The sequence below is a fragment of the Desulfobulbaceae bacterium DB1 genome, from assembly GCA_001914235.1.
Classification (GTDB): Bacteria; Desulfobacterota; Desulfobulbia; order Desulfobulbales; family SURF-16; genus DB1.
This window is the reverse complement of sequence record MQUF01000006.1, coordinates 1-115343: the sequence shown is the minus strand read 5'-3', so window position 1 is coordinate 115343 and position 115343 is coordinate 1. Positions and strand designations below refer to the sequence as shown.

The following is a 115343-nucleotide window of genomic DNA, read 5'->3' as shown; positions in this document are numbered from 1 at the left end:
TCGTTGTGGTTGTGCTTCACGCACACCGGTTATGACGGCATAAGAATTTCAGCCTTACCAAGTCATTTGTATTTTATTACAATACTGCTTAAAAAAACGGCCGACACAAACTTGTTACTCCCGGACAAATCCGGGATTTCCACAGGAAATCCGACACATGAGAAAACGCCTGAAAGAAGATATTTTAATCGCGTTTTTCAAGGAAAAAGAAAAATACGAGAAATTTGCGGAGTACATTGTGCATCTCATCAGGGATGATCCTTCGGCGCCAAAGGAAAATCTTCACACCATTACCTATCGCATCAAGGATAATGTAAGGCTCATAGAGAAAATCGACAAAGAAAACAGGGAACTCGATGGTGACACGGAGCCTATAATCCCAAAAAATTTCCAGACAAGAATCGGCGACCTCCTCGGAATCAGGCTTATCTGTCTCCGCCTTTCAGATATCAAGCGAGTTGAGGCATATCTCAAACTTTTGGCCGAGGAAAAAATCTTACGATTCATTCGAAAACCGACGCACAAAAGATCATTCGTGCTGCCGATAAATCCCGGGGAGGCGATTCCGGAGGGCCTCGATCTTCGATACAGTGGATACTCATCCATTCATTACCAGGTGGAGCTCGGTGAAAATTCGGGCGCCCCAGCCGACTTGCAAGGGCTTCAGGTTGAGTTTCAACTGCGGACTATTCTGGAAGAGGCGTGGGGCGAAATTGACCACAAATACCGGTATGTATTCAGTCGACGCGGAGATAAGCTTCCTGATTATATTCACGCAGGCTTCTACAATTTGAGCGCCTACCTTCAAGCCGCGGCGCTGCAGGCAGAACATTTATGCCGCCAGGTGGAGGCCCACAGGCTCTTGAAAACCCGAAAAGCAAAAGGGAAGCCGGTGACGCCGATTGCCGTTACAACAAGTTCCCAGGAGATCCGCGCGGATGAACCCGCCCCGTCGGCATTCCCCTCCGCCCTGCAAGTCTCCCTGGAAGAGGCTTTTGGTTTTAAGCTGACCATCAGAACCCTCACCTATATCCTCAAGCGTCTCGATGAATTCGGGTACGCAGTCGAACCAGAAATACAATTTCAGCAAATTTTCACGGAAAACCGGTTGCAGGAATTTAAAGCTATTTTCCATGAAGTTCTTCATCGCCACGCTTTTGCCGATCCGGGCAAGAGAAATGTTGATGCAATAAATGCGGTAAATTTTGCACTGTTTGACGAAATCCAAGGCAGAAGGGTCGCCCAGGAAGGATTGAGGGCCGCTCTCCGATGGAGAAAAGAGCGTTAAGCCAGGTGGGGCGACGGAGCGCAAGAATTTTTCACTGTTCCCCTGTACCGCTGAAATAACAGAAAAAGGAGTATTTTTTGGATCTCATAATCGGTAATTTGCAAATTCCCGTCGAAAGAGACGGTCTTGATGCGTATGTCTGTGCAGCGGCCCAAAAAATGGGAATTGACGAAGAAAGGATACATATCAAAAACATTCTCAGCAAATCCCTTGATGCGAGCGACAAAGAGCAATTTTTTTATAAAATCACTCTTGTTGTCGCTGCTGATGACGACTTTGACAACAAGCAGAATTTCCCGGCATATACCGGACAGATAAAAGAAACGAGAAAGGCGAAACAGCTGCCGGACCGGCCTCTCATCGTCGGTTTCGGTCCTGCCGGCATGTTTGCCGCTCTTGAATTTATTGCGTATGGGATTAAACCCGTCATCTTTGAAAGAGGAAAAAAAATCGAGGACCGTTCCGTTGATATCCAAAGATTTATACAAGAACGGGAGATAGACTCTGAGTCAAATATCCAATTCGGCGAAGGTGGTGCCGGTTCATACTCGGACGGCAAGCTTTTTTCCCGAAGAAATAATAATACGAGCTATGTCAATCGGGTGCTGCGGACCTTTATCAAATTCGGGGCGCCCGCGGAAATAGGTTACATCAGCAAGCCTCATCTGGGCACTGATGTGTTGTGCAGAATTGTTCGCAACATACGGCGTCATATCCTTGAAAGAGGCGGCGAGATACATTATGGCGCAAAAATGACGGATATCCTGATATCGGAGGGGAAGGCGTCGGGTATTATAATCAATGGCGAGAAGGAATATCTCTCTTCAAGTATTTTCATCGCGTTAGGACATTCCGCCCGCGACACATTTGCGATGCTGCACGGCAAAGGTGTTGCCATGGAGCAGAGACCGATTTCCGTTGGGATCAGAATCGAGCATCCCGTCGAAACCATCAATCTTATGCGGTATGGCGATAAATATAAAAATTTCGCTGGGTTAGGGGCTGCCACCTATTCTCTGAATTATACCAATCGAAAAATTCGGCGGGGTGTTTACACATTCTGCATGTGCCCGGGGGGCGAGATAATCAATGCCTCATCCGATCACGGCATGACGGTTGTCAACGGGATGAGTTATTCACACAGGGCATCGGCATTTTCAAATGCGGCGCTGGTGGTAACGTGCCATGCCGATGATTACAAATCCATCTGTCCGTTGGCCGGGATAGAGTTTCAAAAGAATATCGAGCGAAAAGCTTTTAAGGCGGCAGGAGAAAAAGGAAAGGTTCCAGCGCAGAATTTAATGAATTTCCTGGGGGAAAAAAGTTCAGCCGGTTTGAATAAAACCTCGTACAAGATGGGGGTTTCCCCGGCCGATATGAAAGACATCTTTCCGGAATTTGTGGTTTCGGAGCTGTTGGCCGCATTTACCAAATGGAAAGAAGAAGTGCCGTTATTTATTTCAGATCAGGCAATATTGATAGGCGCTGAAACACGCACCTCATCTCCGGTGCGGATTAAACGCAATGAGAAATTCGAATCGGTCACTATAAAAAACCTGTATCCGCTGGGCGAAGGGTCAGGCTACACAGGGGGAATAACCAGTTCCGCCGCTGATGCCGTAAGGGCTGTTGAAATGCACATCTTGCAGTGACAGCCGGCAAAGGAATTTGAAAAAAAGCGTCGGTCATGAAAAAAGCCTGAAAGCCGGCCGGCTTTCAGGCTTTTTTCATCTCGCATCCGCGCTGTTACGCGCATTCGGAATAGCCGCATGAATGGCAGACACAACATCCGCCTTCGTGTTCGATAACCCCGCCGCATTCCGGGCAGGCGCCGAACATGCCTTTTTCGGACAGGTTTTCATCGGTGCAGCCGTTATTTTTTTCCAGATGCTGCCGAATGGCCTGAGCGATGGCATCGGCGCAGGAAACCACCTTGTTCTTGCCGAACCCTGCCGGTTTATGGCAGCTGATGCCGATGAGCTGCTTGACAATCGGTTCCGGCGGCATTCCGCTCCGCCAGGCAAGGGAAACAAGACGACCGATGGCCTCGCACTGACTGGCCGCGCATCCGCCGGCCTTGCCCACCGTGTTAAACAGTTCGAAAAACTGCTGCTGCCCATCCTCGTTGATGGTGACATACATCGGGCCGCAACCGGTGGTCATCTGGTAGGTGGAACCGTTCAATCTGCGCGGCCGGTCCCTTTTCACCGGACGGCTCGCTTCTGCCTGGGCAGCCTTCTTCTGGTCTGTCTTGCCGATATTGAGCACCTGATTTTCCCGGCAGCCGTCACGATATATGGTCACCCCCTTGCAGCGCAGCTTGTAGGCAAGCATAAATGCCTCCTTGACATCCTCAATGGTGGCCGAATGGCTGAAATTGATGGTCTTGCTAACCGCATTGTTGGTATGGCGCTGGAAGGCGGCCTGGACATCAAGATGATTTTTCGGACTGATATCATGGGCGGTTTCAAAAATACGACGGTATTTAAGAGGAATCTCCTCTATCCCCTGAACGGTTCCGCTGTGGGAAATTTTCTTGATCACCTCGGGCGAATAAAAGCCGTTGACCCGGGCGACCTCCTCAAAAACCTGATTTACCTCGAAAAACTCGTCATTATCCATGACCCGGCGCACATAGGAAACGGCAAAAAGGGGTTCCACTCCGCTTGAACAGCCGCCGATGATACTGATGGTGCCGGTCGGTGCAATAGTGGTCCGGGTGGCATTGCGCACCGGCACATCCGGATTCTTTTTCCCGTAGATGCTCTTGGGGAAATTGGGAAATGAACCGCGCTGTTCGGCCAGGCCGATCGAGGCCTGCAATGCCGTGTTATCAACGAATTTCATGACCTTGTCGGCAATTTCAAGCGCTTCCGGCGAGGAATAGGGAATGGAGAGCTTGAGCAGCATATCGGCAAAACCCATGACGCCGAGACCGATCTTGCGGTTCTGTTTGGTTTTTTCCTCGATCTGAGGCAGGGGATAGCGGTTGACATCAACAACATTATCAAGGAAATGCACCGATTTGCCGACCGTATAACCGAGCTTTTTGTAATCGATGACGCCATCCACCACCATATTGGCCAGATTGATCGAACCGAGGTTGCATGACTCATGCGGAAGCAGGGGTTGTTCGCCGCAGGGGTTGGTGCTTTCGAACATCCCCACTTCCGGGGTCGGGTTGTCCTCGTTCATCCGGTCGATAAAAACAATGCCCGGCTCACCGGAATACCAGGCCTGCTTGACGATCTGCCGGAAGACCTTGACCGCGTTCTGTCTCTTGATCGGCTCGTTGTTGCGGGGATTGATCAGGTCATACTCCTCGTCATTTTCCACCGCTTCCATGAAGGCATCGGTGACGGCAACGGAGATATTGAAGTTGTTGAGCACCTTGAGGTCGGACTTGACCTTGATGAAATCCATGATGTCCGGATGGTCGACCCGCAGCATGGCCATATTGGCGCCCCTTCTGGTGCCGCCCTGCTTGATGGTTTCCGTGGCGCAGTCAAAAACGGACATAAAGGAAAGAGGTCCGCTGGAGACGCCCCGGGTGGAATGAACAAGATCATTGTGGGGCCGGACACGGGAAAAGGAAAAACCGGTGCCGCCGCCGCTCTTGTGGATCAGGGCCGTCTGCTTCACCGCCTCGAATATGCTCTCCATGGTATCTTCCACCGGCAGGACGAAGCAGGCGGAAAGCTGGCCCAGATCGCGCCCGGCGTTCATCAGGGTCGGTGAGTTGGGCATGAAGTCACGGTTTGCCATCATTTCATAAAAGGATAGGGCAAGTCCCTCTATGTCCGCATCCTGATCATAAATCCTGTCGGCAACGGCAATGGAACGAGCAACACGCCAGAGCATCTGTGCCGGGGTCTCAATGACATTGCCGTCTTCGTCCTTCATCAGATACCGGCGTTCAAGGACGGACAACGCGTTATCAGCAAATTGAGGTGCAGTTGCTCCGGCCGGAATCTTCATTTTGCCAGTCTCCATTTTTCTCCCCATATTTTTACTCCCTATCTTTTCTTCATGTTAACGGTGCTGCAAAAAATCCAACCGCCGGGCCGCATGCTCTGCAGCCGCAGAAGGATGCCGAGATCGCCTCGCAATCGACGGACCGAACAGCTGGATTTTTTTACTGACCATGCCGGTATTAAATTTTCGTGAACTCATCATCAAACGACGGCGTCGAAACAAACGAACACACCAAATATTGTATGTCAGTAGAGATGAAAGCACAAGATAGATTGAATGTCAAAGATTTTCCTTTTAAAAAATCAGACTTTTTCAAGAGTTTTTTTTAAATCAATGGGATAGGGAGAATCGGTCGAATTCGCTCCACCGGCCATGCTTGTCGACCGGTCCGGCGTGCCATGCCCGGCAGGCCGGCCGCGCCATTTGACCTGTCAATCCAGGGGGGCTATGTGACGAATACGACCAATCAGGAATTCGGCAGGACGTATCCTTTCCTGATGGCGTATTTGATAAGATCGGCGGTATTGTTGATGTTTAATTTTCGCAGCAGGTTGGCCCGATGGTGCTCCACCGTTCGCGTGCTGATGGACAGAAGTTCGGCGATATCGCGGCTCGTTTTGCCTTCCGCCACCATCTTCAGCACCTGCCTTTCCCTGGGTGTTAATGATTCGGAGGGAATATTTTTCTTTTTGCGGCAGGCGTCGACATCGGAAGAAGACAGCTCTTTTGACAGCACGGGCGAAACAAAAATCTTCCCCTTCAACACCTCATCGATTGCGGTCAGCAGCTCGCTGTCGGAGTCCTCCTTCAGCACATAGCCGTCGGCACCGGCGGAAATGGCGTGACAAAGATACTGCTTGCTCTTATGCATGGTGAGAATAACGATTTTCACTTTCGGGCAGATCTTTTTTGCCTCGCCGATGGCCTCAATGCCGCGCAGGTTCGGCATGGATATATCGAGCAGCACGATATCAGGAGTGACGACCTTCATCATGGTCAGCAACTCAAGTCCGTCTCCCACCTGACCGATAACCTCAAGCGATGGTTCGGACTCTATAATCTTTTTAATGCCATGCCGAATCAGGACATGATCATCGGCAAGCAGCACCTGGTACTTTTTCATCCTCTTCCTCGCAACCTTCCAAACCCTGATTCACGCAATTATACAGGCAGACTGACGGTAATGGTCGTTCCCTTTCCCGTTTCACTGTCAATATCCATGACACCGTGGAGAATACGGACCCTCTCCTCCATGGCGGTAAGTCCCATTCCCCTCTCCGTTTTTTTTCGAGCCAAATCTTCCTCCGCATTAAAACCAGTTCCGTTATCTTTCACAATGAGAAAGATGCGATTTTTCATTTTTTCGATCTTGATGCTGACATGGGTGGCATGGGCATGCTTGCCGATATTGTTAAGCGATTCCTGAATCACCCGGTAGATGAGGCGCTGCTCTCCCTGGCCGAAAAAATGATTTATTTCAATGAGATCCATAAAAATTTCAACTTCATGGAGTTTAGCAAAATTGGTTATCAGATATTCGAGAGCCGCGTCGATTCCGAGATCATCAAGAGCCACCGGGCTGAGATCTCGGGACAGACGGCGAACATTTTCGATGATGAGATTGATGCTTTCACGCAACTCCCGGCAGCCGGCCAGTAAAAACTCCTGTTTTTTTGCCTCAGGCTGTTTTTCGAGACACCCGACCTGCATTTTCAAAGCCGCCAGGGACTGGCCCAGTTCATCATGCAGCTCAAAGGAAATACGCCGCCGTTCATTCTCCTGAATGGTGAGAAGATTAATCGACAGCTGGTGCAGGGTTTCCTCGGAATCCCGCAGCGCCTCTTCGATTTTTTTACGCACATGGATCTCCCCTTTCAACTTTTCATTGGCCGTGGTCAGTTCATGGGTGCGTTTTTCCACCAGCTCCTCAAGCATCTGTTCCGCTTTTTTGCTCCTGTAAGTGACAACGGAAAGAATGATTACCGTTGCCTCAAGCGCAAGAGCGAACCCCAGGACGGTAAAGCCGATTTTTTTGTATTTCCAGAGAATGGACTGCGGTTCATCGGTAACGACGCTTCCTTCCGGCAGTGATCCGTAAGAAATTTCATAACGTTTCATCAGGTTATAGTCAAATATCAACTGATTATCCGGCACGCTGAGCGCAACGAGACTTTCCACCGGTTCCCCCATGAAGACATCAACGACCTTTTTGGCAACATCCCTGCCCTGGGCAACACCGTCAACCATCATTCCGCCCATGACGCCGGTTCCCAGATAAAAATTCCACATGGAAAAAATGGGAACCTTGCTCTTGGCCGAAATAAGTCCCATGCCGCGTTCGTAGGAAAAGGTTTTCCCCTCACTGTCACTGGTAAAATTTACCATGACAAGCAGGCTGCCGGCGGTCAGTTCCCGCACCTTCTGCTGCAGCTCCTCCATGGTCAAGTCGTCCCAGATGTGCAGCGTGACCCTGCCGGAAAAAAAATCCCGGCTGCGCCGGATGATTGCATCATATATCAGCCCGTCGACACTTCGGTCGTTAATGACATAGATATCCTTGGTCCCGGGATAAAGATGGAGCCCCGCCTCAATGGTGGCGACGAGGTCGATATTTTCGCACACCCCGACGAAATTCGTATACCGCGGCTCGTTTTCAGGACAGGAAACGCCGCAATAAAGCACGGGCGTCATTGGAAAAAGCCGGGCATGATACTCCTGGAGAAAATTGACGGCTGCGGTGTCGACGCCGATCACCGCCGCAAACGGCATATCCGCGTACTTCTCCTGCAAGTAACGGTGGATGGCGGGGAAATTTTCTTTCCCGCCCCGGCGAAGTGCGTCCATGTACTCGATATGCAGTTCAATATCCTGCCTGTCCTTGGCCAGCAGCACCTCCTCGATGCCCTGATTAACCCTCTCCGTCCAGGCAAGGCCGCTATGAAATGAGTGGAGAACCAGGACATCGCGCAGCGGAAGCGAGGAGGCAAGGCAAGAATCGGGAAAGGCCGACTGCAGAAACAAAAGCGGGCAGGCAAGGGACAGGCAATATAAAAAAATTCTGCGAAAGAAGAGGTGTGCGGCGACAAGGCCATCAATGACTTTCATTTTTTTCTTGTTTTTTATTTGTCGGCCCACTTGCCGTGAGGTATGGTCAGGAGATGTTGAAATCAGACAACTATAAACACCGCCCGGTTGATCCGGCAAGATTTATCCGCAAAATTTTCCTGGAGGAAAGCTGCCGCGACTTGCCCTATGCACGGGAAATCCTGCAGCGGGCAAGCGGCATACCGGTGGAAATAATCGCTGACCGCACTATGCCGATCCTTGACGCAGCCGCCTATCCCCGCAATCTGACCACCGGGAAACAGAACCTGCTGCTCTGCGCCAACAAAGGAAGTTTCTTCAAGCCCTGTCCCGGGACAAAGCAATACTGCTGCTGCGACTACCAGGTGCTGAATATCGGCATGAATTGCCCCATGGATTGCGTCTATTGCATCCTGCAGGCCTATCTCAACAATCCATGGATATCCTTTTTTGTCAATGTGGAAGACCTGGTGGCCGAACTTGAACTGGCCTTCAGCGCCACCAATCAGTTCTGGCGCATCGGTACCGGCGAGTTTACCGACAGCCTGGCCCTTGATTCCCTCACCGGATTAAGCAGAATCCTGGTGCCGTTCATGAGCGACAAGACAAAAGGGGTGCTTGAGCTGAAAACCAAAAGCGCCTCCATCGGCCACCTGGAAGATCTTGATCACGGCGGCCGCACCATCGTCTCCTGGTCGCTCAACAGCCAGGCCGTCATGGAAGGCGAAGAGTTCAAGACCGCAACCCTTGACCAACGACTGGATGCCGCGGCACAATGCGCCAGGTGGGGGTACAAACTGGCATTCCATTTTGACCCGATCATCTATCATCCCGGCTGGCAGGAGGGATACGCCGCAACCATCAGCAAACTTTTCAACACGGTACCGGCCGAAAAAATTGTCTGGATCAGCCTTGGCGCACTGCGTTTTTTACCGGCCCTGCGCCCCATCGCCCTGACCCGATTTCCGAATTCAAAGTTCTTCCATGAAGAATTCGTCCTGGGCCTTGACGGCAAATACCGCTATTTCCGCTCACAGCGAGTGGAACTTTACCAACATCTCCTCAAGCACATCAGTGAACGGGTCCATCCCGCCACCTGTCTTTATTTCTGCATGGAAAGCGAAGAAATCTGGCAGGAATGCGGTTTTGACCCGGTCCAGGGAAAACGACTGCCGGAGGCCCTTGACCAGGCGGTTGCCTCCTGCCCCTAAAAAAAACTTCCACGAATCTCTTGCGTCTTTGCCGCATTGCATTAAATTCTCTCTAAGCTGCCGGGAGGGCGGCGCAGATGCCAAGAAATTTTTTTCAAACGACATCCGGCAAGTCCGGCAGAAAGGAGTTTGCAACATGATCAACAAGGCCATTATTATCGGCAATCTGGGCACCGACCCGGAAATTCGTTATACCCAGAGCGGCACGGCGATGGCAAATTTCTCCGTTGCCACAACGGAAAAATGGAAGGGCCAGGACGGCCAGATGCAGGAACAGACTGAATGGCACCGCATCGTTGCCTTTTCCCGTCTGGCGGAAATCTGCGGTGAATATCTGTCAAAAGGATCAAAGGTTTATATCGAGGGTCGCATTCAAACCAGGTCCTGGGAAGACAAAGACGGCAACAAACGATACACCACGGAAATCGTTGCCCGGGATATGAAAATGCTTTCACCCAAAGGTGGCGGCACGTCGACCGGCGGACAATATGCGGACGAACCTCCGCCGGCGGAACCCAGACCGGGCGACGAGGTGCCGTTTTAACAAAAGAGCAGCCTAACAAGAGCAAGAGAGCGCAGACAACGACCACCTATGGCATCCAACGACTATTACAGGATACTCGGGGTTGCAAAAACAGCCACCCCGGATGAAATCAAGAAGGCTTATCGAAAACTGGCCATGAAATATCACCCTGACAAAAATCAGGGCGATAAAAAGGCCGAGGACAAATTCAAGGAAGCGAATGAAGCCTATGCCGTCCTTTCGGACCCGGAAAAGCGGAAACAGTATGACACCTTCGGCTCCACCGGTTTTCATCAGCGCTATTCCCAGGAAGACATTTTCCGCAATTCCGATATCGGCTCGATTCTCCGGGAATTCGGCATCAATCTGGGCGGCATGGGCGGTGGTTTTTCCAGCGGCGGCTTCCGCACATTTTCCGCCGGCGGCGGCAAAAGCCCCTTGAATGATTTCTTTTCGCAGGGAGGGGGATGCCAATCCCAGGGATGCCGGAGTCAACAGGCAGTCAAGGGCCAGGACATCACCCTGGAAATGGCCATATCCCTTCATGAGGTGTTGACCGGCGCGGACAAGACCATTGCATTGGGACGAGGCGGAGAAAGGGTATCCGTGAAGATTCCGGCCGGCATAGAAGACGGCAAAAAACTTCGCATTGCCGGCAAAGGCTCTTCTTCGCCCATGGGCGGGCAGCCCGGTGACCTTTATCTGCACATCAAGGTTATGCCCCATGAAATTTTCAGCCGCGAGGGTTGCAACCTTGTTTTTGAAAAACAGATCCCCTTCACCGCCGCGGTACTGGGAACGGAAATCGACGTTCCCACCTTGAACGGCAAGCAGTTCAAGGTAAAGGTCCCGGCCGGCATTCAACCCCAGGCCAAGCTGCGACTGAAAGGCCACGGCTTGCCCGCGGGTCCGCACGGCCCGAACGGTGATATTTTCGTAAAAATCGGCGTTGAGATCCCGAAACACGTCAGCAAAGAACAAACAAAACTGCTGAACGAACTGGCGGAAACAGGTCTGTAATCCTTTTGACCAAAGGATCTTTCTTGCGGCAAACGCCAAAAGCTCCGCCCGTGACTCGCTGCAACAAAAAAGCCGGACATTTTTCAATGTCCGGCTTTTTTGTTCCGTGGTTTTTTTACAATCAAATTAAAAAGAAACCCTGGTCTGCTTGCGGCTTGCCGTCCCTGTCGGGGTTTCAGGCCGGACGACGGTCTGCGTGCGTTTCTTGGCCTTTACCATGGTCTTGGTCGCCGTCTGAGTCTTCAACTGTTTTTTGGCCTGCGTTCCATCGGCGGCAAGGGCCTGTGCCCCTATCATGCTCATCCCGACAACACACAGTATTGCGACCATCTTTTTCATTGCCTTCATAGTTTTTCCTCCAAAGTTGTTGATAATAAATAATGAGTTAAATTTTCAGGTTATTCCTGTACCGAGTCAGGGGTTGTCTCCCCCTTCTTTTTTGCCTTGGCCTTTGCCGTATCCTTATCCGCATCATCCGCATTCTTGTAGCGCTCCTGATCCATGTCACGGTCGCCGCTTTGGGTCATGACCTTTTCCTGAGTCCGACTGGAAACACCTCCACCCATCTGACTTCCACCACTTCCACCCATTGACCCGCCTCCACCGCCGCCTCCCTTGGCAAATGAATCAACCGAAAACAGGCTCAGACAGCAGGCAACGACGGCAACGGCAACTATTTTGCTTTTCATGCGTATTCTCCTTTATTTTTTTAAATGATTATTTCACGGTGATCATGTATGTCTAAACGCAAAAAAAAACGAGATGGTTCCCTCTTGATTTTTTTTTCCGGCCGGACATAAAAAACGGTCCGCATCACAAACAAAACAGGGAACCTTTTTGTCGCCCGGCGCGTTCATACTATGATGAATTTATGGGAAACGTAATAAACATCCTCTCACGATTTTTTAAACCCGATGATTTCGAAACGATCCTCAACCCGCATCTCTCGAAACTCTATCGCGTTGCCTTTCGCCTGACCAGGACAACAGAGGATGCGGAAGACCTTGTCCAGGACGTGCTGGTCAAGCTCTATCCCAAGAAAGATATCTTGCGGGATTTGGAAAAGCCCGGTCCCTGGCTCGTCAAGGTGTTATACCGCACCTTTATCGACCAGCGGCGCCGCGAAGCCCGTTCGCCCCTTTTTCTGGTCCGGATGGAAAGCAACGATGAAAGCCCGTCCGTACTGGAATCAATTGTCACCGATGAAAACAATCCGGAAAAATTATCGGAAAACAGCCAGATACGTGATAAATTGTTACAGGCCATCCAATCGCTGAACCAGGATCAGCAACACCTCTGTATCCTGCATGACATGGAAGGCTATACCCTGAATGAACTGGAAGAAATTCTTGAAACACCGATCGGCACCCTCAAATCCCGTCTTCATCGAGCGCGGGCAAATTTAAGAATTTTTTTGCAGCAGGAAACCTTTTAGTGGAGATATACGTTGTTAAAGAGTAGAGGTGATGATATGGACTGCAAAAAAATAATGGCGCTCCGGGACGACTATCTTGACGGATATCTCTCCGAAAAAGAAGCCATGGCAATCAGGGAACATATCGGCCACTGTCTCCAGTGCCGTCACGCACTCGACAACGATGCTGAAATCCTGCGGGCTTTACGGGACATCCCCGCTTCTTCTCCTCATCCTGATTTTGCGGCACGTGCTTTCAACGCAGCCCGAACAACGCATCAAAAACGTCAAACGAAAAGGCTCTCCGTTTACTGGGGTACGGCTCTTGCCGCCTGTCTTGCCGCGTGGATCATGGTTGCTCAGCCCGACAAGATGGTTTTGCAGACGCCGTCGGCACCTGTCTTTTCCGTCACCTTAAAGCTTCATGAACAAAAAACCATCAATCTGGTGGTCAATGCCCCACAGGATCTGATGAATGCCGATGTCACCATCCAACTGCCCCGGCAACTTGTCATGGTGGGCTTTCCGGAGAAAAGCGAAATAAAATGGACAACCAACCTGCGCAAGGGAAGAAATCTCCTCAGCCTCCCGATTATGGCGAAAGGTTCCGGCAATGTGGAACTGGTGACCCGCATCAATCATCAGAACAAAAGTAAAATCCTGAAAGTGGAAATGCTGATAGATGACAATAACGCCGCCGGCGGCACGGATGTTTTTCGCTTTCTTGCGTGAAAATCGACAGGATAAAATGACATGGCCGCCGCACGCATCGACAACCGTCGCGATGAAAAATGAAAATATTGCCCTTTTGTAACGTCATCACTATTATTTACATACCTGCAAACGGCTCGAACCATCTTCCGCAGGGGCTTGATGAGGTTGAAAAATGAAACTGACACAACTGACCTTGATTTTCCTGACCGGCCTGGCTCTGAACAGCACCGCTGTTTTTGCCGCTGAATCAGCCATTGTATCCCCGGACAATTCGGCGGCGGCGGCGCCCCCACCTTTGCTGATGGCGGCGGCCGCCGACCTTGAGCTTGACGTCACCATGGAGGTGATAGAAGAGGATGTCACATCATCTGAAGAGGTCATGCATGTCATAGAACTGCCTGTTGCGGAAATGCGCAGGGAACAAACCAGGCAACCGACTGGGGAAATGCCGGCGCAAAACAGAATCGGCGAGCAAACGGGAAGCGGCGGAACTGACCAGCATCAGGGAACATCCCCGGCCCCGGCAGTGGAGCGCAATCAACCCGCACCGGAAATCGAGCGGCCTGCCACGACCGCACCGTCATCTGAAACCATGATGGAACGACCTGAAACCGGCACACCTTCACCGGAACCCGCGATGGATCGTCCTGAAACCGTCGCCCCCTCACCGGAACCCATAAGGGAAAGGCCTGCGCCGCAACCGGTCGTCGAACGTCCCGACACTATTTCCCCATCATCCGAAATCGTTGACAGGCAAAAGGATGTTAAAGAAAGTGCCAGGGAAACGAAAAACAGTTCGCCCACCCAAAAAGGCAAGTAACAACAGATTCTTTCTCCGGCCCTTCTTCGAAGTATTTGCCCCGTTTCTTGACGGGGCTTTTTTTTTGCATTTCCGCCCTTACCCACGACCAATTGCCCTGTTCCTTATTTTTCCAATTGCAAAGCGCGGTCGAAATTGGCACAATCTCAATACAAATAACATATTGACGGTTTCACAAAAGTCGCCCGGCCCGTTCACTTCAGGTCACTGCTTGATTTGGCTGCCGGCACGCTCTTTTATTTTTGCGACTTTTCATGAATCCATTATTTTTTTTCGCTTCCTTACCGGCAAGTCGACGAATGCCCCCAGGGGCGCCTTTCTTCTTGTGGCGTGCGTTGTTCGCAGCCGTGATATTTTACCGGTCATCGAATTGCCAAAGGATATGTCATGGTGCTTTTCAAAGTTTCACGATTTGCTTTTTTTGTTTCCCTCTTCATAGGTTTCCATTTGGGAAGCACCCATGTGCTTTCAGCCCAGCCTGTCGGCAGCTCCGATCTTTTCAGCCAAGGCGCCGACGCCGCCAAACAAGGGAATCATGAACAGGCCCTGGCCTTATTTCGACAGGCTGAGTCCGCGGGACTGGATAAACCATCACTTTATTACAATATCGGTGTCTCGGCATACAAACTCGGACGCTATTCCGAGGCCGAAAAAGCCTTTCTGCAGACCGCCGCTTTTCCCCGCATGGCTTCGTTGGCCTACTACAACCTCGGGATTATCGCCGAAAAACAAGCCGATCATGAAAAAGCAATTTACTGGCTGAGGAAATCCTCCGCCGGCGCGGCACAGGGTGATGAAAAAACCCGTCTGCTGGCTGAATATGCGCTCGGGCGGATCAAAGGAAAAGAACCTGTTGCCGTATGGAGCAAATACGTGTCGCTTGGCCTTGGTTATGACGACAATGTTGAACTGATCGCAACCGATCTTCTGCAGGCGAGCAATCAGGATGATGAATTTCTCGATCTTTTTGTTTATCTCAGGCGGCCTTTTTTGCACCCCGCCGCCGACACGGGCTCATATCTGCTGTCCTCTTTTTCCTTCCTGAAATATGCCGACCTGACTGAATATGACACCGGATCCGCCAACATCGAATATTATTACTGGAAAAAAATATCTTCCCTGCTGATTGAGGGGGGCGGCGGTTATCAATTCACCCTGCTTGACGGCAGCAGTTATGAACAAAGTCCGCTGCTCAGCATCCAGGCAAAGTATTTCTTGAATCCTGAAACATGGTTGCGGCTTCGTTACCGGGCCGATTATCATGATGTACTGGAGGAGGATTACGAGTATCTGACCGGCTGGCGCCATCGCATGCAGGCGGAACTTTCCCGCCGGTGGGGAAAAGTCGGCACATCACTGTCCTATACGGTCGAACTCAATGATCGTGACGATAAAGACTATTCTCCGACCCGTCACACCGCGGCGGCAGGGATCAATCTGAAACCGCTGGAAAAACTCGACGTCAATTTCAACATCTCCTACCGTGACAGTGATTTTGATCTGACAGCGCTTCAAGATCGTGATGAAGATCAGTTCAACTCATCCGTCGAGCTCCTTTACTTCCTGGTCGACGGCTGGGAATTGTCCTGCCGCTATCAATATACCGACAATCAATCAAATGATGATTACTACGACTACACCAGAAACATGGTCGTCGCGTCTGTTGCCCGTTTTTTCTAAAATGGCCGGGCAAACAAAAAAGTCCCTGGCGGAACCGGCCAGGGACTTTGAAAAAATCATCCGTTGATTTTCACTTTGTTACCAGTTTTCACCCAGCAACTCAAAATGAGCCTGCTTGTGGGCGCAGGCCGGGCACTCTTCCGGCGATTGTTTTCCCTGATGGAGATAGCCGCAGTTCCTGCAGCGCCATGTGGTCGCTTCTTCCCGCTTGAAGACGCGGTCGTTCTGGATATTTGCCGCCAATGCCCGATATCTCTTTTCATGCTGTTTTTCCGCCACGGCAATGGCCTTGAAGATATCGGCGATATCATTGAAACCTTCCTCACGAGCCACCTTGGCAAAACCGGGATACATCTGGGTGTGTTCATAATTTTCCCCACCCGCCGCCTCTTCCAGATTCTCCAGGGTGGTGCCGATGACGCCCGCGGGAAATGATGCGCTCATCTGCACCTCGCCGCCCTCCAGCAGCTTGAAAAGCCGTTTGGCGTGCTCTTTTTCCTGGTCGGCCGTTTCCTCGAAAATGGCCGATATCTGCACGTATCCCTCTTTTTTCGCCTTGGCGGCAAAATAGGTATAGCGGTTCCGGGCCTGGGATTCCCCGCAAAAGGCGGTGAGAATGTTTTTTTCGGTCTGTGTTCCTTTCAATGATTTCATTTCGTAAAAACTCCTCCTTTATCGGCTTGGCGCATAGTGCTCAAAGCCGGTTTATGTTTCGTAACTCGCGGCCCTCGTTGCGACATTGAAGGCTTTCCGACGAGTCCGGTTTCTTCCGTGTTTGCTCAGTATAAATGATTGTTCCCTGCCGAAGCAACGCGAGAAACAGGCACGTCGACTGTTTCTCCTGCCGGGGGTCACGCCCAGAACGTGGCCAGAGAACGCAGCGTGCCGGTGAATTTTGCCAGATGCCGGGCGGATATGCCGAACAGGGTCTGCGATGTCGGATCGGCTCCCCGGCTCAGCAGATATTCGACAATGTCCCTGTGACCGAACATGGCGGCAAACATAAGCGGCGTCTTGCCGCTGCCGTTGTCAGCGTCAACCCCGGCCCCCGCCTCAACCAGCAACCGGACGATGTTCAGATACCCCTTGAAGGCAACACCACCCAAAGGTGTCTGGCCGTGATCGTTGCGCCGGTCGATATCAGCCCCCTGCCGAAGAAGCATACGCACTGTTTCTTCCTGACCGTTGTAAGCGGCAAGCATGAGCAGGGAATTCCCCTTGTTGTCGCTGAGATTGACCGGCATGCCTGCCCGCACCATGTCTTCAAGCTGCGGGGTTTCGCCGTTGCGGGCACAGTCAAGTGCCATGAATTGCAACTCGGCATACCGCTCCTCTTCTTCTCTGGACAGATAAATCGATTCCATAACAGCTGAAAGCCTCACCCAAAAATCAATCGCCGGCCGGGGACGCGATGCCCGCATCCCCGGCCGATGGTTTTACCCTTACTTTGCCTTCCACTTCAGGCCGAGCGCCTTGGCCACCCCTGCCGCATAGGCGGGATCAGCCTGATGAAAGTGATTCAATTGACGTTTGACAATCTCGGCCGGCACGCCATCCATCGCTTCGGCAAGATTATTGAAAAGCTGATTTTTCTGGTCATCGCTCATCAGGCGGAAGAGATCCCCCGGCTGGCTGTAATCATCGTTGCCCACCCGGTGATCATAGCGGTCGGCATCTCCTGAAATCAGCAAGGGCGGCTCGGCGAATGCCGTATCCTGAGCAGGTCCGCCGAAGCTGTTCGGCTCGTAAAAGGCATCTGTTGCAGCCGGTGCATCAAAACGCATGGAACCGTCCATGTGATAGGTATTGACCGCGCAGAGCGGCTTATTGATCGGCAGCATCTCATAATGGGTGCCGACCCGGTAACGATGGGCATCGGCATAGGAAAAAATCCGGCCCTGCAGCATCTTGTCCGGTGACCAGCTGATGCCGGGCACGATGTTGGAGGGGCTGAAAGATGCCTGCTCCACCTCGGCAAAATAATTTTCCGGATTTCGGTTGAGTTCAAGCACGCCCACGTCCATAACGGGGTAATCCTTGTGCGGCCAGACCTTGGTGACGTCAAAGGGGTTCAAGTGGTACGTCTCCGCCTCTTTTTCCGGCATGATCTGCACCTGAACATTCCATTTGGGAAAATCCCCTTTTTCAATGGATTCAAAGAGATCGCGCTGATGGCTTTCGCGGCACTTGCCGACGATTGCCTCCGCTTCCTTGTTGGCCAGACACTGAATGCCCTGCTGGGTCTTGAAATGAAACTTGACCCAGAAGCGCTCGTTCGCGGCATTGATCAAGCTATAGGTATGGGAACCGTAGCCGTTGATGTGGCGATAGCTTTTCGGCAGGCCGCGATCGGAAAAAAGAATCGTCACCTGATGGAGGCTTTCCGGAGAAAGCGACCAGAAATCCCACATGGCGGTGGCACTGCGCAGATTTGATTTCGGATGCCGTTTCTGGGTGTGGATGAAATCAGGGAATTTGAGCGGGTCACGGACAAAAAAGACCGGCGTGTTATTGCCGACCAGATCCCAATTGCCGTCTTCGGTATAAAACTTCATGGCAAACCCGCGGACATCCCGCTCCGCGTCGGCAGCTCCGCGCTCCCCGGCAACCGTGGAAAACCGGAGAAAAACCGGGGTCTTCTTGCCGACCTTTGAAAAAAGTTTCGCCTTGGTATACTTGCTGATGTCGTGGGTGACACGGAATGTGCCATGGGCGCCCGACCCCTTGGCGTGAACCACCCGTTCCGGAATACGCTCCCGGTTCTGATGGGCGAGTTTTTCAATCAGCTGATAATCCTGCATCAACAGCGGCCCACGGGATCCGGCTGAAAGGGAGTTCTGGTTGTCCGCGATCGGATTTCCGCCGGTTGTCGTCATTTGTTTAGCTTTTTTTGCCATGATTCCTCTCCTTGTAATTCGGTTGTTGTCATTTGTTTCATCGTCTGACGTGAAACAGTTCGAGAATCTTCTCTCCGGAACGGATTTGCCGGTCGACTGACCGGCAAATCATGCGCCCCTGCTTAATTTAGTAAGTAACCACCGGCAAAGCCGGTGGCTTTAAACACCGTGGACCGCTCAAAGCGGTATGTTTAAAAGATTATCTGACCACCATTCGGTGGTCATAACCAGCGTCAACCTTGCTTAAATAACGATAATTGCTCGATACGCTGGTCTTCCTTTTCTTGCTTTTTGATATAGTTCCGGACGACCTCTTCATCGGCGCCTACTGTTGACACAAAATATCCTCGTGCCCAGAAATGCATTCCGTTGAAATTCTTCCGCTGTCCAAGGTAAATCCGAGCGATGTGAATTGCACTTTTCCCCTTTATGTATCCAACTACTTGTGCTACCGAATATTTCGGTGGTATCGATATCAGCATGTGGACATGATCTGGGAGCAAATGCCCTTCCACCACCTTGCTCTCCTTCTGACGAGCAAGTTCATGAAAAACCTCCCCCAGATTCTTCCGTAGTTGCCCATAAAGTACTTTCCGCCGGCATTTCGGTATCCATACCACATGGTACTTGCAATCCCACCTCGTGTGACTTAAAGATTGTATGTCGTTCATCGAAACCTCCATTCTCGTGACTTTGAGCGGTCCACGAGTTTGGAGGCTTCGATATTATTCCGGAACTGTCAAACTTTTGTTGTCCCCCGGCAAAGCCGGGGGTTTACCTAAAGGAAATTAAATTTCCTATTTCAGAATTATTCCTATCAAAATGCCGTAAAAAAAGGTTTTTTCACCGGACCGAATCACTCCGCTTTACGGCAACATGTGTCACAGACCCCATACAGGGTCGCATTGCGACTTTCAACCTTGCCCCATTGATCAATTTCGGCCGGGGGTGCCGCTTCATCGAAAGAATTCCACACAAAATCCGTTATGTGGCCGCATTTTTTGCAGATGAGATGATGATGCTTTTTTTCTTCCACATTCAGTTCAAAACGGGCCTGGCTTTCCGAGGTTTGCACCCGCTTCACCAGGGAATACTTTTCAAATGTCGCCAGGGTCCGGTAAACCGTATCCAGGGAAAGGGTCGGTAATCGTTCAAGCAGCCTTTTGTGAAGAATTTCCGCGCACGGGTGATCAACCGCCGCGGCAAGCTCTCTGAAAATTTCCAAGCGCTGCTGGGTGAGTTTGAGCCCCGCTTTTTTAAAGGCCTCTTCAAACTGAGTCAGCTTTGCGTACATTTCTTTTTTTTGCATTCTCATGTTACCGCGATAGTGGAAATAATTCCTACTTAAGAATAATTATTTATACCTTCAAATGTCAAGCGGATAAATCAGGTAAATTATTTTTTTCGCAAAAAAAGAATTTCGGATTGACAACTCCCATGCAAATGATAGTAATATTTACTATCTAATTCTCATGAATTGTTACCCGTGTTTTGTTTTTTTTCGCGCACAGCGCCGAGTAACAATCTGATAAAATTAAAAAACCCACAGGAGACGACATGTTCTGGCGGCAATTTTTCACCCCGGTACAATCCATGGACACCAGGGCAACGGCTGAATTTATCAATGAACAGCCGATCGGCTCATACACCCTGCTTGACGTCAGACAGCCAAAGGAATATGAGGCAAGGCATATTTCCGGCGCCAAACTCATTCCGCTGGGTGAACTGGACCGCCGCATCAATGAAATCGATCCGGACAAACCGGTCATTGTTTACTGAGCAATCGGCGGACGCAGCCGTGTTGCTGCGCAGATGCTGGCGGGAAAGGGGTTCAAGGAAGTTTACAACGTGTCCGGCGGCATCAGGGCCTGGCAGAACGAAATAGCCGTCGGCCCCGAAGATCTCGGTCTCGCCCTTTTTACCGGCAGCGAATCCATTGAGGAAACCATTACGGTGGCCTATGGCCTTGAACAGGGATTGCGCGATTTCTATCTTTCCATGACCAATCAGGTCAAGGGGCAAGAAACGCAAAAGCTTTTCACCAAACTGGCGGACATCGAAATCATTCACCAGAATCAGCTGATTGAACTCTATCGCCGGATCACCGGAACAGCCAAGAGCCGGGAGGATTTTGACCGGGAAATGACGATCCTGTCCCTGGAAGGCGGACTGACCACCGAGGATTACCTCGCCCTTTACCAGCCCGATCTTGAATCCGCCGTTGAAATCGTCTCCCTTGCCATGTCGATCGAGGCCCAGGCCCTTGACCTTTATCTGCGGGCAGCGGACCGGGCTGGTGATGAAATCACGAAAAAGGCCCTGACCCAGATCGCTGCCGAGGAAAGGGCGCATCTTGCCCAGCTTGCCGGCCTGATTGACTCAATGCCGTCCGGAGGGAAATAAAGGTGGCAACCAGGCGACTTGTGCTTATCGGCGGAGGCCATGCCCACATGGTCACCCTTGCCAATCTCAATTCCTTTGTCCGCAAAGGCATTGAGGTGACCGTCATTCAACCCTCGGAATATCACTATTACTCCGGCATGGGGCCGGGCATGCTGGGCACAGCCTACAGCGCCGATGAAATCCGCTTTGCCACCCGCAAAGTGGTGGAAAAGCAGGGAGGCGCCTTTGTGCCGGCCAAGGCGTCGGCTATTGATCCGGAAAAACAGCTTGTCCGGCTGGAGGATTCGGATCGCACCCTGCCCTACGACGTCCTTTCCTGTAACGCCGGCTCCTTTGTTCCCACGGCCATCGTCTCGGAAACAAACCATCCGGACATCTTCACGGTAAAGCCCATTGAAAGCCTGCTCCGCGCCCAGCAGCGCATCCTGGAACTGAGCCGAGCCAAATCCATTGATATCGCCGTGGTCGGCGGCGGCCCTTCATCCGTTGAAATCGGCGGCAATGTCTGGCGGCTCTGCCGCGAATCCGGGCTCAATCCTCCCCGCATCCGGATCTATGCCGGCAAAAAGCTGCTTTCCCGTGTTCATGAAAAAATCGGCCGAATGGCCCGCGAATCGCTGCGCAAACGCGGCATCGATGTTCTGGAAAACAGCTATGTCGAGCGCATCGAGCCGGATCGAATCATCCTGAAAAACGGTGAAACGCATCCGGCAAATATCATTTTCACGGCGGTCGGGGTCAAACCATCTCCCATATTTGCCGCATCAGGGCTGCCCACCGGGCCTGACGGCGGTCTCCGGGTCAACCAATATCTTCAGTGCGTCAGCCATGCCAACATTTTCGGCGGCGGCGACTGCATCTATTTTGAAAAAGAACCGCTGGACAAAGTCGGCGTTTATGCCGTGCGGGAAAATCCCATCCTCTATCAGAACCTGATGGCGAGCCTGGAGGGAAGAAGTCTGCAACCCTTTGATCCCGGCGGCAGCTACCTGCTCATTTATAATCTCGGCGACGGCACCGGTATTTTCTGCAAATGGTCGATTATTTTCGGTGGTCCCCTCGCTTTCCGCATCAAGGACTCCATCGACCGCAGGTTCATGGCCAAATTTCAGGCCATGGAACGATAATCACAATCAAACACACCAGGAATCAACGGATAAACCCATAATCCATTCATTTCACCAAGGAGGTATGTATGGCGGAAGAAGCAAGTGTCGGCTGTGCCCGTCCCACAGGCGGCCCGGTTGGAGAAGCAGTGGACGAAACTGAAGAGCAAAAGGAAACTTCACCCAAAAAGGAGCAAAGCATGATACGCGTTGGTCAAAAGGCACCTGATTTCATCGCACCGGGTTACCACAAGGGTGCATTCATCAACATGAAACTCTCCGATTATCTCGGAAAATGGGTGCTGCTCTGTTTTTATCCGGGCGACTTCACCTTTGTCTGAGCTACCGAGATTTCAGCAGTTGCTGAAAAATATCCCGAATTCCAGAAGCTGGGTGCGGAAGTTATCTCCATGAGCATTGACAGCATGTTCGTCCACAAGATGTGGAATGACGACGAGCTGAGCAAAATGGTAAAGTCCGGCGGCGTACCTTTCCCCATGCTGTCCGATGCCGGCGGCAAGGTCGGCAAGGTGTACGGCGTGTTTGATGAAAATGCCGGGGTGGAAACCAGAGGACGCTTCATCATCGATCCGGACGGCGTGATTCAGGGCTTCGAGGTTCTGACTCCGCCGGTGGGCCGCAATGTCAACGAAACCATCCGTCAGCTGCAGGCCTTCCAGCTGGTCCGCGAAACCAAGGGAGGTGAGGCGACACCTTCAGGCTGGCGACCGGGCAAGAAAACCCTGAAGCCGGGCATCAACCTGGTGGGCAAGGTCTGGGAAGAGTGGAAAACGGAAATGGCCTTTGACTAAGAGCGCCTTTTCCGTCGTATTGCCGCTGAACCCTCGGCCGAGGGTTCAGCGGCTCAAAGGCTGCAATCAGGCAAGGCCCCGTTCAAAATTAAACGCCGTTGACGCATCGAGTTTCGTGTCTGCGGCGATCCCCGCCAGCACCTCTTTGCCCCTGGCTGACCCGGCGCCGCAACGGCTCAAATCAACAAGAATCAGCAGGCACCCCATGTCACGCAACTCCGCGAGATGACCCAGCAGGGAAAAATCCTTTTCCGCCACGACCTCCGTTATGCCGTCAGCCATAAAAACACGATAGCCGTCATCCCGGTCGGAACGGAGCATGCCTCCCGGGCGCACGTTTCGCACCGGAATACGGGAAAGGAAAACCGGCAGCTGACCGTAAACCGTCGCGGCAAGGGGAATAAAGGAAATACGGCTGAACAATTCCTTGAAATTTGCCCGGTCATCCTCCATGTTGAGGGTCAACTCAGCCAAACCAAGCTCCTGCCAGGCCAGCGCCGCCTGACTGTTTGTCACATAGCAGCGGAAGCCGCCCAGCAGGGTGACGTTCTCCAGCTTATCGAACAAAGGAATATGGCCGAGGTTCTGCAAACGAAACGTCAAGTACCCTTGCCCGGCCAGCATCTGCACGGCCCGCCGGAATTCGTTCCATTCCGGACCGAAAAGCATGGGTGGGATCTCCCAGACAACATCCGCTTTTCTGCTTTCGAGCTGTCGCGCCCCTTTTTGCAGCAGCGCCAGATTTTTTGCGGTCAGGGGCAGTTCAATCCGGTCGGCACCGTTCCGTTCAACCAGGCGGATATCCTCCAATTCCCGCACCTTCAGCGTCAATTGTGACGCGCCGGGTTTTGCCGGCTCCCGGCGGGGCGGCAGGGAGGAAACAACCTCGCTGATCCGGTTCCGGCAGGTACTTCTTTTCCCCCGGCCGCTTTCATCCTTCCACACCTCATCAAGCATCTTGCGGCAGGTTTCCGGGCTTTTGGTAAACAATATTTTGCCGCCCACCTTGAAAATCGCATCTCCGGATTTGATATTGCCTTTGCCGGGATGTTTAACAAAAACGAAATCTCCGGCTGAGGCCGCTTTCACCTTTCTTTTTTCGGCAATAAGCTCACGAACGGCAAAACCGACACCGGCCTGATCATTTTTCGGTTGAATGCGAATCCGGTCGCCGATATGCAGCCTGTCATCGGTCTTGAAGCCGATCATGCCGTCACGCAATGAAGCCACCTCTCCCAGATGACGACCAAGGGTGCCATGCTGGGAGGAAACCGCGATACCGGCGGGCACGAAGCCGGTTAAAAAACCCCTGGTCGGCTGCCTGCCGAAGGACAGCTCGAGATGGTCGGCCGCCGCCCTCAGCGCCTCCTTGCGGCCCGCGGCCGGTGCATCCAGCACCAGCCGGTAGGCGGCAACCACCCGGGCGACATAGTCAGGGCTTTTCATGCGCCCCTCGATCTTGAAACTCATGACCCCTGCGCGGATGAGTTCCGGCAGCAGCTCAATGGCGCAGAGATCGCTGGTTGAAAAGAAATACCCCTGTTTCCGGCCGTCACTGTAACGCCTGCGGCACGGCTGGGCGCAACGGCCCCGATTGCCGCTCATGCCGGTGAGAAACGAGGAAAAATAACATTGGCCGGAAATGGAAAAACAAAGCGCCCCGTGGACAAAGTGCTCAAGCTCGATTGTCGTCTGCTGCCTGATCTCGGCAATTTCCGCCAGGGAAAGCTCCCGGGCGAGAACCGCGCGGGAAAATCCCATTTTTTCGAGCATCTTGACTCCGGCCGCATTATGAACCGTCATCTGGGTTGAGGCGTGAAGCGGCAACTCCGGAAAATGTTCCCGGGCCAGACGCCAAAGGCCGAGATCCTGAAGAATAATGCCGTCCACCCGGATATCGGCCAGAGCCGCCAGAACTTCAACGAGTTTGTTCAGTTCCTTTTCCTTGATCAGGGTGTTCAAAGCCACATAAAGCCGCTTGCCCCGACGCCGGGCGCAGGTTGCGAGTTTCTCCGCCTCCTCCAGGGTAAAATTCTTTGCCTTGGCCCGAGCGGAAAATTCGGTGAGCCCGCAGTAAACGGCATCAGCCCCGTTTTCCAAAGCGGCAAAAAACGACTCGAGACTGCCGGCAGGTGCGAGAAGTTCTGTTTTCAATTTTTTTTGACCCAGACATTCATGGGCTTTTCCGTTTCACTTTCCTGCCCCAGGTCTTTCCAGCGGAAATACGCCATGCGATTTTTATCCTTTTCGAAACCCAATTTTTGCCATAAGCAATCCGGCGGCCGGTATCCTTGCGGGCGCAGCGGGTGCGTTTCCCCCCGGTCCACTGTATAAAGGCATACTTTCCCGAACCCGGCCGCATCGATTCTTTGCAGGTTGGCTGTTAACAATGCCGCGCCATACCCTTTACCCCTCGCATCCGTCCGCACCATCAATTCACCAATATAGAAAATTTCATCGATATTCTCACCGTCGAACGGCTTCTTTATTTCGTCATCCTCAAAGCTCAATGGAATGCCGGTGCAGGCGCCCTTCATGCCCTTTTCGTCATGAATAACGGCAAGAATGCTTTGCGGAGTGCGCAGATACCCGGCTAAATATCTTCTTTCATACTCCATTTCTCCCTCATAAAGATAGGGATATTCCCGGAATATCTCGATGCGGAACCCTCCGAGCTCTTCGATATGCCTTTCAATTTCCAGACCGCGGAAAATCCGGATCAACTCTTTCATATCGGCAGATAAAATTTAAAGACGGTCCCCGCTTCCGCGGAGGAGATAAAATCCACCTTGCCGCCGAGGATCTGTTCACCGAACAATTTCATGGAATAGGTGCCGACTCCCCTTCCCGCTTCTTCCTTGGTGCTGAAATTACGCTGAAAAATCCTGCGACCGATATCTTCGGCAATGGTTTCACGGTTCCACACGCAAAAAGCAAGAAAATTTTCTCTTTTTTCCAGCCACACCCTGACGTTGCCGTCCTGCTCGGTTGCCTCCAGGGCGTTGATGATCATATTGGATAAAATGCGCGCCAAGAGGGACATATCTGTTTTCACCGGCAGGACCGGGGAAAATTCCTCGAAATGTAAATTCTTGTTTGTCGCGGCCGGATGATTGGCAAAAAATGATCGCAGTTCTTCAATGATCCTGTCTGAATCCGTTTCGTGCCAATAGGGCAGATAGGTGCAGTCACCATCCTGCATCAGGCACCTTTGCATGTCGACCTCTTTTTTCAACCGCAAGGAGGACCGGTGAACAACTCGCACCAGATCCGATTGGCTGTTGTCCAGAAAAAGCATTTCACTCGCCTCGACAAGTCCTGTCAACAGATTGCTGACATCATGAAAAAACGTCCTTTCCAGCGCCGCCCTTTGCTGTTGGAGGGTAATGTCCTGTAAAAACAACAGCAGAAATTTCTTCCCATGGATTTTTATCGGCTGTGCCCTGACCAGGAGGGCGATATCCGCTGTCCAGCCTTTTTTATTTGCCTGCAACGCGCAGATTCTTTCCGCCGGTTTCTCCCCGGCCAGAGAGGAAACGATCGCTATGGCCGCCCCACAGGTGGAGCAAAATCTGCTGGTGCCGCATCCGCCGGGTTCTTCACTGGCATGAACACACTGCAGCGCTTCCCCGGGCCGCAACCCCAGGGTCTGGGCGGCATCGTCAATGCCGAGCATTTTCAGGAATGAATCGTTCACCGCGACTATCTGCCGATGCTCGTTCACCACGGCAAGCAATCCGCTGATTGAATGCAGCAGTCCCGATAGAACGGGGTTCGCGCTGACAATTTCAATTTCGGCGCTGATCTCCTTTTCATCCGCGCGTTTTGCCGCGGCAAAATATGTATCCATTTTCTAAAACCTCAAAAAGAGCCTGTAATTCCTTCTAAAAGCCGGAATTTTATTCTTCCAGATCATTGACGACGGATTTATACTTTTCATGGATCATCTTTCGATCGAAATCCCAAAATTCGGCGAGCATTGCCTGATCCTCGGCTGCGGAGAAGTAGGCACGGGAGGCGGGAAAGAAAACCTTGTCCTCTTTTTCGATATGCCTGGGGTAAAAATCCACCAGGGTGTGCAGACATTTCGCAATATCGGCAAGGGCGGCGGAGTCGCCGTTTCGATATCGGCCATTTGCCGCAACAAGGGTCTTCATGGTGTTCCGGCCGGAAATGTGTTCTTCAATCAGTTCGTTCATGACCCGCCGATCGTCCTCTGACAGCTCTTTTGTCGAAAACGAGAGACAACAAACAACCCACCCCGGGCAAGTAATTGCCCGGGGTGGGTTGTTGTGGTTACTCCGGTTAAAAGAGTATGTCTGTGCTACTTAGGGCAAACCCAGACGGCTTCTACCGGTTCATAGGTGCAAGTTCTGGTATCAAGGCCACCCTTGAACGGTTTGATTTCAGAATTGCCGGCGGAGGCTGTCAAAGCCGCGCCGCCGATCAACATGACAAGTGACAATGCCACTGTCAACATCTTCAGTGCTTTTGTAATTGTTTTCATGATGTACCTCCTCGTGCAGGTTCAACTCATATCCGAAGGATTCATTTGAATCCGTTTTTTTTCGCCGTTTATTAATTAGACGCGGTCACAATCAATTTCTTACAAAAAAATCAAAAAAATTTGCAAAAGGATTCGTCTGCCACGGCACCCTTCAACTTTTCAGCCACGCATTGAATTTCTTATCCTTTCCCTGGCCTCGTCGGACAAGCCGAGAAAGGAGAAGGTCGTGTCCGGATCGTCCCGTGTTTTCCGCAAGACGGCAACAAGGCAAAGCATCTGGCTGTGGTGACGGGCGCAGGGAACACACAGCAAGAGATGCAGGGACATTCCCAGGCGCTGCAGGGGCGTCAGTCCGTGGTCAAGGGAGAGGGAAAGCAGTTCCGCGACATCCCGGCAAGTGTACATGAAACGCATAAAATTTCCTCAGGGTGCATTCAGCCGGTAAACCAGTTTTTGATAAGACATTTTTTCATCGACATTCTGGCGCGGTGCAAGATCACCCAACAGTTTGACTGACTGACGCCCAGCAGGTTGCTGACAGCTTCAGCCGGCAGGCCATTGAGTTCTCTCAGGGAAAAGGCGTGGGCCAGTCTGGGCGGGGCGTGGGCCAGGCATTGCTGGACTACGCCCCAGAATTCCTTCGATTCCAAATCGTTTTCCGGCTGGGGTTGCCAGTTTTCCGGTTCGGTTTTCCATTTGCCGTTTTTGTCGAAAAGGTCCACCGCCGGATCAGGGGCATCGGACAGATTGGACGCAGGCCCTTCCCGGCCCGCTTTCCGGTAATAATCGATGATCTTGTTTTTGAGAATGGAGACGAGCCAGGTTTTCAGCGAGGAGTCCCCGCGAAAGGTCTCCCGTGATACGAGCGCGGCAAGAAAAGTTTCCTGAACCAGATCCTCGGCAAGCTGCCTGTTCAGGGTCCGGCTGTAGGCGTAACGGAACACGGCATCTCCATACAGGTCAACCCAGTTTTCCGGGGAGTTGCTATCGGTTTCTCTGTCGTGTTCCTGTTCGGTAATGAGAATTCCTCCAGTTGTCGCAGGCAGGCACCCGTTTTTTCAACTATCGTTTGTCATGTCCGGCGGTGCGGCTTCCATCCATATGACAGGGGCAGCCTTCACCGTCCCCTGATCCATTTCAATAAATCAGAACGGCTTATCTCGAATGCCGACAATGCCCGGTTCTCCGCCTTGACTTCCAGCATCATTTTTTGCAGGTCTCCATGCTTTATCGAACCACACAGATAAAGAACGGCACTATTCCTGTCCGGTCGAACTTTCACTTCGGCGGGAATGGTATCACTCACGAAGTTTTCATTCGTAAGCTCCAGAATTTCAGTGGATCGAGGATTTGTCGGGAGTGGTGTTTTAAGATCCTGCTGAGTGGCGGGAAAGGGTTTGTTGACTCGATCTTGATTGTCCAGGGTCAGGGAATATATTCTTGTGATATGTACTTGAAATTCATCCAGTTGTGAGCCGTTCTTAAAAGAAAAATACGCCACTTGCGTAGCGGGATCAACCTTCTGCAGGGTGCCGCTCCAGATGAGGGTTCTCTGATTATTCCAATCGTTGGTTTCCATCTTGACTATGTCCGCGGCAGCAACCGTTGAAATCATCGAGAATAACAGGAAAAACGTCATGGTCTTCATTTGATTATCACCTCGTAGTGATCCACTTTCGATTTAAGAATAGCGTGAACCTCAATAATGGATACCTGAACGCCTTGCGGTTCAAAAATAAAAAACCACTTGTCGTCCTCGGCCAAGAGGCGATAGTTCGCCGATGCGTAGTCGTTCCGCCCAAAATCCCCGTAGAGCTTTATTTCCGGTTTTGAAGTGGTTTCCTTGAGCTTGTCGTGTTCGGCGTCCGAGCTTCCCATGGTTTTGCCCACCAAGCCGCATCCGAGAAAAGTAAGATAAAGCAAGAGGCTTAACAAAAAGTATCCAAACCATGGCGTCCAGATATAGCGGCTGGCGTAAAAAATAAATATGAAACAAAGTATGTATATAGATGATGGAACCCAATACCAGCTCTTTAACAGAACATTCGTGACAAAATCTATGGCGACACTTGGATCGCCGATACTGGGTTTTACCTGCAACTGGAAGGCATTGTTGGACGAAGCCGCTACGCGGCAGACGAGTCACGAGCGAGCTTGTTTATCCATCATTAACATGTTGTAATCTCACGGCATACGGTAATAAGTAGAGAGTGGCGGAGCAAAGGCGAGGCCGCCGCATCAACTATTACCAAGGAGGTTACAATGAACACCACCATGCCACAAGATTCCCTCTTCAACAAGCAGTATCAGAAACACCTGAAATGCCTCAAACTGGGCGGTCTGCAGCCCAAGACCATCGACGCCTACGCCAGGGCGATCCGGCGTATCGGCAACTATTTCGATTGCAGGATTGACAACCTCAACTCCGGCCAGTTGCTCGACTATTTCACGGAACTCCTGGACACGCATTCCTGGAGCGCGGTCAAGCTCGACCTCTACGGCCTGAAGTTCTTCTATTCCGGGGTACTGAACAAACCCTGGGAAGATATCCCCCTGATCAAGCCTCCCAAGACATCCAGAATCCCTGACATCCTGTCCGTCGAGCAGACGGAGCAACTATTTGCCGCAACCAAAACCTTGAGCTACAAGGTCTTCTTTTTTACCTGCTACAGCATGGGCCTGCGCCTTGGCGAAGGCATTCGACTCACAGTCGGCGACATCGACGCAGGCAACATGCGGGTCCATATTCGTGATGCCAAGGGTAACAAGGACCGGCTGGTGCCGCTGCCAGACAAGACCTTGCGGGTGCTGCGGGAGTTCTGGGCCATGCACAAGCATCCCCGGTTCCTCTTCCCCAGCAGGAAAAGAGGTCTGAAAAATGCCCACCTGGTTGATTTGCCCCTGGACAGGGGCGGCATTCAAACCACCATGCAGACCGTTGTCCGGCAACTCGGCATAAAAAAAAATCTCATGCCACTCCCTGCGTCACAGCTATGCCACCCACATGCTGGAGGCCGGGGTTGATCTGCTTGAGCTGCAGCAGATCCTTGGCCATGTCAGCATCCTGACCACCGCCAGATACACCCACCTGACCTCCACCACGGCCAACAATGCGAGACTGGCCGTCAATTCCCTGGTCAACTCCCTGGACATCAGATGGGGAGGGCGTAAATAATGCTGCTCTCCACGATCATCAACAAGTTCAGGGACAGCTTCTTCCGCACCTACAACAAAAATCTCCTGTCAGGCCACATCAAGGCTCTGGAGTCCATGGCCCGATGCAGATACGAGCATGGACCGCACATGCTGGCCCGTTGTTCGGACCACCGGTGCGGCGAACGGATCTATATTCCCCATTCCTGCGGCCACAGAAACTGCCCCCATTGCCAGAACCATGAGAGCCGGCAGTGGCTGGAAAGCCAGCTTGACAAACGACTGCCGTGTCAATACTACCTGATCACCTTCACGCTGCCCGGGCAGATGCGGGATCTGGCGTGGAAACACCAGAAAACCGTTTACGCCCTGATGTTCAGGGCAGTACAGGACCTCCTGAAATCCTTCACCAATAACGACAAAAAACTCGGCGGATCAGCGGGATTCACCGCCATCCTCCACACCCATTCCAGAACCCTGGACTATCATCCGCACATCCACGTTGTCATGCCCGGAGCAAGCATCAACCCGCAAACCGGGCTGTGGAAGGAAAAATCCGGGAAATATCTCTTCAGCCACAAGGCCATGGCCAAGGTCTTTCGGGCGAAGCTGCTCCAGACCCTGGTCGAAAACAAGCTGCCGGTTCCCCATGATTGCCCCGATCAGTGGGTGGTTGACTGCAAGGACGCGGGCAACGGCGAGAAGGCCCTTATCTATCTTGGCCGTTATCTGTACCGGGGTGTTATCCGGGAAAAAGACATCCTGCACTGCCGGGACGGCATGGTCACCTTCCGGTATCGCCATGCCAAAAGCGGAGAAGACCGGACCCGAACCGTCAAGGGCGAGTACTTCCTCTACCTGCTTATGCTCCATGTGCTGCCCCGAGGGTTTCGACGGGCAAGGTCGTATGGTTTTCTCCATGCATGCAGCAAAAAGCTGCTCCGCTTCCTGCAGCTGGTGCTGCGGGTCGCGCCATGGCGCGCCCTTGTCCGCAACCTGAAGCAACGGCCGGCTATCATCTGCCCGGCCTGCGGGGCCGCCATGGTGATCGCCGCGACAATGATCGCCCGGCCACCGGCCATGGCCGCTCCGTTACGGCAATAGACGAGCCGGAGGCATCGGGTATGTAAACGAAAGCCGTGAACTTGCCGAGGACACAAGCCGGATTGCACCGGGACGGGACTCCTGCGCCCGAAAAACGCCGGAAATCAGCGTAAAGCAGCATGATACAGCACCAAAATCCTTTTCAAAGAACATTGCGGGGGCCACTCCCGTCTTCCTTCGCCTGATCCGATCCCTCCGGAACCCAAAAGCTCTTTTCTATATACGTCCACCGGGCTTGTCCAACCACCGGTTCAGATTGTGGCGCGCTACGCTTGCACAATCTAACCTTGTTCGTTATAGCTTGACTCGTAGGCAACACCTCCCCCGTAAAGACAAATCGAAAAGTAGCCCAGGAAAAGAATCAAATCTATGACTTGAAGAGTAGGGTCACCTTTGGCGGTGAAGAGACGCTCGAGAAACTTTCTCATGGCGAATTCCTCGAAAATTTTTTTTCGCTAACAGATATTTCCACCTTGCCCTCTGCGTTGGGGGTCACGTTGGGGGTCAACACGTTGACGTTGGGGGTCAAGTCTGCTCTTGGCTCTTGATGAACTTCCCGATGAGCACCCCTACCACCCGCCCCAGCTTCCGATCTTCGTCCAACAGCCTTTCCGTGCGCAAGATGACGCTGCTCACGCTGCTGTTCTTCTTTATGCCGAAAGCGGCGCCGATTTCTGCATGCCGCAGCGCCGCGAGCTTCCGGCTCAGATAGACGGCCACATTCCGCGGGGTATTCACCTGCCCCCTTCGGGCAGACAGGAGACTTTGCTCATCTACCCCAAAGTCACGGCACACGGCCTGCTTGATCTCGGCAATGGAGGGCGCGAGCGCCTTTGCTGCCGGTACCTCCTCATGTCGTTTCTCCAGATAGTATTCCCCTTTTATCCATTCGAGAAACTCTCCTGATCCGAGAACAGACACCGGATTCTTTTTGTTGAAAAAGGCGGTCATCTCCTCGGAATCAGAGAGTTGAACAAAGCTCACATAGGCCCTTTCGGCTTTGGCGGGTACGCCGGAAAACATGCCGAGCAGTTTCTCCTTGTACAACCAGCCCCACTTTTTGGCCTTGGAAACATAGCCATGATGGCTGCTCCACGGATAGTCGGTAACACTTTCGGCAATGCCAGCCCGAACCGGATTGCGGTGAATGTACCGTAACATCTCCAACAAATAGTTGTCTTCCTCGACGAGAATACTCTTGTAGCGCCCACGGAAAAGCTGGCCGTCATACCCTTTCCGCCGGTTGTAACGCTGGGTATATATGCCGTTAACCTGGCGCATCACTCTGGAAATGTTTCCGGCCGGAGTCTGGACAAGCAGATGATAATGGTTTGGCATCAGACAGTAGGCGGCAACCCTGACGCCGAACAACGCCCCAGCCTCTTTGAGGACGGCAAGAAAGGTTTCATAATCCGTTTGGTCCGAGAAGATTTCTTCCCCTCGCCGACCTCGGTTCATCACATGATACCAAGCGCCCGGATATTCAATTCGTAATGGTCTCGACATGGTTTCATGTTAGCACAAAAAAACACATGAGCCAAGAGCAGATTTGACCCCATTATATTTTGACCCCATTATATGACCCCATTACGACCCATTATCATTATTTTCGCTGTCAGCAAGAAAAAAACACCGGCGCGGCAAATCGCAATTATGCCGCGCCGGTGGGGAAAAGTTTCGGCTTCGCATCTCATTTTTTTGTTCCGTTGTCACCCTGCGACCAGAACAACGCAGCGCGACTCCCGGCCATTCAGTTTAAGAAGAAAGTTTTTTTCACAGCGGACATGACGCAGAAAAATTGATTTGCCGACCACCGTCTGCCTGCGGAGCCAGTGCCACGCCAGGCGGTCGATTCCCTCGGTCACCGTGATGTAGGGAATGCCCATGGAGGTGATGTTGTGGAAGAAATGGCTCCCCTGGGAAGGCTCGACCTTGATCTGGCGGTTGCGCAGTTCAACCAGTGCCCCCACCCCGGAAATATCCTCCCACTGCACCGGAATGCCGAGCCGGCTGTCGGCCGAGCCCCAGCGGCCCGGCCCGATGAGAAGATAGGGCCGCCCTTCATTTTGCAGCAGATGGTTTATCCGGTTGATCTCCCTGGCTATTTCCTTTGTCCTGGCAGGCTCGAAGGCATGGGGCTCAACATAAACATCCGCCATGCCGGTAAAAACGCCGTGCCCCAAGGCCTGGCCGGAGAAGCAGACGGCGCGCTTTTCCTCCTCTAGGCTGATGGAGAGTTCCTGCTCGGCTCGGCTCCCGGCCATGGGGCGCATCTGGAGAAAATAAAAATCACCGGCAAGCGGCACCTCCGGCGCGAAGTCAACGGCAAACTCCACCTCGACCGGGCAGCCCATGCCCTTTTGGCCGATGTCGAGAACCGTGCCGATAATGTCTGCCAGGGGGAAGAGATTGTATTTGAGCATCCGGGCAAAGGTCGGCAGAACAAGCCCGCCGTGACCGTTGTCCCTGATCTGATGTTCCTCCTCGCTGTAGGAACTGGACAGCAGCCCGACCGGAAATTCAGCGGCCGCCCGGTTGACCTCTCTTCGCACCAGATTGCCGGCAGCGGAAAAGGAAAGCTCCAGGGGATAATCATCCATCTTCAGGGCGTAAAAAAAGCGCTGGGCATTGGCCAGCGTGTCTTCCACCGTGGAGAACTGGGGCAGTACCTTCGGATACCTGGGGGAAAAACGCAGGCTCGTCTCCCCTTCCACCACGGTCTTGCCGAAACCGAGGGCGATATGGGCCACCCCTTCATCCGGCAGCATGGGAGCAACCGGATAATAGTTGCGCGACTGGGCAACCCCGGAAACCGGCGGGTAGAAATATTTGCCCCAGGTGCCGCCGACCAGTTGCTGGACGACCACCGCCATTTTGTCCCGGTCCGGCTGCCGATCGGAGGTGCGGCGGGCAAAGGCGCGCGGCCCGGCAAAGGAGGTCGAGGCATAAACCAGCTTGATCGCCGCCAGGAACTGACGCAGACGTACATTAAAATTTGGATGGTTGTTGGGCAGCATGTAGGTACTGTAAAGCCCGGCATAGGGCTTGAACTGGGCATCCTCCAGCAGGCTCGACGAGCCTACGGATAAAGGACGGCGCATCCGGGCAAGATAGGCCTGCAACTGCTCCAGCAGCCAGACCGGCATCTCCGCCCGGAGAAAGCGGTCGGCGATTGCCGCGTCGGGCTCATCGTCGCGGCCTTCGGCAAATCGGTTGTCGGCAAGAAAGGAATCATAGCCGTCCGAGGTGATGACAAGGGTCGCGGGTAATTTAATCGGGCAATCGGTAAACGCACCATCCTGAACCGCCTGGGCGAGCTGATTGGCCATGAAGACCAACCCCCTTGCCTTGCCGCCCAGCGACCCTTTGCCGATCTTGACAAAATCCATGATTTCCGGATCAAAACCAGTGGACGAAAATTGGGCGACGATCCCCTGCTGACGCCGCTTGCGCAATTGATGGATGGAATCGACCAGGTACGACCGCAGCTCCCCGGCCGTGGCAAAATCGGTGACCCGCATCTTCTGCAGGCGGCCGGCCAGTTCAACCTCGGTGCGGGCCATGATCCAGTTGGAAAAGTGGTTGCGGGCGGCGTGATAAAACAGGGATGCTTCCGGAATGGCGCTTATTTTTTCCTCAAAGGCCTGGAGATTCCCGGCCCAGCCGGTGACCGTGCCGTCCGGCAGACGGAAGACGAGGTCGCCGAAGCCGAGGCTGTGGAGAAAAAAATCATGGATCTCATCGGCCGTCGTTGGTGAATTCTTGTCGAGAAAGACCGCCGGTACAGACAGCGCCCTGTGCCGATTTTCCGTTTACTCAGTCATCAAAAGAAGCGGAAGGTCAGGCAGTTCCGCGCGAATCGCCGCAAGCAGGGCAAGCCCTGCCCCGTTATCCGGCTTGCCCTTGCGGGGAAACCGGCCGTCGGCGATGACGCCGAAGATCGAGGAGCGGTACCGGTCAAAAAGACGGCGCGCCTCCTCAAAGGTGCGGACCGCGAGGATTTTCGGACGCGCCCGCATTTTCAGCAGGCGATGTTCATAGTTGAGGCTGTCGGTCAGTACCATTTGGGTCTGCTTCACCACCTCACTATAAATCAGCGGCAGCAGGGAGGAGAGATAATGGGGCGAGTCCTCCACCAGGAGAAGCACTCGCACCTGGGCTTTTTCCGTGTCTTTGTCCACATTGAGGTGGTCTTCGACGTTTTTAACAATGGCCAGCAGCAGGGAGGGGTCGGACTGCCAGATGTAGAAATGATCGATCGACTCCGGGCAGAGCTGCTCCGGGTGAACCGTGACCGAGCGCAGGGCATGGGCCAGCAGGACCACGGGCAGGGCGGGATGATTTTTTTTATTTCCCGCCCCAGGGTCCAGACATCCATGTCGCTGATATGGGGCATGGTGATGACAAGATCAAACTTTTTTTCCGAAAGCAGCCGCAGGGCGTCACTTGCGGAACTGACCCGCTGCAGCCGGGGGGGCTGGCTCAGGTTGAGCCCCTGGTATTCGTCGATGATGCGGGTGGCGAGACTGCCGTCCTCTTCCAGGATGAAGGCGTCATATGGGCTTGCCACCAGAAGAATTTCACGAATTTTGCACGACATCAATTCGTGAAAAACGTGAAAATCGCTTGCCACCGGGTCAAACCTCTTTTTCTTCTTCTTCGGAGATGATGGAGCGGGGCAGAAAGGACAGATCCACCCCGGCGGCGGCCTCGGCCCCGGCCCGCAGGGCTGCCATATTGAGCTCCCTGAATTTCGCGGGCACCTTGCCGGCCACCGCCTTTTCGAGACTTTGCATCGATACCTTGCGGCACAGCACCCCCACGGCGCCAAGGGCAACGATGTTGGCGACGATTTCGTTGCCGAGCTGCGCCCGGGCGATGCGGGTAAAGGGAAGGAGAAGGGAACGGCTGGTGGGCACCTGTTCGACAAAGGTGGCATCGGCCAGGAGAACCCCATCCGGCTTGAAATCAAAGAAATAGGCGTCAAGGGCGGCCTGGTTCATGGCCAGGAAGAGGTCCATCCGAATCACCTTGGGGTAGTCGATCTCCATATTGCTGATGACCAGCTCGGCCCGGCTTTTGCCGCCGCGCGCCTCCGGTCCGTAACTCTGGGTCTGACAGACATGGTATCCTTCATATAAGCCGGCGGCTTCGGCCATGATGATTGCGGCCAGAATAATGCCCTGCCCGCCGGAACCGCCGAATCTGATTTCGTATCGTTCCTCTTTCATGTTCCCTTCCCCCGGCCGCTCCCCGGACAAAATAGTCATTTCCGTTCCGCCAGATCACGAATTTTCCGGTATTCATCCGTGTAATTGGGGAGATCCCTGTCGATCAAGGTGCCGATGGTGAATTTCCCCGCCATTTCCACCGGGGAAAGCGTGTCGGCCCGCTCCTTCGCCACCCCGTGTTCCTTGAACCAGCGCATCATGGTCACCGGGTCGGCCATCTGGTTTTTCCTGCCGAACTGGGTGTGACAGTTGGACATGACCTCAATAACGCTGAATCCCCTCTTGGCGATGCCCTTGGCCAGCAATTTGTCCAGCATCGCGACATGGTAGACCGAGCCGCGCGCGACAAAAGAGGCGCCGGCGGTAACGGCAAGTTCGGCAATGGAAAAGGCCTGTTCGATGTGCCCCAGCTGCGCGGTGGCGGCAAAGGAGCCATAGGGGGTGGTGGGCGAATACTGACCGCCGGTCATGCCGTAAATCTGGTTATTTATGATGACGGCGGTGATATCGATGTTGCGCCGGGCCGCATGGATGAAATGGTTGCCGCCGATGGCGGTGGCGTCGCCGTCGCCCATGACGGCAAGCACATGCAGGCGCGGATTGGCGAGCTTGATGCCGGTGGCAAAGGTGAGCGCCCGGCCATGGGTGGTGTGCAGGGTGTTGAAGTCGACATACACCGGCATCCGGCCGGAACAGCCGATGCCCGACGCCAGCACCAGATCATCCTTTTCCAGCTCCAGGGCGGCAATGGCACGGATCAGCGAACCGAGGACAATGCCGTTGCCGCATCCCGGACACCAGACATGGGGAAATTTCTTATCGTGGCGCAGATAATCATGCCGCACGCTGACGAATCGTTCTGTCATAATCGGTTCACCCGGAATTCACCACGGAGAGCGCGGCCGGCACCAAAAAACCGTGATCGCGGCAACGCGGTGGTTGATCGTTTCTCGTTCGTTTCACCCCGTTCCCGCTTCACATGGAAAGGAGATGGTTGTAAATTTCCTCCGGCGTGATCAAGAGCCCGTCCACCCGGTTGTGCCGCAACACCTTGGAGGAAAGATTGACCCTTTTCACCTCCCGGATCAGTTGGCCCATGTTCATTTCCGGCACCAGCACCGCCCGGCACCGGCGCAGCACGTGGTCCACGGCTTTTTTAGGAAAGGGAAACAGGGTGACGAGCTGCAGCAGCCCGGCCCTGATTCCCTGTTGTCGTGCCTCCCGCACGGCCCGCAGCGCCGAACGCGCCACCGAGCCGTAGGCAATGACCGCCACCTCGGCGTCCTCCATCAGAAAGGACCGGGTCATCTGGATTTCATAAAAACCATTGGTTATTTTGCGGAACTGCCGCCTGATGAAGGCGTCAACCTCTTCGGGGCGCTGGGTGGGAAACCCTTTCGGATCATGAATAAGCCCGGTGACGTGATGCCGGTAGCCGCTGCCCATGTCTGCCATGGCGGGCACGCCGCGGCTGTTGTCTTCATAGGGGATATACCATTCGGGCGGCACGCTGGGCCGGATTCTCTCCACCACGACGACCTTGTCCGGCTCGGGCAGCTCCACCGATTCCCGGGTATGGGCAACCACTTCATCGGAAAGAATGATCACCGGCACCCGGTATTTTTCCGAAAGATTAAAGGCCTGCACGGTGAGATCAAAAGAGTCGCCGACCGAGGACAAGGACAGGACGATGACCGGATGGTCGCCATGGGTTCCCCATCTGGCCTGCATGACGTCGCCCTGGGCCGGGCTGGTGGGAAGCCCGGTGCTCGGTCCGCCCCGCATGACATTGACCACCACGCACGGCACCTCGGCGACACAGGCGAAACCCAGGTTTTCCTGCATCAGGGAAAATCCCGGACCGCTGGTTGCGGTAAGGCTTTTGACTCCGGCCAGGGAGGCGCCGATGATGGCGCCCATGGAGGCGATTTCATCCTCCATCTGGATGAAGGTGCCGCCGACAGCGGGCAGACGCACGGACATCAGCTCCGCGATTTCCGAAGCAGGAGTGATCGGGTATCCGGCAAAAAAACGGCAGCCGGCGGCCAGCGCCCCAGCGACCACCGCTTCGTTGCCCTGCAACACCTGACGTTGCGGTTTTTCCTGCTCTTCTTTCACATTCTTCTCCCCGGTTCGTGATTCTCCGGTCGCAGTGCGGTTATTCCCTGTTTTCCTTTCTGCGGTCGGCATAGCGTTCGCTAATGGTTATGGCAAAATCAGGGCAGTGCATCTCACAGAACCGGCAGCCGATGCAGTCGTCCGGCTTTTGGACCACCGGCTTGCCGGTCTCGCTCACCCCGAAAACACTCTTCGGACAAAAGGCAATGCAGATGCCGCAGGCCTTGCACCAGTCGTAAAAGATGGTTTGCGAAAACAGCTTGACCCCTGTGCGGTCGCACTCCTGTTTTCCCGGCCAGTAGTCGCCGTTGTCGGCCTTGCCGGTTGTTTTGGCCCCATACGGGCCGTTGGTTGTTTCTTTTGATTTTATATCGTTGGTCATCGTCCGCCTGGAGGGTAAAAGCCTGTCGTAAAGAACGAAAGAAAATAACCATAAATGCGCTTCAATTGAAAGAATAGCAGAATTCCGCGGCAACATGCCAATATTTTTGCAGGAAACAGGGAACTTGCGAAGGAGGTAAAACGGGGCCGGATCAGGAAAGAAGGGAAGCGAATTTTTCTTTCAGCAGGGAAAGGAGGCGAGAAATCGGCTGGGTGGTGTCAAGGATCAACAGATGATCGGCCGGAATTTCGTTCGGCGCCTCCTGCTTTTTTTTCTGTTGCACGTAAATATCCCAGGTGCCGTCGGAAACGGCATGGGGGTCTTGGGCGCGAAGATCGAGACGTCGCCTGGTTTCCTCGTCATCGCAGCGGCAGAGGATGAAATAAACGGGCGCGCCGTACCGGGCCGCGCAGCCGACGAGAAGATCGCGTTCCGCCCGCTGCTGGTAGGAACCGTCAAGCACCACGGTTCGCCCCAGTTCGAGTTCCTGTTCCGCATGATCCCGCAGGGCGTCGTAGGTCCGGCGGGTGAACCCGGGGCTGTAGATGCCCTGGTTGAGGGCACTGCCCTGACGGGAATCAGGGTCAAAGCCCGCCAGCTCCTTGCGGACCACATCGGTGTTATAACAGGGAAAGGAAAATTCAGCGGCAAAGGCCCGGGCCAGCGTGCTTTTGCCGCCGGCGATCAGGCCCATGAAGACAAAAAGACTAGCCGGCATATTTTTCCGCCAGCAGAAAATACTTTTCCGCCTGTTTCAGCGCCGTCTGCCGGGTGACATCATCCACTTCCGGGGCATGGGCGGTGAAAAGGCCGATCTTGCCCCGCACGTAGGCGCGGTAGCATTTATAAAAGGGCAGGACGTCGAGCAAACCGCTATCGCCGCTCGCCTCGACAAAACGGGAAATAAACAGCTCGGAAAGCGGCTTGAGTCCATGAAAATCAAGATCCATGGCAAGGAAAGCCACGTCGCTTGCCACGTCACAGTAACGGAACCGCTCATTGAACTCGATGCAGTCAAAGATATACACCTTGTCGGCCAGGCAGATATTGGCGGAATAGAGATCACCGTGACAATCCCTGACCCGTTCGCGGCTCCGTTCCAGGAAAAGCGGTTCGTTTTCCAGGAAAGAACGGGCATAGCGGCTGATGGCGTCAAACTGATGCTGATGCAGGGCGCCTTTGCCGATGAAGCCCCGGGTCTGGTCGAAATTCTCCAGCACGTTGACCGCCACCGCCCGGGCAGTACCGAACTCGGCAATCGCCGGTCCGGTCGCGGCCTTGCGGTAAAAAGGGGCCAGGGTATCGACGATGGCACGGATATGCGACTCGTTCAGTTCGCCGCGCCGAATCACCTCGCCCATCATCCTGCCGCCGTCCATCCTCTTCATCCGCACTCCGTATTCACAGGGCTCCGCGCCGTTAAAGGCAAAACCCGCACCGTCACGGCAGACCGTGATCACGTCGAGATAGATCTCCGGACAAAGGCGCCGGTTCAACTCCAGTTCCCGCCGGCAGAAGTACTCCCTTTTTTCCAGGGTGGTGAAGTCAAGAAAACCGAAATTCACCGGTTTCTTGAATTTGTAGACAAAATCACCGGCCAGCAGAACAAAGGAAATATGGGTCTGGACAAGCTCGACCCTGTCCACCGGATGGACATAACGGGCAGGGTCGAGAAACCAGGAGATATAGTCGGGCAGATTCACGGCAGACATCATGCGCCCTTAATAACGGTAATAGTCCGGCTTGTAGGGACCATCGACCGGAACACCGATATAGTCGGCCTGCTCCTTGGTGAGCGTGGAGAGATTGGCGCCGATCTTGCCGAGATGAAGCCGGGCAACCTTTTCATCCAGATGCTTGGGCAGAAAATACACCTTGCGCTCAAAGGCCGTGCTGTTCTGCCAGAGCTCGATCTGGGCCATGACCTGGTTGGTGAAGGAGTTGCTCATGACAAAGCTCGGATGGCCGGTGGCGCAGCCGAGATTGACCAGTCGGCCCTCGGCCAGGACGATGATTCTTTTGCCGTCCGGGAAGATGACGTGGTCAACCTGGGGCTTGATATTTTCCCAGGGCAGGTTGCGGATGGAGGCGATATCGATTTCACTGTCGAAATGGCCGATATTGCAGACAATGGCCTGATCCTTCATGACTTCCATGTGGGCGCGGCTGATAACCCGGACGTTGCCGGTGGCGGTGACGAAAATTTCGCCGGCCGGCGCGGCCTGCTCCATGGTGACAACCCGGTAGCCTTCCATGGAGGCCTGCAGGGCGCAGATGGGATCGATCTCGGTGACCAGCACCGTCGCGCCCATGCCGCGCAGGGCCTGGGCGCAGCCCTTGCCCACGTCGCCGTAGCCGCAGACAACCGCGGTCTTGCCGGCGACCATCACATCGGTGGCGCGCTTGATGCCGTCGATCAGTGATTCCCGGCAGCCGTAGAGATTGTCGAATTTGGATTTGGTTACTGAATCGTTGACATTAAAGGCCGGAGCCAGGAGCTTGCCCTTCTTCATCATTTCATACAGACGGTGCACGCCGGTGGTGGTTTCCTCGCTGATGCCCTTCACATCCTTCATCAGTTCCGGATATTTTTCATGCATGATCAGGGTGAGATCGCCGCCGTCATCGAGGATCATGTTGGGCCGCCAGCCGTCGGGTCCGAAAATGGTCTGATCAATGCACCACCAGAAATCCTCCTCGGTTTCGCCCTTCCAGGCGAAAACCGGAATTTTCGCGGCTGCCATGGCAGAGGCCGCGTGATCCTGGGTGGAAAAAATATTGCACGAAGACCAGCGCAGCTCGGCACCCAGTTCGACCAGTGTTTCCATCAGCACGGCGGTCTGGATGGTCATGTGCAGGCAGCCGGCGATGCGGGCACCCTTGAGCGGCTTTTTGCCGGCATATTCCCGGCGAACGGCCATCAAACCGGGCATTTCCGTCTCGGCAATGGCAACCTCTTTGCGGCCCCATGCAGCGAGACCGATATCAGCAACTTTATAATCGGTAAATTCAGTCATTATTTGTTTCCTTTCAGTCCGGCGGCATCACGCAAAATTTCCGCCTTATCGGTTTTTTCCCAGGTAAATTCGGCCCGTTCACGGCCGAAATGTCCATAAGCAGCGGTCTTTCGATAAATCGGCCGCAACAGATCAAGCTGCTGGATAATCGCCTTGGGCCGCAAGTCAAAATGTTCGAGGATCAATTCCCGGATTTTCTCGTTGCTGATCTTGCCGGTGCCGAATGTGTTGACATTAACCGACAGGGGCTTGGAGATACCGATGGCATAAGCCACCTGCACCTCAACTTCATCGGCAATCCCGGCGGCAACGATATTTTTCGCCACATAGCGGCCCATATAGGAAGAGGAACGGTCAACCTTGGACGGATCCTTGCCGGAAAAAGCACCGCCGCCGTGGGACCCCATGCCGCCATAAGTGTCGACGATGATCTTGCGGCCGGTAACGCCGCAGTCGCCAACCGGCCCGCCGATAACAAAACGGCCGGTGGGATTGATATAGAATTTGGTATTGCCGTCCATCATTTTTTCAGGGAGAACCGGCTTGATGATTTCTTCCATCACCGCTTCCTTCAGATCCCCGTAATCGATCATCGGATCATGCTGGGTGGAAAGAACCACCGCCTCAATTCTCTTGGGAATTCTGTCCTGGTACTCAATCGTCACCTGGCTTTTGGCGTCGGGGCGGAGCCAGGGAAGAAGCCCGGTCTTGCGCACCTCCGATTGCCGCTTCATCAGGCGGTGGGCATAGGTAATGGGCATGGGCATGAGCACTTTGGTTTCGGAGCTGGCATAGCCGAACATGAGGCCCTGATCGCCGGCACCCTGGTCAAGATCAAAACCCGATCCCTCATTGACGCCAAGGGCGATATCGGGAGACTGCTTGTCAATACTGGTCAGAACCGCGCAGGACTTGTAATCGAAACCCATTTCCGAGGAATTGTAGCCGATCTCCTGCACCATATTCCGCACCACCTGCGGCATATCCACCCAGGCGGTGGTGGTGATCTCTCCGGCAATAACGACCATACCGGTGGTCACCAGGGTCTCGCAGGCAACCCTGGCATGCTTGTCCTGATCCAGGATACCATCAAGAATGGCATCGGATATCTGATCGGCAACCTTATCCGGATGCCCTTCGGAGACTGACTCTGAAGTAAAAAGATAGTTTGACATTTTTCTCCCCTACAATCGGCAAAATGTTTAAAAATGAACTGAAAAAGAATTTAGCAAATTAACTGCTTCGGCAGCCATCCGCAAGCTTTTTCCCTCAAAGAGACACGCCTTCGCCATCGGGGTCCGCCGCTCCCTGCTCATTTTTGCGCCATTTCTCCGCTGCCTGCTCAGCCATTACCGTATCAATATACTGAACCGCGAGAATCGCTTTTTCCTTTCCTTCCACGCAGAGAATCGACAAGGCCTTGCCGCCTTGCAGATCAACGTACCGGACACCACTTTCACGTCGACCATCGCCCAGCGGGGTCGTTTCATCGATAACCTCCGCGTATTTTTTCCGAAGAAAAAAAGAAACGGCCGTGGACATTGCCGCACACTCATCCATCGTCTGAAAACTGTTCAAACCGGTTATGGAGAATACCAGACTGGTGTCCGGTGCGGCGTAAACCTGGACCTTCTTGACGGCACGCGCCTTCTCTTTTGCAACGACATCATGGGGGCCCATGCCCGGCCGCTTGACAATAATGTCCCGAGGGTTCAATTTTTGGCCGAGAAGATATCCATAGGCATCGGTGATTTCAGCACCATGACTGGTGCCGGCAAAAAGGGTCAAAAGAAACAGCAGAGAACAAATTTTCATGTTGAGAACCTGGATTTATTTGAGCGAGTAAAAAAAATTGAACGGCTTGAAATGTCAACGAAACACCCTAAAAAAAATATCTGGACAAGAGTAAAATTTCCGACCTGAAAAAGCCAGCTTAATTATTGCCGGATCATGAACTCATTGCCGAGAAATGGAGCAACGGAATGAGCGGCTATTGAGTTTTCAGCGGGAAGTTTCACCATTGCCCGTAACGAGAACAATTCTTATTATTTACTTAACGGCGGAGAAAATAAATTCTTCGCATCTCATGATAAAAATTGGGGTGGCGGGTGGGCAGGAGTGATACCATGAAGAAAATAGCCTACAAAAACACAAAGCTCTCAGTTGATGAAAAGGGTTTTTTGAAAAATCCGGCTGATTGGAATGAGGATGTTGCCCGAATTCTGGCAGAGCGCGAGGGGGTAATGAATTTTTCCGATGAAAAATTGGAACTTATCCATTTCATAAGGAATTATTATGCGACACATCATGTTTTTCCCATCCTGAACTATGTCTGCAAAAGTCTTCATCGGCAACGTGAATGTGTCAGCGACAACTTCGGCAACCCCATGGTAGCCTGGAAGATTGCAGGCTTGCCGGAGCCGTCGAATATCAGTTTTATCAACCTTGACGGCAAGCACTTCCACATGGACGAATGCTGTTGAAGTGGCCCGAGATTGGAATCCCCATGGAGGGGGGAGGTAAATGATATGATGAAAGCGAAACGAAAAAATACGAAGCACTCACAACAGAAGGCCGGCAAGTCACACCAAACATGTGTTTGCGATATGGAATGGCGTACCAACAGCGAAGGTGAGGAATGGTTTGACTGTGTGTGCACGCCCAAGGAGGAAAACGAACACAGAGAAAACAAGTGAAATGATCAAAAATATTTATTCGGCCGCGTGAGCCCTGACAAAGGGTGGAATGAGTAATGTCCGCCCTTTTCGATGTTTAACGACGCATGTGCCGGTAACTTAAAAACAGGCCACCTGAAAAAAAAAGCCATATCAACACAATTGGCTGATATGGCTGAAGCTCACTTGGTGACCCCAAGGGGAATCGAACCCCTGTTATCGGCGTGAGAGGCCGACGTCCTGACCGCTAGACGATGGGGCCTTGCAAAGATGGCCATTACCTAAACGAAAAAGAAATTCTTGTCAAGAATAATTCAAACACAAGTCCGTCAAATTTCAGGCAACAATCCTCCGGCCAAAATCTTCCGCCTCTTGTATCTTTTCAATCGCCTTGGCCATGTCCCCTCGCTTATCAACTCCTTTGACCAGCAATTCTCCGCCATAAGGTATTCCGACGGCATCATAAAAATATCTGGCAGTCAGGACGGCGCCGTCGAATATCTTCAAGCCTTTGGTTGCCGCCACCGAAACAAAATATCCCGCCCGGGTCGGATCTTCCCGCCATTCACCCTTTTTCTTCAGGAGATACTTCCTGCTCCACAGGGCCTGAGCCCTATCAACAAAAGCCTTGGCCTGGGCCGTGACCCCATAAAAATAGATGGGAGAGGCGAGAATAATGCGACGAGCCTGATCAATTTTTTCATACATCAGCCCCATATCATCCTTCACGACGCAAATCCCGGTTTTATCGCAGCCGCCGCAACTGAGACAGGGGCCAATGGAAAAATCAGCCAGGCGAACAATCTCCATCTCGCCGCCGGCAGACTCCACCCCCCTGGCCACCGCGGCCAACAGCACCTCGGTATTCCCCTTTTTCCGGGGCGAACCGTTAAAAGCCAGTACCTTCATCAAAATCCCCCTTCAGTTCATCACCCCGCCGACGTCCGTAGAAAACGGCCTCATCAGCCAGATAGCGGGCAAGATCGTTTGTCAAAAATCGGGACGCACATCGCCACGCCCAATTTCCCTCGCTCACGCTGGGGCGATTCATCCGGCAATCCGATCCAAACCCCAGGGCATCCTGCAAGGGCACAACGGCAAGATTGGCCACCGAGGAATAGGCCATGCGGATAAAATCCCGGTGAATCACTCCTCCGTCGCTGTTCGCATAGCGCCGCGCCCTGTCCTTGGCGACTGCGGAAACCGCGCCGTCGAAGTACCAGCCGACCGTGGTATCATTATCATGGGTTCCGGTATAGACAACACAGTTGGTTGTCGAATAGTTATGGGGAAGATAAATGTTGGCCTCATCGGGTTCAAAGGCAAACTGCAGGATCTTCATGCCGGGAAAACCAAGGCTGTCCCGCAGCTCCTCGACATCCGGGGTAATGACGCCCAGATCCTCGGCGATGATGACAAGATTTTTTATCGACTCTGCAACCTGATGAAAAAATTCGGCCCCCGGCCCCTTGATCCATTTTCCGTTAACCGCGGTCTTCTCTTCCTCGGGAATCCGCCAGTAGGAGGCAAACCCCCGGAAATGATCGATGCGAACCACATCAACCATCTTTCCGATGTGAGCAAACCGCTGACTCCACCACTGATAAAGACGCGGGTTCGGCTTTCCGCCCTGCTGCCAGAGATAAAGCGGATTTCCCCACCGCTGCCCCGTTGCGCTGAAATAATCCGGCGGCACCCCGGCGACATAGCGCGGCTTCATGGTTTTTGAGTCAAGATCAAAACATGCCTGATTGGCCCAGACATCGGCACTGTCATTGCCGACATAAATCGGGATATCGCCGATCAAACTGATTTTTTTTCTCGTGGCCGCCTGCCGCATCCGGCGCCACTGGGCAAAAAAAACAAACTGGACAAACTTGTGAAAGCGAATGGAATCGGCAAGCTCCCTTGCCGCGGCGGCAAGGCTTTTTTCTTCATGCCGGGCAAGGTCACGGGGCCACTCATACCATGGCCGTGATCCGAATTTTTCCCGCAGGCTCATAAACAGGGCATAATCATCAAGCCATGCCGCATGTTCCCGGGCAAATTCATCAAAGGCGTCATGATAAAGGGCAAGGGCATCAAAATACTGAAACGCCTTAAGCAACAGACGCCCCTTGAAATCGGAAACAGCCTGGAAATCAACCGCGTACTCGGAAAAAAAAGTGGACGCCGCCAGATCCTCTTTCAGCAGCAACCCTTTCTCCAGAAGAAAATTGGGGCTGATAAGCAAGGGGCTGCCGGCAAAGGCGGACAGGCTCATATAGGGTGAATGGCCGAACGCGCCACATCCCACCCCGGTGGGGAGAAACTGCCAGTACGATTGCCCGGCCTGTTCAAGAAAATCAAGAAAGACGCAGGCGGAATCAAGATCGCCTACCCCGTAAGGACCAGGTAGAGAGGTCACGTGCACGAGAATACCGCAGGATCGACGCTGTAACTTTTTTCTCACTTGCAAAAGCCTCTTTTTATCTGATAATGTTGTTTCACACACCATTCGTCTTGGAACAAACGCCCCTGCCAATTGCTCTCTTCTAAAGATGACAAATTATGAAATACCTTAACCGCAAAGTCAAGGCAGCTCTTTTTTTCTTTTTTCCTCTTGCAGCACTGATGAAAATTGTTTAAATTAGGTGGTTTTGGCGATCAGCCCTTCATTGTCTTATCAAACCTTATTTTGAATAGTACTTACCCTAACTATCCGAGAGACAACTATCTGTGCCTGCCGACATCAAAGACAGAATATTGAAAGCCGGGAAGGAAAAAGGCTGCATCAGCATTGATGTGCTGAACGACCTTATTCCTGAAGACAAAGACGCCAGCTATATAGATGAAATTTTTGCCTTTCTCGATCAAAACGAAATTGATGTCGCCACCAAGCCGGATCTGGGCAAAAACAAAGGCGACGACAAAGACTGGCACGAAGAGGATATTGAAGACGCCTTAAAAGAAGGAGGCAAGTCTTCCGACGCAAAGGATGAGCCCCAGGAGGTGGAGGAAACCACCACCACCTATCTGCGCGAGATGGGACGCTTTGACCTCCTCACCCCCGAGGAAGAAGAAAAATACAGCCGAATCATCCGCGAAGGCTTTGACGCTATCATCAAAACCATCCACAGTGACACCTCCGACGTTGACGAGATGAAACAGCTCGTTGATCGCATCGCCCTGTGGGAAAAACGGGACCCAACCTTAAAGCCCAAAAAACAGCATCTCAACTACATGTGTAAACGGGTGCAGGAGGCCGCCGGCATCCACCGCGATCTCGAACAGCTGCAACAGGCTGAAAATCGGATCAATCTGTATGCCCGCTCCATTGAAACGGCCAAGGACGCCATGATCAAGGCGAACCTGCGGCTGGTTGTCAGCATCGCCAAACGCTACATGCATCAAGGACTCAGCCTGGCCGACCTTATCCAGGAAGGCAATCTCGGCCTCATGCGCGCCGTCTTCCGCTTTGACTACAAAAAAGGCAACAAATTTTCCACGTACGCCAGCTGGTGGATCAGACAGGCGATCACCAGGGCCATTCTCGACAAGACCCGCACCATTCGCCTGCCCGTTCACTTTCTCGAACTGCGCAGTCAGTTCTTCAAGGCATTCTATTCGCTGCTCAAGGAATTGGGCCGTGAACCGACACCGGTCGAGATATCCGACAAAACCGGGTTGCCCATGGACAAGATTCTTGCCATACTCGAGGCATCCCGTGAACCGATATCACTTGAAACGCCGGTTGGCGACGACGACAGCACCCTGGGGGATTTCCTCGAAAACCAGGAGTCCATTTCCCCCTATGAGGCAGTCAAGAACTATGAGCTTTCCGATCGGGTAAAAACCATCCTGGCCACCTTGAGCCCCCGTGAGGAAAAGATCATCCGGCTTCGCTTCGGCATCGGCGAAGATGCGGAGTATACCCTTGAGGAAATCGGCAAACGATTTAATGTTTCCAGGGAACGCATCCGGCAGATCGAGAAAAAAGCGCTTAATCGCTTACGCCACTCCAGCCGACGGGACAAACTTAAATTCTTCCTTGACTAGGAAACGAACCGATGCTGCTCCGCAGGCGATCACCAACTCTTCTCACAGGAGCGGTGATCGCCTTTGCAACCGGCATCGGCTGCTCCGCCTTTTTCTCCGCCAGCCCCTCTTTTCTGTTGCCCATCGCATCTATTCTTGCCGTTGCCGTCTTTTTTTCCTGGTGGAAGGATCAACATGGGGCGCAGCAAGTGCTCCTTCTCCTCTTTCTGCTCACCTGCGGTTTCCTGCAGGGAGAAATTCACCGTGCGCCGCCTTCTTCGCCATCCAGCCTGTATCACCTCTTCCCGGTCGAGTCCGAAGCGACTCTTTACGGCACACTGATTGAGGCGCCAAGCGTTTCTCCCGACAAAACAAAACTGCTGATCCGGGCCGAGGGATTAATCTCGCCGGAAACCACTGACTGGAAAACGCAAGGGCAGGAGATTCTGCGCACGCCAAATCCATTATTTTATCGGCAAGCAAACGGTAAAATCGAGCTCAGCATGAAAGCCCCGCCGCCACCCGAGCTTGTGCCCGGCAAAAAAGTTTTGGCCAGGGCCCGTATCTCACGTCCGCAGCGCTACGGCACTCCGGGCAGTTTTGACTATCCCGCCTTTCTCGCGCAAAAATCAATCTACACAACAGGCTGGGTCAGCTCCCCGGCCCTGCTCCAAATAATCGATTCCCCGAGTAATTCGTCTTTGCCGCAGAAGCTGCGTTTTTTCCCGGAGCAGGTCCGCCATCGCGTCAACCGTTTTCTGGAGACCTCGCTGCCCCCGGCTCAAAGCAGCCTCTACCAGGCAATCCTGACAGGAGAGAGAGGTTCCATCACACCGGAGACCCTGGAAAATTTCAAGGCAACAGGGGCGGTGCATCTTCTCGCCATTTCCGGTCTCCACATGGGCCTTATCGCCCTTGGCCTCGGGTTTGTCATCAATTTTCTCCTTCGCCGATCGACATGGCTGCTGCTGCACACCTCGGTCTGGAAAATTGCCGCCCTGCTCACCTTTCCCCTGCTGTGCGGCTATGCGCTGATTGCCGGATTCCAGGTTCCGGTTGTGCGCGCCCTGATCATGACCAGCGTCTTTCTGGCGGCCGTTCTTGTTGACCGGCAATGGCATGTCCCCACCAACATAGCCATCGCCGCCCTGCTCATCCTCATTGCCTATCCGTCTTCCCTTTTCACCGTGTCATTCCAGCTCTCCTTTGCCGCCGTTATCTCCATGGCCGCTATTTTGCCGCAAATCGTCGACAAGCGACAAAATGACGAGGAAACGACGACATCACCAAAGCGCAGGAAAATTTTTCAGACACTGAAATTCGCGGTTTTGGCTTCCTGCGCGGCAACAGTCGGCACCCTGCCCCTGCTCCTGTACTATTTCAACCGCTTTTCCCCGCTTTCCGTCGTTTCCACCCTGCTGCTCGAACCACTTCTCTGCTTCTGGGCGTTGCCGCTGGGACTCATCAGCTTCCCCTTCATTTTTCTCGCCCCGGAATTGTCCCATCTGCTCCTGAAAACAGGCGGCCTCGGCATCCAGGCGGCTGATGCCGTCAGCGCGCGACTGGCCGACCTGCCTTTCGCATCCGTCTGGATGTCGACGCCGACACTGACGGAAATATTTATTTACTACCTGCTGCTCGGCAGCCTGCTGTTTCTGAAAAAAAGCAAGGTGGCGCGCATCATTTGCGCGTTCTGCATCGTGCTGCTGGTCGCTATCCCCGTTTCCCATCACGCCCGCAGCCGGCAGAGTTCGACGGTGAGCGCGGCAATCCTCGACGTGGGTCAGGGAAATGCCGTGGTTGTCGGACTTCCAGGCAAGGGCCACGTCCTCATCGATGGCGGCGGCGCCTTTTCCGACCGTTTCGATGCCGGGGAAAACATTATTGCACCCTACCTCTGGAAGAAAAGAATCACCCGCCTGGAAGGAATCGTCATCAGCCATCCGGATGGGGATCATTACAACGGACTCTTCTTCATCCTGGAACGATTCAGGCCGCGCACCCTTTGGATAAACGGCGCAAAAGCCGACGGGACACGCTACGCCGAACTGCTGACGCTTGCCCGGCGGCTGGGGACCACGCTGCATATCCCCGGCGAAAACGAAACCCTGCTGCAAACCACGGAAGCACGGCTGGTCAACATCGCTGATTACCACCGCAGCAAAGACATTTTTACCGATAACGGCAAGAGCCTGGTGATACGGTTCGACAGCCGGGGCCGGCAGTTTCTTTTCAGCGGAGATATTGATCAGGATACGGAAAAAAGATTGGTGAAGGAGAAAAAAGCGATACGCGCCGACGTGCTTTTGCTTGCCCACCACGGCAGCAACACGTCCAGCAGTGAGGAATTTCTTGCCGCGGTATCTCCCGCTTACGGAGTCATCTCAGCCGGCAAACACAAGAAGGGAAAATTCCCCGCCGTCGAAGTCGAGGAACGGTGCGCGAAAGCGGGGTTCACCAGCTACATTACCGCGGTTGACGGGACAATCACCTTTTCCGTGAGAAAAGGGGAAATTGCAGTAACCACCTTTGCGGCCGGCACAAAGGAAAATCACACATCGGTAAAATCGGTGGGCGGCTTGCTCAGAAACTGAACAAACTTACCCTTGTCAATGCAGTTTGAATAAGCTGCGTCCGGGGATATCCAGCCATTGGTAAGGTGCTCCAGAATGGCATCGTCAAGGGTTTGCATGCCGTAGCGCTTGCCGGTCTGCATGGCCGATGGAATCTGATAGGTCTTTCCTTCACGGATGAGGTTGCGCACGGCCGGTGTGCAAATAAGAATTTCCAGGGCAGCGCACCTGCCCTTGACATCGATCCGCTTGAAAAGGGTTTGCGAAACCACCGCCTTCAGGGCGTCCGCCAGGGTGGAGCGAACCTGGGCCTGCTGGCTGGAGGGGAAAATCTCAATGACCCTGTCCACGGTTTTCGCCGCATTCAGGGTATGCAGGGTGCCGAAAACAAGATGACCGGTCATGGCCGCCTCCATGGCCAGGGCAATGGTTTCAAGATCGCGCATCTCGCCCACAAGGATGATATCAGGGTCTTCACGCAGCGCCCCGCGCAGGGCGGCGGAAAAGCTCTGGGTGTGCAGGCCGACCTCCCGATGATTGACAACGCATTTCTTGCTTTTGTGAACAAACTCGATGGGATCTTCAATGGTCAGAATATGGTCGCTGCGCGAGCTGTTGACTTCATCGACAATGGCGGCAAGGGTTGTTGACTTGCCGCTGCCTGTCGGCCCGGTAACAAGTACCATCCCCTTGGGCAGGTAAGCAAGTTTCTTGATCACCCCGGGCAGCTTCAACTGGTCACAACTGAGGATTTCACTGGGAATTTCCCGGAAGACGGCGCCGATACCATACTTCTGCTGGAACAAATTACCGCGGTACCTGGCTAAACCGGGAATTTCATAGCCGAAATCGACATCCCCGGTTTCCTCAAAGTGCTTCGCCTTGTCCTCACTGACAATTTCATACAACATGGCCTTCAACGTGTCATTATCAAGAACCTTGTACTTGACCCGCTCCATATCACCCCGTATGCGAAGCACGGGCTGCTGGCCGGCAACCAGATGCAGGTCCGAGGCCCCCTGGTCGTTCATCAGCTTAAAAAAGGCATCAATCTGTGCCATGATTCCCCCTTACGGTAAAACCTGAAAAATATCCTGCAAATCTCTTGCGAAACAAAAACAATGGTGCCGTGGTATCATCCGCCGGAAAGACCTCTCCGGAATCCACATACAGTGATTATCTTAACAAGAGGAAGATCTATTATTCAAACAAATAATGATGAACCCGTAAAACTCCTTTCATGACAAAACAGAGGGCATGCGGATCAGGCCGATGACAGGCAAGCGACCATCGGCAGACGCTGGAACAAATGCGGCCCTGCAGGATAGTTACAGATTTTCAACCTAATCTTCTTGCAGAGCTCCCCTGATGCGGATAAAATTCATAAATGAAATATATCGATCTGCATCTTCATTCGACCTGTTCCGATGGAACCATGACCCCGGAAGAACTGGTTGAGGAAGCCCGGCGGCTCGGCATCTCGGCAATCTCCATTACCGATCACGACACCATCGAGGGAACGGCCGAGGCCATGGAGGCCGGGAAAAAGAACGGCATTGAAGTCGTCTCGGGAGTCGAAATCAGTGCGTATCTCGATGAAACCCCCCTGCATATCCTGGGCTACGGTTTTCATCATTGCTCCACCGCCCTCCTCAAAAACCTGAAAAAGGTGCAGCAGGCCAGGGAGGAACGAAATGAGGAAATTCTTGCGAACCTGAATGGTCTCGGCATCATGGTCAACCGGGAAGAGCTCAAAAAATACTCCGCAACCGGGCAAACGGGAAGGCCGCACATCGCCACCCTCCTCATGGAAAGAAAAATAGTCAAAACCATGGACGAAGCCTTTGCCCGCTACCTGCGCAGAGGCGCCCCGGCCTATGCGGAAAGAGCAAGACTCCAGGCCGCGGATGCCATTGACATGATCAGCGCCGCGGGCGGCATTGCCGTCGTGGCGCACCCGTTTACCATAGACAGAACCATGCCCGTACTTGCCGACGTGCTGAAGCGACTGCACAAGCTCGGCATTAAAGGAGCCGAGGCCTTTTATCCGATTTACTCCGTTGCGGACCGGCGCAAGCTCTGTGATCTCTGCAACGAAATCGGGCTGCTCATCACCGGCGGCAGTGATTTTCACGGCTCCATCCGAAACGGCACCCGACTCGGCGGCAACAACAAAAAACAGCGGGTGCCTTACGAGCTCTTTGAAAAAATGCAAAAACGGCTGCATGACATCACCGTGCTTGACCAAAAACCTATGCCGGACATAGTCCTGCAAAGACCATGAGCACATTTATCAAAGATTTTTTTCCATGCAAAAAAAACATGAGCAAATATAATGCACACTATCCTGGTAGTTGATGATGAACCGAACTATCTGATCATCCTTGCCGAGTTGTTACGGGACGAAGGCTTTGAAGTCCTCACCGCCGAAAACGGCAAAAATGCCCTGGATGTGGTGAGAACTTCCGATCTTGACCTGATCATCACCGATATGCAGATGCCGGTAATGGGCGGCATGGAGCTGCTTAACAGGGTAAAACAACACAACCCGGATCTTCCCGTTATCATGCTGACGGCATACGGTGAAGTTGAAAAGGCGGTTACCGCCATGCGCGACGGTGCGTTCAACTATCTGACCAAACCGTTCAAAAACACGGAACTGATCGCCAATATAAAAAAGGCAATCGATCACTATTCACTATTGCGGGAAAACATCCGCCTGCGAACCGAGGTCCGGGAGCGTTACAGTTTTTCCGAGATGATCGGCAAGAACAAACAAATGCAGCAGCTCTACTCTTTGATCGAGAAGATAGCACCCACTCCGGCATCGGTTCTTATCACAGGAGAATCGGGCACGGGAAAGGAACTGGTGGCCCGGGCGATCCACAACAACAGCCCTCGGCAAAAACAGCCCTTTATTTCAATCAATTGCGCCGCCCTGCCCGAATCCCTGCTTGAAAGCGAACTTTTCGGCCATGAAAAAGGCGCTTTCACCGGCGCCATCGCCCTCAGGAAAGGCCGTTTCGAACTGGCGGACCAAGGAACCCTTTTTCTTGACGAGATCGGAGAAATGGCCCTGTCCCTGCAGGCCAAACTGCTCCGCATTCTGCAGGAAAAAACCTTTCAACGGGTGGGTGGCGCCGAAGAGCAGAAGGTTGATGTACGCATCGTCGCAGCCACCAACAAAGACCTCAAACAGGAGGTCGAGGAGGGACGCTTCAGGGAAGACCTCTATTATCGGCTCAATGTGCTCCACCTGCACCTTCCGCCGCTCCGGGAGAGGTCGGACGACATCCCTCTGCTTGTTCACCATTTCATCAACAAATTTACCAGACAGCTCAACAAGCCGGAACTCAAAATTACGCCCGCGGCCCTCCGTTTCCTCACAACCCTCCCCTGGGAGGGAAATATCCGGGAGCTTGAAAACACAATTGAACGGGCCAGTATTCTTTGCACAAACAATGTGATAAATCCGGATGACGTCCTGCCGGACAGTGAAATGAAAAAACCACCCGTTGCGGCGGTGTCGTCTTTTGTCCCGGATGACATCGGCACGGACGGCACGCCGTTACCGCAGCTGCTTGACGCCATTGAAGAAAAAGTATTACGCAATGCGCTGGGCAAATCCGGTTTCATCCAGACACAGGCAGCCAAAGAGCTTGGAATCACCAAAAGCCTGCTGCAGTATAAAATGAAAAAATTCAACATCAAAAAAAGGTAGCAACCTTTCCAGATAATTGAAAATTTGCTTTACAAACCGTAGCATATCTGCACACAATAGAAAGAAAGGAGTTTACCCGTGTCGACCAGCGATATTTTTTACATGACAGCCTCGGTGGCTATGGTGATCATCGTTGTCCTGCTGATCCCGGCCCTTAACCAGATCAAGCGGACAACCAGAAAGGCGGAAGAAACACTTGACGCCATCAACAGAGAACTCGAGCCTTTGCTGGCAAAAGCAACGGAAACGAGTTCCGAACTGCAGATCCTCACCCTTTCCCTGAACGACAAAATCGAAAGGACGGACAACATCATTGAAACCCTGCAACAGACGGGAAATACTCTGCTCTCCACGGCAATCCTGGTCAAGAAGACGATCAATCCCCTTGTTGCCCAGGTCGGCGGGATCAGCGCCGGTGTTGCAGCCTTTACCAGTTTTTTTAAAAAAAATGAAACCCCACTCGACAGGAGGTATTTTGATGAATAGAGACGATTCATGTAATTCAACCGTGGCGCTTGTGTCTTTTTTGGCCGGAACCGTTATCGGCGCGGGCATCGCCCTGCTTGTTGCCCCGAAAACAGGCGCGGAAACCAGGCAGATCATCAAGGATTACGGCAATGACCTGGCGGAAAAATCAGGAAAAATACCCGAGCACCTGAAAGGCAGCGCCGAACATGTCATTGACCGGGGAAAGGATATGATCGAACAGGGCAAGAAACTGATCAACCGGGGCACGGAAATGATCAGTCACGGCAAGGAGTACCTTGACGACAAGAAGCAGGCGTTAAGCGCCGCCATTGAGGCGGGGAAAGAAGCCATGGAACAGGAAAAAGAAAAACTTTCCACCTCCTTTGACGAATAATGATGTCTGCTTAAAAATCATCCGCCGTCAAAAAACTCACAGAGCCCGGGTCAGCATGGGAGCCCCGGCTTCTGTGAGTCACCGGCAAACAGCCTCACACCCCGTCTGTCACCCCGCCCCAGTTCAACTTACAGCGCAGGATATCAAAATAACCCTTCTGGGGTGAACAGATCAGCCGCAATGGATTTTCCGAGGTGGCGATATCAAGATTGTCCGTTTCGCGCATGTCCCAGGCAAGCTGACCGTCGACAATCACCTTGACGTCGGCGACGGATCCTGCCAGCCTCGTGCACAAACGGACCGATGCCGGCAGGAGCACGGGGCGGCTCTCCAGCATAAAGGGACAGATCGGCGTTACCATGATGGAGGCAAGCGCCGGATGAACAATAGGCCCTCCGGCGGACAGGTTATAGGCCGTGGAGCCGGTGGGGGTGGAAAAAATAAGTCCATCCGCTTTGTAGGTGTTGAGGTATTCGCTGTCCACCCAGGTGCAGAGACGGACAAGCCGGTCGATATTGCCCTTGCTGATGACAACATCATTCAAGGCATAACGCCAGGGGCTGGTCGAAGTATTGGTCCGCAGCCTGGTTTTCAGCATGGTCCGGTCTTCGATCACGGCGGATCCGGCCAAAATGGAATCAAGGGCCTGGAACTTTTCATTTTCCGCGACTTCCGTCAAAAAACCCAGATTGCCGAGATTGACGCCGACCACTGGAACCCGGCACTGACTCGCTTCCTCGGCCACGTGCAGCAGGGTGCCGTCACCGCCGAGGATAATCAGAATATCGAGCTCCGGAACAATGGTATCGATAAGGGTTTCGATGGATTTGCGCGCAAACCAGGCGACCAGATCATTGCCGACATCCCGGGCTCTTGCCGAATCCTTTTTCAGGATAATACCGACCCTTTTACAGTGCATGAGTTTTTTGCTCCTGCCGGTCCATCGCGTTTCTTGACCGGACGTGGTCAGACAAGTTTTCCGAGTTCTTCCGATCGCTTTGTCGCCGCCTCAACGGCGTTCATGATCCCGGCCTTGAATCCCGCCTTCTCCAGTTCGTGAAGTCCGGCAATGGTTGTTCCTCCCGGCGAGGTCACCATTGCCTTTAATTCGGCCGGATGCTTCCCTGTTTCGAGAGCCAGTCGCACCGAACCGAGAATTGTCTGCAATACCAGGATTTCAGCATCATGACGGTTGAGGCCGACCTTGATCGCGCCGTCAACCAAGGCATCAATGAATTGAAAAACATAGGCCGGCCCGCTGCCGCTTAAACCTGTAACTGCGTCAAGGTAACTCTCCGGCAACACAACACTTTTGCCGATGGCGGAAAAAATCCGTTCCGCGGTTTCCATGTCCTGCTTTCCGGTATTTGTTCCACCGCTCAGCGCCGATGCACCCTCCAGCACCAAAGCCGGGGTGTTCGGCATAACGCGGATGACACGACAGCCGTCTCCCAGCCGTTTTTCCATAAAGGCAATGGGAATCCCCGCGGCGATGGAGATAACAAGATGGCGGGAATCAAGCCAGGATCTGCATCCGTCAAGAAGCACGCCCATGATCTGCGGTTTCACCGCCAGGATGACAATTGCACAGTCCGCCAGATCCCCATGGGACTTTGCCGTTCGGATATGATACTCTTTTTCCAGCAGATTCCGCCGTCCTTCATCCGGATCGACGGCAACAATATCGGCACTGTCCGCCAGACCAGCTTTCAGTATGCCCCTGATCAGGGCCTCGGCCATGCGGCCGCCACCGAGAAATCCCACTTTACCTTGTAGCTGCATTCTTTTAACCCTGCTTTTTGCGCGATGATTATTACGAAAATGTCGTCTCATTGGGACAAGTCCCAATAAATTCAGTTTGATCGACAATTTTTTTTACGATCCGTAGTCTTTAGTCTTTTTTGCAAACCATTTCAACATCCTTTTGCACCATGAAGATACGCGGTGCGTCGGCGCATTGTCCCCGCAAAAAAAAACGAGGCATACATTGCTGTACGCCTCGCCTGAAAACACAACCAAAATCGGAAAAATAAAATCAAAAGGGAACAGGCACCCCACCGGCTGAAGACATAACCCGGGGCGGAACAAGATACGGCAGAATTTTGTTGCCGGCCGCCATGGTGGACATCACCACCTTCTCGAGAACATTTTCATCACCAGTGCCGGCGATCTTGACCAGTTGCCAGCATTCAGGGTGATCAACGATTTCTTTCATAAGTTCAAGATGCTGGGCATGACCGGACTTGACCGCCTTGACATGGCCGAGAATCGGAAAACCGAGAAGGGCCAGATCGCCGATCAGATCAAGAATCTTGTGACGGACAAACTCATCGGAAAAACGCAGCCCACCCGTGTTGAGGATCTCGTTGCGATCAATAACAATGGCGTTTTCGAGTGAGCCGCCAAGGGCCTTGCCGTTGCTGCGCAGGTATTCGACCTCATGAAGAAAACCGAAGGTGCGGGCGGAGGCCACCTCCTTGACAAAGGTGGAACTGTCGACCGTAACGGAAAAGGTCTGCTTCCGGATCAGGTGATGATCAAAATCGATCTCGCCGCTCACCTTGAAACCATTACAGGGTTCAATGCGCAGGGCGGATTCGCCGTTACGGATCTCTAACGGTTTGGTGATCTTCAGCATGAGCCTTTTCGACTTCTGTCGCTGGCGACCGGTTCGTTGCAGGACATGGACAAACGGTGAAGCACTGCCGTCCATGATCGGCACTTCGTCGTTATCAAGTTCGACAATCGCGTTGTCAATTCCGACTCCGGAAAGAGCGGCGAGTAGATGTTCCGTGGTGGACACCTCAGCGCCGTCCTTTGCCAGGGTTGTGGCGAGCACGGTATTACTGACACGGCTGAGAATTGCCGGGATAACAACTTTTTCCGCAAGATCGGTACGGACAAAACGTATTCCCGTATTTGCTTCAGCCGGTTTGACGACGAGCTTGACGGTTTTCCCGGAATGAAGCCCGATTCCCGCAAAACTGACTGATTTCTTAATTGTATGCTGCCATTTATCCATTACCGACGTAACCTTTTTCAACCATATATTTTATGAAACGTTAAAAATCTTTTTTTGTGTTGAAGAGAGTATATGCAAAAAAAGCACCACACGGCAGACAAACAACAAAAGAAAAAATTAACATGTGCATTCAACACGTTAGACGGGAAGAGAGGAAGAAGAGAATTCCCGCTCCGGACAAAACCATGTTGCAAAAAAAACACACCATGGCATTTTTCCCATGCAATCAGGACGTTGATGATATTTTGCCAAGCACAAAGGCGTCGAAATCCGCTTCCGGCCGCATCTCCATGCGCAACGCATAAAGAGGAAGAGGCAGTTCCTTGCCCGCAAGCTTCACCATGTCTTTTTCCGTGGTGACAAGGGCATTCGCGGAACATCCGGCAATCCGTTTTTTCAGGAACTCCAGTTCGGGTTTGAAATATCGGCAATGGTCACGAAACACCTGGAAGCCCACGGTTTGCAAACCGGCAGATTCCAGGCTGCGCACAAAAGAGGCGGGCTGCGCCAGTCCGCAAAAACCAAAAAACGCCTTCCGTTTCGCCTCTGCAAGACCTATCTCTTTTTTATTGGGGGTTACCAGACATATGGGATGATATTCCGCCGTAAAAACAGGAATTTGCGGAAATTTCTTCAGAAGCGCTCGCTTAATTGCCTGGGCCCGTTCCCGATTGGTGTCATTGACACAGGTCAGGACAAAGGCATCGGCCCGACGCAAGGCCATGAGCGGTTCCCGCATGTCGCCACCGGGAAAAACCCGGTTATTGCCAAGGAAACTATCCACCTTGAAAAGAACCAGATCAAGATCCCTTTCCAACGCCTGGTGCTGAAATCCGTCATCAAGAATCACGGTTCGCGCATGAAGAGAATCAACTGCGTAACGCCCGCCGTCTAAACGTCTTCTACTGGTCACCACCGGCACACCCGGCAGATTCTCCGCCATATAAAAGGGCTCGTCACCGGCTGTCACGGCGTCAAGATAAATTCCACTGCCATCGGCTACAACATTTACCCGTTCTTTTGCCCGCCCACCGTATCCCCGGCTGACAATCGCCGGTGCATGAGCACGGAGAAGTTTTGCCAGATAAATAGTCATGGGTGTCTTACCGGTGCCGCCCAGGGTCAGATTGCCGACGCTGATCACGGGCACGGGCAGCCTTTGTTTCCTGAGCAGGCCTTTTTTATAAAAAGCGGCCCTGATCGACATCGCCAAACCGTAAAACGGCGACAACGGCCGGCCAAAGCCATACAGAATATTCAGATGCTCGCTCATGACAACACCCTCTCGATCAATTCCATATGCCGCAGGTTGACCCCCTGCCGGGATGATACAAAAACGCGCGCGGCATTTCCGGTTTTTTTTCTTAATTTTTCATCCAGCAGCAAGCCACTGATTCCCTCCAAAAGCTGATCAGCCGTCTGTACCTGCCGGGCGCATTGCTCCGCCATCATCTCTTCCGCCACATCGGCAAAATCCTCCATGTGCATACCGAAAAAAACCGGGACACCGAAAACCGCCGGCTCAAGGGGATTGTGGCCGCCCTGATCCACCATGCTGCCGCCGACAAAGGCCAGATCGGCAACGGCATACAATCCGGCCAGTTCCCCCATGGTATCAAGCACCATCACCTGATCCTCCCCAGCCACTCCCTTGCTGCGCCTGGCAACGGAAAGCCCCATCTGCCGGACAAGCTTTACCACGGAGTCCGACCGTTCCACATTGCGGGGAGCAATGACCAGAAAAAGCAGGGGAAAGCGGCGCAACAATTTTTGGAAAACAGCGCAGACAATCTCCTCTTCACCATCATGGGTGCTGCCGGCAAGGAACACGACACGATCCGGGCCAATGGCGAAATCAGCCCTTGTGCAGGGGCGAACGGCGGCGGAGGGCAGAACCGCATCGTATTTGAGATTACCGAGCACCATCAACCTGGCTGGGTCAACCCCGAGCTCGATCATCTTCTCCATATCCTGCCTGCGCTGCATGGCCAGAACCTGAAACGAATTGAACATGGGCAGAAAAAATGGCTGAAAGGCGCTGTATCTGGTATATGATTTCTGCGAAATACGACCGTTGACGAGAAGCGCCGGTACCTTTTCCCGCCGCAGCCCATGCAGAAAATTGGGCCAGAAATCCGTCTCAATCAGAACAAACAGGTCAGGCCGCACCGTTCGGATAAAGCGAAGCGTCACCGGATACAGATCAAGCGGAAAGGGGATAATCGCATCCACGGGAAAATCAGAGATATTTTGCGCATACCGCCGGCCCGAAGACGTCGCGGCGGAAAAAAGAAGAGACGCATGGGGGTAGTGTTGTCGCAGAGACCGCACAAAAGATGCCGCTGATGCGACCTCTCCCACGGAAAGGGCATGAATCCAGATACGTGGTTTTCCCCGGCCGATATCCGCCAACAGACTGCCCAGGCCGAGTCCGAGCCTTTTCGGGATACGCAGACGATACTTGGCCTTGCAGGCGACAACGAGCAGAACAAGCGGCCAGAGCAGGCAAAACCCCAGAATCTGTAGAAGGTTATAAAAAAAAATCATTTGAAAAAATATTTCGCCTTTTTATCCTCGCATGAACATCATTCTGCTTGACCAGTCAGAGATACGGAACAACAGAGCGGTTCTCCGTGACCGGCGCAGCGAGCACATCCGCAAGGTGCTGGGCTCCATGGTCGGCGACACCCTGCGCACCGGCATCATAAACGGCCCGACCGGCACATCCACCATTGTTGCCGTCAACAACGAAACGGTTGAGCTGGCAACGGACCACAGCGGCCCGCAACCGGAAAGGCCCCTGACCGACCTCATCCTGGCCCTGCCCCGTCCCATCATGCTGAAAAGGGTTCTCTCCCAGGCTGCCACCCTCGGTGTCGGCCGGATACTCTTAATAAACGCCAACCGGGTGGAGAAGAGTTTTTTTTCCGCCTCCCTGCTGCAGGGGGAAAACATCCTGCAGCACCTGCTCTTTGGCCTTGAACAGGCGGGCGATACCCTGGTGCCGGAAATTTCCGTCCATAACCGCTTCCGTCCCTTTGTCGAGGATCTGTTGCCCACCCTGACCAGCGACTGCCCGGTAAAGCTTATCGCCCATCCCGGCCCCTTCCCTTTTCTTCCCCAGGTCGTCGAACTGCCCCTTCGCCGGAAAACCGTGCTTGCCATCGGGCCTGAGGGCGGCTGGATTGATTTTGAAGTAGAAAAGCTGCAACAGGCCGGTTTCAAACCATTTTCCCTGGGACCGCGCATCCTCCGGGTGGACTCGGCGGTGCCTGTTCTTTTATCCCAGATCGATCTCCTGCGCCGCCTGTGATCAACGGCTTCCCAGCAGTCTCCCTCTTACTTTATCGACTATCAGACTAAGCTCCTTGAGCCCGAGCAGATAAAGGAGCGCGCCATAAACACAAACCGCGATTGCGATATACACCAGAACCGCGCCGATCTGCAGCAAAACCGAATCGCCGGTCCATTGCACGCCGAAAGAAAGCAGCAGCTTCAGACAGCCCGCCATGACAAGTGAACCGGCAAATACCTTGCCGATCCCTTCGGCCAGATAGGAAAGCGAATAACCGGACAATTTCCGATACAAAGCGACGCTCAAAAAAAGAAAATTGCAGATCATGGCCGCCGAGGTGGAAAGGGCAATGGCCCGATGCTGGAAAACGTCAATAAAACCGGAAACAAAAAGGAGATTTGCACCAACGGCCAGGAAACTGGCAATGACCGGAAAGCGGGTGTCATCAAGGGCAAAAAAAACAGGCACCATGATCTTCACCGACGAATAGGCAAAAAGGCCGACCGCGTAAAAACGGAGCGCCTCGGCGGTGCGCGCCGTATCAAGGGCCGTGAACGCGCCGTACTGGAAGATAATCCGGATAATGGGTTCAGCCAGCAGCCACAAGCCGAAACTCGCCGGGATGGTCAGGCAAAAGGCCATGGTGATGGAGGAGGTAAAGGTTTCCCGCATCTTCTCCATGTTTTTCGCCGCCGCATAGCGGGCAATGACCGGCAGCGAAGCAATGGATATCGCCACGCCGAAGACACCGATGGGCAGCTGCACCAGCCGGAAGGCATAATTGAGCCAGGAAACGCTGCCCTCGACGCAGGACGAGGCAAACCGGGTATTGATAAAAATATTGATCTGGGTGGCGGAAAGACCGATGACGGCCGGGATCATCAGCCGGATAATGCGCCTGAGGCCCGGATCAGCAAGGTCAAGCCGCGGCTGAAAAGAAAAACCGGTTTTTCGCAGGGTGGGAAGCTGACCGCCGAACTGGAGAATGCCGCCGATCAGGGTGCCGACAGCCATGCCCATGATGGCGGGATAACCGAATTTCGGCAACAGCAGGGCCAGACTGATGCCGCCGACAAGAGATCCGACGTTGAAAAAGCTCGAGGCCATGGCCGGAATAAAAAACCGCCCCTTGGTGTTGAGCATGCCCATCACCACCGCCGACAGGGAAATAAAGACAAGAAAGGGGAACATCACCACCGTCAATTTGCGGGTCAGTTCCACCTTGCCCGGCACCTGGACAAACTGGCTGTCCACCAGCAAACGGACAAGAGGTTCGGCGAAGGCAATGCCGAGAATGGTAATGAGACTGAGCAGGACGGCGAAAAAAACCAGCACATTATTGGCCAGCCGCCAGGTGGCCTTTTCCCCTTTGTTGGCGTCATAATCGGAAAAAACCGCGACAAACGCCGCGCTCAACGCCCCTTCGCCGAAAAGGTCCCGCAGCAGATTGGGGATGCGGAAAGCGACGACAAAGGCATCATAGGCATACCCCGCGCCAAAGAAAAAGGCAAAGGCCTGCTCGCGCACCAGTCCCAGCACACGGCTGCACATGACGGCAATGGAAACCGTGCCGGCGGAACGGGCTATTGTGCCGGTATCGGTGGAAGCTTTTTTCATAATCGTTATTTCTATAATAAAAAAATCGTCAGCCGCTATCTCTTCCACCGGGGAAGAAACATCGGCACCCGGCTGCAATATTCCGCGTAAGGATCACCAAAATCGGCGAGAAGTTTTCTTTCTTCCAGGAATGTCCCGATGAGAAAATAAACGGTCAGGACAACCTTTATTGCCAGGGAAACATCGGTGACCGGTCCAATGGCCCAGACCAGGGCGATGCCTCCTGAATACCAGGGATGCCGCACCCCACCCCTGCAGTCCGGGTTAAAAACGGCCGGGCTTGGTGACTCTCCGGCAAGATACCCCTTCACCTGACTGAAGCCGAGGAAATATTTGAGATCATAGCGCTTCCACCCGACATGGAACATAATGCCCGCATAAAGATACAGGGCGAGCGGCAACAGCATCCACCAGCCGTTCCAGGAAAAAAGAATAACCTGTTTCCGGGAAAATTGATAGCCGACAACCGCCGCCAGGGTCAGCAAACTGAAAAGTGTATAAAAAAGCCGGTACCAGGCGAATCTTTCCCCCAACGCTGCACGCAGCCGGCCTGTCCAGCTCCGGCATATGAGCAGACTGTGCAGAAAACACCAGACTGCCCAGAGGAGCGCGGTTTCAAGAAAGGGGGGAAGCGGGGTCATGGACTTTCAGCCTTGCACAAGGGGAAAAAATCTGTTTTTTTGGGGGGCCATGAAACAAGCCATCACCATGTAGCGCCATTTCAAACCGAACACAACAAAAAAAGGGAGCCCTCCATCAAAGGACTCCCTTGCTCGCCGAACAGACACCCGCGATCTTAGAGAATGGGCTTCATGGCCCCCATATAGGAACGAAGTTCCTCGCCGATCATTTCCACTCCGGTATAACGGATTGATTCGTTGGCGCGGATCAGGGCGATGTTATCAACCCCGTTGTCTTTTACCTTCAGCCCCTTGCCGATGACATCGGTATCGATCTTCTTCATGAAGCTCGCCAGCAAAGGAAGGGCCGACTGGGTGAACAGATAGCAGCCGTACTCAGCCGTGTCGGAAATAACCACATTCATTTCGTACAGCTTCTTGCGGGCAATGGTATTGGCAATCAGCGGCACCTCATGCAGCGACTCGTAATAGGCTGATTCCTCCTTGATACCGGCGGAAACCATGGTGTCAAAGGCGAGTTCGACGCCGGCCTTGACCATGGCAACCATGAGGATGCCGTTGTCAAAGTATTCCTGCTCGGCAATCGCGGCATCGGTGCTGACTGATTTTTCAAAAGCGGTTTCGCCTGTTTCCGCCCGCCATTTGAGGAGATTGGCATCGTCATTTGCCCAGTCCTCCATCATGGTGCGGGAAAATTCACCGGACATGATATTGTCCATGTGTTTTTCGAACAGCGGCTGCAGGATCTCTTTCAGCTCGTCCGCCAGGGCCACCGCCTTCAACTTGGCGGGATTGGACAGACGATCCATCATATTGGTGATGCCGCCGTGCTTGAGGGCCTCGGTGATGGTTTCCCAGCCGTACTGGATCAGCTTGGAGGCGTACCCCGCCTCAACCCCCTTTTCGATCATCTTGTCAAAGCAAAGCAGGGATCCGACCTGCAGCATGCCGCAAAGAATGGTCTGCTCGCCCATCAGGTCGGACTTGACCTCGGCAATAAAGGAAGACTGCAGGACGCCGGCACGGTCTGCGCCGGTGCCGCAGGCATAGGCCTTGGCAATTTCCCAGCCCTCGCCCTTCGGGTCGTTCTCCCGGTGCACGGCAATCAGGGTCGGCACACCGAAGCCACGTTTGTATTCCTCGCGCACCTCGGTACCGGGCGACTTAGGGGCAACCATGACAACGGTCAGATCCTTGCGGATCTGCATCCCCTCTTCAACAATATTAAAGCCATGGGAATAGGAGAGGCAGGCTCCTTGCTTGATCAAAGGCATGACCGCATTGATGACGCCGGTGTGCTGCTTGTCAGGGGTGAGGTTGATCACCAGATCGGCTGTGGGAATAAGTTCCTGGTAGGTCCCCACCTTAAAGCCGTTTTCCGTGGCATTTTTCCAGGACTTGCGTTTTTCGGCAATGGCCGAATCTCGCAGGGTATAGGAAACATCAAGCCCGCTGTCGCGCAGGTTAAGACCCTGATGCAGCCCCTGGGCGCCGCAACCGATGATGACGATCTTTTTGCCCTTCAAGGCTTCAACGCCGTTAAATTCGGAAGCGTCCATAAAACGGCACTGCCCCAGCTCTTCCAGCTGAATGCGCAACGGCAGGGTGTTGAAATAGTTCCGGCCCATGATTTTCTCCTTCATTAGATTATTCTTCGGATAACAATAGTGATGAACTTTATTCCAGCTTAGCACGATTTTCAATTGCGTAAAGTGATTTATTTGCTATGCTGTATTGCAAAATACGCAACATCTACGATATCATGGCATGATCACCAATGCCGGGACCGCCGGAAAAGAGCCATTTTATTCCCACCTCTTTCGTCCCGACCCCTGATGCCGTAGCCGGGAGAGTGCTGTCACGTTTTTTACACCGCTCCACCGGCCGCGCTCACAACAAACACGCCGTCATCTTTGCCCATGGATATCCGCACACTGCTTATCTTTAAACACCTGGCCAACACCCTTCATTTCGGCCGGACAAGTCAGGCCTGCAACATCACTCCTTCCGCCTTGACCCGCACCATTCAAAGGCTCGAGGAAGAAGTCGGCAAGCAACTGTTTATCCGCGACAACCGGTCAGTCGCCCTGACCCCGGCAGGCAGACGGTTCAGGCACTATTCCGAAGAGGCGATAAAAAACTGGCATCAACTGCAGAATGATCTGACCCTCGGCAAGGAATTCTTGAGCGGAGAACTCTCACTTTTCTGCTCGGTGACGGCGGTCTACTCCATTCTGCCGAAACTGCTGAAAAAGTTCCGGGAAGAGTATTGCCGGGTTCACATCAATCTCCAGACAGGCGACGCGGCCAACGCCCTGCCGAAACTACTGAACGGCGAGGCGGATGTGACCATCGCCGCCTTGCCGGACAAACTGCCGGAACAACTGCGGTTCATCAAGGTGCTTGAAACACCACTCATCTTCATTGCGCCGGCCCATTTCCGGGAAACAGTCCAGTATCACGACGATGAAATCGACTGGCGGTCAACGCCGATGATCATGGCGGAACGGGGCCTCGGCAGGCGTCGGCTGGACAGCTGGTTCAAGGAGCGGGACATCCAGCCCAATATCTATGCCCAGGTGGCAGGCAACGAGGCAATCATCGCCATGGTCAGCCTCGGCTGCGGCATCGGCGTGGTTCCGCAGCTCGTGCTTGAAAAAAGCCCCATGCAGGATCAAGTCGTCACCGTCAAGGCGGAACCCGCGCTCACCTCCTTTACCGTCGGTGTCTGCACTGCCGGGAAAAATATGCAAAACCCGATCATCCGTGCTTTCTGGGATATCGCGGATCACGAAGTCAACGGCTGACCTCCACTTTCCTGGGACAAAAACGCTTCTTTTTTGTTGCCGCTACCGTTATATCCTGATAAATATATCGACATGCAAACGACGATTCAATCAGCAAAACACAATGAAAACAGAAACTGCCGCTGGCGCGGTCGGCTTTGGCTCGAAGGTCCGGACGGCACATTTCTCGGTTACGGCAGGGTTGTGCTGCTGGAACGCATCAGGGACTATGGCTCCATATCACAGGCAGCCAAATCCATGGAGATGTCGTACAAACATGCTTGGGACCTGCTTGACTCCATGAACCGCCAGGCCGGCGGAAAACTTGTGGAAACATCACGGGGCGGCAAGCAGGGAGGCGGCGCGAGGTTGACTCCGGCCGGAGAAAAGGCCATCGAAACATTTTGGCGCTTTCACCGGAAATTCAACATGCTGCTGGCTGAAATGACGGAAGAACTGGATACGTTTCTTTGCGGATAAAGCGTATTGATTTTCCCGCCGGCACCAAGACACTCCATCCTTGTCAGCCAAACTGCCACGCCCACGACACAAATGAACAAAAATCTACAAAAAGGTAAACGTCCATGATGAAGCCACGCTTCTTTTCACGCCCCGGATCGAGCGAAACCCTTGCAACAAAGAGCACAACCGGCCTGAATAGCCAACGGCACATCTGTTGCTTTAGCAAATGAAAACGCCGCACTTCGACACCGGCACGGCAGGGTCGTTACCGGCGTATCCCACAAGGAAATGACCATGAAAGTCAAATTGATTGTCCTTTTTTACCTGATCCAATTGTGTCTGACGAGCACCCTTGCCGCCCATGCTGAAGATGTGCGCCTCTCGGTTGCCGCCAGCATGAAGGATGCGATGACCGAGCTTGCCGCGGCTTTCGAGCAGGCAAACCCTCACGTTTCCATTGTCGCCGGTTTCGGCTCTTCCGGTTCCCAGGCAAAGCAGATCTCCCAAGGAGCGCCCGCCGACCTTTTTATTTCCGCCAATCCAAAATGGATGGATTTTCTTGAGCAGGAAGACAAAATCGCCCCGGAGTCAATGCGTTTCTGCGCGTCCAACACCCTGGTTCTTGTCGGACTTCGTTCAACACCCATTTCGTCACTTGCCGAACTAACAGGCCTGCAACGCATCGCCATCGGCAGCCCGAAAAGCGTTCCGGCCGGCCAATACGCGGAACAGGCCATGCGGGCGGCGGGTGTTTATGAGAAGCTGGCCGCGACAGGTAAACTGGTGATGACCAAGGATGTGCGTCAGGCCCTGCTCTATGCCGACCGGGGTGAGGTGGACGCAGCCTTTGTCTACCGGACCGATGCCCTGCTGGTCAAAAACAGCTCCATCCTCTACACCGTGCCGTCCGCCATGCATGACCGGATATCCTATCTGCTGACCCTTACCAAGGAAGGGCAAGGGAAAGCATCCGCCCGGAATTTCCATGCCTTTCTGGCAACGCCCGCAGCTGTCGACATTTTAAAAAAGTACGGCTTCGAAGCGGACAACGACATCGACAAAAAAAACGAATAGAGCTTCAGGAGAAATTCATTCATGCCCAGCCTTTCCCCCCAGGATCTGCAGGCAATCTGGCTGTCGATCAAGGTCGCCGGCGCAGCCACCCTGATTTCCACGCCTTTCGGTTTCGGGTTCGCCTACCTGCTCGCCTTTGCCTCTGTACCGGGAAAATCCCTGCTGGAAGGCCTGGTCAATCTCCCCCTGGTGCTGCCGCCGGTGGTAATCGGCTATTTACTGCTGCTCTTCTTCGGCCAGTCCGGTTTCATGGGGCCGCTGCTCAAAACCCTTGATATCCGCATCATCTTCACCCTGACCGGCGCAATCATCGCCTCGGCCGTGGTCGGCTTTCCCCTGCTGGTCCGCTCCATCCGCATCGGCATGGAAGAAATCGACATCCATTACATCCAGGCCTCCCGCACGCTGGGCGCCGGACGCCTGGATACCCTGACAAGCATCATTCTCCCCCTTTCAGCCCGCGCCATCCTGGCCGGCATGACCCTGATGTTTGCCAGAAGCCTTGGAGAATTCGGCGCCACCATCATCCTGGCCGGGAATATTCCCGGAGTCACCCAGACCATTCCGCTGGCCATTTACGACTACACCAATACCCCGGGCGGTGACAGCATGGCCCTCGCCCTCTGTCTGGTATCCATCGCTCTCTCCTTTGGCGTGCTGCTGATAAGCGAGGCCGCCCGCCGTTCCTTTCGCAAAAGGTCCGCCAGATGAAATTCGAGGTAACGATTGAAAAACAAATCGGCACTTTTTGCTGCAAGGCCGATTTCAAAATAAACCAAAAAAAATGCGGCATTTTCGGCCCTTCCGGCAGCGGCAAGTCGACCCTCATGCACATGCTGGCAGGACTTCTCAAACCGGACAGTGGCAGAATCATGCTGGACGGCACAACGATTTTTGACGGAAGAAAGGGCGTCAATATCCCGCCGGAACAGAGACGAATCGGCGTTGTTTTCCAGCATTGCCACCTTTTTCCGCACCTCAACGTCAAGGACAACCTTTTTTACGGCTGGCGGAGAACGCAAAAAATGGAACGGAAAATCAACCCGCAGACCCTGATTACGGCGCTGAACCTTGATCACCTGCTGGAACGCGGGGCAAACAGCCTCTCCGGCGGGGAACGCCAGCGTGTCGCCCTGGGCCGTACCATTCTGGCCTGCCCACGGCTTATTCTGATGGATGAACCACTGACCGGACTCGACGAGGAACTGAAATACCGGATCATGCCCTACCTGAAAAAGGTTTTTGCCGAATTTGACCTGCCGCTGCTCTTTATCAGCCATTCGCTGCAGGAAATGCGGCTCATGACAGATGAAGTGCTGGTCTTTGAAAACGGATCCCTGCTGCATCGACTGCCGACCGAAGAACTGGCCCGTCGCAGCATGACAACCGACGCACGAGGATATGCCAATCTGTTGAGTCTCCGTCGGCCGCAGGCGCGGAAGGATATGTGGATTTATGAATGGGGAGATGAAAAACTGATACTCACCGAACCGGGAATACCCGAAGAGAATCTTTTTGAACTGGGCGCCAAGGACATCACCCTGTTCAAGGGGCGCCCGGAGGCAACCAGCGCCCGCAACATGCTGTCCTGCAGGGTCAACGGTGTTTTCGGCTCCGGCAACCGGATCGGCGTGGAACTTGCGAGCAGAGGCGGACGACTGATCTCACAGATTGTCCCCGAGTCACTGCGCGAACTGGACATCAGGGAGGGAGTTGAAGTGGTTGCGGTTATCAAGGCATCAGCCTTCCGCAGGCTTTACTGAGAGAAAAAACGGACCTGTCACCAAACCAGGGGATATAAAATTTATTCTTCATCCTGGGGGGCGGCAGCTTCACCCTCTAACGGGATGTTTCTTTTATCCTGTTTACGCTGTTGTTTTTCTTCTTTCTTTTTTTTCTTTGCTATTTCTTTTTGACGCTTATCAAATGAATAATTGTTTCGTGCCAATGGAGCCTCCTTGAGGTTTTTTCTATTTGTACAACTTTGACAAATAAGTACGAACCGTCAGCGCATTTTCACCCAAGCTGGTCTTCAATCACCGTATGCCCCGCATCACATTTTGCACACTCCATGCTTTCACTGATGCATTTATCAATCAGCCGCCAATTGCCGTCAAAGCTCTGCCCCGCATATTTTTTGCGACACTGCTCACAGACCCATATTTCCTTCGGCCTTCCTTTGCTGATAACAACGTATTGAAACATTTTCATCTATTATTTCCGGGTGAAAAAGAAACGGCAAGGAATCCTTTTGACTTCTTTCTTGTCGATGAACCGTCTTGATCCCGAAAGAACGAAGATCCTGTCAGGATTCGGCGGATCTGACGGTTTCGCAAAAAAAAACCCCGCAATTTGCGGGGTTTTCGTAATGGTCAATTACACGGCTTACTGCTGTACAACATTCTCTGCCGCCGGGCCTTTCGGGCCGTCAACAACATTGAATTTTACACGAGCACCTTCGGTAAGAGACTTGAATCCTTGCGCCTCGATTGCGGAATGATGGACGAATACGTCCTTGCCGCCGTCCTGCTCAATAAATCCAAAACCCTTCGCATCATTAAACCATTTAACTGTACCTTCTGCCATCTTGCACTACTCCTTAAAAACAGGGCTCCACTGAGGAACCACTTAATAAATTGTCCAACTCACCAGCAGGCAAGTCGGTTGGCAGTTTGTTTGTTAAACAAAAAAACCGCACTTCCTCTCTGAAAGGATTGTGCGGTAATCATTTTAGTATTTTTATTTTATACTACAAACATGTTCTGCACACTTACGATAATCACATTACACGCCCTGCCGGCAAAAAGCTATCTATTTCTCACCCTCCTGCAAAATAAGTTCAGTTGGCGCAAATTCCCATGGCGAGTCGCCTGTGCGGCCTAGTCATCAAGTACCTCTTCGATGATCGGCCCCCCGTGTTTTCGCGGCGCCGGTTCTTCTCCGGCGCTGCCTGTCCTGTCTCCCAGACTCTCCTCTTCTCCCGGCGTATTTCCAGTAGTTTCATTATGCTTTTCCCTTGTGGACGCGGAAATCGGCAATGCCTGCAAAGCATCTTCCCCTGCTTCCGGTTTCGGTTCATCCTGTATTTTTTCTTCAGGTACCGATACCGCCGGGAGGATGGATTCGCCTTCAACCGTATCTTTTTCAGGAGCAACCGATTCCGCGGCTTGTTCTTCGTCCACGCAGATGAAAAACAGATCCATTGATATCAGGTCAACCCCGGATACGGACTTCGGCAAAAAAATATTTTTTATGAATTTGAAATGTTTATTTTGTTTTCTGCATACCCCCTCGGCATTGCTTATCGCATCATCGCGGATATCGCGTGAAAAGCCGAGGACCGTAATTTTATAGACATGTTCACCTTTCGGACCCGTCGGTTTGAGCTGCACAACCGAGGTTGCACATCCAGTGAGTACGATCAGGGTGAAGAAAAGCAATATTGAAAAAAATATTTTGCTCATGTGAAACAATAATAATCCGCTCCGCTTGAATCATGTCCCTGCCATGCAAGGAAAGCAACCACGCGCACATCATCAGGTCCGCACTCCTCGGCCTTTCCTGACAAATCTATCCGAAGAGTCTCACGGCACACAACAACAAATGGAAAAGAGAACGGATTGCGGGAAAAGAAACAACAAGCACGGAAAGAATCACGAACGGAAGAAAACCTGCTAAAAAAGAAAAAAAGAGTAGAGCCGTTCAGGGCTCTCTTCCTGGAAAAAAAAGAAATCATCTTGGAGGATTATTTTTTTCTTCCGCAGCCATTTTAAATAAAATTACGGGTTACGACAATATTTAATTCTCTCCGTCTTCAGAGAGGGTGGCCAATCTTCACCGCCGCGGAACATTTTCCCGCCTGAGGGAAAATTCGTTTCGGGCCCAGAGGCCTTTCTCCGGCTTTGCCCTAAAAAAACCAGGTGCGACAATTTGCCTGATTTACAGCCTGAACCGCTCCCGCTATTTTGAGCATATGCTCATTTAAACGATAAAAAATATCATAAGTTCGAATAATTATAAAAACACAAAAAGCAGGAGGAAGGAAGAAATGAAAAAGTTTGTGCTGTTGACTGGTTTGTCGGTAATCATACCCATGACGGTTTCTGCCATGGAATTCCCAGCCTACTCAGCCATTGACAATGTCAGGTTTGATGATCCGTCGGTCAAATGTGAAGATCTGCACAATGAAGACGACTGCCTTATCTGGAGGGACCTGCATGGTTTCAAAAGCGGCATGACCGCAAGCGGGGAAAAAAAAGATTTTGTCGGGAAAGACATCCTCAAACAAGTCCGCGCAAGCAATCCTGCCGCGGGCCGAGCGAAATAAATCACCAAAAAATCAAAGAGGCGATTCCGGCCCCCGTCATGAACGCGTTCCCGGAAACCGCCTCTTTGCAATCCGTTTATTTTTCGGCATTCGGATAAAAAAGCTGCTTGCCGAGCAGGTTGAAATTCTTGATCAGCTCCTGCCCCTGGGCTCCGGCTATCCAATCGGCGAATTGTTGAGCAAGGGCAAACTTGGCCTTGGCGCAATGCTTTTGATTAACCGCCATGACACTGTATTGATTGAGCAGCCCGGCATCGCCTTCCACCAGAATTTTCAGGGGGGGATTGCCCTTGAAGGTATCCTCGTACTTGATATAGGTTCCCCTGTCCGTCATGGTGTAGCCGTTACGTTCGGCGGCTATGCTGATGGTCGGCAGCATCCCTTGGCCGGTCTGGGCGTACCAGCTTTCATGCTCGGGTATCGCCAAGTTTGCCTGTTTCCAGAGGTCAAGCTCCTTTTTATGGGTGCCGGAGTCATCACCGCGGCTGACGAAAATTGAATTCGAGGACTTGATGGCCGTCAGCGCCTCGGCAAGACCCTTGCCCTTGATTCCGGCCGGATCGGCAGCAGGTCCGATGATGACGAAATCATTGTACATGATTTCGCGCCGATCAAAGCCAAAGCCCGCCTCAACGAATTTTTTTTCCGCAGCCGGCGCATGCACCATCAGCACATCGACGTCGCAACTTTCTCCCAGCTTCAGCGCCTTGCCGGTACCGGTTGCGGTCCAGCGCAGTTCAATGCCGGTGGCCTGTTTGCAAAGCGGCGCCAGATAATCAAGCAGACCGGTATCGTCCGTGCTGGTAGTGGTGGCCATCATCAGCACCTTTTCCTCTTCAGCCATGCATGTGGAGTGAAAAGCAAAAAAGGCCGTTACCGTGATGAGAATAATGCAGATCTTATTTACCGAACGACACATGGAGATTCTCCTTTCCTGGTTTTTTGCGGCGTTTTTCATTTCACCGCGTTTTCCTGTTTATTCACCATGCTTCACAGGGGAAGCAGATGGCATATTCGCGATTTCAGCATGGTCGGGAAACACCATCTTGCCGGAAAAGCTCAGATCATAGCCGGGGATTTCATGTGCCAGATCCTTGAAGATTTTTTCAGTCAACAGCCCGAGAAAGGCCTGAATGCCGGCTTCAAAAAAAAGCTCCTTGGCGATCATCAGATCAAAGCGTTCCCAGCGAAGAGGAATGAAATCAAGATTCAGAAGACCGGCAACGGCGCGGATTCCCGGTCCGGCGTCCGCCCTGGCCGATAAAACTTCAAGCCCCACATCAAGATGCCGCTGCACCTCTTTGGCATATCCTTCGATTTTGCCGCCCTCCACACCCGCTTTTTTCAATTCCTGATCAAAAAGCAGCCTGGTTCCGGTTCCCAGGCAACGATTGACGATTTTCATTCCCGGACGGCCCAGGTCGGCAACGGTTGCTATCCCTTTGGGGTTGCCGTTGGCCAACAAAATTCCCTGCTCGCGACGGCAGAAATTGACCACCGCCGGCATCTGCTCAAGCTCTTTCACCGCAAAGTCAAAATTGTATTGCCGCTCATCCTCCTGCAGCAGATGGCTTGCGGCAATATGGCAGAGGTTCCGTCGCAGGGCCCTGATGCCTCCCATGCTGCCCAGATTGCCGAACACGGCAATATGGCCTGAGTTCCTTTGATTATAAAGAGACAGGGCACGGTCAAGCAGCAGATCATTGCTGCCGGCGACAATCAGCAGATCCTGATACGCTTGCAACCGGTTGACGTGCTGGGGGAAATTAGTGGTATTCACTTCAACCCACTGCTCCACCAGATGCCGGGGAAAAAGCCATTTGCCGGTAACCTTGGTCGCAGGCAATCCTTTTTCAGCAACAAGAACATAGACCATTTTCTCATTTATATTGAGAAACCGGGCCACTTCCCTGGTGGAAAAAAGTTCATTCATCAGCCTCCCCCTTGTGTCGATGCCGTGCCTGGTTTAGCCTGTTAGCGTTACGGCGGATGCATACAGCAGCACCACTGGTATTGTTACCGAATTTACCAAACAACTGTCAATATTTTCCAACACAAATCGACAAATAAAGAATGAAAGCACCAAAACAAACCACAAATAACATATGGCAAAAAAAGATGGTACATCAGCCGAAGGCGGAAGGAGATTTTCCAAGGGAAAGAAAGCGAGGAAGAAGATCAGGACAGGGGAATGGGAGCTGTTTTGCCGCTGATGCCGCGTTTCAACAGCTCACGGTTATAGGAGGCTATCACATCGCGCCTTTTCAGCATTCCCACCACCCAGCGCGCTTGCAGGTTTTCCACCACGGGGATCTCCTCAATGCCCTTGACGGTAAACAGGGTCATGGCGGTAAAGAGATCATCATCCGGGGTCAGGGTGATGACATCACGGGCGCAGATATTGCCGACACTGGCATTGACCCGCTGCTCCTCATCGTGCAGAATGGCCTTGACGTCCTGCAGGGAGATAATGCCCACCATCTGCCCGGCGTTCGGGCCGGCATCGGCCAGCACCGGAAAATAAAAACTGTCACCGGCCATGCTGAAAATTTTCAGCAGATGATTGACATTGGCGGATTCGCTGACAAAACCGACGTCTTCGGTCATGGCCTTGCCGACCTTGATGGAACGCATGATCGCCGTTTCCCGGCCGTCATGGATATTAATGCCCTCCCGGGTGAAATCAACCGTATCAATGGAGTCGCGGTTTAATTTTTTGGAAACAACCGTGCCGATGATGCTGGTCAGCATAATGGGGATGATGATCAGATAATTACCGGTCATCTCAAACAGCAGGAAAATAGCCGTAACAGGGGCATGGGTGACCGCCCCGAGAAAAGAGCCGATGCCGACCGCGGCATAAGCGCCGCTTGAGGCAATGGAACCGTCCGGCAGCAGAAAATTGGCCATGCCGCCAAAGGCGCCGCCAAGCACCGCGCCGATAAAAAGCGACGGCGCAAACACCCCGCCCGCGCCGCCTGATCCAAGGGTGACGGCGGTGGCGATGATCTTCAGAAAGACCAAGAGCAGCATAATCCAGACAATACCGTTGCCCTGCAGCACGTCGCCGATGTACCCATACCCGTTGCCCATGACCTGGGGCATGGAGATGCCGATGCAGCCGACCAGGAAGGCGCCGAGCACCGGCTTGACATAGATATTCAGCGGCATGGCGTCAAATTTATCCCGTATCCAGTAAAAAATGCGGATATGCAGCACCGCGACGATCCCCACCACAATGCCCAGGAGAATATACAGCGGGATTTCCAGCACAGGGTTGACCAATTGATAATCCGGCACCGGAAAGGCGGGAGTCTCGCCGTAGGTGGCCCGGGAAATCACGGTGGCCATGGCGGAAGAGATGACCAGGGCGGAAAAGGAGGACATCTCGTAAGTGCCGAGCAGGACAATTTCCGAAGCAAAGAAAACCCCGGCAATGGGCGCATTGAACATGGCGGCGATGCCGCCCGCGCAACCGGCGGCAATATACACCTTCATGCGGTCGCCGGAGACCCGGAAAAACTGGCCCACCTGGGAACCGATGGCCCCGCCCACCTGGGCGATCGGCCCTTCAACGCCGGCGGAGCCGCCGGTGCCGATGGTCAGCGAGGTTGAAACTGTTTTCAGGATAATAGCGCGAAATTTGATCTTTCCGCCCTGCAGATTGACCTTGCGCAGGAATGCGGTAAAGCCGTAGCCGTTCACTTCACCGGGGAAAAAATAGGAAAGTGGAATCAGCAGCACCATGCCGAACATGGGCAGCAGCGGCAGAAAAAGCAGCCGCAGCCCGCCTTCGCCGACCAGCAGCCCATAGCCTGTCTGAAAAATATAATGATGAACAAGCTCTTCGGTGGAACGGAAAAGAATATTGGCAAGCCCGGCCGCAAGCCCGATAAAAGAGGCGATGAGCACCATCAGGGCGTTTTCGCCCGGCGTAAATGTCTTGATGAGCTGCCTGATCATTGCTTATGCGGGATATCGCAACCGAGCCGTCCGGCCTGGCTTAAAAAATAGTCATCCGTCATGCCGGCAATAAAATCACAGACAATTGCGGCAGGTGAATTTGTCTCGACATAGTCGGGATTCATCTTCCGGACATAGTCGGCAAAAAAACTCGTCTTGCCCAGTCCGGAGGCCATTTCCTCAAGACAGGACTCGAAAAGCCGGACATAACAGACCCGGATCTTATCCTGATCCTTTTTTATGCGCGGATTGAGATAGATGCGATCATAATTAAATTTTTTCAGCTGCCGCAGCGCCTCCGATGTGCCGCTGCTGAATGCCACCGCACCATCCCCGCTGTTTTTCAGCAGATCGGTCACCAGATTGTGAACAATCTTGCCGTTGGTGTCGCCGAGCAAATCCGTGCACGGCCGGGGGATGTCGGCCCGGGTTATGATGCCGAGCTCGATGGCATCCTCTATGTCGCGGCCGATGTAGCTCACCGTATCGGCAAAGCGGACAACACAGGCCTCCAGGGTCATGGGCGCAAGGGGCAGTTTCGGCTCGGCCGCTTTTCCGCGCATCTTCTCGTCGAATTCGGCAAAGGAGGAAAGCCGCAGCGGCGTAAGATTGCGGTCATGCACCTCGCCGTCATGACAGAGAATGCCGTCCAGGGTCTGCAGGGTCAGATTCACGCCCCTTCCCTTTCGTTCGATGCGCTCCAGAAAACGGACACTCTGCAGATTATGCTGAAACGAGACAAGCCCGTTTTGCCGGCACAGATCATCAAGCACCTTTTCCCCATCATGGCCAAAAGGAGGATGGCCGATATCATGGCCCAGGGCCACCGCCTCAATCAGATCCTCGTTTAAGGCCAGCACCCTGCCGATGGTACGGGCAATTTTCGAAACAAGCTGGACATGCAGCACCCGGTGGGTGATATGGTCGTTCTTGACCATGTAAAAAACCTGGGTCTTGTCGATATAACGGGTATAGGCGCGGGAATGCAGGATCCGGTCCGTATCCACGGCAAAGGAAGGACGATGTCCTTCCAGATGCTCGGGCAGACGGCGCAGGGCATGACTGCTCCTTTCCGCATGGGGGCTGAGATACTGTTCTTCCCGTGCCGCAAGTTTTTCTTTTATCGCAAGTAAATAAGGATCAGCCCGCATATTGTTCCAGACGATTTCACGTTGCATCGGATAAGAATTTCCGGCAAAAAAAAGATTAGCGCAAAAAAGATACTGTTGTTATCCTTTTTGCCCCATCAGTCAACAGGTAATCCTCGAAAACAAGAAAGATCGGTCACAGATTGTTTTTTGTAAAAAAAAATGACGAGGGTCGTTTCTTTATTGTATAATTCCAACGTATTGTTAAAAAAGACAATTATCAAAATTCCCCAAGGAATCCAAGCACCCAGCCCTTAATTTTCACATCATGGAGACCCTTTATGACTGTAAGCGCAGCAGATTTTACCAAAGCACTTGAAGTCGGCCGTCCACCGAATATCGTCAAACTCTTTCCCCATTCCCGAGCCCTGCTGGTGAGCGGAAAATACATCGACCGCGCCTTGGCAGCCAAGGGCAAGGCCATGACCATGGCGGCCAACGGCCGCAACAATTTCATCATCCGCGGCGCCCTGATGGCGGCCCAAAAGGCCAATGCGGCCCTGATCATTGAAATCGCCCGTTCCGAAGGCGGCGCCAATGCCTATTGCCCGACAAATTACTGGAACATGGCCCGACAGGTCGACCAGGCCTGCAATGAACTGCACATCACCGTTCCGGTGGCCATCCATGCCGACCATTACGGCATCAAGAAGGAAAAGGACCTGCCCTTTGCCTGCGTGGAAATCCCCACCATATTTGAGGCCGGCATCACCTCCATTGCCATTGACGCCTCGCACATGCCGGATGACAAGAACCTGCTGGCCAATATTGAATTAAACAAATTCATTCCCGACTGGGCCGGCCTTGAAACCGAGGTGGGCGAAATCAAAGGGAGCCAGGGGCTTTCCTCCATTCCTGAGGCGCGATTTCTCATCCAGGGACTGAACGCCCACGGTATCCACCCGAACTGGATTGCCTTGAACAACGGGACAACCCATGGAATCGAGGCGAGCGGCCAGGGGATTCAGGTCGAACTCACCGCCGAGATCCATGCGGCCCTGGCCCCTTACAAAGTCAACGGCGCCCAACACGGCACATCGGGCAACAGCTCGGACCGCCTGCGGGAAATCGCCGGCAAGACACGAACCACCAAGGCCAATGTGGCAACCGCCCTGCAGATGATCTCCTGGGGGATCGAGGTCAATGATTACGGCAACGCCATTCTGGACAACGACGGCAACTTCATCAAGGTTCAAGGCGAAGGGGTTACCGAGGAAATGTGGCAGTCCATGGTCGCCTATGCCAATGAAAAAGGCCTAAAAGGCGGCGGCTACAAAAGCCTGAATCTTCCTTTTGAAAACAAACTGTTCGGCCAGCCCGCCGAAATACGGGCCAGAATGTGCAAAAGAGTGGAGGATTTTGTTTATAACATGCTCGTCAATGTCTTTAACGCAACGGATACCGCCGACTTGGGCATAGAGGCCATTCTTCGACAAGGCTCGTATGATCCGGGTCCGAATGCGGACAGGATTGAAAATCCGGCCGAATGGACGAAGGAAAAAATCATCGCCCGAGCCGCGCTGCTGGACACGGACAAGGGGCCGCAAGGAGAGTTTGACGATTGATAAAAAAAGGGAACAGGTTTCTCTTTCATGCCTGTTCCCCTTTCATACAAAACGTCTGTCCGCCCACACGCGGCATCAGGTTTTTTTCAGGACGGTGCCGATCTCCTTCACCTTGTCAACCTCCTGCTTCAGGGCGGACACCTCCTTCACCCCGGGGACACTTTCTTCCGCCTCTTTCAGGCCTTTCTTGAAGGAAGAGATTCCCTTGCCGAGTCCCGCACCAATCTCAGGCAGCTTCTTCCCGCCGAAAACAAGAAATGCGATACCGAGTATGACGATCAATTCCGGTGTTCCAAGTCCAAACATAGCTTCCCTCCCTGTCACCCTTGTTTCACTGCCGAACGCCCGTGACGCGACTCCCGCACAACAGTATACAAAACAGCATCAGGCATCTTTTTTGTCTGATTCGTCGATCTTTTTCGGCTCTTCATCCTTGGTGGCATTTTTAAAATTCTTTATTCCCTTGCCGATCCCCGAGCCTATCTCCGGCAACTTGCCTGCCCCAAAAATAATGACAATGATCACCAGTATGATGATCAATTCCGGCATGCCAAGTCCAAACATAATGAACCTCTCCTGTTAAATAACCATAAAAGCGCCGTATTAATTTCTCGTAAAGACGAAGCCCACTTTCTCTACTTACCGCAAAGCAGGTCGAACCGCAAAGAAAAAATCAGCTTTTCCCCGTCAGTCCGGCGGCAATCTCGTTCACCCCGGCCATGATCGCGTCCTCGTCAAGCAAGGTCAATTTTCTATCCCGCATGACAAATTTGCCGTTTATCATGGAATGCACCACATCGCTTCCCTTGACGGCGTATACCAATTGGGATGCCGGGTGATAAAGGGGAGTCAGATGCGGCTTATTGAGGTCGACAACAATAATATCGGCCTTTTTCCCGCTCTCGAGTGTGCCGATATCCTGCTCCGCGCCCAGCACCCGGGCTCCCCCCCTGGTGGCCATGGACAGCGTTTCTTCGGCGGTCATCACCGTGGGATCAAGGCGATGCACCTTATGCACTTTCGCGCACATGTCCATTTCGGCAAAGAGGTCCACATCATTGTTGCTGGCGCTGCCGTCGGTGCCGAGTCCGACGGTGACGCCGGCGGCCAGCAGATCCGGAACAGGAGCCACGCCCGAGGCAAGCTTCATATTGCTTTCCGGGCAATGCGCCACCTTGACCTTTTTTTCGGCAAGCAGCGCTATCTCATCGTCCGTCAGCCACACGCAATGATCGGCAACAACGCTGCCGTCAAGGATTCCCAGACTTGCAAGATGGCCGACCGGCCTTTTGCCGTAGCGCTCCAGCACTGTTTTCACTTCATCTTCGGTTTCCGAGAGATGAATGACGTAACGGCACCCATGGCGATCCGCCATCTCCTTCAAACGGACAAGCAGATCAGGTGCGCAGGTGTAAACGGCATGCGGGTCAACGGTGACGGAAACAAGGGGGTGGCCGTGAAATGCGGACAGCATTTCCTCCACATAACGATACCCATTGGCAAGCTCCCCATAACAGGGGGAGGGGAAATCATACAGCACCTCGCCCACCCAGGCGCGCATGCCGCTCTTTTCCGCCGCCCGGGCCACATCACCGGCAAAAAGATACATGTCGCAGAAAGAAGTGGTGCCGGATTTGATCATTTCCACCATGGAAAGAAGAGCGGCATGATAGACCATGTCGCCGGTCAATGTAGCTTCCACCGGAAAGATATGCTCCTGCAGCCAGGTCATGAGCGGCAGATCATCGGCAAGCCCCCGCATGCAGGACATTGCCGCATGGGTATGAACATTAACCAGCCCCGGCATGATCAGCCCATTGCTGATTTCAATTGTTTCCGCGGCAGCAAAACGGGCACGCAGCTCGTCCGCCGGTCCGACAGCAGCGATGGAATCGCCGCAGACCGCCACCCCCCCCTGGGGATGGACACTGTTGTCGTCATCCATGGTCAACACCATGCCCAACAACAGTGTGTCACATTTCATCTTTTTTTCTTTTACCATGGGACCGTCACCCATCTGCCGTCACCTCTCCTTTCCCTTATAGTTCGCGCAGGACCGCTTGAACCAGCCGGACAAAATCCTTTTCGCTTTTTTCCGCCTGCGCAAGAATGTCTTCAATGCGGATGGGCTGAAAATTATCCGGATCATTGACATTCGATACCATGGAGATACCCAGCACCCGCAATCCGGCATGCACGGCAACCAGCACCTCAGGAACGGTGGACATGCCCACCGCATCCGCTCCGCACATGCGCAGGAATCGTGTTTCCGCCGGGGTTTCCAGGCTGGGGCCCGGAATGGCGACATAGGTGCCGGAAACGACATTCGGCAAGTCGAGTCCGGTGGCGCAGGCAATGGCGAGATCAATTAAGGTCGGATCATAAACCCGGGAACAATCGGGAAAACGCCGGCCCCATGCATCCACGTTTGGACCGCGCAAAGGGTTGTCCGGAATAAAATTGAGATGATCATTCATGATCATCAGGGTGCCTGCCGCATAATCGGGATTAAGACCGCCCGCGGCATTGGAAACGAGCAACAGTTCAGCACCAAGCAAAGAGAGAACGCGCACCGGGAAAGTCAGCTCCCGGGCGGAATAGCCTTCATAAAAATGAAAACGGCCCTGCAGAACCGCGACCTGTTTGCCTCCCAGGGTGCCGTAAAGCAGGTTCCCGGCATGGCTCGTGACCGTTGATCGGGGAAAATGCGGAATGGACTCATAGGGGAGCCGGACTTCTTCCGTCATGTGCTCGGCCAGCCTGCCCAGACCGGTACCGAGCACGACGATGACCCGGGGCGTTCCGGGCAGACGCTGACGCAAAAAAGCAACGGTTTCTTCCACCTTCTGCGTATGATCCTGCAATGCATCCATCCGCACGCCTACCGATCGATTTTGGTGAATTTTGAACCCTCAATGGTCAGATTATACATCAAGCCCTTGTTGCTGAAAACGAACCCGACGATCGGATCCTTAATATCAATGCTGTTGATGTCTTCCCCCACACCCCATTTTACCAGGGCCACCGAGCCGTCAACCCCGGCCTTCCAGCCGGAACTTTTTCGAAACTGCTCAAGCGCCGCTTGATCCAGGAACACCACCACAACCGATTTCGATTGCGCGCCGAGCTGAAAACCGATGGATGCCGCCGCAGTATTATAATACGCGACTGTTTTACCGCCGATCTGCAATGCCCCCTCACCGTATTCACCGCCTACCCCGATACCGGCCTTGAGGACACTGGGGAAAACAAGCACAGCCGAGGCTTTGCGCAAAAATTCATCCCCGCCGGTGATTTCTTCCCGAAACCGCTTCAAGGTCCCGTTGACACCGATATTGATTTCCTCAGACGAGGCGGCGGATGTCATAGCAGGCAGGATGAGGGGAATTGCCAGAAAAAAAACAAAGACGACGGGAAAACAAAGGAAAGCGCGGGCCACCTTTTTCATGGTTTCTCCTTATGAAGGGATAAATACATTATGCTGCGTTGGAGCATGTCTGGGAAAACTTCGTTTTCTGCAAAGGCAGGGAGACGGTAAAAACGGTTCCCTGCAGAGGATCACTGACAAAGGAGATCGTCCCGCCGTAATCCTTCTCAACAATCTGGCGACAGGAAACAAGGCCGAGGCCGGAGCCTTTCTCCTTGGTGGTAAAATGGGAGTCAAAAATTTTCCCGGCAGTGGCCTCCGGAATACCACAGCCACTGTCTTTGACCTTGATCACCGCCTGATCTTCACCGCCCTGGACAACAAGCGCAATCTCGGCACCCGGCCTGCTCGCCTGCGCGGCGTTGACCAGCAGATTCAACAGAACTCGCCGGATCTGCAGTTTGGAAAAATGAAACGCGGGCACATCCCTAGTACATTGTATATGTTAAAGTTTCGGATAAAGCCGTTTTAGTTTTATTCGCGCATCATCTGTTCTAAACTGCCAATCAACCTTAGTCTGGCGGTTATTTCGATCAATGTTCCATGCCGCCACTTCAGCTCGCATCTTCTCGATACAATCAATCCGGCCTGCAAGGCATTGCCGCTTCAATACACTGAGTTCAATCTCTGCTATGTTCAGCCAACTCCCGTGTTTCGGGGTGTAGTGTATTTCAAGACGTTCCGCCAAGCCCCTGGCTTCTTCAGGTGGGAAAGCCGCATAGAGCGAGGCCGTGTCGTGTGTATTGAGGTTGTCCATGACCAAAACTACTTTCTTGGCATCGGCATAACGCTCTTCAAGCATCTCTTTGATGAAATGGGCCCAATCAATCCGTGTCCGCTGTTCAGTAATTTTTACCTTGCGCTTTCCCCCAAGCGGTTCTACCTCAAGTAATATGCTTGCGACCCCATTGCGAACATATTCATCATCCATCAGAACAGGATGGCCAGGGGCTGCCGGAATAGGCTCATGCACCTCCCCGATTAACTGTACACTCGATTCATCCATGCACACAACCGGGAATTCTTGACTATACGGACGCGCATAAACTTCGAGTATATCTTCCATTGCCGCTACAAAACTGGCGTTTTGATCCGGCGGTATCTTCCAGTATTTGCTTTGGTGAGGCTTAAGTTCATTTTTTTTAAAGTGTTACATACCGTCATCGGAGAAACACTCGTTACCATCTTCAGCTCGACCATTTTCTCAGCCAACAGACGTACTGTCCATCGATTTTTACCTTCTGGAGCATCCGAACATGCCAAAGCCAAAAGATGTGCTTCAAATTCTCCTCCGAATTGAATTTCTCGCGGAGGGGTCTCGCGCTCCTTACGTTCAAGGGCGGCAGAAAGACCTTCTTCAACAAATCGTTTCTTTAAGTGTTCTAAACTCCGCGTCGTTGTCCCTAAAGCTTCTGCGACCTGAGTGACAACCCACTTCGGTCCATGTTCCCCCGCATCAAGCAGAAGTAATGCTCGAGCATACAGTACGGTGCGGGCTGCCCTTTTCCCTTTAGTTGAAATAGCCTCCAAATCTTCCCGTTCCTCTTTTGTTAATGTCACTCTGTATCTTGGTGCCATGTCGTCCTCCTTGTATTTTGAAGACGACTATAACAAATATCACGCAAAAATACGAAAACTTAAATTTTACATTGTACTAGCCAGATCGACAACAATTCGTTTGTCCTTCAGATCCGGGTGGGTGACAAAATCAGACTCCGCCATTTCCCCTATCATCTCCTGCAGGGAATGAATCCCCGGTTTCCGGGGCTCAATGAAATGTTTCATATTGGACAAGGACTGTTCCACCAGGGAGGTCAGATTATTTCTCGCCATTTTCATGAAATGAAGATACCGCTGCAGAATTGATTCATTGTCAACGGGAAGGTTGTCCAACAGAAGAAAAACGGAAAGAAGATTCTTCATGTCATGGATAAAAATATGGGTTTGCTCGAACTCCCGGGCAAGAACCTCATTGTCGAGGCGAATGCGACGGCTGAAAATTTTCATCAGGGCCAGCAGGGAATCCGGGTTACGACCCAGATATTTTTTAAAAAGGGAAAACGGAACCTTGAGCAGCAGACTTTTATCACACACCTTGACCGTTGCCGAACGGAGTTCCGCATCGATTGCCGACATCATTCCCACATAATCAACCGGGTGCAGCTCACAGATGAGTCTTTTTACCTTATAGACGGCAAGCCGGCCTTGCAGCAGGATAAAAAAATCTTCGGCATGCCCGCCCTCGCTCACCAGCACCGCCCCGGGATCAAGGGAAACCTCCTCACATTCACCAAGAAATCCTTCCAGTTCTTGCCTTGACAAGGAAACAAACAGCTCCTCGTCCTGCAAGGATTTCATTCTCTCCTCAATGGTCATGAACATGTTTTGTCATCCCGGCAAAAGTCCATCATGGATAGTTTATTCATTTTCCCCATCCGGGCGGAAGATAGCCGCCCGACACCGGCGGCAATTGTTTCACCGCTGCAATTTAAACGACGGACACGTGCCATTTCGGCTCATCCTCACGATGAAATGATATTTTACTATACCGTATGAAAGAACCCTGAAACAAGCAGAAGTGATGGAGAAAACAAATAGACCCAGAATCGCGTAAAGTCAAATACGGCGTGACCGGATTCATATCTCCGTTGCCGGATGGGAAATTCAGAAAACAAGACGGTTCGAAAAAAACGGAGGGAAGAAAGGAAAGGGAGGAATTTGCGGAATGCACGGAAATAAGCCCTCGGAAAGGGATTCTCTTTGCAAGCCGGACAACGAGATGAAAAAAATACAGATGTTATTGTCAAATGGTCGGGACGAGAGGATTCGAACCTCCGACCCTAGCGTCCCGAACGCTATGCTCTACCAGACTGAGCCACGTCCCGACCCAATAACAGAAGAAAACGCGGAGAAACCTGACTCAATTCCTCCGCGTTTTCCTTAATACGGGCTGCTTTATGTAAAGAAAAAATTCGAATAAAAATACGGCTGCAAACAGTCGACAGTGAATTGGCAGCTGCCTATACGAGCAGTTTCTTACTTAACAGCATCAGCAAGCTTGCTTCCGGCTTTGAAACGGGCGACTTTTCTTGAGGGAATCTTAATGGCTGCACCGGTCTGGGGATTGCGCCCCTGTCTGGCTGCCCGCTCTGACACAGAGAAGGTACCAAAACCAACCAGTGTCACTTTATCGCCTTTTGCCATGGCGTCGGTAACCGCATCAAGAAATGCCGTTAAAGATTTCTCTGCTGCGGCTTTGCTGATCCCTGCAGCAGAAGCCATGCTGTCAACCAATTCACTCTTATTCATAATCCTTCCTCCTCATGAATACTTAATAGATGAATCAACACAAACGTTAGTGCCGATTTAACCAAACACTATTAGATTGTCAAACAAAAAAAGAACCGCTGTACCGCAAAAAATAAAGAACTGCACTCCCCAGATGCAACTCATATCAACAAATAATGTACTCGCTCACTCAGAAAGATCAAGAAAAACTTTGGCATATTTGAGTTTTGCCAGAATTTTCAAAAAATCATGCCGCAAAGGGGATTGGGCAAGACGCGATCTATCTCCTTGAGAAACTGTAACAAAGGCGGTTTTCCCATCCAGCCTCACCCGGCAGCCACGAAACCCTTTTTCCCCAAGAAATGCCTCAGCTTCTTCCACTGCCCGCAAAATTTCAGGCGTCAAGGCAACCCCGCCGACAATCCTGGTGGCAAGACAGGATTCAGACGGAAGATCCCAACTTGTCAGCGACATTTCCCTGCTGATACGGCGAATCTCATCCTTGACCAGGCCGGCCTCCACCAGAGGCATGCGGACACCGAGCTCCTTGATGGCCCGCAGGCCCGGACGATCCCGGGAAAGGTCGTCAACATTGGTTCCGTCCAGCAGAACCGATGTTTCGGGCAACAGAGAAAGGAACCGGGAATAAACTCTCTTTTTACAGAGGTAACAACGATCCGGTCCGTTTCGAACAAAATCGGGCCAGGAAAGCGGCTCGCAATCGACAATGCGCAGCGCCACGCCGAACCGGCGGCACTGCCCGCCGACGCGCTCTTCCACTGCTGCCTTCTGCAGCAATGATCGGGCAAAAAAGGCGGTAACGGTCACACCGTGCACCTCGGTCGCCGCCTTGAGCAGCAAGGTACTGTCAACACCGCCGGAAAAAGCGACGGCAACCTGATCGTGCCGCCCGAGCCAATCAAGAAGATGATTATATTTTTCTCTTTCCGAAGTCAAGGTCAATGGCAAAAAACGTCGGCCTGTTCAGAGCGAAAAACTACTTGGACGGCAAAGTCTGCACCGGTTCCTGCAGGAGAAAACTTCCCTTTTCAATCCAATTCTTCAACGTCATGGCGATTTCCCGGGCACGAACAACACTGGAAAGGGGCGCGGTGGGGATATCCTTGCCGTTCACCTCGATGGTTCCGCTTTTCAGCTGGGCGTATGTCACTTCCCCATAGTTTCTGGCAACTCCGTGGGGGTAATCGTTCGAATAATCCACCACCTGGGTCACCAGGTCACTGTCGGAAACGCCGGTATACAGAGCCATCTCCTCATTGAGTATCGGAATCGGAATGCCGATTCCCACCGCCATGGTCACGCCGTAGCCCTGCATGCTGATGCCCTTGAGCCAGCGGGAATTCATCTGTTTCATGTCCCCGTAAACCATTATCGTTCCCGACGGCCGGCAGGGGGTGCCGTTGTCAAGGCGCAGGGCGGCCGGATTATGCTGCGTGCCGTGCCAGCCGACATAGCCGACGCCGCCGCCCAGAAAAATCCGTGTCCCCATGCCGATGGTTTTATAGTAGGGATCATTGAGCAGGGGGCTCAACTCGCCGGCGCTGCAGTAGTTGGCATTCTTGCCGAACGGCCGCAGGGTGCCCATGTAGGTATATATCGTCTTATTGGAAAGATTGACCGCGCAATTGTAATTCTGATAGCAATTGCGGGGATTCATCAGCATGGCATAGGGAAGATCCTGCAAAGTGACCTCTTTTTCCACGCTCTTGTTCGGATAACAGTCCGTGCCGTAGCCGATTGCCTTGAGAAAAACCTTTTTACCGGCCACAAGATCCTCCAGCACATGCCCTCCCCCGTAACGGAATTCACCGGGGAAAACCTTGTTCAGGGGATCGTCTTCAGGGAGCTCGGCCGCACCAAGATACACGTCAACCGCCGCGAGCCCGGCATAGGCGGGCACACCGTTGAACCACACCTTCTGCGCCTTGATGGTCGGCTTGGAATGACCGAAATTAATGAACGCACCGGAAGAGCACATGGGAGAAAACGTTCCCGTGGTTACCACATCAACTTTTTTTGCAGCACCCTCAGGCCCATGCTCCTTGACAATGGCAACCATTTCTTCGGCGGTTACCACCACCGCCTCACCGGCCTTGATTCGCGCGTTAATTTCTTCGTACGTTTTCTGGACTTTAAATTTTCCCATCTGTTTTCTACCTGATGCAGTCAATCAATAAAAAAAAGTTTCCCTCGAAGCCCATCACTCCATGACGGAAACAACCTTATGCCCCGCCTTTTCCAACGATTCGACAATGGGCGCCGGATCACATCGTTCCAGCCGGAAATAATGAACCTTTCTTCTGGCGGCATGACTTTCTATGGCGACACTGATGATTTCTCCCCCCATTTCATTGATGATCCGGGTGACGTCCTCAAGTCCGCCCTTCTTATCCACCACCACATCAATGCGGGTTGACGCCTTGAAAAGGCCCAGCACCTCGATAAAGGCGGAAAGAAGATCGGAAGCGGTAATAATGCCGACCAGTTTTTTTTTGTCAAGAACAGGGAGACCACCGATCTTGTAATCATGAATGAGGCGCGCTGCCGTTTCAATACTGGCATTGGCATTGACGGTTATGGGATTAAGCACCATCACCTGATGCACGGGAATCTTTTCCACCATGGACAGAAAGGAAAACTGACGCAGATCGCTTTCCGTAACAAAGCCGACAAGCTGTTCATCCTCGACAACCGGCAAATGACGAATGGAGTGCTTCTTCATCAAATCGGATGCCTCTTGCAGAAGCGCCGTCCGGTGGATGGTCTTCGGATTGGTCTTCATCCAGTTCTTTATTTTCATAGTCCCGTCATCCTCATTGGTCAGCCCGCCTTTCTGCCTTTTTTCCCGTCACACAGGCAGCACCTCCATTTAAAAAATGTTTTTAACCCTAGAGCACTTTTCACATTTTTTCAAGTTAGAAGAATCCGCCGGCCCTTTTTTCGCTTTCAATCTCCTCGAATTTGCTTTATTAGTGATCTTTCCGAATCTTATCCAGACCATATTCCACCAAAAAACACCAACAATTATTCAAAAAAGCGTATCATGCCCACCAATAATCAAGCACCCATAATCAATGTTCGCAACCGGATCGACGCCATCGATGATACCATCCTGGAATTACTCAAGGAACGGCTGAAATGCGCCCGGGAAATCGGGCTACTGAAATCCAAGGAAAACAGGGCCAAATGGGACCCCCTGCGGGAACGACAGATTTATGATCGCCTGACCAGGGACAACAACAGTGAGTTCCCGCAGGAGGCACTTTTCAGCATCTTCCACGAAATCATCACCACCTGCCGCCTCTCGCAGAAACCGGTGGAAGTGGCATTTCTCGGCCCGGAGGCGACTTTTTCCCATCTGGCGGCGGTCAAATATTTCGGCCACTCAGCCGAATACCGGCCGATCGAGACCATTGAGGACACCTTTTACGAGGTGGAGCGGGGTCGGGTGCAATACGGCATTGTACCGGTGGAAAACTCCATTGAGGGATCGGTTACATCCTCCCTGGACGCCTTCATGAAATGCAAAGTCAAAATCTGCGGCGAAGAATATCTCGATATCACCCATCACCTGGTCAACCATTCCGGCGACATGAAGGATATCAAGCTGATTGCTTCCCATTCCCAACCCCTGGCCCAATGCCGCCAATGGCTGAGAAAACAACTGCCCAACGTGCCGACCCAAGCCGTTTTCAGCACCGCCCTGGCGGCCCAGATGGCGGCCGAGGACCATGGCATTGCCGCCATTGCCAGCTCGCTTGCCATCAAGAAATACCAGTTGCAGGTGGTGGTCAAGGGCATCGAGGACTACCGGGGCAACACCACCCGTTTTGTCCTGATCGGCAAGGAATCGCCCTCCAAAAGCGGCCGGGACAAAACATCCCTTCTGCTCGGACTCCTTGACCGACCGGGCGCCTTGAACGACACCCTGGCCATCCTGGCCAGACGCAACATCAACCTGACCAGAATCGAATCACGGCCGGTAAAGGGCGAGCCGGGCAAATATCTCTTTTTCATCGACATGCTCGGTCACTACATGGACGGCGTTATCGCCGAGGCCTGTGAAAGACTGCAGGAAAGCTGTTCCTATTTCGAGTGGCTGGGCTCCTACCCCCAGGCCCGGCAAGCAGCTTCAACCGCCAATCCGTGACATCCTGCCCTGACAGCCGGCCTGTTCCGAGTCAAGCAGGGTGTGGCTCCTCGGCTTATTCAAGATGGTATGAACCAGGGCCTGCCTGATATCTTCATCGCTGCCTCCGCCCCGCAAAATAGCCTTGATGTCGGTTTCCCGATCGGACAGGAGACATGACCGCAGCCTGCCTTCCGAGGTCAGGCGCAGACGATTGCATTTTTCGCAGAACTTGTGGCTGATGGGACTGATAAATCCAACCGTCCCCTTCGGCGTTTCACCCTCCGCCCCGTATATCTTGGTAAAACGATAGATACGGGCAGGTCCGTCCATGTGATGCGAATAGGCCTCTTCCATTTCACCCAGCACGCTGATTCGCTGCCTGATTTCATCCGAGGAAACATATTTTTCCTTGCCCCAGATGGTTGATTCGCCGATGGGCATGAATTCGATAAAGCGGACCTGCAGATCCCGCTCCAGGGCAAGCCCGGCAAAATCAAGAAGTTCATCGTCATTGACACCGCGCAGAACCACCATATTCAGCTTGACCGGCGAGAAGCCAAGCGATTGCACCCATTCAATCCCCTCCCACACCTGATCAAAAAGGTCACGGCCGGTTATCCGGGCAAAGCGTTCTTTTTTCAAGGTGTCGAGGCTGATATTCAATTTCCTGATGCCTGCGGCAAAGAGGGCTTCCCCATAGGTTTTCAGCATGACGCCATTTGTTGTCAGCCGGATATCCTGCAAATCGGGTATCGCCGCCAGTCGGTCGATAAAGGAGATGACGTTTTTCCGCACCAGCGGCTCGCCGCCGGTGAGACGCACCTTGCGAATGCCGAGTCCCACCGCAAGGGAAATCACCCGCAGCAGTTCTTCGTAACTCAGCAGTTCGCCGCAGGCCAGTTTTTCATCGATTTCCCTTGGGGTGCAGTAAACACACCGCAGGTTACACTGGTCGGTGAGGGAAACCCGCAGATAGGAAATCGACCGGGCGAACAAATCAACAAGACGACCGTTCGCAGGGGCAACCACGGAGGGTTTTTCTTGTTTCTCATGCACTATTTCAGGAGTATTTTTTGTCATAATATGTCACTATGCATATCGGCATCACCCTCTCGCAAACAAAAACAAAATACATTCAAGCATATCAACTTACCAAATACCACTGCTTTTTTCATGATTATCTTGGGCATAGAAAGTTCATGTGACGAAACAGCCGCGGCGATCATGGAAAACGATGAGCGCCTGCTGGCCAATGTCGTCAGTTCACAGATCGAGCTTCATCGCAAATACGGCGGCGTTGTGCCGGAACTTGCGTCGCGCCGGCATCTGGAGGATATCTATCCGGTGGTTGACGAGGCGCTGCATCAGGCCGGACTCACCCTGGACCGGATTGACGGGCTGGCCGTCACCCAGGGGCCCGGACTGATCGGTTCGCTTCTGGTCGGACTCTCGTTTGCCAAGGCCCTGTCCATGGTGAAGAAAATACCCTATGTCGGGGTGGATCATATGGAGGGCCATCTTTTTTCCGTCTTTTTAGGCCGGGAAAAACCGAGCTTCCCCTTTCTTGCCCTTATCGCCTCCGGCGGCCATTCCTCCCTTTTCCATGTCACCGATCGTTTCCGCTTCAACCTGGTCGGCAGAACACGGGATGACGCGGCCGGTGAAGCATTTGACAAGGTGGCGAAAATCCTCGGGCTTCCCTATCCCGGCGGGCCGATCATTTCCTCCCTCGCGGCAAAAGGCGATCCGAAGGCCATTGCCTTTCCGCGCGCCTGGCTCGCCCCGGACAGCCTTGATTTCAGCTTCAGCGGCATCAAAACGTCTGTCGCCAATTACGTCAAACAAAATACGCGATTAACGGGTGAAGGCGGCCTTGCCCAAGGCAATGAAAAGGAGATTGCCGATATATGCGCTTCTTTCCAGGAAGCCGTCATTGACGTTTTAACCGGCAAAACCATCAGTGCCGCCGGCCGGTTTGGGGTCAGCAACATCGTCCTGGCCGGCGGGGTGGCGTCCAACCCGCGATTACGCGAGGTTCTGTTCGAAGAGGGACAAAAAAACGGCTTCCGGGTTTTCATGCCGCCCCGGGAGTTCTGCACCGACAATGCCGCCATGATCGCCCTGGCCGGATTTCATCGCTTTCAGCAATCCGCGGTGACCACCTATGAAATGGATGTTTATTCCCGCAGCCCGTTTACCGTCCCCCGATGAAACGTTTTATCCGTTACTACTACCTGAAATTTCTCCGACTGCAGGGCGACCCCAGGGAAATCGCCCGCGGTGTGGCAGTGGGCGTTTTCATCGGCATCACGCCGACCATCCCGCTGCACACCATCCTCATCCTCTTCTTTGCCGTTTTTCTCCGGGCAAGCAAGCTGGCCGGCATCCTGGCAAGCTGCGTGGTGAGCAACCCCCTGACCTTTTTTCTTCAATATTACTTATCCTGGCGCATCGGCACCGCCCTTTTACCCTACGAACTTTCCTGGCAGCGCATTCACGAACTCATGGCCGTCATTTCCGGCCATACGGGTTTCCGGGAAACCTTGACCGAGATCAGCAAAATGGGCTGGGATGCGGTGATCGTCATGGTTGGCGGCGGGGCAATCCTCGCTTTTCCCTTCAGCCTTGCCGGTTATTTTCTTTCACTTTATTTTTACCAATCCCTGCGCAAAAGAAAAGAACGGTTGCGCGCGGAAAGAATGGCCTTTTATGAGTATCCAAACGATCAAACAGATTCTGAAAAATGAAAAACTTGCCCCTTCAAAAAAGCTGGGGCAGAATTTTCTTGTCCACCGGCAAACAGCGGAAAGAATAGTCGACCTTTCCGGCGTAACCGGTGAGGACACCGTTGTCGAGCTCGGCGTGGGCCTGGGCTCCCTGACCGGCCCGCTGGCGCAAAAGGCCCGCCATGTCATCGGCCTGGAAATCGATTCGGGAATTATCGAATGGCAACAAACGGAAGGGAACCTGGCGGATAACGTCACCTTGATCCATCAGGACCTGCTCAAGGCGGATTTCACCGAACTGGCCGCCCAGTGCGGCGGGCGGCTGAAAATAGTCGCCAATCTCCCCTACTCCATCTCCAATCCGCTTCTTTTCAAACTGCTCGACAACCGCCGCTCCATGGCCTGGGCAGTGCTGATGCTGCAAAAAGAGGTGGCCCTGCGCCTTATTGCCTCGCCGGGGACTAAAGAATACGGCATCATTTCGGTTTTCATGGCAGGCGCGGCCCAGGTGCGGCGATTGCTCGATGTGGGTCCGGGCCAGTTTCATCCCCGGCCCAAGGTGGATTCGGTTGTGGTCAAAATCACCTTTGATCCGCCGCCGCAACGGGTTCTGTCCCTGCCCCCCCATGATGAAAAACTTCTCCGCAGAATAGTCAAAAGCGCCTTTCAGCAGCGCCGGAAAACCCTGCTCAATGCCCTTTCCGCCTCCCCCCTGCCCGGACAAAACAAACAAACCATCCAGCTTGCCTTGAACCGAGCCGGAATCGACCCGGCAATCAGGGCCGAAAAGCTTACCATTGAACAGTATGTGACCCTGACCCACGAGATGGGAAACAACTGATCACCAAGGGAAACCACGATGCGGAACTTTGTCCTCCACAACCAAACAAAAATCCTCTTCGGCGCCGGCAATCTGACGGAAATCGGCAAGGAAACCGCTGCTTTCGGCAGAAAAGCGCTGCTGGTCTACGGGCAGGGCAGCATCAAAAAAACCGGTGTCTTTGACCGAATCACCGCCTTCCTGGGCGAAGCCGGCCTCGAGGTCATCGAACATGGCGGCGTGCAATCGAATCCCCTGCTTTCCCATGTCCGGGCAGGAATCGCCACGGCCCGCGACAACCACATCGAGGTCATCGTCGCGGCCGGAGGCGGCAGCGTGATTGACAGCGCCAAGGCCATCTCCGCCGGTGCCCTTGCCGAACATGACGTCTGGCAGTTTTTCAGGGCAAAAAAAAGCATCAGGCAAACCCTGCCGCTCACCTGCGTCCTTACCCTGGCCGCGGCGGGATCGGAGATGAACGGCGGCATGGTGATCACCAATGACGCGACCAGGCAGAAATTCGGCGTGGGCAACCGCCTGCTCAACCCCAGGGTCTCCATTCTTGATCCCACCCTCACCTTCACCGTGCCGGCCGACTACACCGCATATGGGGCCATAGACGCCGTCGCTCATATTCTCGAATTCTACTTTACCACCAGGGACCCCTCCACACCGGTCCAGGACCGGTTCATGGAAGGTCTGGTGATCACCATCATGGAGAGCTGCGATAAGGTGCTCAAAAAACCCGATGACTACCAGGGCCGGGCCGATCTCATGTGGAGTGCCACCCTGGCCCTCAACGGCTGGACCGCCGCCGGACTCGGCATGGTCGGTTTTCCCATGCATATGATCGAGCACTCCCTGAGCGCCCTTTACAACATCCCCCACGGTGCCGGCCTTTCCATCGTCATGCCGGCCTGGATGCGCCATCAGGCCCGACGGCATCCGAAGAAATTCGTCCAGTTCGGCCAACGTGTTTTCGGCCTCACCGGCGCTGAGCGCTCCGTGGCTGATCAGGGTATCGCCCTGCTCAAACAATGGTTTATGCGCATCTCAAGCCCCACGTCGCTTATCGAGGCGGGCATCGACACCGCGGATATTCCGCTCATTGCCGAAAACGCCATTGATCTGGCCGGCATATGGCGGCTCAAGGAGTACAACAAGGACATTATCGTGGAAATTCTCTCCGACTGCGCTTAAAAAAATCATTTGTTCCCTTTCTTTTTTTGTTTTTTTTTTGTAAAGACAATTTCTGGTTTCAATTAAAAAATCCTTCATTCAAAAACTGTTCTTCAAGGAATTTCCTTTTCGACTCGATAAGGAAATTGAGGAGAGCAGCAACAAAACGGCAATGGAACTCCCGGCGGAAACAGCAACCGGTAACCCCATCCAACTGATCCCGCAACGGAATTATCCACAAAAGCGGTCACCACCTGAACGCTGACAGGAATTACAGGAACACAGATTTACCATGGCAGACACAAAAACTAGCAAATCAGAGCCCATCAAGCATCACGACGACGAATTCCTCTACGAACAGGCGGTATTGCGGATGCGTCGGGAAATTGCCAAGGGAAAGACATTTTCTCAGGCATGTGAGGTACTGAAAGACATTGAAGAAAATCTTCGGCCGATTATCCAGGAAGATCTATTGAAGATTATTATTGCGGAACAACATTTCGGACAGGGTCGGGGAATCGACGATGTCGCTCTCTTTCTTGACCTGCCGTATGATACCGTGGAAGCATCCCGGACAAAAATCATCTCCGAATTCGACGAAATGTTTTCCGGCCAGCTCAGCAACAGCGGCAGCAAGTTGACACACTAGCAGTTACCCCGACCAGCAGGCGTCGAGGTCCAACCATTCATCCCCGCCTGATTCTTCACATGCGTTCCATGGATGCAATCGTTGTTTTTCAACAGGCAGGATCAGGCGAGGCAAAAATAAAGGGGATCCGCCAATACGGATCAAACCTCGTCATCACCCGCGTTTTCGACCTCCCCGCCGGGCTGCCTGAATTCATTGATGATCCGGCACCGTTTTTCCCCGACGATTTCCAGGCGGATCTGGCAATCAGCTTTCTCGCGCATCCCGATCTGCTTGACTATCTCGCCGATCGATGCCTGGAGAAACAAATCCCCCTTATCGCTTCGGGCAAAAAAAACAGCAAGGCCATTACCCCGGTCACCTGCTGCTCCCTGGGGCGCTTGCCCGGCCTGGGCCGTTACGGCGAGATCTTCGGCATTCCAGAATACGAAGTGACCCTGCGGGACAACAAAATAGTTGCGTTACAGGTGGTGCGGGGAGCGTCATGCGGAGCAAGCTGGGAGGTCACCAAAAAAATTATCGGTTTGACCGTGGACGAGGCGCGCGAATGCTTTGCCCGGGAGATCCAGTACCTTTGCCCCACCGACCCGAGCAACTTTGATCCGGTCAGCGGCAAAAGCGCCCTGCATATTGCCGGCAACGTCCATGTGAAAGCCTTGGAGAAAGCCCTGCACAAGGCGTGAAAATAAGTTTTCCCCCTTTACTGCTCCACCCTGTTCATCAATGTCCTGTGCACATAGTGAATGACCGCTTCCTTTTCCTTTTCGTTTCCGGCAAAAGGGGGCATGAAAGCAAGCTCTTTTCCCATGGCGGGTATGGTTGACCTCAGATCTGCCACGGTGAGTGGCGCGGCAAGATTCTTGATGTCATTCAAAGGACCACCGATGGAGTGGCATGAGATACAAAGGAGATTGAAAACCTCTTCCCCCTGCCGGCTGATGCCGGCTCCACTGATTTCCCGCTGATCGAGCCATTTGGCCGCCTGCAGAACACCCGTTTGTCGAACCTTTTCAACGTCGGCTTTCCGTATGGAGGTTGAATACATGTAATCGTAAATAATATACGGTCTTCTTCCCCCTTCACGGATAAACTCAAAGGTGCCGATATACATCAGACCGACAAGCAGCATCACCCCGGCAAGCAATCTGCTCACTCCGGACGGCAGCTTGATGCCCATGACAAGTCCCCCCAGAATGAGCAGCGGTGAGAAAACAACAAAGGAAGACAGAAAGGGTTTCAGGGCCGGCATTCCCTGGAAAACCAATTCCTCCACCTGTGGAGGCAGTGCGGCGCGGTACCACCAGGCTGCGCCGATAAAAAAGATGAAGGGCACCAGAAGCCAAATGGCGCTGAACTTCAGCATGGAGTCTCGCAAGTCTTTTTTCTTTAAGGCGGAAGCGGTGACAAACCCGAAGAGGCCTGCAATAATCACCGCCAGAAATGTACGAAAAAAGAGAGCCGGCCAGAAAGTTGGATTAAAAAAGGCTCCCCAGAAATTGCCGGTCTGCGGCCAGTTGCCCGGCGTCAGCATGAAATCGATAATCCCGTTGATGACAAACAGCGACATCCATGCGGCACCGAAGTAAATCCAGCCGATAAGAAGATGAGTGCGGGAGTCCAGCTTGTCAAAAGTGTAATAATAGATAAAAAGCGATACGATTTCAGTGACGAAAAAGAGCCATTCAACCCCCCAGGCAAAGACAAAGGTGTGGATCAATACCGATGTTGCGGCAGGATTCAATACGGAAATGGTAAACCAGATGCCCACCCCTGTCAGACTGCCGAGCACCATGGTCAGCAACAGAAAAAATTTTGTGTGTTTTTTCACATAATCGATGACTTCCCTGCTGTTTTCCCGAACACCTTTATATTCCGTCAAAACGAGAAAAAGCCCCCCGCCCACGGCAAAATGGGCAATATAAACATGAATTATCGCCATGACGGCAATAAGCAAGCCGCCACCCGCGAAATCGAGTTGCCAGATGGGATAATTCATGGGTTCACCTCCTTTGACTTGCAGGCAACGTGCAGCAACCAACGGACCAGAAACCCTACCCCGACAAAGAAAACAATGAAAAGAACAAATGGTGAATATTGAGGGGTAACCGGCAGATCAGACAGGGACAGGAACGGCTTCAAATAGGAAATTCGCACAAGGTCACGGGCAACGACCATAAGAAAAACGGTGAGCAAGGTCCAGATGGCAGCGGGAATAACTCGATAGGTCATGGCCTTAACAAGTGACACAGCGGCTGACGCAATCGAACCGTAGAGCACGACGGCAAACAGCATCCCGACAAAAGTGGAGGCGTCATGGGTGGAGGGTGGCAGGGTTCCGAGAAACCAGAAACCGATTCCGAAATTCACGCCGGTTGCAATGCTGAACCATCGACATCCCTGCTTGACCCATTGAACGGCTTCCGCATCACCTCTCTTTTTTTTATAATCATACAACACGGCCACGGCCAGGCTGCCGACCGCGATACCGGAAACGACGAAATGGAGATAGCGCGGAAAAAGCGTTGCGTCATCATAGTTCACCAACCAACCGTTCCGGTTGGCGAAATAATGACTCCAACTCTCCGGCATCTGCATCAAGCTGATATTATTTGTGAAAAAAAACGAAATAACGAGAAGCAGCAGGAATGCGAATCCGATCACAAAGGTGCGCAGATGGGCAAGCGCATCAAAGCGCAGATGAAAAACATAGGCGGCATAATAGGTGACAATGAGCAGACCGACGATTGCCATCCAGTATGAAGCCATAAGAACCGTGCTGGTATAAAAAAACTGGCCGTAAAGTGTCTGCAGAAAAAGCAGTGGAGCAACGCCGAAATTGATGGTAAATGCCAGCACAAACGGGAGCTTTTCCCCAATCTTTTTACTCAGGATATGCGCCCCCTCTTTCCGGGTGAAGGAAGAAACAAAGGCGACGTAGCCCGAACCGAGCAATACATTCATAGCTACAAGATGAAGAAAAGTGGTCACTGTCAGAAAGAGCTGAAGCCAGAGCCAGTGAACCGGCAGCGCATCAGGAGCCGGCACCAGTGAAACAGGGTCCATCGCATTCCTCCTCCGGGGTTTGAAAGATCCGATCTTTGCGTCCCCATTTTTTCATTTTGTGCTTATCACTTACCGAATTATATCCGCATAAAGATGTCGAAGAAATGGATTTACAGGTTTCACCAGCCGCCCCGCCGATCCACCCTTCTTTAATTATTTTATTGAAAAGACATCAAGCCTGTCAATCTAAAAGGCTAAACCATTCCACATTACCCGGCGGCAATATAACGTATTCCCTGACAACACGTTTATACGGCTGAAGTGACGGCGGGCCTGTACGGTTCTTTTCTTCTCTTTCGCTTTTCCAAAACAAAAGGGGTTTAAAAAAAATACCTGGCAAGAAAGCGCAAGAAGGGTTTATCTTAAAAATGCGGATAATAGCGTGTCATCACACTTTATTTTCAGAAAGAATAGGCCGAGGTTTCCGGATGGAAAGAAAAATTCTGGTTGCTGTGGAAGAATCCATATACAGCCATAATGCAGTACGCTATTTGTGCAGGCTTTTCGGCGATGTGAAAGATGTGCGTTTTGATCTTTTATCCCTGGTCTCCTGTACCGGCATGACAGCAGGCAAGGAGTGGCTGGAGCAGGATGAACTGCTCAATGTGCTGCGCCCTGAAAGTCGGGACAAATACAGACAAGCTGAAAGTGTGACCAGAAAAGAGGGTGTAAAATAGTTTGTGTAAATGGCTATGACTGAGTAAGTCAAAAAACTACCCTTTAAAAAGGAGCTCATATGGCCATTGATAAAGAAATTTTGGATCGTTTACTTGCCGACTACAATTACCAGAAGCCCGAAGAACTGATCGGTGAAAACGGGCTGCTCAAGCAGCTCACCAAGGCCTTACTGGAGCGGGCGTTACAGGCGGAAATGACCGTCCACCTGGGCCACGAAAAACATGGAACCATCGTCACCAAAGGCGGTAATGCCCGAAATGGTAACTCTGCAAAGACCATCAAGGGCGACTTCGGTAAAATGCCGATTGAGGTCCCGCGCGACCGCGACAGCAGTTTCGATCCGGTCATCATTCCCAAAGGGCAAACCCGCTTTCCCGGCTTTGACGACAAGATTATCTCTCTCTACTCCCGAGGGATGACTACCAGGGAGATTCAGGGGCACTTGGAAGACATTTACGGAGTTGATGTCTCTCCCACCCTGATTTCAACGGTCACCGATGCCGTTGCTGACGAGGTTAAAGTTTGGCAAAATCGCCCGTTGGACCCCATTTATCCCATTGTTTACATGGACGCTATCCGGGTTAAGGTGCGCGACAATGGGCATGTTAAGAACAAGGCGGTCTATCTGGCTATTGGCATCACCATGGACGGCGTCAAGGATGTCCTGGGAATGTGGGTTGCCGAAAACGAGGGCGCCAAGTTCTGGTTGCAGGTAGTGACTGAGCTAAGAAACCGTGGCGTGCAGGATATTTTCATTGCCTGCGTCGATGGCCTCAAGGGTTTTCCTGAAGCCATTGAGACGGTTTTCCCCTTCACCCAGGTCCAGCTCTGTCTCGTCCACATGGTGCGCAATTCCCTGAAATATGTCTCATGGAAACAGCGCAAAGAGGTGGCTGCGGATCTCAAGGCCATTTACCAATCGCCAACAGCCGAGCAGGCCGAAATGGAACTGATGACCTTTGAAGAAAAATGGGACAAAACGCATCCGTCCATCGGCCAATCCTGGCGAAGAAATTGGGAAAGAATCACCCCATTTTTTGCGTATTCGCCCGAGATACGCAAGGTGATATATACCACCAATGCTATTGAGTCGTTGAACATGTCACTGCGCAAAGTTACCAAGAACCGGGGTTCATTTCCCAATGACGAGTCGATGCTTAAACTGCTTTACATGGCGCTGAACAATATCGCCAAAAAATGGACTATGCCAATCAGAGACTGGAAGGCTGCCTTGAACCGCTTTTCAATCTTGTTCGGCGACAGAATGCCTGCATATTGAAAATTAAAAATGAAAACCATTTACACAAAATTCTTTACAGGCCCCCAGAAAATTTATTGACCTCTTCAAACAAAACGGCATTGATGAGAAGAGGCTTTCCTCTACCGTCAAGGCGACAACGTCGGCTGTTGCCTCCGAGATAATTCACCATGCCAGACACGGACTTTATGATGCTCTCGTTATCGGCCGACGCGGCCTAAGCAAAATTCAGGAATTAATCCTCGGCAGTGTCTCACAACAGATTCTCGAAAAATGCACCGATGTTCCCATCTGGATAATTGACGGGTTTGTCGACTCCCATACTTTTTTTGTCCCGGTGGATGGCACACCCTATGCGCTTAAGGCACTGGATCACCTTGCATTTATCCTCAAAGATCATCCCAGGGCGGAAATAACACTTTTTAACTCACAGGCATTTTTTACCGAGAATATCGAAGTGGATCCACAGGTCTGCTATGACTATTGGGGCAAAGAGTGGTGCGAAACACACTTCATACACCCCGACAGCCTTTTTCAGGCTCCCACGCAGATGCTTGTCGAAGCAGGCTTTCCACAAGATCGCATCCATACCCTCCAGACCACGAAAGGATTATACCCCAGCCGTCAGATTGTACGCCAAGCCCTGATGGACAACTTCGGCACCATCGTCATGGGAAGAAAAAAAGGTTTATTCAAAAAAGAAACATATAAAGGAGTAACGGACCGAGTTGTTGCTATGGCGGTTGAAACAGCCCTCTGGATTGTCTAGCCGGACTTGCTCGGCAACACACCAGCCCCATCGAAAAGCAGTGGAAAGTGCGCTCGTGTCATGTCAAGCTTGAATTGTCCTGTAGGTCGGCATACCCATGCCGACACTTCCCTGTCGGGAAAGGTTTTCCGACCTCCAAATGAAACGTCGGATGATACTTGACACGACACTAGTTCTCAGGTTCCCGCCAGATTTTTGCCCCGACTCCGGAAAGTTTCCCCACCAGATCGTCATAACCCCGGTCAAGATGATAAACGCGGGATATTTCCGTGCGACCCTGGGCGGCAAGACCGGCAATAACCAGCGAAGCACTGGCCCTGAGGTCGGTTGCCATCACCCGGGCGCCGGTCAGCTTGCCGGTTCCCTTGACAATGGCCTTGCCGCCGTCAACCCTGATGTCGGCGCCCATCCGCCGCAATTCAGCAACGTGCATGAAACGGTTTTCAAAAATATTTTCGTGAATGACGCTCAGCCCTTCGGTGAAAGTCATCAAGGCCATTATCTGCGCCTGCAGATCCGTGGCAAATCCCGGATAGGGCATGGTTTTGATATCAACGTTCTTCAAGGGTCCGGATCGGATAACCCGGATGGAATCCTTTCCTTCTTCAAGATACAGACCGGCATGCCGAAGTTTTTCAAAAAGTGAAGGAAGATGAGCCGGTTTGCAGCCGGTCAGAGTGAGGTCGCCGCCGGCTGCGCCGACTGCGATAAGATAGGTTCCTGCTTCTATCCGGTCGGGAATGATTTCAATTTCAGCGGGGTGAAGTTCAGCCACCCCGCAAATGGTGAGCTTGTCCGTGTCGCGGCCCTCGATTTTGGCCCCCATTCTGGTCAACATATCAATCAGGTTGCCGATTTCCGGCTCCTTGGCGGCATTCTTGATAACAGTTGTCCCTTCACAAAGGGCCGCCGCCATCAGAATGTTTTCCGTTCCGGTGACCGAGGGGATATCGAAATAAACGGTTCCGCCCCGCAGTTTGCCGGTGACATGGGCATCGACATATCCTTCCTCAAGTTCAAGCTGGGCCCCGAGCTTCTGAAAACCCTGCATATGAAAATCAATGGGACGGGCGCCGATGGCGCAGCCGCCGGGCAACGACACCCTGGCTCGACCCAAGCGGGCAAGCAGCGGCCCGAGAACCAGCACCGAAGCGCGCATGGTTTTCACCAGATCATAGGAGGCCTCGAACTTCGTCACATTGTCCGAATTGACCCGCAGCACATTGCCGTCAAGCCTTTCATAGGTTGCGCCCAGGCTTTCCAGCAGTTGCAGGATCGTCCTGATGTCACGCAGTTGCGGCACATTATGTATCGTATGCACCCCGGGACAAAGCAATGTCGCGGCAATAATCGGCAGAGCCCCGTTTTTGGCGCCGCTGATTTTGATCTCGCCCTGCAGACTTCTGCCGCCTTCTATAACAATTTTATCCATCATGACCGCCTTGCGTGAAAAATTCTCGGCAACCCCGCGTAATCCTCATACACGGTGAGGCCGTCAAATTGTGAAAACGAAGAAAAAAGATCCATGACCAAGGAACCCTGATCCGCGCCGATCTCCATAAAGAAACGCCCGCCTGTTTTCAGCACGTCGGCTACCTGCCCGGCAAACCCGGCAATGACCTCCATCCCCTTTTCGCCGCCGTCAAGGGCCAAACGGGGTTCAAAACGGCTCACCTCAGGCTGCAGCGTTGCAAATGTTTCCCGCGCAACATAGGGAGGATTGCTGATGACGAGATCAAAAAGTGGAATCGGCCGGATGGCGGACAGCCAGTCGGCATTGATAAACGATATCTTTTCCGCAACCCCATGCCGCAGGGCATTACGGCGGGCAACCACCTGAGCGGCCCGGGAAATATCAAGACTGGAGACAGAGGCGCCGGCAAGCTCCAAAGCCAGGACAATGGGAATGACCCCGCTGCCGGTTCCCATATCCAGGAGCGACAGGTCTGTCATTTTTCGACCGTCACCCTTTATGACCTGGAGAACGATTTCAAGCAGGAACTCCGTTTCCGGCCGGGGTATCAGCACGTCGCTGTTCACATAAAAGGGCAATGACCAGAACTCCTGCTCTTCGAGAATATAGGCCAGCGGCTCCCGTTGCAGGCGTCTCTCCAGATACACGGCAAAACGTTCGGAGACCGAGTCAGGCACCTCTTTTTCATGGAGAAGAACTTGGGTGCGGGAAAGATCGAGCAGATGACCGACAAGAAGAGACGATTCTATTTCCGGGTCCGGAATACCGGCTTCTTTCAGGCGGTGAATGCCATGCTGATAAAGATCGTGGGCTTTCATGCGGACGGATACCGGGAAGAACCAGCGGAAAAAATGATTGAACAAAGAGGAAGCGGGGAAAGAGGCGCTGAAAAAATTACCTGATTGGTTCGATCCTTCATCACATGCTACTGCAAACTTTTCAGTGATTCTGCCTGATTATGGGCGATTAACGGCTCGATGACGCTGTTGAGCTTGCCGAGCATGATATCGTCAAGCTTGTAAAGAGTCAGATTGATGCGGTGATCCGTCATACGACCCTGGGGAAAATTATAGGTACGTATCCGTTCACTGCGATCCCCCGACCCAACCTGGATCTTCCGCTGCTCGGAGATGCGGTCATGCTGTTCCTGCTGGATCTGATCAAGCAGTCGGGCACGCAACACCTTCAACGCCTTGGCCTTGTTTTTATGCTGGGATTTCTCGTCCTGGCAGGTGGCCACCATGCCGGTGGGGAGGTGGGTAACACGGACTGCGGAATCAGTGGTATTAACGCTCTGACCGCCGGGTCCGGAGGAACGGAAAACGTCGAAACGCAACTCATTAGGGTCAATATGCAGCTCCACTTCTTCCACTTCGGGAATAACCGCCACCGTAACCGCCGAGGTGTGTATCCTGCCCTGGGCCTCTGTTTCAGGAACCCTCTGTACCCGGTGCACGCCGGATTCATACTTGAGCCGGCTGTATACCTGTTCGCCGCTGATCAGGACGATGATCTCCTTGAAACCGCCAATGCCGATGGGATTGCTGCTCATCACCTCGACACGCCAGCCCTGCAGTTCAGCATACTTCGAATACATGCGATAAAGATCACTGACAAAAAGGGCCGCCTCGTCACCGCCCGTGCCGGCGCGGATCTCAAGAAGAATATTTTTTTCATCATTGGGATCCTTGGGAAGCAAGGTGATGCGCAGCTCTTTCTCAAGCTGCCTGGCCCTGGCGTTCAACTCCGCGATATCGTTTTTCGCCAGTTCCCGCATTTCCTCATCGCCTTCCTGATGAAGAAGCTCCTGGCTCTCGGCCAGCTCCCGGCTCACCTTTTCATATTGCGTATACAGCTGATGAAGTTTCGCAACCCGGGAATGCTCCCTGGCCACCCGTTTGTACTCGCCTTGATCAGCGAGCACTGCCGGGTCGGAAAGCATTCCCTCAAGCTCGGCGAGCTTTTCGTCAATATCGGCAAATTGGGCGAACATGGAAGGGAATATGGGAAAAACCGATTATTTATTCAGAGTTTTTCCATATTTCTTCAAGAATTTCTCAACCCGGCCGGTGGTGTCAATGAGCTTCTGCTTACCGGTAAAAAACGGGTGGCACGCTGAACAGATCTCAACTTTCATCTCAGTCTCGACACTGCCGATGGCTACCTCATTGCCGCATGCGCAAACGGCATTAAACTTATGATATTCAGGATGGATATCTTTTTTCATCTCACAACCTCCAAAAAATGTATATGCTGAAATCGTCGCAGGTCGGCTGCTTCATAATGCCGACTTTTTCAAACGGGGAACAGCTGAATATAAACGACCTACTTTTTTTTGCAATCATAATAACAACGACACCAATTCAATTTCGTTTGAATCTTCGTTCATCACCCATGCATCAAATCAAAAAAATCCTGATTTGTCTTGGTTCCCTTCATCTTGTCGAGCAAAAACTCCATGGCATCGGCAGCTTTCATGTTGGAAAGAAGCTTGCGCAGAATCCAGGTGCGGTTGATGACGTCGGGAGTAAGCAGCAGATCTTCCTTCCGAGTGCCGGATTTGTTGATGTCCATGGCCGGGAAAAGTCGACGGTCGGCCATTTTGCGGTCAAGGACGATTTCCATATTACCCGTGCCCTTGAACTCCTCAAAAATAACCTCGTCCATCCGGCTGCCGGTTTCAATCAGGGCAGTGGCGATGATCGACAGGCTGCCCCCTTCTTCAATATTCCGGGCGGCGCCGAAAAAGCGTTTCGGACGGTGCAGGGCATTGGAATCAACACCACCGGAAAGAATTTTACCGCTTGAGGGCATGACGGTGTTGTATGCGCGGGCCAGGCGGGTGATACTGTCAAGCAGAATAACCACGTCAAATTTATGCTCAACCAGCCTTTTCGCCTTCTGCAGCACCATCTCCGCCACCTGAATATGCCGCTGGGGGGGTTCGTCGAAGGTCGAGCTGATCACCTCGGCATTGACGCTGCGCGCCATGTCGGTAACCTCTTCAGGCCGCTCGTCAATGAGCAGAACAATCAGGATGATTTCCTTATGATTCTTGGTGATGCTGTTGGCAATATCCTTCAGCAGAACCGTCTTGCCGGTTCGGGGAGGAGCGACAATCAAACCGCGCTGCCCCTTACCGATGGGAGACATCATATCCATCATGCGCACGGAATAGTTGTCGGGTTCATTTTCCAGCACGATCCGCTCTTCCGGATGAAGGGGGGTCAGGTTGGCAAAAATGGTTTTGTTCTTGGCGTTTTCCGGCGGCTGGTAGTTGACGCTCTCCACCTTCAGCAGAGCGAAATAACGCTCCCCTTCCTTTGGTGAACGAACCAGACCGTCGATACTGTCGCCGGTACGCAGATTGAGCCGGCGGATCTGTGACGGAGAAACATAAATGTCGTCAGGACCTGGCAGATAGTTAAAATCCGGCGAGCGGAGAAAGCCGAATCCATCCGGCAGCACCTCCAGCACACCATTTCCCCGGACCACACCGTTTTTTTCCATCTCTTTGGTTTTGGTCTGGATAATTGCAAAGATCAATTCCTGCTTGCGCATCGAGCTGAAACCTTCAACGCCAAGCTCTTTGGCCAGCTTGGTCAACTCATTGATCTTCATTACTTTTAAATCGGTTAAATTCATCTGCCTTTTTTTCTCCTCAACAAATTGTGACGGGACGGCTTTCGCCGCTGACCCGCCGGTTCATACTTTAAATTTTTCAGACAACCTGAAAAACCGTATTTTCTTTCGATCAAGGCACCCTGGTTGATTTTTTCATCCTCGCGCCCGCGGAATTGAAAATCCTCCCAAAGATGCTCCATATGATCGAAAAATCATCTTTTCAAGTTAGCCTGCTGATTGAATATGAGTCCTCCACCGCATCCGGGGAGTTTGACTCACTGCTCCTGCATTGATTTTTTTCTTGAGACGGCGCACACTTTTCCGGTTTCACGAAGCGAGCCGCGCAGGCCTGCTAACTGCCGGACGAAATCCGTTTTATTAAAGAGGCGAAAGATGGACCAGACAAGCATGAAAACCTTACCAATGCAAGGTAACGAGGTTAGAAAATGTCAGAAACGACACATCTTGCGCAGCGGATTACGTCCGTTAAAAAAAGAGAATATTATAAAAATAGATATTTGTAGATATGCTAGGTTATTTCTGTGAAAGTAAATGATTCGATAAATTACGAAAATGAAACGGAACGATTACGATCTCAACGATCTGTTAATTTGTCGCACGTGGAAGGATCAGGGATACTAATGATATTTGCTGTATTTCTCCTATACTGTCAAGATTTTTTTATAGACTTTTTTTTGAAGTGCCCGTTTCGCACTTCCCCCAGAGCAATTCACCAAGATGGGAAAGCTGTATGCAGGCGTCAGCCCACAGTCCGCTGTTGTTCACCACATGGTCGGCGCGCAGGGCCTTTCCCCGAAGAGACCATTGGGAAAAAATCGACTTTTCCGCCAGCTCACGCGGAACACCGTCGCGCGCCATCACTCGTTCCACGCATTTTTCCGGCTCCGCATAGACGACAATCACCCGGGAAAACAGATCCTGCCAGTTCGCTTCATACAGAAGCGGCACCTCAAGAAGAAAACGGCTCTGCCCGCTCTCGCGATGTTCCCCCTGGATTTTCCCCAGCAGCGCCTGACGAACCAGGGGATGCATTCTCTCGTTTACCTGTCGGCGCAGGGCGGCATCACCAAAGAGGGCTTGCCGAAAAAACGGCTTCTTGACGGTTTGATCCTCGTTCAGAAAGGACGTGTCGAGATCACGAACCACCTGCCAGCAGGACCGGTGCGGCTCAAGCAATTCATGCACGATCCGGTCGGCACTGAAACATGAAACGGCAAACCTGCGGCAGAGGAAACGCGCCACGGCGCTTTTCCCCGATCCCATGCCGCCCGTCAGCCCGGTTACATCCATTTTTTCCGCCAAAACGTCTTGCTCTCTTATTTTTCTTTCCAATTGACGATGCGCCGTTTACCATAGGGTCTCATGAAAAATGAACCGGAATTACATCTCACCTGTATTTTCTGCGGCGGCAGAGCGGAAATAAAAGGACGCTGAAGCAGCGCCCGGGTGGTCTGCACGGTGTGCGGCATGGAAACAAAAGTTGATCTTTACAGCGACCAGATCAGGGATTGGCAGGACAGCGCCTGCCGTTTTTTCACCGATTCCCCGGACACGAACTGACCCGCCTACCCTGCCAACACGGGAAAAAGCTGTTTCAAACCGTTTGCGATAAATTCAACTCCCACCGCGGTCATGATCAGGCCCATGATCCTGGTCACGACATTAATTCCCGTTTTTCCCAGCATTTTTGCCAGCCCCGGCGCAAGCCGCAGAATAATCCAGGTCAGCCCTGCCAGCAAAACAATTTCAGCAAAGAGAACGCCATAATGAAAGACGGTGGAATCGCGCTGGGCATAGAGAATAACCGTGCTGACGGCACCCGGTCCGGCAAGAAGCGGGGTGCCGAGGGGCACGACCGCCACGCTATCCCGATCAGCCGAATCATGAACCTCCTCCTCCGTCTGTTTCACCCGACTCACCGCGCCATGCAGCATTGAAATGGCCATGAGCAGGATAAGAATGCCGCCCCCCACCTTGAAGGAGCCAACCGTAATCCCGAAAAAACGCAGGATCAGTTCGCCGCTGAACAAAACAAGCAGCAGAATAACCGCCACGGAAAAGGCGGCCGTCAGTGCCGTCCGATGACGCGCCCTTTCACTTTGTTCCACAGTCAGGTTGACAAATATCGGCACGACACCGATGGGGTTGACGATGGCAACAAGGGCGGCAAAAAATTTCAGGTACTCATTCCAGGTTCCACTTTCCACGGTATCACCAGCGTGCTGACTCCCGGCAAATAGCCCGGGAAACAAATCCATGTCCGTCTTCCGCTCGACTCACAGGCCGGGCATCGCCCTCTTTCCCTGCTTCTCCCCTTCGATGATGCCCGCGGTCATGACAAACTGCATGGCCTGTTCCATGGTCACATCAAGCGGTTCCAACATCGCTCGGGGAACCAGCGCCGTATACCCGCCGATCTGATAGCTCAGGGGAAAATAAACGGCCACCTTTTCCTCTCCCGGTAACGAATGGAGAAAAGCGACTTCATCCTGTGTGACAAATCCGATCAGCTTCACCCCCGTGTTGCCCAGAGTAACGGCAACAACCTGTCGGGGCCCCTTTTCCTTGCCCTGGGAGAGAAAGGCCAGAAAATCACGCACCGCGCCGTAAATGCTCTTTATAAACGGGACCCGGTATATTAAACTCTTCCACCCACGCAACCACCTTGCGGGCAAAAAAGTTTTCCATCATGAAACCGACCGCCAGCACCACGCCAATACCGGCAACCAGGCCCATGCCGGGACGATACCAGCCATCAGGCAAGGCAATCTGCAGCAATCCGCCCAGGACATGCTCAGCCGTTGTCATGAGCCAAACCAGAAGATACAGGGTTGCGGCGATCGGCAGGATCGCCACGAGGCCTTTCAGCAGAATTTTATTTAATTTCATAATGGTAAATGCAAAAATCCGGGATCAAAATGAGAAGCTGCAACATCAAGAACTCTTCTTTTTCGCCGACAGCGGCAAAAACGCAGCCGCCGTTGTTCGGCGCATACCGACTCAATCATAACGTAAAATTAGTTTTAAATCTTTCTTTTCAGCAGAAACGGCATCACTCATCGTCGCCATTGTCGGCCGGGGTTTCCGAGACAGGAAGGTCTACCGTGGCAACCGTCGGTTCGCCCGGCGTGCTTGCCAGGGAAAGATAGCCGTTGTGATCGCGGATGAGGCCCTTGCTGATGTTCAGACCGAGACCCGTACCCTCGCCCGGTGGCTTGGTGGTGAAAAGGGTGTCGAAAATATGGTCGATGACATCCTGGGAAATGCCCGACCCCCAGTCGCTTACCGTGGTTCGGATAAAATCCCTTCCGTCCTGCCTGACAACGGCACTGGCAATTTCGATGCGCTTCTCAGGGTTTTGCCCCGGATATTTTTCATTCAACGCATAATTGGCATTGGTCAACAGATTGACAAAGACCTGCTGCAGTTGCTGGGGATTGCCCTTGAGCAAAGGAAGTTCTTCCGGCACATTGACGGTCACCTGAACACCATCCTTGTGCAATTGATGCATGAGCAGAGAAAGACTGTCTTGAATGATGTCGCTTAGCTTGATGCGTTCAACGATTTCATCCCGCTGCCGGGCAAAGGAAAGAAGGTTCTTGACGATGGTTGAAATACGTTCCCCTTCCTTGATAATACGCCCCATAATGTCTTTGTGAACGCTATCCGCTTCGTCCTTTTCCTCATGATCATCCATGAGAATCTGTGCATAATTGATGATTCCATTAATGGGATTGTTGATTTCATGAGCCACCCCGGCCGCGAGTTCGCCTATGGCGGCAAGTTGCCCGGTGCGAAGGGCTTCCTCTTTCCTTATTTTTTCCTGGGTGATGTCGCGCACGGTTATGATGAGAAGATGGCTCATGCCATGCACCATTTCACTGAATGATATCTGCACCGGAAATGTCGAGCCGTCTTTCCGTTTGCCTGTCAGCTCTTTCTGGCTGCCCATGGCTTTTTTCATGTCAAAATGAAAATCGTGCTGTTTTCCCGCAATCCAGTCGGCGCTTTCCGGAAACTCAATGAGCCTGTCAAGATTGTAACCGACAATCTCTGCCGGCTGATAACCGAACATTTTGAGCGCCGCGCTGTTTAACGTCTCGATGTTTCCGGACTGGTCCATGGTGACAAGTCCATCAAGCATGTTGTCGATAATGGATCTGGTTTTCGCTTCCGCCTGTTCACGCTCCAGCATGGACTGCCTGATCCGGCAGGAGCCGAGGAAAATGCCGACCAAACCGAGGCCAAGGAGAATTGCATGGGCCAGGGAAAACATGAAGACATCTTTCCTGTAAATGGAAAAAAGGAGTGACATGGGCACTGAAACGCTGATGCCGCCGCGGATATCATCAACATCGTAACCTTGCGCAGCGTGGCATTTCAGGCAGCCGACCTCGGTTACCAGTGGACGCATCAAGCGCAGGTAGGGTTCGCCATTAATATCTTCAATGGAACTGACCTCTTTTACCCCTTCTTCAAACTGATCCAGGGCATCGGTTTCCCAACTGTCGGCGGCATTTTCCGAGCGGATGGGATCAAGGCTGGTGATGTGACCATGAATACCGGAAAGGGGTGTCTGCATCTCATAAACCTGGCGGATCATGTATTCCGGATTGACCAGGGTTAATGATTTGCCTAACGATGTGGTTGCCTCATACTCCGGAACATGCTGCAGATAAGGATTCGGCTGGGTCTTCGGGGAAATCGGCACAAAGACCCCGTCGTTTTCCGTGGCCCAGCGATAATAGACCAGATCCTTCTGGTATATTGTCCTGGCCTCGTTGAGGGCAACCTGCAACACTTCCTGCTTCTGCCTGACGATATTCCAGCCCAGGGAAAAGCAGACGATAATTGCCCAGAAAGCTGCTATAAACCAGACATACGGCCCCATGCCGGGTGACATCGAGTGGCTGCCGAAGGACTCTTCCTGGATGTTGCTTTCGAGCAAGGTACAGAGAATAATGGTCAAAAGACACATGATACTGCCGACGACAAAATGCTCCTGATCAAAATAGGCGATTTCCGGATGAAGAAAAAAATCAACGAGAGCATCCAGATTCCCGGCCAGGACAGCCATCAGAAAATAAGCAAAAAAGCGGGCGCGCTTTTTGGACGCATGTAAAAATTCGTAAAATTTATTTTTCCCCATGCTTTCACTTCCTTGATCAAAATTGCCGGGCGGTGGTTCCTGTTCATTTGCTTGCCGACCCGCCCCGAGCCGCGGCATAACGACACCATGGATGCCTGCAGAGCAGTGACGGTATAAAAAAGCGTACCGAAATCGCCGCAAAGAGACAAGTTATTCCGTAACGCCTTCCAACGTTGAGCGATTCATCGTTTTTACGCAAGGAAATTAACGCGAGAATGAAGCGCGCGTCAATTTGACGCAAAGCGGATCTTTGCCTCCTTAAAAAGAAAAAACAGAGAAAATGCCCTTCAGGAAAGAAACAAAACCACACATCGGCAAGGCCGCAACTCGACAAATCGGTGTTGGCGCTCCCACCCCGATCAGCCGGGCCACGCGACGATTGACATGGAAAATTTGTTGTTTCTCCGATTACTATACGTTATATAAGTGCCAACACAATGCCCTCGTAGCTCAGTGGATAGAGCACAGGATTCCTAATCCTGGAGTCGTAGGTTCGATTCCTACCGGGGGCACCAGAAAACAATAAAGGACTTTCAAGCGATATCAGCTTGTTAGTCCTTTTTTTGTTTCCAGTGGATTTCATTTTTATTATTTCCTTTGCTCTTAATTGTTTGAAATTGTGTGTTATTTTTCTTAGTTATAAAAGAAAATACATAAAAACAACAAGCTCGAAAACCTTAATAAGCAATGCTTTTCTTGTTTCTTTATTAGGGAGGATAGTTTGACTTACTGCCCCGCGGAGGTCATTTCCAGACGGTCGGCGAATATTTCGAATTTGGGCACCAGTTCGGTGGTGTAATCGTTGTGGATAATGGTGTTGATGACTGCCTCGCGAAGGGCGATCCGGTTCCAGAGGTTGCGGTTTATCCGTTTTCTCGGCGTTATTTTGGTGATGGTTCGATTTCCAATGCCTTCAAGCCTGTCCAGTACCTGCTTGCAGGTCTTGACGAGACAGCAGAAGCCGTAATCCTTTTCGGACATTCCGTACTTTTTGAGGTAATAGGGCTTTTCAGAACCACTGGCCACGATAATCTTGACGATGTCCTTACCATCGTGGCTTTCCTGGATGACATCGAACAGGCCAAGACAAGATGGCTGCCACTTATATTGACCTTCTTGTTAGAAGGGCAGTATTTTGTACACTGAAAAGGACTGTTTTGTCATTTTTTGCATGTAAAAGAATTTGTGATTACCACTAACCCCCATCCCCGTGGACGGGAACAACGAAGCATGAAACTTTGAGAAAAATAGGCCATAGTTATTCCCTAAATTTTCCATCACGAAAACAAAAGGAGGATAACCATGGCCAGGAAGGGAAAAGATACCAGATTACTATCAGTCATACACCCAATTTGTTGTGGACTTGATGTTCACAAAGGGAAAATTTCAGCCTGCTTGATCACAATGGACCAAACAGGCAAAGAAGCATACGAAATACGCGAGTATGGCACATTCACCGATGAACTTATCGAGTTACGGGAGTGGTTGATAGATAGCCACTGTCCCATTGTTGCCATGGAAAGCACAGGAGTATACTGGCGTCCGGTTCATAATATAATTGAAGGGTACCTGGAAGTCATTCTTGTCAATGCTCGTCATGTAAAAAATGTACCAGGCCGCAAGACCGACATTGAAGATAGCCGCTGGCTTGCTGGTTTACTCAGGGTAGGACTTGTCCGTGGCAGCTTTATTCCCGAGAAGTCAGTTCGCCATTGGCGGGAATTGGGTCGGAGCAGGAAGAAATACAGTCAAAGTCTCGGAGACCACAAAAGACGTGTTCATAAGGTTTTCGAGACGGCCAATATCAAGATCGACAGTGTTGTATCAGATCTTTTTGGAGTAACGGGTCGGAATCTGATAGAGCTTCTCTGTGCCGCGGAATCACCAATCGGCCTTGAGCAAATAGAACAATGCACCAAGGGCAGTTTGAAGTCGAAAGTAAAAGAGTTGTATCGAAGCATACAGGGCTTTTTTGAAGATCACCATCGTTTCTTGCTGATGAGTTTGATGAGGATGATCACAATCATCGAGACGGAAATAGCCATCATCACAGAACGGATGCAGGCAATGATGTCCAGCCATGATGACATAATCAGCCGTCTTGATGTTGTTCCGGGGATAAATGAAGTTTCTGCTCAATATGTCCTCGGTGAACTTGGACCAACCCTGCAAGAGTTTTCCTCCTCAGGGGCACTGGCGTCCTGGTCAGGATTATGCCCGGGGAACAATGAAAGTGCAGGCAAAAGGCGTAGCGGGAAGTCGCCTGTTCGCAAGCATGTTTTCAAGACTGTCATGGTGGAGATAGCCTGGGCGGCGGTAAAAACAAAAGGGACGTATTACCGAGACAAATATTACCGGATTCGAGCCCGATTAGGTCCACGAAAAGCCATTGTGGCAATAGCCCATCGGATACTGAAGGCCATTTACGCAATTATCAAGAATGGTGAGGAATATAAAGAGCTTGGAGAGGATTATCTTTCCAGGAAGAATGCCGAGAACAAGATAACCATATTGAAAAGAAAGGCAAAAGAATTGGGTTATGAACTGGTGCCCATTGCGGCATCATAAGGGTAATAAGACCTGCGAAGAAATAAATTACGTCAGCAGAGGTCGATTGTTAACTGAAGCCATTGAGCGCGGCACTAACATGACCGACAGCCATCTGTACAACGAATTGTCAGTCCGTATTACGGAACTACGAATATAAAAATTATCTGCCAGAGGCTGATTCTGACACAATTAAAAAAAAAAGGACTTTGTTGCCCCCCAAACTGAGAGTTTCATATAAACCTTTGTTGATTAATAAATCAAATCTTCCTTCCACTTTTTTTCGGGAGGGATTGGGTGTATCTGCTTCC

111 protein-coding genes, 3 tRNA genes and 6 pseudogenes are annotated in these 115343 nt (G+C 52.6%); 43 read left to right on the top strand and 77 right to left on the bottom strand.

The features are described from left to right. Positions 1-157 precede the first annotated feature (157 nt). Both BM485_07200 and BM485_07195 read left to right on the top strand, forming a co-directional pair. Positions 158-1288: a GTP pyrophosphokinase gene (locus BM485_07200; GenBank protein OKY75515.1), complete on the top strand. Its 1131-nt coding sequence runs from the start codon at positions 158-160 to the stop codon at positions 1286-1288. Between the two features lie 77 nt (positions 1289-1365). Continuing rightward, entirely contained in the window at positions 1366-2940 is a 1575-nt protein-coding gene (locus tag BM485_07195) for a dehydrogenase (protein ID OKY75514.1), read from the top strand. A gap of 94 nt (positions 2941-3034) precedes the next feature. On the opposite strand, the gene BM485_07190 is transcribed toward BM485_07195, so the two are convergent. From BM485_07190 to BM485_07180, 3 genes are all read right to left on the bottom strand, one after another. Next, entirely contained in the window at positions 3035-5266 is a 2232-nt protein-coding gene (locus tag BM485_07190; protein OKY75765.1) for a ribonucleoside-diphosphate reductase, adenosylcobalamin-dependent, read from the bottom strand. A gap of 463 nt (positions 5267-5729) precedes the next feature. After that, positions 5730-6386: a DNA-binding response regulator gene (locus tag BM485_07185; GenBank protein OKY75513.1), complete on the bottom strand. Its 657-nt coding sequence runs from the start codon at positions 6384-6386 to the stop codon at positions 5730-5732. Between the two features lie 38 nt (positions 6387-6424). Then, complete coding sequence (locus tag BM485_07180) at positions 6425-8398, bottom strand: hypothetical protein (protein OKY75512.1); 1974 nt, start codon at positions 8396-8398, stop codon at positions 6425-6427. 23 nt (positions 8399-8421) lie between these two features. Between BM485_07180 and BM485_07175 the strand changes: the two genes are divergently transcribed. The 3 genes from BM485_07175 to BM485_07165 all read left to right on the top strand — a co-directional run bounded on the left by BM485_07175 (position 8422) and on the right by BM485_07165 (position 11101). Then, positions 8422-9558, top strand: coding sequence for a DNA photolyase (locus BM485_07175; protein ID OKY75511.1), 1137 nt, complete (start codon positions 8422-8424; stop codon positions 9556-9558). Between the two features lie 136 nt (positions 9559-9694). Then, the gene (locus BM485_07170; GenBank protein OKY75510.1) at positions 9695-10102 is read left to right on the top strand and encodes a single-stranded DNA-binding protein; all 408 of its coding nucleotides are present in this window, start codon (positions 9695-9697) and stop codon (positions 10100-10102) included. 48 nt (positions 10103-10150) lie between these two features. After that, on the top strand, positions 10151-11101 hold the full coding sequence (locus BM485_07165; GenBank protein ID OKY75509.1) for an integrase: 951 nt from the start codon (positions 10151-10153) through the stop codon (positions 11099-11101). A gap of 126 nt (positions 11102-11227) precedes the next feature. Here BM485_07165 and BM485_07160 read toward each other — a convergent pair whose 3' ends face one another. Together BM485_07160 and BM485_07155 are read right to left on the bottom strand one after the other, a co-directional pair. Continuing rightward, entirely contained in the window at positions 11228-11449 is a 222-nt protein-coding gene (locus BM485_07160; GenBank protein OKY75508.1) for a hypothetical protein, read from the bottom strand. A 50-nt stretch (positions 11450-11499) separates the two neighbouring features. Then, positions 11500-11790 (bottom strand): hypothetical protein, encoded by a 291-nt coding sequence (locus BM485_07155; protein OKY75507.1) that lies wholly within the window; start codon positions 11788-11790, stop codon positions 11500-11502. Positions 11791-12029: 239 nt separating this feature from the next. On the opposite strand from BM485_07155, the gene BM485_07150 reads away from it, so the two are divergent. From BM485_07150 to BM485_07135, 4 genes are all read left to right on the top strand, one after another. Beyond that, positions 12030-12536: a hypothetical protein gene (locus BM485_07150; protein ID OKY75764.1), complete on the top strand. Its 507-nt coding sequence runs from the start codon at positions 12030-12032 to the stop codon at positions 12534-12536. A gap of 36 nt (positions 12537-12572) precedes the next feature. Beyond that, entirely contained in the window at positions 12573-13247 is a 675-nt protein-coding gene (locus BM485_07145) for a hypothetical protein (GenBank protein ID OKY75506.1), read from the top strand. 154 nt (positions 13248-13401) lie between these two features. After that, the gene (locus BM485_07140; protein OKY75505.1) at positions 13402-14049 is read left to right on the top strand and encodes a hypothetical protein; all 648 of its coding nucleotides are present in this window, start codon (positions 13402-13404) and stop codon (positions 14047-14049) included. 387 nt (positions 14050-14436) lie between these two features. Beyond that, entirely contained in the window at positions 14437-15729 is a 1293-nt protein-coding gene (locus tag BM485_07135) for a hypothetical protein (protein ID OKY75504.1), read from the top strand. Between the two features lie 78 nt (positions 15730-15807). Here BM485_07135 and BM485_07130 read toward each other — a convergent pair whose 3' ends face one another. From BM485_07130 to BM485_07110, 5 genes are all read right to left on the bottom strand, one after another. Continuing rightward, positions 15808-16383, bottom strand: a complete 576-nt coding sequence (locus BM485_07130) for a rubrerythrin family protein (protein ID OKY75503.1) — start codon at positions 16381-16383, stop codon at positions 15808-15810. Between the two features lie 197 nt (positions 16384-16580). Continuing rightward, positions 16581-17093 (bottom strand): hypothetical protein, encoded by a 513-nt coding sequence (locus BM485_07125; protein OKY75763.1) that lies wholly within the window; start codon positions 17091-17093, stop codon positions 16581-16583. A gap of 78 nt (positions 17094-17171) precedes the next feature. Beyond that, on the bottom strand, positions 17172-18626 hold the full coding sequence (locus BM485_07120) for a catalase (GenBank protein OKY75502.1): 1455 nt from the start codon (positions 18624-18626) through the stop codon (positions 17172-17174). Positions 18627-18859: 233 nt separating this feature from the next. After that, entirely contained in the window at positions 18860-19297 is a 438-nt protein-coding gene (locus BM485_07115) for an IS200/IS605 family transposase (protein OKY75501.1), read from the bottom strand. Positions 19298-19482: 185 nt separating this feature from the next. After that, positions 19483-19935, bottom strand: a complete 453-nt coding sequence (locus BM485_07110; protein ID OKY75500.1) for a transcriptional repressor — start codon at positions 19933-19935, stop codon at positions 19483-19485. 248 nt (positions 19936-20183) lie between these two features. On the opposite strand from BM485_07110, the pseudogene BM485_07105 reads away from it, so the two are divergent. The 3 genes and pseudogenes from BM485_07105 (at position 20184) to BM485_07095 (ending at position 22947) form a co-directional block, all read left to right on the top strand. Continuing rightward, positions 20184-21029, top strand: a pseudogene (locus BM485_07105) (sulfurtransferase). Between the two features lie 47 nt (positions 21030-21076). Then, a complete protein-coding gene (locus tag BM485_07100) occupies positions 21077-22156 on the top strand; it encodes a pyridine nucleotide-disulfide oxidoreductase (protein ID OKY75762.1) in 1080 nt (359 codons plus the stop codon). A gap of 68 nt (positions 22157-22224) precedes the next feature. Then, positions 22225-22947, top strand: a pseudogene (locus BM485_07095) (peroxiredoxin). A gap of 66 nt (positions 22948-23013) precedes the next feature. On the opposite strand, the gene BM485_07090 reads toward BM485_07095, so the two are convergent. From BM485_07090 to BM485_07050, 9 genes and pseudogenes are all read right to left on the bottom strand, one after another. Further along, positions 23014-25116, bottom strand: coding sequence for a hypothetical protein (locus BM485_07090; GenBank protein OKY75499.1), 2103 nt, complete (start codon positions 25114-25116; stop codon positions 23014-23016). Then, a complete protein-coding gene (locus tag BM485_07085; GenBank protein OKY75761.1) occupies positions 25098-25667 on the bottom strand; it encodes a GNAT family N-acetyltransferase in 570 nt (189 codons plus the stop codon). Before BM485_07085 ends, BM485_07090 begins: the two co-directional genes overlap by 19 nt. 8 nt (positions 25668-25675) lie before the next feature. Next, complete coding sequence (locus BM485_07080) at positions 25676-26797, bottom strand: histidine kinase (protein ID OKY75498.1); 1122 nt, start codon at positions 26795-26797, stop codon at positions 25676-25678. A gap of 49 nt (positions 26798-26846) precedes the next feature. After that, positions 26847-27176, bottom strand: a pseudogene (locus BM485_07075) (cation-binding protein). Positions 27177-27271: 95 nt separating this feature from the next. Further along, a complete protein-coding gene (locus BM485_07070; GenBank protein ID OKY75497.1) occupies positions 27272-27454 on the bottom strand; it encodes a hypothetical protein in 183 nt (60 codons plus the stop codon). Between the two features lie 159 nt (positions 27455-27613). Then, entirely contained in the window at positions 27614-27868 is a 255-nt protein-coding gene (locus BM485_07065; protein OKY75496.1) for a hypothetical protein, read from the bottom strand. Positions 27869-27888: 20 nt separating this feature from the next. Continuing rightward, positions 27889-28473 (bottom strand): hypothetical protein, encoded by a 585-nt coding sequence (locus tag BM485_07060; protein ID OKY75495.1) that lies wholly within the window; start codon positions 28471-28473, stop codon positions 27889-27891. 98 nt (positions 28474-28571) lie between these two features. Then, positions 28572-29102 carry a hypothetical protein gene (locus BM485_07055; GenBank protein ID OKY75494.1) on the bottom strand — a complete coding sequence of 177 codons (531 nt, stop codon included), beginning with the start codon at positions 29100-29102 and terminating at the stop codon, positions 28572-28574. Next, positions 29099-29377 (bottom strand): hypothetical protein, encoded by a 279-nt coding sequence (locus BM485_07050; GenBank protein ID OKY75493.1) that lies wholly within the window; start codon positions 29375-29377, stop codon positions 29099-29101. The genes BM485_07055 and BM485_07050 overlap by 4 nt, the downstream gene beginning before the upstream one ends. A 339-nt stretch (positions 29378-29716) precedes the next feature. Here BM485_07050 and BM485_07045 point away from each other — a divergent pair, with 339 nt between their 5' ends. From BM485_07045 to BM485_07035, 3 genes are read left to right on the top strand one after another with little or no spacing between them, the layout of a single operon-like run. Beyond that, a complete protein-coding gene (locus BM485_07045; protein OKY75492.1) occupies positions 29717-30478 on the top strand; it encodes a recombinase in 762 nt (253 codons plus the stop codon). Beyond that, on the top strand, positions 30459-30629 hold the full coding sequence (locus tag BM485_07040; protein OKY75491.1) for a hypothetical protein: 171 nt from the start codon (positions 30459-30461) through the stop codon (positions 30627-30629). The genes BM485_07045 and BM485_07040 overlap by 20 nt, the downstream gene beginning before the upstream one ends. After that, positions 30629-31711 (top strand): IS91 family transposase, encoded by a 1083-nt coding sequence (locus tag BM485_07035; GenBank protein OKY75490.1) that lies wholly within the window; start codon positions 30629-30631, stop codon positions 31709-31711. Before BM485_07040 ends, BM485_07035 begins: the two co-directional genes overlap by 1 nt. 525 nt (positions 31712-32236) lie before the next feature. Here the strand turns inward: BM485_07035 and BM485_07030 are convergent. The 11 genes and pseudogenes from BM485_07030 to BM485_06980 form a co-directional block, all read right to left on the bottom strand. After that, positions 32237-33217 carry a transposase gene (locus BM485_07030; protein ID OKY75489.1) on the bottom strand — a complete coding sequence of 327 codons (981 nt, stop codon included), beginning with the start codon at positions 33215-33217 and terminating at the stop codon, positions 32237-32239. A gap of 203 nt (positions 33218-33420) precedes the next feature. Then, positions 33421-36311 (bottom strand): annotated as a pseudogene (locus BM485_07025) (hypothetical protein). A gap of 37 nt (positions 36312-36348) precedes the next feature. Next, positions 36349-36942 (bottom strand): 2-oxoglutarate ferredoxin oxidoreductase subunit gamma, encoded by a 594-nt coding sequence (locus tag BM485_07020; GenBank protein OKY75760.1) that lies wholly within the window; start codon positions 36940-36942, stop codon positions 36349-36351. A gap of 35 nt (positions 36943-36977) precedes the next feature. Next, positions 36978-37808 (bottom strand): 2-oxoacid:ferredoxin oxidoreductase subunit beta, encoded by an 831-nt coding sequence (locus tag BM485_07015; protein ID OKY75488.1) that lies wholly within the window; start codon positions 37806-37808, stop codon positions 36978-36980. Positions 37809-37917: 109 nt separating this feature from the next. Next, on the bottom strand, positions 37918-39060 hold the full coding sequence (locus tag BM485_07010; protein ID OKY75487.1) for a 2-oxoglutarate synthase subunit alpha: 1143 nt from the start codon (positions 39058-39060) through the stop codon (positions 37918-37920). A 40-nt stretch (positions 39061-39100) separates the two neighbouring features. Next, complete coding sequence (locus BM485_07005; GenBank protein OKY75759.1) at positions 39101-39319, bottom strand: hypothetical protein; 219 nt, start codon at positions 39317-39319, stop codon at positions 39101-39103. Between the two features lie 274 nt (positions 39320-39593). Continuing rightward, a complete protein-coding gene (locus BM485_07000) occupies positions 39594-40160 on the bottom strand; it encodes a hypothetical protein (protein ID OKY75486.1) in 567 nt (188 codons plus the stop codon). Continuing rightward, a complete protein-coding gene (locus BM485_06995) occupies positions 40150-41154 on the bottom strand; it encodes a hypothetical protein (GenBank protein OKY75485.1) in 1005 nt (334 codons plus the stop codon). Before BM485_06995 ends, BM485_07000 begins: the two co-directional genes overlap by 11 nt. A gap of 9 nt (positions 41155-41163) precedes the next feature. After that, on the bottom strand, positions 41164-42459 hold the full coding sequence (locus BM485_06990; protein ID OKY75484.1) for an adenosylhomocysteinase: 1296 nt from the start codon (positions 42457-42459) through the stop codon (positions 41164-41166). After that, positions 42459-43634, bottom strand: a complete 1176-nt coding sequence (locus BM485_06985) for a methionine adenosyltransferase (GenBank protein OKY75483.1) — start codon at positions 43632-43634, stop codon at positions 42459-42461. The genes BM485_06990 and BM485_06985 overlap by 1 nt, the downstream gene beginning before the upstream one ends. Positions 43635-43728: 94 nt before the next feature. Beyond that, entirely contained in the window at positions 43729-44274 is a 546-nt protein-coding gene (locus tag BM485_06980; protein ID OKY75482.1) for a hypothetical protein, read from the bottom strand. A 311-nt stretch (positions 44275-44585) separates the two neighbouring features. On the opposite strand from BM485_06980, the gene BM485_06975 reads away from it, so the two are divergent. Further along, positions 44586-44942 carry a hypothetical protein gene (locus tag BM485_06975; GenBank protein ID OKY75481.1) on the top strand — a complete coding sequence of 119 codons (357 nt, stop codon included), beginning with the start codon at positions 44586-44588 and terminating at the stop codon, positions 44940-44942. Positions 44943-45321: 379 nt separating this feature from the next. Here the strand turns inward: BM485_06975 and BM485_06970 are convergent. The 3 genes from BM485_06970 to BM485_06960 all read right to left on the bottom strand — a co-directional run bounded on the left by BM485_06970 (position 45322) and on the right by BM485_06960 (position 47586). Then, positions 45322-45396, bottom strand: a tRNA-Glu gene (locus BM485_06970). A 74-nt stretch (positions 45397-45470) separates the two neighbouring features. Next, positions 45471-46043 carry a flavodoxin gene (locus tag BM485_06965; protein OKY75480.1) on the bottom strand — a complete coding sequence of 191 codons (573 nt, stop codon included), beginning with the start codon at positions 46041-46043 and terminating at the stop codon, positions 45471-45473. After that, a complete protein-coding gene (locus tag BM485_06960) occupies positions 46024-47586 on the bottom strand; it encodes a 4-alpha-glucanotransferase (protein OKY75479.1) in 1563 nt (520 codons plus the stop codon). The genes BM485_06965 and BM485_06960 overlap by 20 nt, the downstream gene beginning before the upstream one ends. 266 nt (positions 47587-47852) lie before the next feature. Here BM485_06960 and BM485_06955 point away from each other — a divergent pair, with 266 nt between their 5' ends. Both BM485_06955 and BM485_06950 read left to right on the top strand, forming a co-directional pair. Beyond that, on the top strand, positions 47853-49172 hold the full coding sequence (locus BM485_06955; GenBank protein ID OKY75478.1) for an RNA polymerase subunit sigma: 1320 nt from the start codon (positions 47853-47855) through the stop codon (positions 49170-49172). Between the two features lie 53 nt (positions 49173-49225). Continuing rightward, positions 49226-51745 (top strand): DNA internalization-related competence protein ComEC/Rec2, encoded by a 2520-nt coding sequence (locus BM485_06950; protein OKY75477.1) that lies wholly within the window; start codon positions 49226-49228, stop codon positions 51743-51745. On the opposite strand, the gene BM485_06945 is transcribed toward BM485_06950, so the two are convergent. Then, a complete protein-coding gene (locus BM485_06945) occupies positions 51703-52785 on the bottom strand; it encodes a type IV pili twitching motility protein PilT (GenBank protein ID OKY75476.1) in 1083 nt (360 codons plus the stop codon). The two genes, BM485_06950 and BM485_06945, sit on opposite strands and share 43 nt — an antisense overlap. A gap of 326 nt (positions 52786-53111) precedes the next feature. Here BM485_06945 and BM485_06940 point away from each other — a divergent pair, with 326 nt between their 5' ends. The 4 genes from BM485_06940 (at position 53112) to BM485_06925 (ending at position 56307) form a co-directional block, all read left to right on the top strand. After that, on the top strand, positions 53112-54008 hold the full coding sequence (locus BM485_06940; GenBank protein ID OKY75475.1) for a hypothetical protein: 897 nt from the start codon (positions 53112-53114) through the stop codon (positions 54006-54008). 51 nt (positions 54009-54059) lie between these two features. Beyond that, entirely contained in the window at positions 54060-55445 is a 1386-nt protein-coding gene (locus BM485_06935) for a DNA-binding response regulator (protein OKY75474.1), read from the top strand. Positions 55446-55523: 78 nt separating this feature from the next. Next, positions 55524-55931, top strand: coding sequence for a hypothetical protein (locus tag BM485_06930; protein OKY75473.1), 408 nt, complete (start codon positions 55524-55526; stop codon positions 55929-55931). Continuing rightward, a complete protein-coding gene (locus tag BM485_06925) occupies positions 55924-56307 on the top strand; it encodes a hypothetical protein (GenBank protein ID OKY75472.1) in 384 nt (127 codons plus the stop codon). Before BM485_06930 ends, BM485_06925 begins: the two co-directional genes overlap by 8 nt. Before the next feature lie 94 nt (positions 56308-56401). On the opposite strand, the gene BM485_06920 is transcribed toward BM485_06925, so the two are convergent. From BM485_06920 to BM485_06900, 5 genes are all read right to left on the bottom strand, one after another. After that, positions 56402-57226 (bottom strand): NAD(+) kinase, encoded by an 825-nt coding sequence (locus tag BM485_06920; protein OKY75471.1) that lies wholly within the window; start codon positions 57224-57226, stop codon positions 56402-56404. 47 nt (positions 57227-57273) lie between these two features. Then, the gene (locus BM485_06915; GenBank protein OKY75470.1) at positions 57274-58089 is read right to left on the bottom strand and encodes a pyrroline-5-carboxylate reductase; all 816 of its coding nucleotides are present in this window, start codon (positions 58087-58089) and stop codon (positions 57274-57276) included. Between the two features lie 253 nt (positions 58090-58342). After that, on the bottom strand, positions 58343-59329 hold the full coding sequence (locus tag BM485_06910) for a UDP-3-O-[3-hydroxymyristoyl] N-acetylglucosamine deacetylase (protein ID OKY75469.1): 987 nt from the start codon (positions 59327-59329) through the stop codon (positions 58343-58345). A 226-nt stretch (positions 59330-59555) separates the two neighbouring features. Further along, a complete protein-coding gene (locus BM485_06905; GenBank protein OKY75468.1) occupies positions 59556-60602 on the bottom strand; it encodes a tetraacyldisaccharide 4'-kinase in 1047 nt (348 codons plus the stop codon). Further along, complete coding sequence (locus tag BM485_06900) at positions 60599-61876, bottom strand: hypothetical protein (GenBank protein ID OKY75467.1); 1278 nt, start codon at positions 61874-61876, stop codon at positions 60599-60601. The genes BM485_06905 and BM485_06900 overlap by 4 nt, the downstream gene beginning before the upstream one ends. A gap of 31 nt (positions 61877-61907) precedes the next feature. Between BM485_06900 and BM485_06895 the strand changes: the two genes are divergently transcribed. Beyond that, positions 61908-62642 carry a 16S rRNA (uracil(1498)-N(3))-methyltransferase gene (locus BM485_06895; GenBank protein OKY75466.1) on the top strand — a complete coding sequence of 245 codons (735 nt, stop codon included), beginning with the start codon at positions 61908-61910 and terminating at the stop codon, positions 62640-62642. Here BM485_06895 and BM485_06890 read toward each other — a convergent pair whose 3' ends face one another. The 3 genes from BM485_06890 to BM485_06880 form a co-directional block, all read right to left on the bottom strand. Beyond that, complete coding sequence (locus BM485_06890; GenBank protein OKY75758.1) at positions 62643-64241, bottom strand: murein biosynthesis integral membrane protein MurJ; 1599 nt, start codon at positions 64239-64241, stop codon at positions 62643-62645. A gap of 35 nt (positions 64242-64276) precedes the next feature. Then, positions 64277-64882, bottom strand: a complete 606-nt coding sequence (locus tag BM485_06885; GenBank protein ID OKY75465.1) for a hypothetical protein — start codon at positions 64880-64882, stop codon at positions 64277-64279. A gap of 155 nt (positions 64883-65037) precedes the next feature. Further along, complete coding sequence (locus BM485_06880; protein ID OKY75464.1) at positions 65038-66510, bottom strand: ketol-acid reductoisomerase; 1473 nt, start codon at positions 66508-66510, stop codon at positions 65038-65040. A 291-nt stretch (positions 66511-66801) separates the two neighbouring features. On the opposite strand from BM485_06880, the gene BM485_06875 reads away from it, so the two are divergent. The 5 genes from BM485_06875 (at position 66802) to BM485_06855 (ending at position 70967) form a co-directional block, all read left to right on the top strand. Beyond that, positions 66802-67689, top strand: a complete 888-nt coding sequence (locus BM485_06875; protein ID OKY75463.1) for a transcriptional regulator IlvY — start codon at positions 66802-66804, stop codon at positions 67687-67689. Positions 67690-67761: 72 nt separating this feature from the next. Continuing rightward, positions 67762-68148 carry a ModE family transcriptional regulator gene (locus BM485_06870; protein ID OKY75462.1) on the top strand — a complete coding sequence of 129 codons (387 nt, stop codon included), beginning with the start codon at positions 67762-67764 and terminating at the stop codon, positions 68146-68148. 276 nt (positions 68149-68424) lie between these two features. Continuing rightward, positions 68425-69204: a molybdate ABC transporter substrate-binding protein gene (locus BM485_06865; protein OKY75461.1), complete on the top strand. Its 780-nt coding sequence runs from the start codon at positions 68425-68427 to the stop codon at positions 69202-69204. A 21-nt stretch (positions 69205-69225) separates the two neighbouring features. Next, positions 69226-69915, top strand: a complete 690-nt coding sequence (locus tag BM485_06860) for a molybdenum ABC transporter permease subunit (GenBank protein ID OKY75460.1) — start codon at positions 69226-69228, stop codon at positions 69913-69915. Next, positions 69912-70967 (top strand): molybdenum ABC transporter ATP-binding protein, encoded by a 1056-nt coding sequence (locus tag BM485_06855; protein ID OKY75459.1) that lies wholly within the window; start codon positions 69912-69914, stop codon positions 70965-70967. Before BM485_06860 ends, BM485_06855 begins: the two co-directional genes overlap by 4 nt. Before the next feature lie 253 nt (positions 70968-71220). On the opposite strand, the gene BM485_06850 is transcribed toward BM485_06855, so the two are convergent. The 3 genes from BM485_06850 to BM485_06840 form a co-directional block, all read right to left on the bottom strand. Next, positions 71221-71415, bottom strand: a complete 195-nt coding sequence (locus BM485_06850; GenBank protein ID OKY75458.1) for a hypothetical protein — start codon at positions 71413-71415, stop codon at positions 71221-71223. 174 nt (positions 71416-71589) lie between these two features. After that, on the bottom strand, positions 71590-71790 hold the full coding sequence (locus BM485_06845; GenBank protein OKY75457.1) for a cold-shock protein: 201 nt from the start codon (positions 71788-71790) through the stop codon (positions 71590-71592). Between the two features lie 293 nt (positions 71791-72083). Next, positions 72084-72668, bottom strand: coding sequence for a hypothetical protein (locus tag BM485_06840; GenBank protein ID OKY75456.1), 585 nt, complete (start codon positions 72666-72668; stop codon positions 72084-72086). A 584-nt stretch (positions 72669-73252) separates the two neighbouring features. Between BM485_06840 and BM485_06835 the strand changes: the two genes are divergently transcribed. Further along, positions 73253-73531, top strand: a complete 279-nt coding sequence (locus tag BM485_06835; GenBank protein OKY75455.1) for a hypothetical protein — start codon at positions 73253-73255, stop codon at positions 73529-73531. Positions 73532-73607: 76 nt separating this feature from the next. On the opposite strand, the gene BM485_06830 is transcribed toward BM485_06835, so the two are convergent. From BM485_06830 to BM485_06815, 4 genes are all read right to left on the bottom strand, one after another. Next, positions 73608-74450, bottom strand: coding sequence for a tungsten ABC transporter substrate-binding protein (locus tag BM485_06830; GenBank protein ID OKY75757.1), 843 nt, complete (start codon positions 74448-74450; stop codon positions 73608-73610). A 57-nt stretch (positions 74451-74507) separates the two neighbouring features. Then, positions 74508-75464 (bottom strand): DNA-binding protein, encoded by a 957-nt coding sequence (locus BM485_06825; GenBank protein ID OKY75454.1) that lies wholly within the window; start codon positions 75462-75464, stop codon positions 74508-74510. Between the two features lie 245 nt (positions 75465-75709). After that, positions 75710-77494 carry a Cl- channel voltage-gated family protein gene (locus BM485_06820; protein ID OKY75453.1) on the bottom strand — a complete coding sequence of 595 codons (1785 nt, stop codon included), beginning with the start codon at positions 77492-77494 and terminating at the stop codon, positions 75710-75712. Then, positions 77491-78645 (bottom strand): phosphohydrolase, encoded by a 1155-nt coding sequence (locus BM485_06815; GenBank protein OKY75756.1) that lies wholly within the window; start codon positions 78643-78645, stop codon positions 77491-77493. The genes BM485_06820 and BM485_06815 overlap by 4 nt, the downstream gene beginning before the upstream one ends. Before the next feature lie 278 nt (positions 78646-78923). On the opposite strand from BM485_06815, the gene BM485_06810 reads away from it, so the two are divergent. Then, on the top strand, positions 78924-80207 hold the full coding sequence (locus BM485_06810; protein OKY75452.1) for a ketose-bisphosphate aldolase: 1284 nt from the start codon (positions 78924-78926) through the stop codon (positions 80205-80207). Between the two features lie 75 nt (positions 80208-80282). On the opposite strand, the gene BM485_06805 is transcribed toward BM485_06810, so the two are convergent. The 14 genes from BM485_06805 to BM485_06740 all read right to left on the bottom strand — a co-directional run bounded on the left by BM485_06805 (position 80283) and on the right by BM485_06740 (position 89743). Continuing rightward, positions 80283-80513: a Sec-independent protein translocase TatA gene (locus BM485_06805; GenBank protein OKY75451.1), complete on the bottom strand. Its 231-nt coding sequence runs from the start codon at positions 80511-80513 to the stop codon at positions 80283-80285. Positions 80514-80591: 78 nt separating this feature from the next. Continuing rightward, positions 80592-80771: a Sec-independent protein translocase TatA gene (locus BM485_06800; GenBank protein OKY75450.1), complete on the bottom strand. Its 180-nt coding sequence runs from the start codon at positions 80769-80771 to the stop codon at positions 80592-80594. Positions 80772-80880: 109 nt separating this feature from the next. Next, positions 80881-82209 (bottom strand): S-adenosylhomocysteine deaminase, encoded by a 1329-nt coding sequence (locus BM485_06795; protein ID OKY75755.1) that lies wholly within the window; start codon positions 82207-82209, stop codon positions 80881-80883. A 37-nt stretch (positions 82210-82246) separates the two neighbouring features. Further along, on the bottom strand, positions 82247-83080 hold the full coding sequence (locus BM485_06790; protein OKY75449.1) for a purine-nucleoside phosphorylase: 834 nt from the start codon (positions 83078-83080) through the stop codon (positions 82247-82249). Positions 83081-83088: 8 nt separating this feature from the next. Then, positions 83089-83655 carry a hypothetical protein gene (locus BM485_06785; protein ID OKY75448.1) on the bottom strand — a complete coding sequence of 189 codons (567 nt, stop codon included), beginning with the start codon at positions 83653-83655 and terminating at the stop codon, positions 83089-83091. Positions 83656-83683: 28 nt separating this feature from the next. Then, positions 83684-84058: a hypothetical protein gene (locus tag BM485_06780; protein OKY75447.1), complete on the bottom strand. Its 375-nt coding sequence runs from the start codon at positions 84056-84058 to the stop codon at positions 83684-83686. Positions 84059-84079: 21 nt separating this feature from the next. Beyond that, entirely contained in the window at positions 84080-84700 is a 621-nt protein-coding gene (locus tag BM485_06775) for an IS630 family transposase (GenBank protein ID OKY75446.1), read from the bottom strand. Between the two features lie 5 nt (positions 84701-84705). Next, a complete protein-coding gene (locus BM485_06770) occupies positions 84706-85212 on the bottom strand; it encodes an IS630 family transposase (GenBank protein OKY75445.1) in 507 nt (168 codons plus the stop codon). Positions 85213-85278: 66 nt separating this feature from the next. Then, positions 85279-86016, bottom strand: coding sequence for a hypothetical protein (locus BM485_06765; protein OKY75444.1), 738 nt, complete (start codon positions 86014-86016; stop codon positions 85279-85281). Between the two features lie 426 nt (positions 86017-86442). Next, positions 86443-86519 (bottom strand) — tRNA-Pro (locus tag BM485_06760). A 151-nt stretch (positions 86520-86670) separates the two neighbouring features. Further along, positions 86671-86943 (bottom strand): DNA-binding protein, encoded by a 273-nt coding sequence (locus tag BM485_06755; GenBank protein OKY75443.1) that lies wholly within the window; start codon positions 86941-86943, stop codon positions 86671-86673. Between the two features lie 165 nt (positions 86944-87108). After that, complete coding sequence (locus BM485_06750; GenBank protein ID OKY75754.1) at positions 87109-87879, bottom strand: TIGR00268 family protein; 771 nt, start codon at positions 87877-87879, stop codon at positions 87109-87111. Between the two features lie 40 nt (positions 87880-87919). Next, positions 87920-89089, bottom strand: a complete 1170-nt coding sequence (locus BM485_06745) for a hypothetical protein (protein ID OKY75442.1) — start codon at positions 89087-89089, stop codon at positions 87920-87922. A 54-nt stretch (positions 89090-89143) separates the two neighbouring features. Further along, on the bottom strand, positions 89144-89743 hold the full coding sequence (locus tag BM485_06740) for a signal transduction protein (GenBank protein OKY75441.1): 600 nt from the start codon (positions 89741-89743) through the stop codon (positions 89144-89146). A gap of 243 nt (positions 89744-89986) precedes the next feature. On the opposite strand from BM485_06740, the gene BM485_06735 reads away from it, so the two are divergent. Next, positions 89987-91093, top strand: coding sequence for a prephenate dehydratase (locus tag BM485_06735; protein ID OKY75440.1), 1107 nt, complete (start codon positions 89987-89989; stop codon positions 91091-91093). Here BM485_06735 and BM485_06730 read toward each other — a convergent pair. After that, the gene (locus BM485_06730; protein ID OKY75753.1) at positions 91076-92104 is read right to left on the bottom strand and encodes a cyclic pyranopterin phosphate synthase MoaA; all 1029 of its coding nucleotides are present in this window, start codon (positions 92102-92104) and stop codon (positions 91076-91078) included. The genes BM485_06735 and BM485_06730 overlap by 18 nt on opposite strands. Positions 92105-92248: 144 nt before the next feature. Here BM485_06730 and BM485_06725 point away from each other — a divergent pair, with 144 nt between their 5' ends. The 6 genes from BM485_06725 to BM485_06700 all read left to right on the top strand — a co-directional run bounded on the left by BM485_06725 (position 92249) and on the right by BM485_06700 (position 97132). Continuing rightward, positions 92249-93286, top strand: coding sequence for a tRNA (adenosine(37)-N6)-threonylcarbamoyltransferase complex transferase subunit TsaD (locus BM485_06725; protein ID OKY75439.1), 1038 nt, complete (start codon positions 92249-92251; stop codon positions 93284-93286). After that, a complete protein-coding gene (locus tag BM485_06720; protein ID OKY75438.1) occupies positions 93283-93822 on the top strand; it encodes a hypothetical protein in 540 nt (179 codons plus the stop codon). The genes BM485_06725 and BM485_06720 overlap by 4 nt, the downstream gene beginning before the upstream one ends. After that, the gene (locus tag BM485_06715) at positions 93785-94642 is read left to right on the top strand and encodes a ribosomal RNA small subunit methyltransferase A (GenBank protein ID OKY75437.1); all 858 of its coding nucleotides are present in this window, start codon (positions 93785-93787) and stop codon (positions 94640-94642) included. Before BM485_06720 ends, BM485_06715 begins: the two co-directional genes overlap by 38 nt. An 18-nt stretch (positions 94643-94660) precedes the next feature. Then, positions 94661-95821: an NADH-dependent alcohol dehydrogenase gene (locus tag BM485_06710; protein OKY75436.1), complete on the top strand. Its 1161-nt coding sequence runs from the start codon at positions 94661-94663 to the stop codon at positions 95819-95821. 271 nt (positions 95822-96092) lie between these two features. Continuing rightward, positions 96093-96449 carry a hypothetical protein gene (locus BM485_06705; protein ID OKY75435.1) on the top strand — a complete coding sequence of 119 codons (357 nt, stop codon included), beginning with the start codon at positions 96093-96095 and terminating at the stop codon, positions 96447-96449. A gap of 59 nt (positions 96450-96508) precedes the next feature. After that, entirely contained in the window at positions 96509-97132 is a 624-nt protein-coding gene (locus tag BM485_06700) for a hypothetical protein (GenBank protein ID OKY75434.1), read from the top strand. Between the two features lie 17 nt (positions 97133-97149). Here the strand turns inward: BM485_06700 and BM485_06695 are convergent, their stop codons facing one another. Both BM485_06695 and BM485_06690 read right to left on the bottom strand, forming a co-directional pair. Continuing rightward, positions 97150-98445, bottom strand: coding sequence for a hypothetical protein (locus BM485_06695; protein ID OKY75433.1), 1296 nt, complete (start codon positions 98443-98445; stop codon positions 97150-97152). Then, positions 98442-99512, bottom strand: coding sequence for a hypothetical protein (locus BM485_06690; protein ID OKY75432.1), 1071 nt, complete (start codon positions 99510-99512; stop codon positions 98442-98444). Before BM485_06690 ends, BM485_06695 begins: the two co-directional genes overlap by 4 nt. Before the next feature lie 428 nt (positions 99513-99940). Between BM485_06690 and BM485_06685 the strand changes: the two genes are divergently transcribed. From BM485_06685 to BM485_06670, 4 genes and pseudogenes are all read left to right on the top strand, one after another. After that, positions 99941-100189 (top strand): hypothetical protein, encoded by a 249-nt coding sequence (locus tag BM485_06685; protein ID OKY75431.1) that lies wholly within the window; start codon positions 99941-99943, stop codon positions 100187-100189. A 59-nt stretch (positions 100190-100248) separates the two neighbouring features. Beyond that, on the top strand, positions 100249-101469 hold the full coding sequence (locus BM485_06680; GenBank protein ID OKY75430.1) for an IS256 family transposase: 1221 nt from the start codon (positions 100249-100251) through the stop codon (positions 101467-101469). A 97-nt stretch (positions 101470-101566) separates the two neighbouring features. Next, a pseudogene (locus tag BM485_06675) lies at positions 101567-101728 on the top strand (hypothetical protein). 57 nt (positions 101729-101785) lie between these two features. Further along, positions 101786-102217 carry a hypothetical protein gene (locus BM485_06670; protein OKY75429.1) on the top strand — a complete coding sequence of 144 codons (432 nt, stop codon included), beginning with the start codon at positions 101786-101788 and terminating at the stop codon, positions 102215-102217. Between the two features lie 169 nt (positions 102218-102386). Here BM485_06670 and BM485_06665 read toward each other — a convergent pair whose 3' ends face one another. The 10 genes and pseudogenes from BM485_06665 to BM485_06620 all read right to left on the bottom strand — a co-directional run bounded on the left by BM485_06665 (position 102387) and on the right by BM485_06620 (position 112563). Then, the gene (locus BM485_06665) at positions 102387-103649 is read right to left on the bottom strand and encodes a UDP-N-acetylglucosamine 1-carboxyvinyltransferase (GenBank protein ID OKY75428.1); all 1263 of its coding nucleotides are present in this window, start codon (positions 103647-103649) and stop codon (positions 102387-102389) included. Then, positions 103649-104509, bottom strand: coding sequence for a protein-(glutamine-N5) methyltransferase, release factor-specific (locus tag BM485_06660; protein OKY75427.1), 861 nt, complete (start codon positions 104507-104509; stop codon positions 103649-103651). The genes BM485_06665 and BM485_06660 overlap by 1 nt, the downstream gene beginning before the upstream one ends. A gap of 107 nt (positions 104510-104616) precedes the next feature. Beyond that, complete coding sequence (locus BM485_06655) at positions 104617-105684, bottom strand: peptide chain release factor 1 (GenBank protein ID OKY75426.1); 1068 nt, start codon at positions 105682-105684, stop codon at positions 104617-104619. A 24-nt stretch (positions 105685-105708) separates the two neighbouring features. Further along, complete coding sequence (locus BM485_06650) at positions 105709-105918, bottom strand: 50S ribosomal protein L31 (protein OKY75425.1); 210 nt, start codon at positions 105916-105918, stop codon at positions 105709-105711. Positions 105919-106079: 161 nt separating this feature from the next. Next, positions 106080-107336: a transcription termination factor Rho gene (locus BM485_06645; protein OKY75424.1), complete on the bottom strand. Its 1257-nt coding sequence runs from the start codon at positions 107334-107336 to the stop codon at positions 106080-106082. Continuing rightward, positions 107333-107515 carry a hypothetical protein gene (locus BM485_06640; protein OKY75423.1) on the bottom strand — a complete coding sequence of 61 codons (183 nt, stop codon included), beginning with the start codon at positions 107513-107515 and terminating at the stop codon, positions 107333-107335. Before BM485_06640 ends, BM485_06645 begins: the two co-directional genes overlap by 4 nt. 481 nt (positions 107516-107996) lie before the next feature. Continuing rightward, positions 107997-108626, bottom strand: coding sequence for a dephospho-CoA kinase (locus BM485_06635; protein OKY75752.1), 630 nt, complete (start codon positions 108624-108626; stop codon positions 107997-107999). A gap of 275 nt (positions 108627-108901) precedes the next feature. Further along, positions 108902-109543 (bottom strand): amino acid transporter, encoded by a 642-nt coding sequence (locus BM485_06630; GenBank protein OKY75751.1) that lies wholly within the window; start codon positions 109541-109543, stop codon positions 108902-108904. 69 nt (positions 109544-109612) lie between these two features. Beyond that, positions 109613-110228, bottom strand: a pseudogene (locus tag BM485_06625) (hypothetical protein). Positions 110229-110388: 160 nt separating this feature from the next. Further along, positions 110389-112563: a hypothetical protein gene (locus tag BM485_06620; GenBank protein ID OKY75422.1), complete on the bottom strand. Its 2175-nt coding sequence runs from the start codon at positions 112561-112563 to the stop codon at positions 110389-110391. A gap of 361 nt (positions 112564-112924) precedes the next feature. Here BM485_06620 and BM485_06615 point away from each other — a divergent pair. Next, positions 112925-113000: transfer RNA gene (locus BM485_06615), tRNA-Arg, on the top strand. A 211-nt stretch (positions 113001-113211) separates the two neighbouring features. On the opposite strand, the gene BM485_06610 is transcribed toward BM485_06615, so the two are convergent. Then, the gene (locus tag BM485_06610) at positions 113212-113511 is read right to left on the bottom strand and encodes a hypothetical protein (GenBank protein ID OKY75421.1); all 300 of its coding nucleotides are present in this window, start codon (positions 113509-113511) and stop codon (positions 113212-113214) included. Between the two features lie 276 nt (positions 113512-113787). On the opposite strand from BM485_06610, the gene BM485_06605 reads away from it, so the two are divergent. Next, the gene (locus BM485_06605; GenBank protein ID OKY75420.1) at positions 113788-115053 is read left to right on the top strand and encodes an IS110 family transposase; all 1266 of its coding nucleotides are present in this window, start codon (positions 113788-113790) and stop codon (positions 115051-115053) included. The last annotated feature ends 290 nt before the right edge of the window (positions 115054-115343 follow it).

What these genes read in the sequence shown, in the direction of transcription:
- BM485_07200 (OKY75515.1), top strand. Translation starts at nt 158, where the DNA reads ATGAGAAAACGCCTGAAAGAAGATATTTTAATCGCGTTTTTCAAGGAA.
- BM485_07190 (OKY75765.1), bottom strand. Translation starts at nt 5,266, where the DNA reads ATGAAGATTCCGGCCGGAGCAACTGCACCTCAATTTGCTGATAACGCG.
- BM485_07185 (OKY75513.1), bottom strand. Translation starts at nt 6,386, where the DNA reads ATGAAAAAGTACCAGGTGCTGCTTGCCGATGATCATGTCCTGATTCGG.
- BM485_07175 (OKY75511.1), top strand. Translation starts at nt 8,422, where the DNA reads ATGTTGAAATCAGACAACTATAAACACCGCCCGGTTGATCCGGCAAGA.
- BM485_07170 (OKY75510.1), top strand. Translation starts at nt 9,695, where the DNA reads ATGATCAACAAGGCCATTATTATCGGCAATCTGGGCACCGACCCGGAA.
- BM485_07165 (OKY75509.1), top strand. Translation starts at nt 10,151, where the DNA reads ATGGCATCCAACGACTATTACAGGATACTCGGGGTTGCAAAAACAGCC.
- BM485_07160 (OKY75508.1), bottom strand. Translation starts at nt 11,449, where the DNA reads ATGAAGGCAATGAAAAAGATGGTCGCAATACTGTGTGTTGTCGGGATG.
- BM485_07155 (OKY75507.1), bottom strand. Translation starts at nt 11,790, where the DNA reads ATGAAAAGCAAAATAGTTGCCGTTGCCGTCGTTGCCTGCTGTCTGAGC.
- BM485_07145 (OKY75506.1), top strand. Translation starts at nt 12,573, where the DNA reads ATGGACTGCAAAAAAATAATGGCGCTCCGGGACGACTATCTTGACGGA.
- BM485_07140 (OKY75505.1), top strand. Translation starts at nt 13,402, where the DNA reads ATGAAACTGACACAACTGACCTTGATTTTCCTGACCGGCCTGGCTCTG.
- BM485_07135 (OKY75504.1), top strand. Translation starts at nt 14,437, where the DNA reads ATGGTGCTTTTCAAAGTTTCACGATTTGCTTTTTTTGTTTCCCTCTTC.
- BM485_07130 (OKY75503.1), bottom strand. Translation starts at nt 16,383, where the DNA reads ATGAAATCATTGAAAGGAACACAGACCGAAAAAAACATTCTCACCGCC.
- BM485_07125 (OKY75763.1), bottom strand. Translation starts at nt 17,093, where the DNA reads ATGGAATCGATTTATCTGTCCAGAGAAGAAGAGGAGCGGTATGCCGAG.
- BM485_07120 (OKY75502.1), bottom strand. Translation starts at nt 18,626, where the DNA reads ATGGCAAAAAAAGCTAAACAAATGACGACAACCGGCGGAAATCCGATC.
- BM485_07115 (OKY75501.1), bottom strand. Translation starts at nt 19,297, where the DNA reads ATGAACGACATACAATCTTTAAGTCACACGAGGTGGGATTGCAAGTAC.
- BM485_07110 (OKY75500.1), bottom strand. Translation starts at nt 19,935, where the DNA reads ATGCAAAAAAAAGAAATGTACGCAAAGCTGACTCAGTTTGAAGAGGCC.
- BM485_07100 (OKY75762.1), top strand. Translation starts at nt 21,077, where the DNA reads ATGGTCACCCTTGCCAATCTCAATTCCTTTGTCCGCAAAGGCATTGAG.
- BM485_07080 (OKY75498.1), bottom strand. Translation starts at nt 26,797, where the DNA reads ATGGATACATATTTTGCCGCGGCAAAACGCGCGGATGAAAAGGAGATC.
- BM485_07070 (OKY75497.1), bottom strand. Translation starts at nt 27,454, where the DNA reads ATGAAAACAATTACAAAAGCACTGAAGATGTTGACAGTGGCATTGTCA.
- BM485_07065 (OKY75496.1), bottom strand. Translation starts at nt 27,868, where the DNA reads ATGCGTTTCATGTACACTTGCCGGGATGTCGCGGAACTGCTTTCCCTC.
- BM485_07055 (OKY75494.1), bottom strand. Translation starts at nt 29,102, where the DNA reads ATGAAGACCATGACGTTTTTCCTGTTATTCTCGATGATTTCAACGGTT.
- BM485_07045 (OKY75492.1), top strand. Translation starts at nt 29,717, where the DNA reads ATGAACACCACCATGCCACAAGATTCCCTCTTCAACAAGCAGTATCAG.
- BM485_07040 (OKY75491.1), top strand. Translation starts at nt 30,459, where the DNA reads ATGCTGGAGGCCGGGGTTGATCTGCTTGAGCTGCAGCAGATCCTTGGC.
- BM485_07035 (OKY75490.1), top strand. Translation starts at nt 30,629, where the DNA reads ATGCTGCTCTCCACGATCATCAACAAGTTCAGGGACAGCTTCTTCCGC.
- BM485_07030 (OKY75489.1), bottom strand. Translation starts at nt 33,217, where the DNA reads ATGTCGAGACCATTACGAATTGAATATCCGGGCGCTTGGTATCATGTG.
- BM485_07020 (OKY75760.1), bottom strand. Translation starts at nt 36,942, where the DNA reads ATGAAAGAGGAACGATACGAAATCAGATTCGGCGGTTCCGGCGGGCAG.
- BM485_07015 (OKY75488.1), bottom strand. Translation starts at nt 37,808, where the DNA reads ATGACAGAACGATTCGTCAGCGTGCGGCATGATTATCTGCGCCACGAT.
- BM485_07000 (OKY75486.1), bottom strand. Translation starts at nt 40,160, where the DNA reads ATGCCGGCTAGTCTTTTTGTCTTCATGGGCCTGATCGCCGGCGGCAAA.
- BM485_06995 (OKY75485.1), bottom strand. Translation starts at nt 41,154, where the DNA reads ATGTCTGCCGTGAATCTGCCCGACTATATCTCCTGGTTTCTCGACCCT.
- BM485_06990 (OKY75484.1), bottom strand. Translation starts at nt 42,459, where the DNA reads ATGACTGAATTTACCGATTATAAAGTTGCTGATATCGGTCTCGCTGCA.
- BM485_06985 (OKY75483.1), bottom strand. Translation starts at nt 43,634, where the DNA reads ATGTCAAACTATCTTTTTACTTCAGAGTCAGTCTCCGAAGGGCATCCG.
- BM485_06980 (OKY75482.1), bottom strand. Translation starts at nt 44,274, where the DNA reads ATGAAAATTTGTTCTCTGCTGTTTCTTTTGACCCTTTTTGCCGGCACC.
- BM485_06975 (OKY75481.1), top strand. Translation starts at nt 44,586, where the DNA reads ATGAAGAAAATAGCCTACAAAAACACAAAGCTCTCAGTTGATGAAAAG.
- BM485_06965 (OKY75480.1), bottom strand. Translation starts at nt 46,043, where the DNA reads ATGAAGGTACTGGCTTTTAACGGTTCGCCCCGGAAAAAGGGGAATACC.
- BM485_06945 (OKY75476.1), bottom strand. Translation starts at nt 52,785, where the DNA reads ATGGCACAGATTGATGCCTTTTTTAAGCTGATGAACGACCAGGGGGCC.
- BM485_06940 (OKY75475.1), top strand. Translation starts at nt 53,112, where the DNA reads ATGAAATATATCGATCTGCATCTTCATTCGACCTGTTCCGATGGAACC.
- BM485_06935 (OKY75474.1), top strand. Translation starts at nt 54,060, where the DNA reads ATGCACACTATCCTGGTAGTTGATGATGAACCGAACTATCTGATCATC.
- BM485_06925 (OKY75472.1), top strand. Translation starts at nt 55,924, where the DNA reads ATGAATAGAGACGATTCATGTAATTCAACCGTGGCGCTTGTGTCTTTT.
- BM485_06920 (OKY75471.1), bottom strand. Translation starts at nt 57,226, where the DNA reads ATGCACTGTAAAAGGGTCGGTATTATCCTGAAAAAGGATTCGGCAAGA.
- BM485_06915 (OKY75470.1), bottom strand. Translation starts at nt 58,089, where the DNA reads ATGCAGCTACAAGGTAAAGTGGGATTTCTCGGTGGCGGCCGCATGGCC.
- BM485_06910 (OKY75469.1), bottom strand. Translation starts at nt 59,329, where the DNA reads ATGGATAAATGGCAGCATACAATTAAGAAATCAGTCAGTTTTGCGGGA.
- BM485_06905 (OKY75468.1), bottom strand. Translation starts at nt 60,602, where the DNA reads ATGAGCGAGCATCTGAATATTCTGTATGGCTTTGGCCGGCCGTTGTCG.
- BM485_06900 (OKY75467.1), bottom strand. Translation starts at nt 61,876, where the DNA reads ATGATTTTTTTTTATAACCTTCTACAGATTCTGGGGTTTTGCCTGCTC.
- BM485_06895 (OKY75466.1), top strand. Translation starts at nt 61,908, where the DNA reads ATGAACATCATTCTGCTTGACCAGTCAGAGATACGGAACAACAGAGCG.
- BM485_06890 (OKY75758.1), bottom strand. Translation starts at nt 64,241, where the DNA reads ATGAAAAAAGCTTCCACCGATACCGGCACAATAGCCCGTTCCGCCGGC.
- BM485_06885 (OKY75465.1), bottom strand. Translation starts at nt 64,882, where the DNA reads ATGACCCCGCTTCCCCCCTTTCTTGAAACCGCGCTCCTCTGGGCAGTC.
- BM485_06880 (OKY75464.1), bottom strand. Translation starts at nt 66,510, where the DNA reads ATGGGCCGGAACTATTTCAACACCCTGCCGTTGCGCATTCAGCTGGAA.
- BM485_06875 (OKY75463.1), top strand. Translation starts at nt 66,802, where the DNA reads ATGGATATCCGCACACTGCTTATCTTTAAACACCTGGCCAACACCCTT.
- BM485_06870 (OKY75462.1), top strand. Translation starts at nt 67,762, where the DNA reads ATGCAAACGACGATTCAATCAGCAAAACACAATGAAAACAGAAACTGC.
- BM485_06865 (OKY75461.1), top strand. Translation starts at nt 68,425, where the DNA reads ATGAAAGTCAAATTGATTGTCCTTTTTTACCTGATCCAATTGTGTCTG.
- BM485_06860 (OKY75460.1), top strand. Translation starts at nt 69,226, where the DNA reads ATGCCCAGCCTTTCCCCCCAGGATCTGCAGGCAATCTGGCTGTCGATC.
- BM485_06855 (OKY75459.1), top strand. Translation starts at nt 69,912, where the DNA reads ATGAAATTCGAGGTAACGATTGAAAAACAAATCGGCACTTTTTGCTGC.
- BM485_06850 (OKY75458.1), bottom strand. Translation starts at nt 71,415, where the DNA reads ATGAAAATGTTTCAATACGTTGTTATCAGCAAAGGAAGGCCGAAGGAA.
- BM485_06845 (OKY75457.1), bottom strand. Translation starts at nt 71,790, where the DNA reads ATGGCAGAAGGTACAGTTAAATGGTTTAATGATGCGAAGGGTTTTGGA.
- BM485_06840 (OKY75456.1), bottom strand. Translation starts at nt 72,668, where the DNA reads ATGAGCAAAATATTTTTTTCAATATTGCTTTTCTTCACCCTGATCGTA.
- BM485_06835 (OKY75455.1), top strand. Translation starts at nt 73,253, where the DNA reads ATGAAAAAGTTTGTGCTGTTGACTGGTTTGTCGGTAATCATACCCATG.
- BM485_06830 (OKY75757.1), bottom strand. Translation starts at nt 74,450, where the DNA reads ATGTGTCGTTCGGTAAATAAGATCTGCATTATTCTCATCACGGTAACG.
- BM485_06825 (OKY75454.1), bottom strand. Translation starts at nt 75,464, where the DNA reads ATGAATGAACTTTTTTCCACCAGGGAAGTGGCCCGGTTTCTCAATATA.
- BM485_06820 (OKY75453.1), bottom strand. Translation starts at nt 77,494, where the DNA reads ATGATCAGGCAGCTCATCAAGACATTTACGCCGGGCGAAAACGCCCTG.
- BM485_06815 (OKY75756.1), bottom strand. Translation starts at nt 78,645, where the DNA reads ATGCGGGCTGATCCTTATTTACTTGCGATAAAAGAAAAACTTGCGGCA.
- BM485_06810 (OKY75452.1), top strand. Translation starts at nt 78,924, where the DNA reads ATGACTGTAAGCGCAGCAGATTTTACCAAAGCACTTGAAGTCGGCCGT.
- BM485_06805 (OKY75451.1), bottom strand. Translation starts at nt 80,513, where the DNA reads ATGTTTGGACTTGGAACACCGGAATTGATCGTCATACTCGGTATCGCA.
- BM485_06800 (OKY75450.1), bottom strand. Translation starts at nt 80,771, where the DNA reads ATGTTTGGACTTGGCATGCCGGAATTGATCATCATACTGGTGATCATT.
- BM485_06795 (OKY75755.1), bottom strand. Translation starts at nt 82,209, where the DNA reads ATGGTAAAAGAAAAAAAGATGAAATGTGACACACTGTTGTTGGGCATG.
- BM485_06790 (OKY75449.1), bottom strand. Translation starts at nt 83,080, where the DNA reads ATGGATGCATTGCAGGATCATACGCAGAAGGTGGAAGAAACCGTTGCT.
- BM485_06785 (OKY75448.1), bottom strand. Translation starts at nt 83,655, where the DNA reads ATGAAAAAGGTGGCCCGCGCTTTCCTTTGTTTTCCCGTCGTCTTTGTT.
- BM485_06775 (OKY75446.1), bottom strand. Translation starts at nt 84,700, where the DNA reads ATGGAAGATATACTCGAAGTTTATGCGCGTCCGTATAGTCAAGAATTC.
- BM485_06770 (OKY75445.1), bottom strand. Translation starts at nt 85,212, where the DNA reads ATGGCACCAAGATACAGAGTGACATTAACAAAAGAGGAACGGGAAGAT.
- BM485_06765 (OKY75444.1), bottom strand. Translation starts at nt 86,016, where the DNA reads ATGTTCATGACCATTGAGGAGAGAATGAAATCCTTGCAGGACGAGGAG.
- BM485_06755 (OKY75443.1), bottom strand. Translation starts at nt 86,943, where the DNA reads ATGAATAAGAGTGAATTGGTTGACAGCATGGCTTCTGCTGCAGGGATC.
- BM485_06745 (OKY75442.1), bottom strand. Translation starts at nt 89,089, where the DNA reads ATGGGAAAATTTAAAGTCCAGAAAACGTACGAAGAAATTAACGCGCGA.
- BM485_06740 (OKY75441.1), bottom strand. Translation starts at nt 89,743, where the DNA reads ATGAAAATAAAGAACTGGATGAAGACCAATCCGAAGACCATCCACCGG.
- BM485_06735 (OKY75440.1), top strand. Translation starts at nt 89,987, where the DNA reads ATGCCCACCAATAATCAAGCACCCATAATCAATGTTCGCAACCGGATC.
- BM485_06725 (OKY75439.1), top strand. Translation starts at nt 92,249, where the DNA reads ATGATTATCTTGGGCATAGAAAGTTCATGTGACGAAACAGCCGCGGCG.
- BM485_06720 (OKY75438.1), top strand. Translation starts at nt 93,283, where the DNA reads ATGAAACGTTTTATCCGTTACTACTACCTGAAATTTCTCCGACTGCAG.
- BM485_06715 (OKY75437.1), top strand. Translation starts at nt 93,785, where the DNA reads ATGAGTATCCAAACGATCAAACAGATTCTGAAAAATGAAAAACTTGCC.
- BM485_06710 (OKY75436.1), top strand. Translation starts at nt 94,661, where the DNA reads ATGCGGAACTTTGTCCTCCACAACCAAACAAAAATCCTCTTCGGCGCC.
- BM485_06705 (OKY75435.1), top strand. Translation starts at nt 96,093, where the DNA reads ATGGCAGACACAAAAACTAGCAAATCAGAGCCCATCAAGCATCACGAC.
- BM485_06700 (OKY75434.1), top strand. Translation starts at nt 96,509, where the DNA reads ATGCGTTCCATGGATGCAATCGTTGTTTTTCAACAGGCAGGATCAGGC.
- BM485_06695 (OKY75433.1), bottom strand. Translation starts at nt 98,445, where the DNA reads ATGAATTATCCCATCTGGCAACTCGATTTCGCGGGTGGCGGCTTGCTT.
- BM485_06690 (OKY75432.1), bottom strand. Translation starts at nt 99,512, where the DNA reads ATGGACCCTGTTTCACTGGTGCCGGCTCCTGATGCGCTGCCGGTTCAC.
- BM485_06685 (OKY75431.1), top strand. Translation starts at nt 99,941, where the DNA reads ATGGAAAGAAAAATTCTGGTTGCTGTGGAAGAATCCATATACAGCCAT.
- BM485_06680 (OKY75430.1), top strand. Translation starts at nt 100,249, where the DNA reads ATGGCCATTGATAAAGAAATTTTGGATCGTTTACTTGCCGACTACAAT.
- BM485_06665 (OKY75428.1), bottom strand. Translation starts at nt 103,649, where the DNA reads ATGGATAAAATTGTTATAGAAGGCGGCAGAAGTCTGCAGGGCGAGATC.
- BM485_06660 (OKY75427.1), bottom strand. Translation starts at nt 104,509, where the DNA reads ATGAAAGCCCACGATCTTTATCAGCATGGCATTCACCGCCTGAAAGAA.
- BM485_06655 (OKY75426.1), bottom strand. Translation starts at nt 105,684, where the DNA reads ATGTTCGCCCAATTTGCCGATATTGACGAAAAGCTCGCCGAGCTTGAG.
- BM485_06650 (OKY75425.1), bottom strand. Translation starts at nt 105,918, where the DNA reads ATGAAAAAAGATATCCATCCTGAATATCATAAGTTTAATGCCGTTTGC.
- BM485_06645 (OKY75424.1), bottom strand. Translation starts at nt 107,336, where the DNA reads ATGAATTTAACCGATTTAAAAGTAATGAAGATCAATGAGTTGACCAAG.
- BM485_06640 (OKY75423.1), bottom strand. Translation starts at nt 107,515, where the DNA reads ATGGAGCATCTTTGGGAGGATTTTCAATTCCGCGGGCGCGAGGATGAA.
- BM485_06635 (OKY75752.1), bottom strand. Translation starts at nt 108,626, where the DNA reads ATGGATGTAACCGGGCTGACGGGCGGCATGGGATCGGGGAAAAGCGCC.
- BM485_06620 (OKY75422.1), bottom strand. Translation starts at nt 112,563, where the DNA reads ATGCCGCGGCTCGGGGCGGGTCGGCAAGCAAATGAACAGGAACCACCG.
- BM485_06605 (OKY75420.1), top strand. Translation starts at nt 113,788, where the DNA reads ATGGCCAGGAAGGGAAAAGATACCAGATTACTATCAGTCATACACCCA.